This is a genomic window from Lysinibacillus sp. CD3-6, assembly GCF_006351725.2.
GTDB lineage: Bacteria > Bacillota > Bacilli > Bacillales_A > Planococcaceae > Lysinibacillus.
Genome location: NZ_CP085880.1, coordinates 1,557,126 through 1,672,468, shown reverse-complemented (window position 1 = coordinate 1,672,468; position 115,343 = coordinate 1,557,126). Strand labels below are relative to the sequence as shown.

At 37.5% G+C, this 115,343-nt stretch carries 117 protein-coding genes and 1 riboswitch; of the genes, 31 read left to right on the top strand and 86 right to left on the bottom strand.

The genetic code is table 11. From position 1 onward, the window contains the following. Positions 1–159 precede the first annotated feature (159 nt). The 35 genes from FH508_RS07960 to prsW all read right to left on the bottom strand — a co-directional run bounded on the left by FH508_RS07960 (position 160) and on the right by prsW (position 33,725). Entirely contained in the window at positions 160–933 is a 774-nt protein-coding gene (locus FH508_RS07960) for a menaquinol-cytochrome c reductase cytochrome b/c subunit (RefSeq protein ID WP_173478471.1), read from the bottom strand. A gap of 42 nt (positions 934–975) precedes the next feature. Next, entirely contained in the window at positions 976–1,650 is a 675-nt protein-coding gene (qcrB, locus tag FH508_RS07955; RefSeq protein ID WP_024364262.1) for a menaquinol-cytochrome c reductase cytochrome b subunit, read from the bottom strand. A 22-nt stretch (positions 1,651–1,672) separates the two neighbouring features. After that, complete coding sequence (locus FH508_RS07950) at positions 1,673–2,176, bottom strand: QcrA and Rieske domain-containing protein (protein ID WP_173478470.1); 504 nt, start codon at positions 2,174–2,176, stop codon at positions 1,673–1,675. Between the two features lie 154 nt (positions 2,177–2,330). Next, on the bottom strand, positions 2,331–2,780 hold the full coding sequence (locus FH508_RS07945; protein WP_173478469.1) for a DUF2487 family protein: 450 nt from the start codon (positions 2,778–2,780) through the stop codon (positions 2,331–2,333). A gap of 150 nt (positions 2,781–2,930) precedes the next feature. After that, positions 2,931–3,488, bottom strand: coding sequence for a ReoY family proteolytic degradation factor (locus tag FH508_RS07940; RefSeq protein WP_024364265.1), 558 nt, complete (start codon positions 3,486–3,488; stop codon positions 2,931–2,933). 14 nt (positions 3,489–3,502) lie between these two features. Then, a complete protein-coding gene (locus FH508_RS07935; protein WP_173478468.1) occupies positions 3,503–4,771 on the bottom strand; it encodes a tetratricopeptide repeat protein in 1,269 nt (422 codons plus the stop codon). Between the two features lie 94 nt (positions 4,772–4,865). Next, positions 4,866–6,155, bottom strand: coding sequence for a 3-phosphoshikimate 1-carboxyvinyltransferase (gene aroA, locus FH508_RS07930; RefSeq protein ID WP_173478467.1), 1,290 nt, complete (start codon positions 6,153–6,155; stop codon positions 4,866–4,868). A gap of 102 nt (positions 6,156–6,257) precedes the next feature. Continuing rightward, positions 6,258–7,355 carry a prephenate dehydrogenase gene (locus tag FH508_RS07925; protein ID WP_173478466.1) on the bottom strand — a complete coding sequence of 366 codons (1,098 nt, stop codon included), beginning with the start codon at positions 7,353–7,355 and terminating at the stop codon, positions 6,258–6,260. After that, positions 7,352–8,452 carry a histidinol-phosphate transaminase gene (gene hisC / locus FH508_RS07920; RefSeq protein WP_173478465.1) on the bottom strand — a complete coding sequence of 367 codons (1,101 nt, stop codon included), beginning with the start codon at positions 8,450–8,452 and terminating at the stop codon, positions 7,352–7,354. Before hisC ends, FH508_RS07925 begins: the two co-directional genes overlap by 4 nt. An 18-nt stretch (positions 8,453–8,470) precedes the next feature. After that, on the bottom strand, positions 8,471–8,839 hold the full coding sequence (aroH, locus tag FH508_RS07915) for a chorismate mutase (RefSeq protein WP_173478464.1): 369 nt from the start codon (positions 8,837–8,839) through the stop codon (positions 8,471–8,473). Continuing rightward, a complete protein-coding gene (gene aroB, locus FH508_RS07910) occupies positions 8,836–9,927 on the bottom strand; it encodes a 3-dehydroquinate synthase (protein WP_173478463.1) in 1,092 nt (363 codons plus the stop codon). Before aroB ends, aroH begins: the two co-directional genes overlap by 4 nt. Before the next feature lie 3 nt (positions 9,928–9,930). Continuing rightward, on the bottom strand, positions 9,931–11,112 hold the full coding sequence (gene aroC, locus FH508_RS07905) for a chorismate synthase (protein WP_173478462.1): 1,182 nt from the start codon (positions 11,110–11,112) through the stop codon (positions 9,931–9,933). A 362-nt stretch (positions 11,113–11,474) separates the two neighbouring features. Then, the gene (locus tag FH508_RS07900) at positions 11,475–12,245 is read right to left on the bottom strand and encodes a CheR family methyltransferase (RefSeq protein WP_173478461.1); all 771 of its coding nucleotides are present in this window, start codon (positions 12,243–12,245) and stop codon (positions 11,475–11,477) included. An 83-nt stretch (positions 12,246–12,328) separates the two neighbouring features. Continuing rightward, complete coding sequence (locus FH508_RS07895; RefSeq protein ID WP_173478460.1) at positions 12,329–12,559, bottom strand: hypothetical protein; 231 nt, start codon at positions 12,557–12,559, stop codon at positions 12,329–12,331. A gap of 214 nt (positions 12,560–12,773) precedes the next feature. After that, positions 12,774–14,399 (bottom strand): long-chain fatty acid--CoA ligase, encoded by a 1,626-nt coding sequence (locus tag FH508_RS07890; protein ID WP_173478459.1) that lies wholly within the window; start codon positions 14,397–14,399, stop codon positions 12,774–12,776. A gap of 125 nt (positions 14,400–14,524) precedes the next feature. Beyond that, positions 14,525–15,292: a 3-hydroxyacyl-CoA dehydrogenase gene (locus FH508_RS07885; protein WP_173478458.1), complete on the bottom strand. Its 768-nt coding sequence runs from the start codon at positions 15,290–15,292 to the stop codon at positions 14,525–14,527. A gap of 14 nt (positions 15,293–15,306) precedes the next feature. Beyond that, positions 15,307–16,455, bottom strand: coding sequence for a thiolase family protein (locus FH508_RS07880; protein ID WP_173478457.1), 1,149 nt, complete (start codon positions 16,453–16,455; stop codon positions 15,307–15,309). 308 nt (positions 16,456–16,763) lie between these two features. Next, positions 16,764–17,180, bottom strand: coding sequence for a nucleoside-diphosphate kinase (ndk, locus tag FH508_RS07875; protein WP_173478456.1), 417 nt, complete (start codon positions 17,178–17,180; stop codon positions 16,764–16,766). An 86-nt stretch (positions 17,181–17,266) separates the two neighbouring features. Further along, positions 17,267–18,241 carry a heptaprenyl diphosphate synthase component II gene (gene hepT / locus FH508_RS07870; protein ID WP_173478455.1) on the bottom strand — a complete coding sequence of 325 codons (975 nt, stop codon included), beginning with the start codon at positions 18,239–18,241 and terminating at the stop codon, positions 17,267–17,269. Between the two features lie 19 nt (positions 18,242–18,260). Then, positions 18,261–18,965, bottom strand: a complete 705-nt coding sequence (locus tag FH508_RS07865; protein ID WP_173478454.1) for a demethylmenaquinone methyltransferase — start codon at positions 18,963–18,965, stop codon at positions 18,261–18,263. A 16-nt stretch (positions 18,966–18,981) separates the two neighbouring features. Beyond that, positions 18,982–19,749, bottom strand: a complete 768-nt coding sequence (locus FH508_RS07860) for a heptaprenyl diphosphate synthase component 1 (protein WP_173478453.1) — start codon at positions 19,747–19,749, stop codon at positions 18,982–18,984. Between the two features lie 315 nt (positions 19,750–20,064). After that, positions 20,065–20,283, bottom strand: coding sequence for a trp RNA-binding attenuation protein MtrB (gene mtrB / locus FH508_RS07855; RefSeq protein WP_010858802.1), 219 nt, complete (start codon positions 20,281–20,283; stop codon positions 20,065–20,067). A gap of 63 nt (positions 20,284–20,346) precedes the next feature. Then, complete coding sequence (gene folE, locus FH508_RS07850; protein WP_173478452.1) at positions 20,347–20,916, bottom strand: GTP cyclohydrolase I FolE; 570 nt, start codon at positions 20,914–20,916, stop codon at positions 20,347–20,349. Between the two features lie 275 nt (positions 20,917–21,191). Further along, positions 21,192–21,464, bottom strand: a complete 273-nt coding sequence (locus FH508_RS07845; protein WP_004232618.1) for an HU family DNA-binding protein — start codon at positions 21,462–21,464, stop codon at positions 21,192–21,194. A gap of 199 nt (positions 21,465–21,663) precedes the next feature. After that, positions 21,664–23,142, bottom strand: a complete 1,479-nt coding sequence (gene spoIVA, locus FH508_RS07840; protein WP_173478451.1) for a stage IV sporulation protein A — start codon at positions 23,140–23,142, stop codon at positions 21,664–21,666. A 716-nt stretch (positions 23,143–23,858) separates the two neighbouring features. Further along, entirely contained in the window at positions 23,859–24,647 is a 789-nt protein-coding gene (locus tag FH508_RS07835; RefSeq protein WP_173478450.1) for a hypothetical protein, read from the bottom strand. 19 nt (positions 24,648–24,666) lie between these two features. Further along, positions 24,667–24,876: a DUF2768 domain-containing protein gene (locus tag FH508_RS07830; protein ID WP_173478449.1), complete on the bottom strand. Its 210-nt coding sequence runs from the start codon at positions 24,874–24,876 to the stop codon at positions 24,667–24,669. Between the two features lie 412 nt (positions 24,877–25,288). Then, positions 25,289–26,305 (bottom strand): NAD(P)H-dependent glycerol-3-phosphate dehydrogenase, encoded by a 1,017-nt coding sequence (locus FH508_RS07825; protein ID WP_173478448.1) that lies wholly within the window; start codon positions 26,303–26,305, stop codon positions 25,289–25,291. Between the two features lie 143 nt (positions 26,306–26,448). Then, positions 26,449–27,759 carry a ribosome biogenesis GTPase Der gene (gene der, locus FH508_RS07820; protein WP_173478447.1) on the bottom strand — a complete coding sequence of 437 codons (1,311 nt, stop codon included), beginning with the start codon at positions 27,757–27,759 and terminating at the stop codon, positions 26,449–26,451. 308 nt (positions 27,760–28,067) lie between these two features. Further along, entirely contained in the window at positions 28,068–29,204 is a 1,137-nt protein-coding gene (gene rpsA / locus FH508_RS07815; protein ID WP_173478446.1) for a 30S ribosomal protein S1, read from the bottom strand. Positions 29,205–29,306: 102 nt separating this feature from the next. Then, a complete protein-coding gene (cmk, locus tag FH508_RS07810) occupies positions 29,307–29,981 on the bottom strand; it encodes a (d)CMP kinase (RefSeq protein WP_173478445.1) in 675 nt (224 codons plus the stop codon). 83 nt (positions 29,982–30,064) lie between these two features. Further along, positions 30,065–30,724 carry a flagellar brake protein gene (locus FH508_RS07805; RefSeq protein WP_173478444.1) on the bottom strand — a complete coding sequence of 220 codons (660 nt, stop codon included), beginning with the start codon at positions 30,722–30,724 and terminating at the stop codon, positions 30,065–30,067. Between the two features lie 85 nt (positions 30,725–30,809). Beyond that, a complete protein-coding gene (locus FH508_RS07800; protein ID WP_173478443.1) occupies positions 30,810–32,093 on the bottom strand; it encodes a PepSY1/2 domain-containing protein in 1,284 nt (427 codons plus the stop codon). Positions 32,094–32,109: 16 nt separating this feature from the next. Further along, positions 32,110–32,952: a spore cortex-lytic enzyme gene (sleB, locus tag FH508_RS07795; RefSeq protein WP_173478442.1), complete on the bottom strand. Its 843-nt coding sequence runs from the start codon at positions 32,950–32,952 to the stop codon at positions 32,110–32,112. Positions 32,953–33,050: 98 nt separating this feature from the next. Then, positions 33,051–33,725, bottom strand: coding sequence for a glutamic-type intramembrane protease PrsW (prsW, locus tag FH508_RS07790; RefSeq protein WP_173478441.1), 675 nt, complete (start codon positions 33,723–33,725; stop codon positions 33,051–33,053). 82 nt (positions 33,726–33,807) lie between these two features. On the opposite strand from prsW, the gene FH508_RS07785 reads away from it, so the two are divergent. Then, the gene (locus FH508_RS07785) at positions 33,808–34,776 is read left to right on the top strand and encodes an asparaginase (protein WP_173478440.1); all 969 of its coding nucleotides are present in this window, start codon (positions 33,808–33,810) and stop codon (positions 34,774–34,776) included. A gap of 145 nt (positions 34,777–34,921) precedes the next feature. On the opposite strand, the gene FH508_RS07780 is transcribed toward FH508_RS07785, so the two are convergent. The 7 genes from FH508_RS07780 to FH508_RS07750 all read right to left on the bottom strand — a co-directional run bounded on the left by FH508_RS07780 (position 34,922) and on the right by FH508_RS07750 (position 42,420). Further along, positions 34,922–36,463, bottom strand: a complete 1,542-nt coding sequence (locus tag FH508_RS07780; RefSeq protein ID WP_173478439.1) for an aminotransferase class V-fold PLP-dependent enzyme — start codon at positions 36,461–36,463, stop codon at positions 34,922–34,924. Positions 36,464–36,467: 4 nt separating this feature from the next. Then, positions 36,468–37,028 carry a glycerol-3-phosphate acyltransferase gene (locus FH508_RS07775; RefSeq protein WP_173478438.1) on the bottom strand — a complete coding sequence of 187 codons (561 nt, stop codon included), beginning with the start codon at positions 37,026–37,028 and terminating at the stop codon, positions 36,468–36,470. Positions 37,029–37,102: 74 nt separating this feature from the next. Next, positions 37,103–38,065 (bottom strand): YpdA family putative bacillithiol disulfide reductase, encoded by a 963-nt coding sequence (locus FH508_RS07770; protein ID WP_173478437.1) that lies wholly within the window; start codon positions 38,063–38,065, stop codon positions 37,103–37,105. 144 nt (positions 38,066–38,209) lie between these two features. After that, positions 38,210–38,965: a metallophosphoesterase gene (locus FH508_RS07765; protein WP_173478436.1), complete on the bottom strand. Its 756-nt coding sequence runs from the start codon at positions 38,963–38,965 to the stop codon at positions 38,210–38,212. Between the two features lie 160 nt (positions 38,966–39,125). Continuing rightward, on the bottom strand, positions 39,126–39,860 hold the full coding sequence (locus FH508_RS07760) for a LysM peptidoglycan-binding domain-containing protein (protein WP_173478435.1): 735 nt from the start codon (positions 39,858–39,860) through the stop codon (positions 39,126–39,128). 88 nt (positions 39,861–39,948) lie between these two features. After that, positions 39,949–41,391, bottom strand: coding sequence for a RecQ family ATP-dependent DNA helicase (locus FH508_RS07755; protein ID WP_173478434.1), 1,443 nt, complete (start codon positions 41,389–41,391; stop codon positions 39,949–39,951). Further along, complete coding sequence (locus FH508_RS07750) at positions 41,392–42,420, bottom strand: YpbB family protein (protein ID WP_173478433.1); 1,029 nt, start codon at positions 42,418–42,420, stop codon at positions 41,392–41,394. A 105-nt stretch (positions 42,421–42,525) separates the two neighbouring features. Here FH508_RS07750 and FH508_RS07745 point away from each other — a divergent pair, with 105 nt between their 5' ends. Both FH508_RS07745 and FH508_RS07740 read left to right on the top strand, forming a co-directional pair. Further along, positions 42,526–42,774, top strand: coding sequence for a ferredoxin (locus FH508_RS07745; RefSeq protein WP_173478432.1), 249 nt, complete (start codon positions 42,526–42,528; stop codon positions 42,772–42,774). A gap of 208 nt (positions 42,775–42,982) precedes the next feature. After that, positions 42,983–43,765 (top strand): enoyl-ACP reductase FabI, encoded by a 783-nt coding sequence (locus FH508_RS07740; protein ID WP_173478431.1) that lies wholly within the window; start codon positions 42,983–42,985, stop codon positions 43,763–43,765. A 453-nt stretch (positions 43,766–44,218) separates the two neighbouring features. Here FH508_RS07740 and FH508_RS07735 read toward each other — a convergent pair whose 3' ends face one another. The 4 genes from FH508_RS07735 to FH508_RS07720 all read right to left on the bottom strand — a co-directional run bounded on the left by FH508_RS07735 (position 44,219) and on the right by FH508_RS07720 (position 49,464). Continuing rightward, positions 44,219–44,977 carry an ABC transporter ATP-binding protein gene (locus FH508_RS07735; protein WP_173478430.1) on the bottom strand — a complete coding sequence of 253 codons (759 nt, stop codon included), beginning with the start codon at positions 44,975–44,977 and terminating at the stop codon, positions 44,219–44,221. Positions 44,978–44,980: 3 nt separating this feature from the next. Continuing rightward, a complete protein-coding gene (locus FH508_RS07730) occupies positions 44,981–47,299 on the bottom strand; it encodes an ABC transporter permease (RefSeq protein WP_173478429.1) in 2,319 nt (772 codons plus the stop codon). 97 nt (positions 47,300–47,396) lie between these two features. Beyond that, complete coding sequence (locus FH508_RS07725; RefSeq protein WP_173478428.1) at positions 47,397–48,053, bottom strand: TetR/AcrR family transcriptional regulator; 657 nt, start codon at positions 48,051–48,053, stop codon at positions 47,397–47,399. A 205-nt stretch (positions 48,054–48,258) separates the two neighbouring features. Then, positions 48,259–49,464 (bottom strand): MFS transporter, encoded by a 1,206-nt coding sequence (locus FH508_RS07720; protein ID WP_173478427.1) that lies wholly within the window; start codon positions 49,462–49,464, stop codon positions 48,259–48,261. Positions 49,465–49,766: 302 nt separating this feature from the next. Here FH508_RS07720 and FH508_RS24045 point away from each other — a divergent pair, with 302 nt between their 5' ends. Together FH508_RS24045 and FH508_RS07710 are read left to right on the top strand one after the other, a co-directional pair. Beyond that, positions 49,767–50,591 carry a methyl-accepting chemotaxis protein gene (locus FH508_RS24045; protein ID WP_173478426.1) on the top strand — a complete coding sequence of 275 codons (825 nt, stop codon included), beginning with the start codon at positions 49,767–49,769 and terminating at the stop codon, positions 50,589–50,591. A gap of 25 nt (positions 50,592–50,616) precedes the next feature. Next, a complete protein-coding gene (locus FH508_RS07710; protein WP_173478425.1) occupies positions 50,617–51,153 on the top strand; it encodes a GNAT family N-acetyltransferase in 537 nt (178 codons plus the stop codon). 139 nt (positions 51,154–51,292) lie between these two features. Here the strand turns inward: FH508_RS07710 and FH508_RS07705 are convergent, their stop codons facing one another. Both FH508_RS07705 and FH508_RS07700 read right to left on the bottom strand, forming a co-directional pair. Continuing rightward, positions 51,293–52,849 (bottom strand): flotillin lipid rafts scaffold protein FloT, encoded by a 1,557-nt coding sequence (locus tag FH508_RS07705; protein ID WP_173478424.1) that lies wholly within the window; start codon positions 52,847–52,849, stop codon positions 51,293–51,295. A 15-nt stretch (positions 52,850–52,864) separates the two neighbouring features. Further along, positions 52,865–53,395: an NfeD family protein gene (locus FH508_RS07700; RefSeq protein WP_173478423.1), complete on the bottom strand. Its 531-nt coding sequence runs from the start codon at positions 53,393–53,395 to the stop codon at positions 52,865–52,867. 195 nt (positions 53,396–53,590) lie between these two features. On the opposite strand from FH508_RS07700, the gene FH508_RS07695 reads away from it, so the two are divergent. Continuing rightward, the gene (locus tag FH508_RS07695; RefSeq protein ID WP_173478422.1) at positions 53,591–53,971 is read left to right on the top strand and encodes a hypothetical protein; all 381 of its coding nucleotides are present in this window, start codon (positions 53,591–53,593) and stop codon (positions 53,969–53,971) included. A 97-nt stretch (positions 53,972–54,068) separates the two neighbouring features. On the opposite strand, the gene FH508_RS07690 is transcribed toward FH508_RS07695, so the two are convergent. The 3 genes from FH508_RS07690 to FH508_RS07680 all read right to left on the bottom strand — a co-directional run bounded on the left by FH508_RS07690 (position 54,069) and on the right by FH508_RS07680 (position 57,417). Continuing rightward, positions 54,069–54,803, bottom strand: a complete 735-nt coding sequence (locus FH508_RS07690; protein WP_173478421.1) for a hypothetical protein — start codon at positions 54,801–54,803, stop codon at positions 54,069–54,071. A 569-nt stretch (positions 54,804–55,372) separates the two neighbouring features. Continuing rightward, entirely contained in the window at positions 55,373–57,172 is a 1,800-nt protein-coding gene (gene abc-f, locus FH508_RS07685) for a ribosomal protection-like ABC-F family protein (RefSeq protein ID WP_173478420.1), read from the bottom strand. Positions 57,173–57,276: 104 nt separating this feature from the next. Then, positions 57,277–57,417 carry an RAxF-45 family protein gene (locus tag FH508_RS07680; RefSeq protein ID WP_173478419.1) on the bottom strand — a complete coding sequence of 47 codons (141 nt, stop codon included), beginning with the start codon at positions 57,415–57,417 and terminating at the stop codon, positions 57,277–57,279. Positions 57,418–57,752: 335 nt separating this feature from the next. Between FH508_RS07680 and FH508_RS07675 the strand changes: the two genes are divergently transcribed. Beyond that, positions 57,753–59,447 carry a methyl-accepting chemotaxis protein gene (locus FH508_RS07675; RefSeq protein ID WP_173478418.1) on the top strand — a complete coding sequence of 565 codons (1,695 nt, stop codon included), beginning with the start codon at positions 57,753–57,755 and terminating at the stop codon, positions 59,445–59,447. Positions 59,448–59,493: 46 nt separating this feature from the next. Here the strand turns inward: FH508_RS07675 and FH508_RS07670 are convergent, their stop codons facing one another. Beyond that, entirely contained in the window at positions 59,494–60,522 is a 1,029-nt protein-coding gene (locus tag FH508_RS07670) for an AbrB family transcriptional regulator (protein ID WP_173478417.1), read from the bottom strand. Positions 60,523–60,817: 295 nt separating this feature from the next. Here FH508_RS07670 and FH508_RS07665 point away from each other — a divergent pair, with 295 nt between their 5' ends. The 6 genes from FH508_RS07665 (at position 60,818) to FH508_RS07640 (ending at position 64,720) form a co-directional block, all read left to right on the top strand. Beyond that, a complete protein-coding gene (locus FH508_RS07665) occupies positions 60,818–61,267 on the top strand; it encodes a LytTR family DNA-binding domain-containing protein (RefSeq protein ID WP_173478416.1) in 450 nt (149 codons plus the stop codon). Position 61,268: 1 nt separating this feature from the next. Continuing rightward, complete coding sequence (locus tag FH508_RS07660) at positions 61,269–61,673, top strand: DUF3021 domain-containing protein (RefSeq protein WP_173478415.1); 405 nt, start codon at positions 61,269–61,271, stop codon at positions 61,671–61,673. A 6-nt stretch (positions 61,674–61,679) separates the two neighbouring features. Then, positions 61,680–62,600, top strand: a complete 921-nt coding sequence (locus FH508_RS07655) for an ABC transporter ATP-binding protein (RefSeq protein ID WP_173478414.1) — start codon at positions 61,680–61,682, stop codon at positions 62,598–62,600. Next, positions 62,600–63,478, top strand: a complete 879-nt coding sequence (locus FH508_RS07650) for an ABC transporter permease (protein ID WP_173478413.1) — start codon at positions 62,600–62,602, stop codon at positions 63,476–63,478. The genes FH508_RS07655 and FH508_RS07650 overlap by 1 nt, the downstream gene beginning before the upstream one ends. A 125-nt stretch (positions 63,479–63,603) precedes the next feature. Beyond that, a complete protein-coding gene (locus FH508_RS07645; protein WP_173478412.1) occupies positions 63,604–64,359 on the top strand; it encodes a DUF2087 domain-containing protein in 756 nt (251 codons plus the stop codon). Between the two features lie 16 nt (positions 64,360–64,375). Further along, entirely contained in the window at positions 64,376–64,720 is a 345-nt protein-coding gene (locus FH508_RS07640) for a GIY-YIG nuclease family protein (protein ID WP_173478411.1), read from the top strand. A 213-nt stretch (positions 64,721–64,933) separates the two neighbouring features. On the opposite strand, the gene FH508_RS07635 is transcribed toward FH508_RS07640, so the two are convergent. After that, on the bottom strand, positions 64,934–65,749 hold the full coding sequence (locus FH508_RS07635; protein WP_173478579.1) for a YitT family protein: 816 nt from the start codon (positions 65,747–65,749) through the stop codon (positions 64,934–64,936). A 114-nt stretch (positions 65,750–65,863) separates the two neighbouring features. Next, positions 65,864–67,165, bottom strand: a complete 1,302-nt coding sequence (locus tag FH508_RS07630; RefSeq protein ID WP_305068716.1) for a M48 family metallopeptidase — start codon at positions 67,163–67,165, stop codon at positions 65,864–65,866. Between the two features lie 248 nt (positions 67,166–67,413). Here FH508_RS07630 and FH508_RS07625 point away from each other — a divergent pair, with 248 nt between their 5' ends. Then, positions 67,414–67,827 (top strand): hypothetical protein, encoded by a 414-nt coding sequence (locus tag FH508_RS07625; protein ID WP_173478409.1) that lies wholly within the window; start codon positions 67,414–67,416, stop codon positions 67,825–67,827. A 102-nt stretch (positions 67,828–67,929) separates the two neighbouring features. Here FH508_RS07625 and FH508_RS07620 read toward each other — a convergent pair whose 3' ends face one another. Continuing rightward, entirely contained in the window at positions 67,930–68,280 is a 351-nt protein-coding gene (locus FH508_RS07620; RefSeq protein WP_173478408.1) for a helix-turn-helix domain-containing protein, read from the bottom strand. A 159-nt stretch (positions 68,281–68,439) separates the two neighbouring features. Here FH508_RS07620 and FH508_RS07615 point away from each other — a divergent pair, with 159 nt between their 5' ends. From FH508_RS07615 to FH508_RS07600, 4 genes are all read left to right on the top strand, one after another. Then, positions 68,440–68,616: a hypothetical protein gene (locus FH508_RS07615; RefSeq protein ID WP_217270260.1), complete on the top strand. Its 177-nt coding sequence runs from the start codon at positions 68,440–68,442 to the stop codon at positions 68,614–68,616. 148 nt (positions 68,617–68,764) lie between these two features. Next, complete coding sequence (locus FH508_RS07610; protein WP_228134436.1) at positions 68,765–69,226, top strand: PTS sugar transporter subunit IIA; 462 nt, start codon at positions 68,765–68,767, stop codon at positions 69,224–69,226. Positions 69,227–69,228: 2 nt separating this feature from the next. Next, positions 69,229–69,492 carry a PTS sugar transporter subunit IIB gene (locus FH508_RS07605; protein ID WP_173478406.1) on the top strand — a complete coding sequence of 88 codons (264 nt, stop codon included), beginning with the start codon at positions 69,229–69,231 and terminating at the stop codon, positions 69,490–69,492. Positions 69,493–69,551: 59 nt separating this feature from the next. After that, positions 69,552–70,820: a PTS ascorbate transporter subunit IIC gene (locus FH508_RS07600; RefSeq protein WP_173478405.1), complete on the top strand. Its 1,269-nt coding sequence runs from the start codon at positions 69,552–69,554 to the stop codon at positions 70,818–70,820. 104 nt (positions 70,821–70,924) lie between these two features. On the opposite strand, the gene FH508_RS07595 is transcribed toward FH508_RS07600, so the two are convergent. The 5 genes from FH508_RS07595 to FH508_RS07575 form a co-directional block, all read right to left on the bottom strand. Continuing rightward, a complete protein-coding gene (locus tag FH508_RS07595) occupies positions 70,925–71,734 on the bottom strand; it encodes a hypothetical protein (protein WP_173478404.1) in 810 nt (269 codons plus the stop codon). Beyond that, positions 71,731–72,822: an MBL fold metallo-hydrolase gene (locus tag FH508_RS07590; RefSeq protein WP_173478403.1), complete on the bottom strand. Its 1,092-nt coding sequence runs from the start codon at positions 72,820–72,822 to the stop codon at positions 71,731–71,733. Before FH508_RS07590 ends, FH508_RS07595 begins: the two co-directional genes overlap by 4 nt. Continuing rightward, entirely contained in the window at positions 72,815–74,476 is a 1,662-nt protein-coding gene (locus FH508_RS07585; protein ID WP_173478577.1) for an ABC transporter permease, read from the bottom strand. Before FH508_RS07585 ends, FH508_RS07590 begins: the two co-directional genes overlap by 8 nt. Positions 74,477–74,661: 185 nt before the next feature. Further along, entirely contained in the window at positions 74,662–75,699 is a 1,038-nt protein-coding gene (locus tag FH508_RS07580) for an extracellular solute-binding protein (protein WP_173478576.1), read from the bottom strand. Continuing rightward, positions 75,693–76,658: an ABC transporter ATP-binding protein gene (locus FH508_RS07575; RefSeq protein WP_173478402.1), complete on the bottom strand. Its 966-nt coding sequence runs from the start codon at positions 76,656–76,658 to the stop codon at positions 75,693–75,695. Before FH508_RS07575 ends, FH508_RS07580 begins: the two co-directional genes overlap by 7 nt. 137 nt (positions 76,659–76,795) lie before the next feature. On the opposite strand from FH508_RS07575, the gene FH508_RS07570 reads away from it, so the two are divergent. From FH508_RS07570 to FH508_RS07555, 4 genes are all read left to right on the top strand, one after another. Next, positions 76,796–77,692, top strand: coding sequence for a LysR family transcriptional regulator (locus FH508_RS07570; RefSeq protein ID WP_173478401.1), 897 nt, complete (start codon positions 76,796–76,798; stop codon positions 77,690–77,692). Between the two features lie 202 nt (positions 77,693–77,894). Continuing rightward, positions 77,895–78,347 (top strand): PTS sugar transporter subunit IIA, encoded by a 453-nt coding sequence (locus FH508_RS07565; RefSeq protein WP_173478400.1) that lies wholly within the window; start codon positions 77,895–77,897, stop codon positions 78,345–78,347. A gap of 2 nt (positions 78,348–78,349) precedes the next feature. Beyond that, positions 78,350–78,613 (top strand): PTS sugar transporter subunit IIB, encoded by a 264-nt coding sequence (locus FH508_RS07560; protein WP_173478399.1) that lies wholly within the window; start codon positions 78,350–78,352, stop codon positions 78,611–78,613. An 82-nt stretch (positions 78,614–78,695) separates the two neighbouring features. Then, the gene (locus FH508_RS07555; protein ID WP_173478398.1) at positions 78,696–79,964 is read left to right on the top strand and encodes a PTS ascorbate transporter subunit IIC; all 1,269 of its coding nucleotides are present in this window, start codon (positions 78,696–78,698) and stop codon (positions 79,962–79,964) included. Positions 79,965–80,183: 219 nt separating this feature from the next. Here the strand turns inward: FH508_RS07555 and FH508_RS07550 are convergent, their stop codons facing one another. After that, positions 80,184–81,104 carry a substrate-binding domain-containing protein gene (locus FH508_RS07550; RefSeq protein WP_173478397.1) on the bottom strand — a complete coding sequence of 307 codons (921 nt, stop codon included), beginning with the start codon at positions 81,102–81,104 and terminating at the stop codon, positions 80,184–80,186. Positions 81,105–81,264: 160 nt separating this feature from the next. On the opposite strand from FH508_RS07550, the gene modA reads away from it, so the two are divergent. Further along, positions 81,265–82,050: a molybdate ABC transporter substrate-binding protein gene (gene modA, locus FH508_RS07545; protein WP_173478396.1), complete on the top strand. Its 786-nt coding sequence runs from the start codon at positions 81,265–81,267 to the stop codon at positions 82,048–82,050. A 2-nt stretch (positions 82,051–82,052) separates the two neighbouring features. Further along, positions 82,053–82,709: a molybdate ABC transporter permease subunit gene (gene modB / locus FH508_RS07540; protein WP_173478395.1), complete on the top strand. Its 657-nt coding sequence runs from the start codon at positions 82,053–82,055 to the stop codon at positions 82,707–82,709. Between the two features lie 230 nt (positions 82,710–82,939). On the opposite strand, the gene moaD is transcribed toward modB, so the two are convergent. Genes moaD through FH508_RS07515 form a run of 5 tightly spaced genes read right to left on the bottom strand, consistent with a single transcriptional unit; the run spans position 82,940 to position 86,452 of the window. Beyond that, the gene (gene moaD, locus FH508_RS07535; protein ID WP_173478394.1) at positions 82,940–83,173 is read right to left on the bottom strand and encodes a molybdopterin converting factor subunit 1; all 234 of its coding nucleotides are present in this window, start codon (positions 83,171–83,173) and stop codon (positions 82,940–82,942) included. After that, positions 83,166–83,648 (bottom strand): molybdenum cofactor biosynthesis protein MoaE, encoded by a 483-nt coding sequence (locus tag FH508_RS07530; RefSeq protein WP_173478393.1) that lies wholly within the window; start codon positions 83,646–83,648, stop codon positions 83,166–83,168. The genes moaD and FH508_RS07530 overlap by 8 nt, the downstream gene beginning before the upstream one ends. Then, positions 83,648–84,163, bottom strand: a complete 516-nt coding sequence (gene mobB, locus FH508_RS07525; RefSeq protein WP_217270258.1) for a molybdopterin-guanine dinucleotide biosynthesis protein B — start codon at positions 84,161–84,163, stop codon at positions 83,648–83,650. The genes FH508_RS07530 and mobB overlap by 1 nt, the downstream gene beginning before the upstream one ends. Continuing rightward, positions 84,133–85,422 carry a molybdopterin molybdotransferase MoeA gene (gene glp / locus FH508_RS07520; protein ID WP_139860664.1) on the bottom strand — a complete coding sequence of 430 codons (1,290 nt, stop codon included), beginning with the start codon at positions 85,420–85,422 and terminating at the stop codon, positions 84,133–84,135. The genes mobB and glp overlap by 31 nt, the downstream gene beginning before the upstream one ends. 13 nt (positions 85,423–85,435) lie before the next feature. Further along, the gene (locus FH508_RS07515) at positions 85,436–86,452 is read right to left on the bottom strand and encodes a thiazole biosynthesis adenylyltransferase ThiF (RefSeq protein WP_139860661.1); all 1,017 of its coding nucleotides are present in this window, start codon (positions 86,450–86,452) and stop codon (positions 85,436–85,438) included. 107 nt (positions 86,453–86,559) lie between these two features. Between FH508_RS07515 and FH508_RS07510 the strand changes: the two genes are divergently transcribed. From FH508_RS07510 to moaC, 3 genes are read left to right on the top strand one after another with little or no spacing between them, the layout of a single operon-like run. Beyond that, positions 86,560–87,054 (top strand): MogA/MoaB family molybdenum cofactor biosynthesis protein, encoded by a 495-nt coding sequence (locus FH508_RS07510; RefSeq protein ID WP_173478391.1) that lies wholly within the window; start codon positions 86,560–86,562, stop codon positions 87,052–87,054. Continuing rightward, entirely contained in the window at positions 87,051–87,647 is a 597-nt protein-coding gene (locus tag FH508_RS07505; RefSeq protein WP_228134433.1) for a molybdenum cofactor guanylyltransferase, read from the top strand. Before FH508_RS07510 ends, FH508_RS07505 begins: the two co-directional genes overlap by 4 nt. After that, the gene (moaC, locus tag FH508_RS07500) at positions 87,640–88,122 is read left to right on the top strand and encodes a cyclic pyranopterin monophosphate synthase MoaC (protein ID WP_173478390.1); all 483 of its coding nucleotides are present in this window, start codon (positions 87,640–87,642) and stop codon (positions 88,120–88,122) included. Before FH508_RS07505 ends, moaC begins: the two co-directional genes overlap by 8 nt. Positions 88,123–88,171: 49 nt before the next feature. Here the strand turns inward: moaC and moaA are convergent, their stop codons facing one another. Genes moaA through FH508_RS07485 form a run of 3 tightly spaced genes read right to left on the bottom strand, consistent with a single transcriptional unit; the run spans position 88,172 to position 90,367 of the window. Beyond that, complete coding sequence (gene moaA / locus FH508_RS07495; RefSeq protein ID WP_173478389.1) at positions 88,172–89,188, bottom strand: GTP 3',8-cyclase MoaA; 1,017 nt, start codon at positions 89,186–89,188, stop codon at positions 88,172–88,174. Beyond that, the gene (gene fdhD / locus FH508_RS07490; RefSeq protein ID WP_173478388.1) at positions 89,189–90,007 is read right to left on the bottom strand and encodes a formate dehydrogenase accessory sulfurtransferase FdhD; all 819 of its coding nucleotides are present in this window, start codon (positions 90,005–90,007) and stop codon (positions 89,189–89,191) included. It lies immediately after the preceding gene. Between the two features lie 12 nt (positions 90,008–90,019). Then, positions 90,020–90,367 carry a Na-translocating system protein MpsC family protein gene (locus FH508_RS07485; RefSeq protein ID WP_173478387.1) on the bottom strand — a complete coding sequence of 116 codons (348 nt, stop codon included), beginning with the start codon at positions 90,365–90,367 and terminating at the stop codon, positions 90,020–90,022. 572 nt (positions 90,368–90,939) lie between these two features. Here FH508_RS07485 and fdhF point away from each other — a divergent pair. Genes fdhF through FH508_RS07470 form a run of 3 tightly spaced genes read left to right on the top strand, consistent with a single transcriptional unit; the run spans position 90,940 to position 95,419 of the window. Continuing rightward, positions 90,940–93,876, top strand: coding sequence for a formate dehydrogenase subunit alpha (gene fdhF, locus FH508_RS07480; protein ID WP_173478386.1), 2,937 nt, complete (start codon positions 90,940–90,942; stop codon positions 93,874–93,876). 4 nt (positions 93,877–93,880) lie between these two features. Further along, positions 93,881–94,360: a helical membrane plugin domain-containing protein gene (locus FH508_RS07475; RefSeq protein ID WP_173478385.1), complete on the top strand. Its 480-nt coding sequence runs from the start codon at positions 93,881–93,883 to the stop codon at positions 94,358–94,360. A 12-nt stretch (positions 94,361–94,372) separates the two neighbouring features. Further along, positions 94,373–95,419, top strand: a complete 1,047-nt coding sequence (locus FH508_RS07470; RefSeq protein WP_173478384.1) for an Mrp/NBP35 family ATP-binding protein — start codon at positions 94,373–94,375, stop codon at positions 95,417–95,419. A 49-nt stretch (positions 95,420–95,468) separates the two neighbouring features. On the opposite strand, the gene FH508_RS07465 is transcribed toward FH508_RS07470, so the two are convergent. The 12 genes from FH508_RS07465 to FH508_RS07410 all read right to left on the bottom strand — a co-directional run bounded on the left by FH508_RS07465 (position 95,469) and on the right by FH508_RS07410 (position 106,831). Beyond that, positions 95,469–95,759 carry a hypothetical protein gene (locus FH508_RS07465; protein ID WP_173478383.1) on the bottom strand — a complete coding sequence of 97 codons (291 nt, stop codon included), beginning with the start codon at positions 95,757–95,759 and terminating at the stop codon, positions 95,469–95,471. Positions 95,760–95,876: 117 nt separating this feature from the next. Continuing rightward, positions 95,877–97,010: a CamS family sex pheromone protein gene (locus FH508_RS07460; RefSeq protein WP_173478382.1), complete on the bottom strand. Its 1,134-nt coding sequence runs from the start codon at positions 97,008–97,010 to the stop codon at positions 95,877–95,879. 279 nt (positions 97,011–97,289) lie between these two features. After that, the gene (locus tag FH508_RS07455) at positions 97,290–97,832 is read right to left on the bottom strand and encodes a GNAT family N-acetyltransferase (RefSeq protein ID WP_173478381.1); all 543 of its coding nucleotides are present in this window, start codon (positions 97,830–97,832) and stop codon (positions 97,290–97,292) included. Positions 97,833–98,111: 279 nt separating this feature from the next. Beyond that, positions 98,112–98,549 (bottom strand): dUTP diphosphatase, encoded by a 438-nt coding sequence (gene dut / locus FH508_RS07450; protein ID WP_173478380.1) that lies wholly within the window; start codon positions 98,547–98,549, stop codon positions 98,112–98,114. An 11-nt stretch (positions 98,550–98,560) separates the two neighbouring features. Then, complete coding sequence (nrdF, locus tag FH508_RS07445; protein ID WP_173478379.1) at positions 98,561–99,529, bottom strand: class 1b ribonucleoside-diphosphate reductase subunit beta; 969 nt, start codon at positions 99,527–99,529, stop codon at positions 98,561–98,563. After that, entirely contained in the window at positions 99,517–101,610 is a 2,094-nt protein-coding gene (gene nrdE, locus FH508_RS07440) for a class 1b ribonucleoside-diphosphate reductase subunit alpha (RefSeq protein WP_173478378.1), read from the bottom strand. The genes nrdF and nrdE overlap by 13 nt, the downstream gene beginning before the upstream one ends. Next, complete coding sequence (gene nrdI, locus FH508_RS07435) at positions 101,607–101,966, bottom strand: class Ib ribonucleoside-diphosphate reductase assembly flavoprotein NrdI (protein WP_173478377.1); 360 nt, start codon at positions 101,964–101,966, stop codon at positions 101,607–101,609. Before nrdI ends, nrdE begins: the two co-directional genes overlap by 4 nt. After that, entirely contained in the window at positions 101,963–102,187 is a 225-nt protein-coding gene (locus FH508_RS07430; RefSeq protein ID WP_173478376.1) for a glutaredoxin family protein, read from the bottom strand. Before FH508_RS07430 ends, nrdI begins: the two co-directional genes overlap by 4 nt. A 119-nt stretch (positions 102,188–102,306) precedes the next feature. Continuing rightward, a riboswitch (cobalamin riboswitch) is annotated at positions 102,307–102,483 on the bottom strand. Between the two features lie 560 nt (positions 102,484–103,043). Then, positions 103,044–103,949 carry a ferrochelatase gene (locus FH508_RS07425; protein WP_173478375.1) on the bottom strand — a complete coding sequence of 302 codons (906 nt, stop codon included), beginning with the start codon at positions 103,947–103,949 and terminating at the stop codon, positions 103,044–103,046. 77 nt (positions 103,950–104,026) lie between these two features. Then, entirely contained in the window at positions 104,027–104,821 is a 795-nt protein-coding gene (locus FH508_RS07420; RefSeq protein WP_173478374.1) for an ABC transporter ATP-binding protein, read from the bottom strand. Further along, positions 104,808–105,836 (bottom strand): FecCD family ABC transporter permease, encoded by a 1,029-nt coding sequence (locus FH508_RS07415; RefSeq protein ID WP_173478373.1) that lies wholly within the window; start codon positions 105,834–105,836, stop codon positions 104,808–104,810. Before FH508_RS07415 ends, FH508_RS07420 begins: the two co-directional genes overlap by 14 nt. Before the next feature lie 23 nt (positions 105,837–105,859). Further along, a complete protein-coding gene (locus FH508_RS07410) occupies positions 105,860–106,831 on the bottom strand; it encodes an ABC transporter substrate-binding protein (RefSeq protein ID WP_173478372.1) in 972 nt (323 codons plus the stop codon). Between the two features lie 217 nt (positions 106,832–107,048). On the opposite strand from FH508_RS07410, the gene FH508_RS07405 reads away from it, so the two are divergent. Beyond that, on the top strand, positions 107,049–107,375 hold the full coding sequence (locus FH508_RS07405; protein WP_173478371.1) for an antibiotic biosynthesis monooxygenase: 327 nt from the start codon (positions 107,049–107,051) through the stop codon (positions 107,373–107,375). A 540-nt stretch (positions 107,376–107,915) separates the two neighbouring features. Here FH508_RS07405 and FH508_RS07400 read toward each other — a convergent pair. The 5 genes from FH508_RS07400 to isdC all read right to left on the bottom strand — a co-directional run bounded on the left by FH508_RS07400 (position 107,916) and on the right by isdC (position 114,839). Further along, positions 107,916–111,080, bottom strand: coding sequence for an NEAT domain-containing protein (locus FH508_RS07400; protein WP_173478370.1), 3,165 nt, complete (start codon positions 111,078–111,080; stop codon positions 107,916–107,918). Between the two features lie 360 nt (positions 111,081–111,440). Further along, on the bottom strand, positions 111,441–112,211 hold the full coding sequence (locus FH508_RS07395; protein WP_173478369.1) for an ABC transporter ATP-binding protein: 771 nt from the start codon (positions 112,209–112,211) through the stop codon (positions 111,441–111,443). Between the two features lie 15 nt (positions 112,212–112,226). Next, entirely contained in the window at positions 112,227–113,195 is a 969-nt protein-coding gene (locus tag FH508_RS07390; RefSeq protein WP_173478368.1) for a FecCD family ABC transporter permease, read from the bottom strand. Between the two features lie 21 nt (positions 113,196–113,216). After that, positions 113,217–114,140: a heme ABC transporter substrate-binding protein IsdE gene (isdE, locus tag FH508_RS07385; RefSeq protein ID WP_173478367.1), complete on the bottom strand. Its 924-nt coding sequence runs from the start codon at positions 114,138–114,140 to the stop codon at positions 113,217–113,219. Positions 114,141–114,212: 72 nt separating this feature from the next. Further along, the gene (gene isdC, locus FH508_RS07380; RefSeq protein WP_173478366.1) at positions 114,213–114,839 is read right to left on the bottom strand and encodes a heme uptake protein IsdC; all 627 of its coding nucleotides are present in this window, start codon (positions 114,837–114,839) and stop codon (positions 114,213–114,215) included. Positions 114,840–115,343 lie beyond the last annotated feature (504 nt).

Genomic DNA, 115,343 nt, shown 5'->3' with positions numbered 1-115,343 from the left:
TGGCGGCTACGCCTCTATGGCACTTATATGTTACAACAAGTGGCTAATTGCAATATGAAGTATTATTCATAGACTTTTCTCATTAATTATATCAAAAGCAAGTTCAAATGTTGAATAGAAGCTAGAAAAAAAGAGTCAGTTTCCCGACTCTTTTTGAAATTATTCAGCTTTTAAGCCTTCGATAAACTCAGCTAACTTTTGAAGATCTTCATCAGAACCTGTCCATAGACCTGCTGGCATTTTACCACTTGGTGAACCATTGTGTGCAATGTCTATAATTTCATCAGCTGTTAAGCCTGTATTCATAAGTGTTGGCGCACCAGCACCACCTTCTAAGCCTTCACCATGACATGTAATACATGCAGAGCCAGCATAGATTTGGTAACCTTCTGAGCCTTTATCAAACTCTACAGTTTCTACGATAGCACCTTGAATTTTTTGAGCTTCCCAGTCATGATTAACAACTGACTCCCAAGTTAAATAGAACATAGCAGCCAATGTTAATAACATAAACGCTGTTGGTAACGGGCGTTTAGACGGACGGCGTTCTGGACTCTTATCTAAAAATGGCATTAATAATAGCGCTCCAAATGCTAGACCTGGAATGACAATTGCTCCGATAACATTATATGGACCAGAAGCAAATGAGTATTTTAAGAGTTGGTACATGAATAAGAAGTACCAGTCCGGTAATGGCGTGTATGCTCTTGTTGGATCAGCTGGCCCTTCAAGTGGAGATGGGTGAGCGACTGTTAACAATAAATAACCGATTAAGAAAACAGCACCTACCATCCATTCTTTTAGTAAGAAGTTCGGCCAGAAAGCTTCAGTTTTACCTGGATATTCGGAATAATCCTTTGGAACGTTCGGCATTCTGTGATTCGCTTTAATACGAGAATCGCCGACAAATTTCATTCCTTTTCCGCGATGCATAGTGTCCCCTCCTTTAAAAAATCATCGAACCGTCAAGAATTATTACAACGGCCCTGAAATTCCTTGACGACGAATCATGATAAAGTGTGCTGCAAGTAACCCAAACAATACTGCAGGCAAGAAGAATACATGAATCGCAAAGAATCGTGTTAACGTTTGAGCACCAAGAATAGTACTGTCACCCGCTAATAATACTTTAATCATCGAACCAATAAATGGTACAGATGCCGCAATTTCGATACCTACTTTAGTAGCGAACAATGCTTTCATATCCCATGGTAATAAGTATCCTGTAAAGCCAAGACCCATCATTACACCAAAAATACCTACACCAACCATCCAGTTTAACTCACGAGGTTTCTTATAAGAACCAGTGAAGAATACACGAAGCGTATGTAAGAACATCATTACAATTACTAATGAAGCTCCCCAGTGGTGCATACCGCGTACGATTTCACCAAATGCTACTTCGTTTTGTAAATAATAAACTGATTTCCAAGCATTCACGACGTCTGGTACATAGTACATTGTTAAGAACATACCAGATAGAATTTGAATTACTGTGATGAAAAATGTTAATCCACCGAAGCAGTAAACGAATGCTGAAAAATGGTGTGCAGGGTTCACGTGCTCTGGCACTTCGTGGTCGGCAATATCACGCCAGATTGGTGTAATATCTAATCGTTCATCGACCCAATCATAAATTTTGTTTAGCACTGAATTCGTACCCCCTTACAAATTAAACTAGAGTATTTGCTCTTGCTGGACCAATCTCTAAATAACCATCTTTTTCTTGTACTTCAAATTCATCCAACGGACCTAGAGGCGGTGTACCTGCAATGTTTTTCCCGTTTTTCTCGTAACGCCCTGCATGACAAGGACAGAAGAATTGATTTGGGTGTGCTGAATCGCCATTCCAGTCCACCATACATCCTAAATGCTTACAAACAGGTGATAGCGCAATTATTTGGTCGCCTTCTTTGTAAACCCAAGCTACGTCTGTAACATTAGATTTGTACCAAGCGTCAACTTGCTCATAAGTGAAGTCAACTTTAACTGGCTCTGAAGTAAGGTCAGCGACTTTATGTTCGGTTTTGATAAAATCCCCACCTTCATGCTTTTGTAAAACTGGGTCAATTGCAAAACGAACCATTGGCATCAACATACCTGCCGCCATAAATCCGCCAACACCAGTGAGTGTGTAGCTTAGAAATTGACGACGTGAAACTCGATTGTTACTCATCCTTTTCCCCCCTCTAACTTAAAGGTCAGTCCAACGGACATACTTTTACAAATAGTAATACTAGGACATATCTATGATATATCAAGTCCATAGCTTGGTCAATATAGCATTCTGTGGAAACCTGGAGAATGTGAACATTTATTGAAACAAATTGCTAATTTTGTGACCATTTGGTCGAAAATACAGGTATTACTTGGCGCAACTGATCTTCGAGAATGGTTTGTTTCACGTTCATATTCATGGATTCTAGTGGAATAGCTGGTAACCAAATAATATTTACAACATCTCCAATATTTGTCCAAAAATGGTCACAAGTAATGAAGAACACATGCTTAAAGCCAGCAGTATGTAATTGTGTTTCTAATTGCACTGGCATTTCTTCATTTTTCAAAGCAGTACTATACGAAAATGGTGGCATGACTAGTAAGCGACCTCTAAACTGTTGTTCAATAAAAGCTGTAAGCGATAACAAAAAATCTGATTCTGCGCCACTTTGCTTTAATTTTTCAGCAGTAAGATCGATTCCTACAAGTGGAATAATTGCCGTATCGATAAAATCCTTCTGCGCTAAAAACGATGTCACATCGTTTGCATTAAAATACATCCAATAACCCCCCAACTGTAACAAATATAAAAATGCCCTTTTCCACTCTTTTATAGGATAACCAATAAAAAGTGAAAACAATCATTCACTAGTCATGTTACCATATAGAGGTGGATAAAGGGCATTCAAATTTTACCTATTGACTTAACACTATTGTAAATTAGCAGTTTCTTTTAAAACTTGTAACAAATTTGACAATTCATAAAATCGTTCTTCATCGCCTTTATCTAGGGCTTCATCAATTTGTGCAAGTAATTTTTCTTCTTGGAATACGAGTAAACTATTGGAAAGTAACTCTTCTGCCAGTAAACGATCCTTTTCACTAACAATTAATGTTTCTGGCATATAAGGGTTTTCTTCAAGAACTGCTAAGTATTGTGCACTTGGCGGTATATTTGGGAAGTTTAATTGTATATACATATCTTCTTGTTCATGTAAACGTAAGTCATGGAACGATTTCTCAGCATCGGCTGTCATCACATTGCCTTTATAAAAACGAAATGGTACACCTGTTGAGTCTACTGTAGACATCACCATTGCTCTAGGACAATAGTGAGCTTCTTCTACAAACCGTATTCGTTTTAACAACTCATCATTACTTAATAAGTAATTTAAAATCCATACACACTCACGACGTTTTAATTGGTAATTTTTTAAAAACCAGCGAACAAATGCTTTTTTATCGACAACTGATACAGAAGCAGTCATACCCACTCCCTCCTTTACTCTAATTCTAAGCCTTCTAACATCTCTTGCCATTGTGGTTCACTTGGTTGAAGCTTGATTAAATGACCGAGAACTTCTTTAACTTCTGAACGCTTGCCTTCTTCTAATAAGAAATAAACATATTTTTCTAAAAATGCTGCGTCTTCCTTAAAATCAGTATATGCCAAACGGTAAAATTCGTATGCACGGTCGTACAATTCTAAATTTGCATATGCATCTGCAGCGTAAGGGTATAAAGTTATCCATTCAAAATCATTTTTTTGTAATGTCTCAAATAATTCAACGACATCCTCATAGCGTTCTTGTTGATTAAATATGGAAATTAGTGTTAGCACCGCTTCCATATATTCAGGATCTAAAGCAATGGCTTCTCGTAAATAATTTTCTGCTTCTTCTGGCAGAGCATTTTTTAATGCCATTTTACCCGCAAATAAGAATAATGATTTATCGTACTCATCGCGCTTCAAGCCTTCTTTAATGGCTGCGTAAGCTTTGTTATTGTCCTCAGTCATGGCATAGCTTTCCGCTAGCAATAAATAAGCTGAGAAATAGTCAGGGTCTAATTCTTTTAAGTCCTCTAATTGCTTAATAGCCAACTCATATTTTTGCGATTGGAACGCAGCATATGCAGCACCAAATAAAGTATCTGGCTTCACTTCGTCATCTAGCGCTGTTAAATAATAGTCTAAGGCTGTTTCATAGGCAGCGCCCGCACGATATACTTCGGCTAGTCGTTCGACAAGACTGACGCCTGCAAATTCCTCTTGTTGTTCATGTAATTCTTCATAAAGGCGTGCTGCCTCTAGAAAACGTCCTGTCTCAAATAATAACTCTGCTTTAGCAAAATGTAGTAGTGGCTCATCAGGTAAGATGGCTAACGCCTCATTAATACGTTTTTCTGCCACTTCAAATAAACCTTGCATTTGATAATAATCGGCTAGCACTAGTAATGCTTGCGGGTATTCGGGGGCTGTATCTTCGACTGCTAATAACATGTCTAATGCCTCGTCCTCATCGCCAAGTTCCATTAAGACGTTGGCACGGTCAATTTTTATTTGTGCCTCCTCTGGGAATAAAAATTGCAGATGCTCCAGTACACGGTCCGCTTCTTTCATGTAACCATATTGCATAAAAACTTCCGCTAGTGCGTATATTTCCTCAGGTAATTCCTTCATTAAAAAGGCTTCGAGAAGCTGGTCTATTAAAGCTAAATCCCCTTGCTCAAGTGCTTGCATCATTTCCGTCATTGCATTATTCACAGTCATTCACCTATTCTTTCATGTATATCTTTATGCTACAAAATATTTTCTTTTGAAACAAGAAAAAACTCCCCAAAAGGATTGGGGAGTCTAGTGTTGACTATTTCTTCACAGATTCAACATGCTCGAAAAACGATGGGTAGGAAACCGCGATGCACTCTGCATCATCTAATGTCACTGCTCCATCCGTTATTAACGCTGCCACAGCGCCCATCATACCGATACGGTGATCCCCGTATGTTTTCAAGCTTGCCCCATGTAATGGCGTAGGCCCTTCGATGATCATACCATCCTCAGTTGCTTCAATATGCGCCCCTAATTTTTTTAGTTCATCCACTACTGCAGTAATGCGATCCGTTTCTTTAACTTTGAGCTCCTCAGCATCTCTAATAATTGTTTTACCGTGTGCCTGTGTTGCTAAAAGTGCAAGAATTGGAATTTCGTCAATTAATCTCGGAATCATATTTCCTTCAATAATAGTTTCTTTTAAAGTAGACGTTTCAACTGTAATTGTTGCAGTTGGCTCAGATTGACCGTCCTCATTTGCTACTATTGTAATAGAAGCCCCCATGTTCTGAAGAACTTCTATGATACCGTCACGTGTTGGATTAATCCCCACATTTTCTAAAACAATTTTACTATCAGGGCAAATGGCACCCGCCACTAAGAAAAATGCAGCAGATGAAATATCACCAGGCACAGACACATGTGTGCCCGAAAGTGTTTGTCCGCCTTCAAAAGTAATTACACCATCCGCCACAGTTATTTGCGCCCCAAATTGGCGTAGCATACGCTCAGTATGGTCTCGTGATACTTCTGTTTCACGCACAACGGTTGTCCCTTGCGCACGTAAACCAGCTAATAAAATAGCTGATTTCACTTGGGCACTCGCAACAGGCATTTGATAGTCAATAGCTTGTAGCTGTGTTCCTTGGATGGCAAGAGGTGTATACTGACCATCAGCACGGCCTGTAATATGAGCACCCATTTGACGTAATGGGTCAATAACACGTCGCATTGGGCGTTTACCGATAGAGGCATCTCCCGTCATCACGCTATGCACTTTTGAACCAGCTAAAATTCCGAGCATTAAACGTGTTGTTGTACCAGAGTTCCCAGTGTAAAGCACCTCACTAGGTTCCTGCCAAGCTTCCATACCTGCGCTTTCGATCGTGACATTTGTACCATCTACATCAATCTTCACACCAAGTTTGCGGAAACAATCAATAGTACTTAAACAATCTTCTCCAAGTAAAAAGCCTTCAACCGTTGTTTTCCCTGTTGCAATCGCCCCAAACATAACCGAACGATGTGAAACAGATTTATCACCAGGAATTGTTAATGTCCCTTGTAAAGACGGTTTGTTATACTGCAATACTTTTTCACTCATAATTATCTCTCGCCTCCGTATGAAGATAGAAAGCGCCGATATATCGACGCTTTCTTCATTATTTTTAGCCGTTTAACGCCTCTTAGACGTAGACGAACTAATCTATGAAATATATGTTTCAAAATTTGCTCGCTTTTGAATACATGCTGCTGCACGTTCACGATCACTTTCACTTTGCAGACTTATCACAAGAATACCAAAGACATCTTCACGTGATTCTACAATTCGTAAATTTGTAATGCTGATTGCTTCTTCAGCGAGTAGGCCTGTTACCTCAGAAATGACCCCTGGATAGTCAGGCACATCCACATACAAGTCAAACGAAGTAAACATTGCTCCAGCACTAATTGGTAATTCATCACGTAGCTCTTTTGCAATAGCAAAATAACTTTCAATATCTGCTGAGCTACCATTTAATAGCAGTTCTTTCACACGATCCATTTCAGCTTGCCAGCCTTCTAGCTGTGCTACTAATTCATCACGATTTTGCAGTGTAATATCGCGCCACAAAATAGGATTAGAGGATGCAATACGTGTCACATCTCTGAACCCCCCTGCTGCAAGTGAGCGTGTCATAGGGTATTCACCATTTTCCCCACCTAATTGATGCACTAGGGATGCTGCAATAACATGTGGAAAGTGACTAACTACAGCTGTCATATGATCGTGCTCACGCGCGGATACACTAACTACTTTTGCATGTGTAAATTTTAATAGGCTTTCTAGCTGAGCCATATTGATAATTTCTTCGCCTGCAAGTGGTGTCAGCATATAATACGCATTTTCGAAAAGATGCGCTTTCGCAGCTAATACACCACTTTTATGAGAGCCTGCCATCGGGTGTCCACCGATAAACGTAATTCCGAGCTCACGTAACTCACCAGCTTTTTGCATAATCATTTTTTTCGTACTACCTGTATCTGTTACGATAACTTTATTTTTTAATGGCCATGTTTTTAATTGCTCCATCCATTCAAGCGTAGCGTTGACAGGCGTTCCAAAAATAATGATATCTACCTCTGCTGCAACGTCTTTTGGGTCTGTCACAATGTCATGAACAATATTTAATGTTTTGGCATGCTGGCGAGTTTTTTCATCCATATCATAGCCAATAATTTTAGTTTCAGGTGCTTTTTGTAAAGCAAGAGCAATCGAGCCCCCAATCAAGCCTAAACCAATAACGAGCACTTTGCGTGTCATGCAAAAACCCCTTGTTCTTTTAACACTTCTTCAAGATGCGCTAATAATGCTGCATTTTGAGCTTCTGTACCAATAGTGACACGGATAAAACCTGGCGCACCAAGAGCATTACCACTTCGAATAATAAATCCACGCTTCATAAGCTCTTGGAAAACAACATCACTATCAGCATTCGTGTTAAAGAAAATAAAGTTTGTATCAGATGGGTAGTATTTCAAATTATGTTTTTCACAAAAATCAACGTATTGTTTTTTACCTATTTCATTTGCTGCACAGCAAGATTTTAAAAAGTCTTGATCACTTAATGCAATAGCAGCAACTGCTTGACTTAAAATCGTATTGTTAAATGGAGCACGTACTGGATCTAGTTTTGCAATTACTTCAGGTTGACCAATTGCATAGCCTACTCGGAACGCGGCAAGACCGTATGCTTTAGAAAATGTGCGCATTAATAGTACATTGAGATACTCATCAATTAAAGGTAGAGTTTCTTTATGTCCTGGGTGTGACACGTATTCGATGTATGCTTCATCTAAAACGACAAGTACATCGCTTGGGACTTGCGCTAAAAATGCACGTAAATCTGTATCTGCAATAACGACACCAGTTGGATTATTCGGACTACATACCCACACAATCGAAGTGTGTTCATCAATTGCTGCTGCCATTGCGTTTAGGTCGTGCGCGCCTTCAATACAAGGAATTTTACGAACTTCTGCACCTTCAATTTCAGCATTATGAACGTATTGGGAGAATGATGGATCTGCCATGACTGTATTCACACCTGGATACAACAGAGCACGAGTAAGAATTGCAATAATATCATCTGAACCATTTCCAAAAAGAAGCTGTGTTTCTTTGACACCTACATGTTTGGCCACAGCTGAACGTAAATTTTGTGCGTAGCCGTCTGGATAAATTGCATAGTTTACTGCATTCTTTTGTAAATATGCTGTTACCTTAGGTGAGCATCCAAATGGGTTTTCATTTGATGCTAACTTTACGACTTCTTGTAGGCCAAATTCACGTTGTACTTCTTCAATTGGTTTACCTGGCTTATATGCTTGCATACCGTCCAATTGTTGTTTCCATTTCATCTTAAACATCTCCTCTTATTATTTAGCTTGGGCTAAATCTGGTCTTAATTTCACTGCATCATTTAAATAAATGTGCTGCACATCTTTCTGCGCCATTTCCACATTCGCATGGATTAACACACGAATACATAATGGCAGGGCACCTGGTACGTCCATTTCATGCATACACATAACAGGGACATACTGCCAGCCGTCCATTAACCTCACAGCACGCGCTGGAAACGCCGATGTAATATCTGGTGTCGTTGAAATTACGATTGAAGCAATGTCGTCAATCTCTACATGGTTTGCTGCCACCACTTCACGTACTAATCTCGCTGTCTCATCCCATACAAGCTCTGGCTTGTCCAATTCAATTGTAATTGCACCTCTAAGTCCACGAATCATACAAGCACCTCCGCTAATAACTGTCGGAATTCAGCATCTATTTCTTTGCATTCTGCTAACTCAATTGGTCGCACAAAAGGTTTTCCAATTTTTTCAAGTAATACAAATTGTAGAACTCCGTATTCCGCTTTTTTATCTTTCAATAAATACTCTATTAATTGTTCAAATGAATAATCATTTACCGCTTCAAAAGGATAGCCATTTTTCAGCGCAAATTGTAAAAATGCTGTTGTGAATTCACGATTTAACTTACCATATCGTTCACTTAATAATAGACAATACACAAGCCCAATCATCACTGCTTCACCATGTGCAACTTTTCCATAACCCGCCGCTGCTTCAATGGCATGACCATATGTATGTCCTAAATTTAAATATTTGCGCACTGATTGCTCTGTTTCATCCTCAGATACGATTTTCGCCTTTACTTCAATTCCAGCTTTTAAGTGATTGGCCAATTCCGTAGTGCTAAAACGGATAACAGACTCTGCATCCATTAGCTCTTGGAGCCAAGCGGCATTCGATATCATCGCATGCTTAATGACCTCTGCAGTTCCAGAACGTACCTCGCGCTCAGATAAGCTTTCAATAAAGACAGTATCGTAAATTACGCCTTCTGGCTGATAGAAAGCCCCAATCATATTTTTGCCTAATGGATGGTTAATAGCGGTCTTTCCGCCAACTGCTGAGTCATGAGCTAAAATTGTCGTTGGTATTTGTATAAAAGGCACTCCACGCATATATGTAGCTGCAACAAAGCCTGTTAAATCACCAACTGCTCCTCCACCAAATGCAAAAACAAATGATTTTCGTGAACATTTTTGTTCGAGTAAAAAAGTTTGTGCGGCATTGTATTGTTCAAATGTTTTACAAGCCTCACCACCTGGTAGCACAAATACCTCAAATGCATACGGAAAATTCCCCTTGAAATATTCCCCTTGAGCAGCCCAAACATTGGCATCTGTAAAAACAATAATCTTATCTGCTTTTTGCAGTTTCTCATCAAACGTTTCAACTGCTTCGGCTAAAAAATTATGTCCAAGCACTACCTCATATTGATGTGATTTTGTTGCTACTGGTACACGCATATATTAAAACTCCTTTGCGTAACGGCGTTGTTCTTCAATTTGTGCTTTTAATTGTGGCAGTTGATCTCCATGGAATTGATCCATAATCGCGCTTGCAATTTCCCAGGCAATAACATGTTCAGCTACTACTGAAGCTGCTGGTACTGCACAGCTATCTGAACGTTCTACACTTGCTTTAAACGGTTCTTTTGTCTCAATATCAATACTTTGCAATGGTTTATACAATGTTGGAATTGGCTTCATCACACCTCGTACAACGATTGGCATACCTGTAGACATTCCGCCTTCTAGGCCGCCAAGTCGATTCGTAGCACGAGTATAGCCTTCTTCTTCCGACCAAATGATTTCGTCATGCACTTCTGAACCTTTACGACGAGCCATTTCAAAGCCAATACCAAATTCAACACCTTTAAAAGCATTAATAGACAACATGGCTGCTGCTAATTTTGCATCTAATTTCCGATCGTAATGAACATACGAACCAACACCAGCTGGCATGCCTTCAACGATTACTTCAACAACACCGCCAATAGAATCGCCTGCTTTTTTTGCTTCATCGATTGCCTCTACCATTTTTGCCGAAGCAACAGGATCTACACAGTAGCAAGGATCAGCTTCGACAATTGTACGAATTTCATCTACAGTTTTTCCTTCAATGACAGACGTGTCTGCTTTAATACCAACGATTTCTGTTACATGTGACACAATTGATATACCGAGCTCATTTAATAAAGCTTTTGCAACAGCTCCTACTGCAACACGGACAGTTGTTTCACGCGCAGAAGAACGTTCTAAAACATTTCGTAAATCTCGATGTCCATATTTCATGCCACCTACTAAATCAGCATGGCCTGGACGTGGGCGTGAAATTTGACGTTTGATATCATCAGGATTAACATCCTCCGCTAAAGGTTCCGCCCCCATAATTTTCGTCCAATGCTTCCAGTCATCATTCGTGACAACGAGCGACACAGGAGAGCCGAGTGTTTGTCCGTGGCGAACACCACCTACTATTTCTACCGTATCCGTTTCAATTTGCATACGACGACCACGGCCATGACCTCCTTGGCGACGCTTTAAATCATGGTTAATTTTTTCTGCTGTAATTGGTAAAAGTGACGGTAAACCCTCAATTATTGTAGTTAATTGCGGTCCGTGTGATTCTCCTGCTGTTAAGTAACGCATAAACGCTTTCTCCCTTCAACTCGCTAAAGTATGTATTTTTCACTATAACATATATTCTCTAAAAAAACAGTCCTTTTGCAAATGTCATAGTACGTATTCATAAATCAATTAAGAATAGGATGCATAGCATTATATGCGAATATTCTGAACGATTTATTTAAAAAAAGAGGTTTTTTAGCTCACCATAAACGCCATATAATAAGTCCAAGATTTTTGAACGTGAAACCGTTTTACATTAATAAAAAATACGCTTTTGCTTATGCAAGCGAAAAGCGTACGGTCATCTATGTCTAGTGTCTTGGCAATTTATGTACGTGACAGTCATCTGTTGACTGTACGAAAGCTTTTCATCATTTAATTAATTATTTTTTTCTATAGAAGAATGTATCTTCTACTTCAAATTCATAACGTGAAGGATTAAAAATTTGCTCCGTTGACCCTACAAATAAAATGCCATCTTGTCGCAATGCTTTACTAAAGTTCGCATATATTTGATCCTTGGCTTCTTCGGTAAAGTATATCATAACATTTCTGCACACAATTAGATCATAATTCGAATCGTAATGATCGTTAAGCAGATTATGCTTTTTAAATGTGACACAGCGCTTAATTTCATCTTTAACTCGGTAGAAGTTTCCTTCTTGCTCAAAATACTTTGCTTGAATATCTTTTGGTACCTCTGCTAATGAACGCTCTGGATAAACACCTAGCTTTGCCTTTTGAATGACATTTTCATCTAAATCAGTGGCGATTATTTGAATTTGCGATAACGGTACTAATTGCGATAATACCATTGCTAATGAATATGGCTCTTCTCCAGTTGAACATGCGGCACTCCAAATTTTCAAACGCTTATTGGATTGTAGTAACTTAGGGAAAATTTTCTTCTGCAACACTTCCCAGCGTTTTCCATTTCGATAAAACTCAGATACATTAATCGTCATTCGATCTAAAAACTCATTCATCAAATCACGATCTTGCTCGAGTGCTTTTAGAAAATCAACAAAATTACGATATCCTTTTTTCTCGTACAGTGAGGTTAATCGTCTTTTCATTTGCGCTTCTTTATATAACGCTAAATCTATCCCAGTTTTGCGCTTAATACCTTCAACAAATTGTACATAATCAGACATACGGTCATCTTCCCCTCTAGCGTCGTATTTCCATTATAGCGGAAAAATGCCTTTACTGAAATAGTCTTTCCATGTATTCCATGTTAGTTTGTTGTATTTTTCTTTTCTTCCAATAGTAGCACTTTGGAATGTTCCAATTCTAGTCGCAATTTTTCTGTTTCTTTTGTATAGGATTCTAATCTTAACTTTTCTAATTCTACTTCTTGTTCAATTGTTTTTAATTTTAATTTTTGACCTTTTGTACGTGCATCAGTAAATATACCAGCTAAAGAGATCATAATGCCTCCAATAATAGCAACAATAGCAATTTCCATTTTTTCTCTTCCCCCTATCTATATAGATTATACGATAAAACAAAGGAATAGTTTCCATTTTCGAAAGTTCTTTAAGCAATTTTCTTATAGCGCTGCAGTACAGTAATCGCCGCAAATCCATTCTAAAAAACTAAAAGAAGGCATCGAGGTCTTCCTGATGCCTTCTATCGCCATTCTAAACTGCAGACGAACTAAAACACGCTTTCTTTGACAGTTAAATTTCTACACGATAATCTTTTAAATTATCCCTTAGCTTTGCTTTCATGAATTTTCCTACAGATGTTTTTGGTACTTCATCTAAAAAGACTACATCATCAGGAATCCATGTTTTATGGAACTGTGACCGTAAACTGTCCAGCAGCTCCTCTTTTGTAATCGAGTCTTTATGCTCTGGTTTAGGGACAACACATGCCAAAGGTCGTTCTAGCCACTTTTCATGTGGAATTGCTACCACTGCCGCTTCAAATACTTTCGGATGTGACATCAAAGCATTTTCAAGCTCCACTGACGAAATCCATTCGCCACCACTCTTAATTAAATCTTTTGTGCGATCTGTAATTTTAATATAGCCATCAGGCGTCATTACCGCAATATCTCCTGTGTATAACCAACCATCTTTAAAGGCCTCTGTTGTGCGCTCATCCTTATAATACTCATTCGCAATCCAAGGTCCTCTTAAAGTAATTTCGCCCATTGTTTTGCCATCCCAAGGTACCTCACCGTGTTCATTCACTATGCGCATATCAAGAAGTGGCACTGTTATCCCTTGTGTAGTGCGAATGTGCATTTTTTCGTCTGTCGTATAGTTTTCCATATGTGTTAAGTATGTCGATAAACTAACGAGCGGTGATGTCTCAGTCATACCGTAGCCTGTAAAATACGGTATGTTTTGCTCTTCCTCGAAGCCGCGCACAAGTCCAATTGGAGATGCAGACCCACCACAAATAATCGAACGTAGGGAAGATAAATCTCGGGGCTGTTGACGTTGCTCTTGTAAAACGCCGAGCCAAATAGTCGGAACCCCAGCTGTTAACGTTACTTTGTACTGCTCAAACAAATCGAGTAATAGCTGTGGTGTAAACATCGGCCCAGGTAACACTTGTGTTGCGCCAAATAACACACTAGCAAACGGTAACCCCCAGGCATTGGCATGAAACATTGGTACAACGGGTAACACTACATCTTGCTCACATATCGCGATGCTATCAGCAAGTCCCGCTGTAATACTATGAAGAACAATACTGCGATGTGTATAAACAACACCCTTTGGCATACCTGTTGTGGCACTTGTATAGCACATACCTGCTGGTGCATTTTCATCTATATCATCAGGGAAGACAAAATTATCATTTGCCACTGCAAGAAGATCTTCATAGGACAGAGCATTCGGTAATGGCGAATTTTCTAACTCAACAGCATCTCCCATAATAATAAAATGTTTTACCGTTTTGAGCTGTGACACAATCGGCGCAATAACTGGTACTAAATTTTCATCAATGAGTAAAATTTCATCTTCTGCATGATTAATGACATACACAATATGCTCGGGTGCCAGCCGAATATTAATCATATGTAGCACAGCACCTGCACACGGCACAGCAAAATATGCCTCTAAATGACGATGATGATTCCAAGCAAACGTCCCAACTTTTACACCACGATCCATTCCAAGTGTCGTAAGAGCATCTGCTAATTTACGCGTACGCTTAGCAAACTCTTTATAGGTAAACTCATGAATGGTTGTAGCGCTTGTACGCGAATATATTTTCTTCGCATGGAAAAAGCGCTCAGCTCGATTTAAAAAACTTGTTAGTAGTAAAGGTGTATCCATCATATGCATAATATCGCTCCCTTTCGTTTTCACATTTAACTTGCATTAATGCCAAAGCTGATTGCTGCTACAAAAAGATATTTACATTTAAGAATGAATCCATTTACTTCAAACACGAAAAACTTTTTAGCCCATTATTTTGGCTGCATTCGTATCGCACCGTCAAGGCGAATAACTTCACCATTCAGCATGACATTATGAATAATACTTTCCACAAGCATCGCATACTCGGACGGTTTGCCAAGTCGTTTGGGGAATGGTGTCATGCTAGCTAATGCTGTACGAGCAGGCTCTGCTAATGACGCAAACATCGGCGTTTCGATTAGCCCAGGCGCAATGGTCATTACGCGTATGCCCAAATCTGCAAGCTCGCGTGCAATTGGTAATGTCATTGCTGCTACCCCACCCTTTGAGGCGCTATATGCAGCTTGTCCTATTTGACCATCAAAAGCGGCCACCGATGCGGTATTAATAATAACGCCTCGCTGTCCATCTTCGTCTGGCTCATTAAGCTGCATTTTTTCAGCGGCAAGTCGAATGACATTAAACGTGCCTATTAAATTAACAGAAATTACTTTAGAAAATAGCTCAAGTGCATGTACTCCGCGTTTTGAAATGACCTTACTAGCATCCGCAATCCCTGCACAGTTTACCGCCACATTAATAAAACCAAATGTAGCAATCGCATACTCAAGCCCAGCAGCTACTGCTGCCTCCTGTGTAACATCTACACGGACATAGCGAACACTTTCTCCTAATTGCTGTGTGATTGTTTGCCCTCTTTCATCATTAACATCGAAAATGACAGCTTTACCGCCTTCTTCTACAATTTTCCTTACAGTTGCTTCCCCTAAGCCTGATGCACCACCTGTTACAATCGCTACAACGTCATGACATTTCATACAACCCAACCCCTTTACATTTTTTCAATAATAGTGGCATTTGCCATTCCCATACCTTCGCAAATAGCGAGTAGGCCATAGCGTAAGTTTTCACGTTGCATCCGATATAGCATCGTTGTTAATAGCTTTGTACCAGTTGCTCCTAGAGGGTGTCCTAAAGCAATTGCACCACCAGTAGGATTAAGCTTTGCAGGGTCTGCACCAATATCATGTAACCATGCAAGTGGAACTGGGGCAAATGCTTCATTCACCTCATACGTATCAATATCCTCTATAGACAGGTCTGAACGTTTTAAGGCTTGTCTTGTAGCTTCAATTGGACCCGTAAGCATAAGGGTTGGATCTGACCCTATAACTACGCGTGTCACTATTTTTGCCAGTGGTTGAATACCTAGCTCTTGCGCTTTTGCTAACGACATCAGCATGACAGCTGATGCACCATCACTCATTTGACTTGCATTACCAGCCGTAATAACGCCGTGCTCTTGAAAAACTGTTTTCAAGTCATTTAAACGATCGATGGTCGTATCTGCCCGAGGTCCTTCATCGACTTCAAATGTAGTAGCGGTTCCATCCTCTTGTATTATTTGGACAGGCATAATTTCCTTTTGAAAATGCCCTGCCTCTATTGCTGCTAATGCACGTCTATGGCTTTCATAAGCATAGTTATTCAATATGTCTTTTGAAAACTGCCATTTTGCAGCCATTTTTTCAGCTGATAGTCCTTGATGAATAATATGATAATTTTCTTGTAAGCGTTTACCTTTATGGGCAGTTTGCATATTTGAAAACATCGGCACCCTTGTCATACTTTCAACACCACCAGCAATCACAACATCCATATCCCCTGCTAAAATAGCCTGTGCTCCAAAATGGACTGCTTGCTGACTAGAACCGCATTGTCGATCAATCGTTACTCCAGGAACCTTCTCTGGGAAGCCCGCCATTAATAAAGCGGTTCTGGCAATATTTGCACCTTGTTCTCCTGTTTGAGTAACACAGCCAAGAATAACGTCCTCTACTTGTCCTTTATCAATCTGTGCACGTTTTATCACTTCCTGTAGGACATCTGCTGCTAAATCATCTGCACGTACATCTTTTAATGCGCCTTTACTACGTCCTACCGCTGTACGAACAGCTGCTACAATTACTACTTCTCTCATGTAAATACCCCTTTTCTAAAACAATACTGTCATACCCCATAATGCATTTACGTTTAAGTTTATTTGCTTGGTAGAAAATATATACCGCTTTATGAAACTAATTACTAGTTATTAATTATCAGAATATTACATTATTTATTTTACATGACGAATGGGTGATTAACAATTCTTTATGTATTTAAATAGAGTGAAAAGATAGCTAGTTTGACATTGCGTATTCGGCCTTCTATACAAAACATTTAAGATGGTTTTAAGCAAAAAAAAAGAGCGATTCCAAGTGAATGGATATCGCTCTATATTTTATAAAATTAAACTAAATCTTCACCGAAGAATAAGCCAATTTCACGCTCTGCAGAAGCAAGAGAGTCAGAACCGTGGATGATGTTGTGAGAAACAGTTGTTGCGTAGTCACCACGGATTGTACCTGGGTTAGATTCTTCTGGTTTAGTAGCACCCATCATTGTACGTGCAAGTTTAATTACGTTTTCGCCTTCCCATACCATTGCGAATACTGGACCAGAAGTGATGAAATCAACTAATTCACCGAAGAATGGACGCTCAGCATGCTCAGCATAGTGTTTTTCTGCTAATTCTTGAGGGATTACCATTAATTTAGCGCCTTTTAATACAAAACCGCGACGTTCAAAACGATCAACGATATCTCCTACTACTTGTCGTTCTACGCCATCAGGCTTAACCATTAAAAAAGTTTGTTCGATTGCCATGTTTAAAACACTCCTTAAATTCGTCTAACAGGTTTTACACCTACCGATAAATATTAACAAAAAATGAGCTTTAGCACAACAAAAAGCTAGAATTTACGCTTGCCCATAAACAAAGCGATGTCACGAAGCTTTTTCTTAATAGGATGTTTTGGTAAAGCATCTATTTCTTGTAAAGCCTTTTTTAAATACTTGTCGCTCATTTTATTAGCTTGTGTAATAGCATCAGATTTACGCACATATTGCAACATTTTTTGGCGCTCGGGCTCAGTTAATGTTCCAGCAAACACTTTTGCTAAATAAGGCTGCATCTGTTCATCATCTTTTAATAATAAAATCGGTAACGTAATATTACCTTGTAATAAGTCACTACCTGCTGGCTTCCCTAATTCTTTATCTGTCGCCATAATATCTAATACATCATCAATTATTTGAAAGCTCATGCCTACAAAGTAACCAAAGCGTTTTAAATGGCTTACCGTTTTTGCATCTACACCTGCTGCTACTGCACCAATCTCACAGCTAGAAGAAATTAGTAATGCTGTTTTTCGTTTAATACGTCTGAAATAATCCTTTAAGCCCTGATCCAATCTAAACTTGTCTTCGATTTGAATAACTTCACCGTTACAAATTTCCACCATTGTACGTGCTAAAATTTGATGAACTAGAGGATCCTCGAGTTTCGTGATGTATTCAAGTGCACGTGCAAAAATAAAATCACCCGTGTACATTGCTACTCTGTTATTCCATTGAGATTTGACAGTTGGACGTCCTCGTCGCATATCGGAATCATCAATCACATCATCATGTACTAGCGACGCCATGTGAATGAGCTCTAAAGGCACAGCCACATTTTTCATCTTTTCGATATCATAATCGCCAAATTTTGCGCCAAGCAACACAAAAATTGGTCGGATTCGTTTGCCACCAGCTTGTAATAAATGGAGAGAAGCATCGTTAATTAAATGCGAAGACGAATTCACCGCTTTTTCTAATTCTTGTTCGATGATATCAATATCTGACTTCAAATCGGAATAGAGTAGTTTTAACTTCATCTTTTCCACGCTTGAAAACCTTCCCCCATTAACGTATCTTTTTAAAGCCCATATGCATTGCCGCAGCACCGCCACTGTATGCTTTGTACGTTACTTTTTCTAAACCTGCCTGTTCAAACATTGCCGCTAGCTTCTTCATACCTGGAAAATTATTTGCGGACTCCTGTAACCAAGAGTATTCTTTATAGCTTTTCGCAAAAATTTTACCAAATATCGGCATGATAAATTTAAAATAAAATCGGAATAGTTGTCGATAGCCAGGAATTTCTGATTGTGACGTTTCTAAACACACAACCATCCCACCAGGTTTTACGACGCGATGCATTTCTTTTAACACTTGCAAATAATCAGGAACATTACGTAGACCAAATCCAATCGTCACATAATCAAATGTATTGTCTGGGAAAGGTAATTCCATTGCATTCCCTTGTATAAGCTCGATTTGTGGATAAGACGTTATTTTTTGCTCGCCTACTTTCAGCATGTTTTTACTGAAATCTAATCCCTTTACTTCGCCACTTTTTCCAACTGCCTCAGCTAAAGCAATTGTCCAGTCAGCTGTTCCACAACAAACATCTAGCGCTTTCGAACCAGGCTTAACAGCCATGCGCTTCATCGTATCGTTACGCCAACCAACATGCATTTGGAAGCTAATAACGCCATTCAATTTATCATAGTTTTCCGAAATACTTTCAAATACTTCGTGAACGTGCTCTTCTTTCGATTTAGCCATTTTAGTAAAACCTCTCTTATCCGTTTGTAGAAGCAATAGATGCCTCTACACGTGCTTGTAGAGCTTGTTTCACATCACTTTGTAAAAATGATGCTTGGTCTATCACCTGCAACAGCTCTGTTTTTAAGCGGGCAATTTTATCTTGTAAGACGCTATTAAATGCCGCGCCTGCTTGTATGGCACTTTGTTCAAGTGCTTTACTCATTAAAGACTTTTGTCCACGCTGATACATAGCCCATTCTCTTTCTAATCGTAACAATAATAAACTCTTTTCCATTAACGGAATATAATGATGCCATGCATAAAGATCAAAAAACTTCGCAATTAAACCTGATTCTATATTGCTTATTGAAGAACACCATTGTTCAACAGTACGCTGTTCTGCTTCGTATACTTTGATTTGATGTTCGCAACGTGCCACAATTCCTTGTGACAAATTCCGAATCAATGCGACATTTCCCGACATTGCCAAGATTTCATAATATCGCCCACTATAAAAATCTCCAGCTAAAACGGTTAGCTGCTGTTCTTTTGAAGTGGCGTCTAGTTCTTTAATATGATCATGTGCCGCTAGAGCTGCATATACAATTCCAACAGTTATTGCAGCTTCCCTTTGCTCTTGTTGCCACTCTTCGCCATTCAAAAAGGGAACTAACAAGTAAAACAGTTGATTTTCATCGAGCACAGGCACTCCTGTGTATTTTTGCAAAGTTCTATGACGAACATCCATGAAAATCTCTGTTTTTAACTGTGCAATTGAATTTTGAATGTATGTTGCATTCATAGACCTTACTCCATTTCACTTTCAAATACGTTAATCATCTACATGACTTAACGCTTGCTCACTGAGTCATTATAGCATAAGCATCGATTCGGAATAAAAAGTTTTTACTTTTACCAACATGAACGGGCAGTAGATATCCCCCATCGTAATACCCAGAAAAAATTGGTAGGAAATCTACTTGCCCGTAAAAATTAGTTTCAAACACACACACTTATTTGTTCCCGTATGTGTTATGCATTCCTGCACAATATAACTAACAAGTCATCGGCACTCTATATGGACCTTACCGATAAAAGCTACAATACAATACCTACGTTACTTTTTTCCTTCACTTTGGATAACACCATGTGCTGTATGAATTTGCGCTTTGCCACGAATTTTCATTGCAGATGTGTGCTCAGTAAATTGAGCAATCATGACTTCCCCTGCATCTAATTTTTCAGAATGATGGAATTTCGTATCCGTACCACGTGTTAAGCCTATTACATGTACGCCATCCTCTTCTGCCTGAATTACTATATAATCTTGCGCCATTGTCTGTACACTCCTTAAATCCGACAAATTCTTAGTCCATCATAACATAATTAGACATGCAGTTTAAGACATTTGAATAAATGACAAGACTTCTCTCCGTTTTACCTCATCTTGTTCATAAATGCCACGAGCCACAGATGTAACCGTTTTAGAACCTGGTTTTTTGAGACCACGCATTGTCATACACATATGCTCTGCCTCGATTACTACGTAAACACCTTTTGGAGACAGCATTTCCATAATCGTATCGGCTACTGATGATGTAATACGTTCTTGTAATTGCGGACGACGGGCAATTGTTTCAACCGCGCGACCTAATTTGCTTAGTCCCGCTACGATGCCATCGTTTGGTATGTAAGCTACATGTGCTTTGCCATAAAACGGCACTAAATGATGCTCACACATTGAATAAAATGGGATATCCTTTACAAGCACTAATTCTTCATGATCCTCATGGAAAACAGTTTTAAAATAATCTTTTGCATCTTCATGTAAGCCACTAAACATTTCAGCATACATTTTTGCAACACGTTTCGGCGTATCGAGCAATCCTTCACGATTAACGTCCTCGCCTACAGCTTCTAAAATCATTTTGACTGCTTCTTCTATTTTCAATAAATCAACATTCGACATTCGTAAAAACCCTCCTGCGTATCAAAACATTACACATTTCCCTATGCATCGTAGCATATCCAAAAGTTAAGCGCAAAACGACTTACTTGATTTAAAAGAAATTCAACATATCTTCTTAAAGTTTACGTGCAACATGCTATGTAAAAGCCATCTTGTGACTTATTTTTTGTATTTTGTAAGTTGTTGCAAATCGCTTATTTTTAAAAATAAGTTAAAAAGAGCAGCCTTCATGCTCGTTTACATGAAGACTGCTCTATGTAACTACTAGACGTGTATTATTTTACAGCATCTTTAAGCGCTTTACCTGGTTTGAAAGCAGGTACCTTGCTAGCAGCGATTTCGATTTCTTTACCAGTTTGTGGGTTACGACCTTTACGAGCCGCACGTTCACGTACTTCAAAGTTACCAAAACCAATTAATTGTACTTTGTCACCCTTTGCAAGAGCATCTTGAATTGTATCAAATACAGCTTCAACTGCTTTAGAAGCGTCTTTTTTAGAAAGACCTGCAGCTTCAGCAACAGAGTTTACTAATTCTGTTTTATTCACACCATTCACCTCCTCTCAAAGGGTCATGAACCAATTCTGTAAAAAGAGTAACACATAGAAAACCGCTACGCAACTGTATTCATTCATGATTATAACCAAAATATGCGTTTTTCACCCAAAAAACAAAAATAACAGGACTTTTCGCATAAAAACGAATAGCCCTGCCCTATTTTTTTGCTCTGTAATTTCCATTTTATCTCTATAAAATAAAAGTAACCAATCCTCTATCGCCTTCATTCACCATACGCTCAATAGTTTGGCGCATACGTTTTTTAGCTGTAGTTGGCACTGCATTCATTTTGTAGCGGATTCCTTCTTTTAAGACCTCATGCAACGGAGTGCCAAAAAGTTGTGTTTGCCAAAGTGCATCACGATCATGTAAATACGCATGATTTAAATCTTTCAGCAGTTGCTGACTGTGGAATTCAGAGCCAATAAGTGGTGCAAATTCTGATTCCATATCAACTCGAATAATATGATAGGAAGGTGCTGTTGCCTTCATACGAACACCATAGAAATTATTTTGCTTAATAAGTTCTGGAGCAGTTGGTTCAAACTCTTGCATCATCGGCAATGTCACACCATAACCACTTGAATCCGCTTCAGTTATTGCATCTTTAAAGCGTTTTTGTGCTTCTTTTGCTTCAGCAGCCTCTTTAATAAATAGCAACCAATCACGCTTTGTTTCAATCGGCTCATCTAACCATTCATTACAAACTGCCTTATACAATTCTCCTTGTAAAGACACACGAATGACCGCCGTACCGATTCCTGAATCTACATGAATCACTTCACTTTGATCAATAAAATCAATCTCTTTAAAGGCATCAGATGCTTGTTGTACATCTCTAATTTTCATGACAGATGAAAGTACTTCTTCCATCGAATCAATTAATGCTACGTTTAATGGGTGTGTCGCATCAAGGACATCAAGCCAATCTGGTTTCTCAACTTCAATCGTCCGAATTGGAAACTCAAATAACGCCTCTTGCAAAATATATTGAATATCTGACGCACGCATTTGATCGATGGAAATCGCAATTACAGGAACGTTATAACGTTCAAATAGCTCATTACGAAGCTGTACAGTTTCTTCTCGCGCTGGCATTTGACAATTTAACACGATAACAAACGGTTTTCCAATTTCCTTTAACTGTGCAACAATTTCTTCTTCTGCTTTTTCAGCTGCCCTACGACTAATACCATTAACTGTTCCATCAGTTGTCACAACAATACCAATATTCGCATGATCTCGAATGACTTTATCCGTACCTATTTTCGCCGCTTCTTGGAAAGGAATTGGCTCCGTATGCCAAGGTGTATGCACATATTTCGGCCCATTCTCATCCTCATAGCCCTTTGTACCTTCAATGACGTAACCGACGCAATCAGCTAAACGAATTTGGAATGTCATTTCATCTTCGCCGACCGCAATACGTGTGGCTTGAGCAGGCACAAACTTCGGCTCAGCAGTCATGATTACTGAGCCTGGCGAGCTTTGTGGCAGCTCGTCCTGTGCTCGCATTCTTTCTGTTTCATCCACAATATTCGGTAACACTACAGCTTCCATTACTTTTTTTACAAATGTTGATTTCCCTACACGAACTGGACCTACAACACCAATATAAACATCGCCATTTGTGCGCTCTGCAATTTCTTTAAATACTGCTTCACTCAAGGTTTCTGCCTCCTTTATCTACGCTTTTTCACTATATGCATAAGCAAAGATAAATATGAAAAGCTCCTTGATAGCAAAGTGCACACAATTTTTATTTCCGCGGGGTGCGCATTCCGCGGAATGGACTGTGAATTCCATGGGGTGAGGCTTTGATTCCGCAGTGCGAAGCATTGATTCCGCGATTCGGAGCTTGAATTCCGCGGTACGGAGCAATAATTCCGCGGGGTAAGGCTTGAATTCCGCGGTACGATACCTTAATTCCGCGGTGCGAAGCAATAATTCCGCGGACAAACCTTTATCCCGCGATACGGAGCCTTAATCCCGCGGGGTGAAGCTTGAATTCCGCGGAATGGGCTGTGAATTCCATGGGGTGAGGTGTAATTCCGCGGAGTGAGGCATTGATTCCGCGGTACGATACCTTAATTCCGCGGACAAACCTTTATCCCGCGATACGGAGCCTTAATCCCGCTATGCGTAGCAATAATTCCGCGGACAAACCTTTATCCCGCGATGCCGCGCCTCAATCCCGCGATACGAGGCCTTAATCCCGCTATGCGTTGGTTCTTCGTGCGCAGCCGCACACCTCACTGTCGCATCAACAGTGAATCCCTTCAAGTATTGCTGGCATGAGAATTGTTTGTGTGCCAGGCACTAAAAGGGAGCTAAAAAAAACCTCAATCATTAGATGTTCACCTAATGATTGAGGTAGAAAAAATTTAATTTGATTCGGTAGCTTTATTTTCGTTTTCTTGAGCCGCTTCAGCTTCTTCCTTCGCCTTTTTTGCATCTGCTTTATAGGCGTCCATCATATAAGTGGGCTCTCCATTTTCATCTACAGTGTATGGCACTGAATAGGCTGGAACTACGGGATATTTATCGACAAGTAATTGACGAATATCCTCGCCTGGCTTTACATCTGGCTTGTCCTCTTTTAACAGCTGACCTAAATCGATTGAATAATCCACATGCATTTCGCCATCGCCTGTCATAAATATCGGTAATTCTGCACCTGAATATGGACTTTTGACAGTCACTTCTGATTTATAGCCTAATTTTTCAAAGTTAATTTGGTAGACATTATCAGCAATTGCACCCTTTGTCGGAATATACTGTGTACCCAATTTGCGAATATTAATTTCTCGCATACGCTCTGCAGAGTTTAAATCTACTAATTTTACTTCTGCACTGTTTTCCGGATCCCAAATAATATATTGATAAATACCGCCTTTTTCATATGCATTTCCGGGAATTTGCGCAATATATTTTGGCATAAGTTTTTCAAAATCAATTAAATATTTTATATAGATATCCGTATCCAATTCGCTGTTTTTAATTGGTACTAGTCCACCTGTTGCTTCACGATATTCATTAACAGCCCGTTGTACAGATGCTAGTTGATCGACATCTGGCACTTGGTTTGCGGCCTTTTCCTCTTCAGGATATGCGCAACCACCTAGCAAAACGGCTATTGCCACTGTTAAAAGAAAAGCATTTAGTTTTTTCATTTCACGTTTTCCCTCCTTTTTATGGCCATGTGGCAACGATCAGTACCATTAAAAATGTTCCAAGTCCAAACAGTATGTATGCTAATAAATTTACGATTGTACGTAGAAAACCATTTGAAATTTTATTGCGACCTAGATAAATTAAACCAACTGAAATAATCATAAAGCCGATACAATAAAAAGACACCCACATGACATCCAGTGCGGGCATATGTGCTAACGGACCCATTTACGTCTACCACCTTTCTTCAATGACACGAGACAATCAACGTTAATTATACTATGGGCTTCCTTAAAAAAGAAGGCGCTTTCCCAAAAGGAAAAATGGAGTGCTTCAAGGTGCTTCCAATAATATTTTTTTGATATACGAAAAAAATAAACATTGCAAGATTATACAAATTAAGGTGACTGCTACTATATATAACGCTCCGTGGAAATCATATCATATTTTTACTATAGATAGGGAAATCCATTAGTATAAAAATAACTTTTTATGCATAAAAAGCGTTGTCATCACCTATTACTTTCCAATTTGTTCAAAAAAGAGACACTTCAGATCGTTCTGAAGTGTCTCTTTTGTGTCCATTTCATGACAAGTTATATAAAATTTCTATTGCTAGCTACTATACTAACATAAGTAATTAGTTCATCAGCTCATCGATTTCACGTTTTTTCACACGCATCATTAATGCGTCTACTGCTACTTTTGGCTCGACATCATTAAACAATACGCCATAAAGTTCCGTTGAAATTGGCATAGCAACATCATATTTTTCAGCCAGTTGATAAGCTGCCTTTGTTGTCCGTACACCTTCTACAACCATACCCATTTGATCGAGTACTTCTTGTAGCTTCATGCCTTTCCCTAACATATTTCCTGCACGCCAATTTCGTGAATGCACACTTGTACACGTTACGATTAAATCACCCATACCTGTCAGCCCTGAGAACGTAAATGGATTTCCACCCATTTTGACACCGAGACGGGTAATTTCAGCAAGCCCACGAGTAATCAGTGCTGCCTTCGCATTATCACCATAATTTAAGCCATCTGTTATGCCAGCAGCTAACGCTATAACGTTTTTCAATGCACCACCCATTTCCACGCCGATAACATCCTCATTCGTATATACGCGGAAAAACTGATTCATAAACAAGTCCTGTACCTTCTCAGCTGCCTCAATATTGGCACAGGCTGCTGTAATCGTCGTTGGGGAATGCAATACTACTTCCTCTGCATGACTTGGCCCTGAGAGCACTACAATGTCTTCTACAAATTCAGCCGGCAAGCTTTCAGCTAAAATTTCAGATATACGTTTTAATGAATCTGGCTCAATTCCCTTTGAAACATGGACAAATAATACTTTTTTGTCTAAAGTAGCAGTCATCTTTTCACACGTTTCTCGTATAGCCTTCGTCGGCACTGCTACAACAATCGTATTGGAATGTGCTACAGCCTTTGCAATATCATCAGTGGCATGTAAATTCGTTGGTAGCACCGTTTCTGGTAAATACTTTTTATTTGTATGATGTGTATTAATTTCTTCTGCCTGATCAGCTCTATGCGTCCACACAAGCGTATCATGTCCATTTTCAGCAAGTACCATCGCAAGTGCTGATCCCCAAGAGCCTGCTCCTAGTACACAAACTCGTTCCATATCATATTCCCCCTTTTATTCCCTTTAGGTAAAACTTCATCGGCAAATGCTTGTCTAAAATGCGATTTAGCCTAGCCCTTTGAAAAAAGACGCCACCCAACAATAATAGTCGGGTTGGCGTACTAGATGAGTTATATTTTAGATTATGCACGCGCACGTGTAATTAAACGAATTGGCGTACCTTCAAAATCAAATGTTTCACGAATTCTATTTTCTAAAAATCGCTCATAAGAGAAGTGCATTAATTCCGTTTCATTTACAAATACCACAAACGTCGGTGGTTGAATCGCCACTTGTGTTGCATAGTAAATACGTAAGCGACGACCTTTATCAGTTGGCGCTGGATTACGTGCAACCGAATCTTCAATCACTTCATTTAGAATTGATGATTGTATACGCATCGCGTGATTTTCACTTACGCGTTGTACAATCGGTAAAATTTGATGAACTCGTTGTTTTGTATTTGCTGATACAAAAATAATCGGTGCATAGTCTAAGAATAAAAAGTGCTCACGGATTTGCTGTGTAAACACATTCATTGTTTTGTCATCTTTTTCAATTGCATCCCATTTATTTACTACAATAATAATTGCTTTTCCAGCCTCATGTGCATAGCCCGCAATTTTTTTATCTTGTTCTTGAATGCCTTCTTCCGCATTTAGAACAACTAAAACAACGTCGGAACGTTCAATAGCACGTAGCGCACGTAAAACGGAGTATTTCTCTGTCGTTTCGTACACTTTCCCTTTTTTACGCATTCCGGCAGTATCGATGATTACATATTCGTTCCCATCGTATTCGTAAGGCGTATCAATAGCATCTCGCGTTGTACCCGCAATGTTACTTACTATGACACGATCTTGACCTAGGAACGCATTCACTAATGATGATTTCCCGACATTTGGGCGACCAATTAAAGAGAATTTAATAACGTCATCTCCATATTGATTTTCATCTTCTTGTGGGAAGTGCTTAGCACACTCATCTAATAAATCCCCTAAGCCCAATCCGTGGGAACCGGAAATTGGCCAAGGTTCACCAAATCCAAGTGCATAGAAATCATAAATCATTTCACGCATATCTGGATTATCAATTTTATTAACTGCTAAAACGACTGGCTTTTTTGTTTTGTATAAAATTTTTGCAACTTGCTCATCTGCGGCTGTTACACCTTCACGACCATTCGTCATAAAAATAATAACGTCTGCTTCTTCAATAGCAATCTCCGCTTGTTGACGAATTTGTTCTAAAAACGGCTCGTCTCCAATTTCGATACCACCTGTATCAATAATATTAAAATCATGTGTTAACCACTCTGCCGAACTATAAATACGGTCACGTGTTACTCCCGGAATATCTTCTACAATCGAGACACGTTCTCCAACGATGCGATTAAAAATCGTCGACTTACCTACGTTCGGACGACCTACGATGGCTACTACTGGTTTCGTCATCTGTACTTCATCCTTCCAACTTCTTGTCTTTCGCTATTATACACGAAAAATGCCATTATATCATAACATATCCATCATGGAGAGTACTTTTTAGCTTACTCTTTAACATTACCGTTATTTTTCGTTCCAGACACACTCTTTTTAGCAGGTCACAAGACAAACGAAACGTTGAGGGTGTCAGGCACTCAAACAATTCAAAAAACTCGAACATTAGTAAGCCTACCTGCAATAGACATCAACAGCAACAATTCAAAAATGACTGTAAACAAACTAAAACGAGGATACGATCGTATCCTCGTTGTTGATGATTATTTAAAGTTTTTCAGTTGGTCGCCAATTACATCACCGAGAGAGAAACCAGTGTTTTCTTCTGGTAATTCATAATCGATTACTTCTTCAGCCTCTGGATTTTCTAATAAATCTTTAATACTTAATGCTAGGCGGCCTTCGTCAACGTTGACATCTAGCACCTTCACTTGTACCTCTTGCGCTTCTTTCAACGCTTCATGTGGCGTATTAATATGCTTATGCGCAATTTGTGAAATATGCACTAAGCCTTCCACTCCAGGGAACACTTCTACAAAAGCACCAAATGATGTAAGGCGTTTTACTTTCCCTACAAGCACTGTGCCTTTCGCAGCACGCTCTTCAATATTCGACCACGGTCCAGGGACAGTATCCTTAATCGATAGCGAAATACGCTCATTCTCTGGGTCTACAGAAAGAACCTTCACTTTTACTTCTTGTCCTTCTGATAATACCTCACTGACATCACTCACATGCTCATGTGATACTTGTGAAATATGGACAAGTCCATCGATACCACCAAGATCGATAAATGCACCAAATGATGCTATACGCTGTACTTTACCATCTAATACGTCGCCAGCTTTGATTTGGTTAATTACATTTTTCTTCTGAGAAGCTTTCTCAGATTCTACTACAGCTCGATGTGATAAAATTAAGCGATTTTTTTCTTTATCAAGCTCGACAATTTTAAAGCTTAGTACTTTCCCTTTATAATCTTCAAAATCATCGACAAAATAATCTTCTACTAGGGATGCTGGAACGAACCCACGTACTCCTAAATCTACAACAAGACCACCTTTAACAATATCCTTTACTTCCGCTTCGAAAACTTCCCCAGCAGCATATTGTTGTTCTAGTGTATCCCATGCTTTTAAGGCATCGACTTTACGTTTTGATAATACATAGTTTTCCTCTTCAACCTTTGTAATCATCAATTCTAACTCATCCCCAACGGAGATAGCGTCAGACGCTTTTTCAATGTGTAAGCTCGATAATTCACTTATTGGTACGATACCGTCAAACGGTGCACCCGGAATTGAAACAGTTACTGCTTTTTCATCAACCTGCTCCGCAATACCTTTGACGATATCACCTTCGTTAAACGTTTGTTCTGCATAGTTCATTTCTTCAGACATATGTAACCCTCCTTCGCATCTTCCCTTACTATTTTATTCGATATTGAAGACAAAGACAAAAATAAATCCTTTAAATTCTAAAAATGTCTGAAATTTTAGGATTTATACCATTTTTTCTTGTGCTAATTTTAAAATGGCTTGCGCTGCTGCATCAATTGATAGCTCCGTTGTGTCTAGATAAATAGCATCCGCTGCTTGAATCAGTGGTGAAGCTTCACGCTCACTATCCATTTTATCGCGTAAAGCAATATCTTCTTGGAGCTTTTCTAAAGAAGACGCAATCCCTCGTTTTTCATTGTCAATATAGCGGCGTCTTGCACGTTCCTCTACAGTAGCAGACATAAAGATTTTCAGCTCTGCATTTTTTAACACATGTGTCGCAATATCACGTCCATCCATGACAACACCACCATTAGCGGCAAGTTTTTGCTGCTGCGCTACTAACAATTCACGCACTTTAGCATGTGCCGCTACTTGCGAAACAGATGATGTTACTTCATTGGAGCGAATTGCATCAGATACATTTTCGCCATCTAAAAAAACAAGTTGACCTTGAGGAGAAGGCTTTAATTCAATTGAGCTAGCTGCTAACATTTCTGCTAATTTTGCTTCATCATCTAAATGTATGTTTTGTTGCATTGCTTTATACGTAACTGCTCGATACATTGCTCCCGTATCGATATACGTGAATCCTAGTGATTCTGCAACGATTTTGGCGATTGTGCTTTTTCCAGCACCTGCAGGACCGTCAATCGCAATTTGAATGTTTTTTTTCATTATGCTTCCCTACTTTCTTTCACACCATATTGTAACATACTAATAAAAAAAAGCCCTCTACGAGCAAGAGGGCTACTGTCCATTTAATCATCGAATGGGTTTATTTCTTTACGGCGATTTAATAGCTGTCGTTCAAAGCAAAAACGTACAATATGTTGTTGATCAATATCATCCGTATCCGTTAATTGAATGGTAGCAATTGTCTTGTCATCTTTTTCAAATATTCGAACAACTGTTGCTTCTGTAACGACGTAATTCACATCGCCATTGGCAAATGGCAAGACAATCGTTAGCTTAATGTCATCGCCATCTTGAAAGGCTATGTTGCCTTTTAAAATAAGTGCCAGTCCACCTGCACTAATATCTGTTGTTACAAGCTGGTATTTATTATCTTTAAATTGCACTGCCACATCGACAGGTGTTTCCACACGAACGTATTCGCGGCGTTGAATTTTGATAAACTCATCCTCTTGAGGACAGTGCAACATAATCATCGGTATATTACCAGCTTTGCGACCGATTACTTCTGTATTGAAGGCGTAAGATTGTTTATCTTCTGTTCGAAAGGTTGCCCTAAATTCAGAACCATCTATTAAAAAGGCTGTTTTTTTAGTTATTACATTTGTTGGATAATCAATATAAATTATATTGTCTCTTTGTTCAACTACTTTACAGCGGAATTTTTCAATACGTTCTGTATAAGTAGGTTCAAGTTGTAGTAGTGTACCAATTTTAATTTCCATGAGCATCTCCCCGAACAATATATATACCCCTATTATTGCATGGGATGTAAATTTTGGCTATATGAACTGGGAGCTTTTTCTAGACTTAAGTTAAATATTCTACTTTTAACACATTGTGATTTTCAGCATCTACTACAATTCGGAACGTTTCTTGGACTTGTTCGTCTCGAACGGCAATGACTTCATAGCAAAGACGTTGTTCGAATTGTCCGTTATCCGTATATATATTTCTTACTTCTTCAACACGTACATTGTCGTCAAAGAAAGTTTTCCAATCAATTGGATTAGCTTTTTGTGGTTTTATCGATTCTTCTTGTATATATTCCATTGCATTTGCACCAAGTAATTCTCCAGTATCTTTTGCAATTTTTAATTGTACACCATCTGCATAAATTAATGCATTATCACCAGGATGAACGCGTGCAAATGTAACATGCCAAGCTAAATGGTTTTCACGTGACTCAACAAAAGCAACATCTTTCATCTCAAGTCTCTTTAAATGTTCTTCCGCTTTTTTAATAACTTCCTCTTGTGAAAGCTTAGCCTCATCTACAGGACGTTCAACTAAATAGGATAGTAAGTGTCCTCCCTTTTCAGTTACGTCGACATAGCCTAAACGAATACCTTGATGGAACTGTATGTGATAAAACGGATATGGCGCTGTATCGCTACTTTTTGTAACAGTAAACGTAGCATCTTTAATAATTGGGAATAGTTTTTTCACTTTTTCTAGCGCTTCTTTTTCTGTAATGACTGAATCTTGTAATGCTTTTAATTCTAATTTTTTCTGCCAATCTGATTCACTTAATGTAAGTGGGAAATCACTTTCACCATAATCTTTTAGTGTCTTCTTAATATTATCAAATGATGTATTAGGATTTTTATTGTCTACTTGGCGCGTCCAAACATCCATATTTCCATCTTGTTTATAATAATCAACAGTTGCAGTTGTCCATTCGTCAGATAAAGCTTGCAAATTAGTGGAGATTTGCGGCATTTTTTTACGCCACTCTTCATAATCTCCCGACTTCGCGGTTTTTTTCGCTTCATCACCAAGTCTTCCTAAATAACCTAGCCACTGACTAGAAAGCTCTTGCCCAATAGGAATATTTGAAATTGATGAACGTACTTCTGAGCTTAGTCGCCAAATAGAATCTAGCTCACTGTGGATAGCCTGTTCATCCTTAAATAATAAGGATTGCGAAACTGCTCTTTGTAAGTACGATAATTTTTCAGAGGCATCCGTTAGTTTTTCTGTATACTGCGCATGTACTGTACGTTGTAAACTTTCTTTATCTCCATGTAAATCAATACTATATGCTCCTAAACCGATAACGGCTATCGTTAAAATAACGAGCATTGTTCTCATCTATTTTCCTCCTTTCTTATGAACAGAAAATATGCTCACCTATTTGTTTTATTTGCGGACGAGACCAAATCCACTTACTTGTTGCTGTTTTAGGGTTAAAATAATACAGTGCATTTTCTGATGGATCCCAGCCATTCATTGCATCGATAACCGCTTCTTTTGCACGCTGGTTTGGTTCTAGCCAAATTTGACCATCTGCTACTGCTGTAAATGCTAAAGGTTGGAAAATGATACCTGATATTGTGTTCGGAAAATCTGGACTTTCTAATCTATTTAAAATAACAGCGGCTACGGCTACTTGGCCTTCATATGGTTCTCCCCTAGCCTCTCCATAAACTGCATTGGCAATAAGCTGTAAATCACGTTCCGTATACTTTGGTGGAATTTGTGTATCTGTCCCATTATTATTACTGCTACCAGTGCTTTCATTATTTGCTGTTCCGCCACCGCCAGCGTTCCCACCAGCATTACCAGTACTTTTCACCTGCTGATCAAGTGGAACACCACCATAATAGGTAAACTGATTGCCTGCTTTTAATTGCGCTTTCACCCATTTTTCATCGTAATCTGAATATCCTGCTAATGCTTTTTTCGTCTTTGTGCCTGCTATACCATCTACTGGTATGCCATATTTCTCTTGGAAATTTCGTAATGCCCAGTAAGTGTTGTAGCCGAATTTTCCGTCAATTTTACTTTTATAAAATCCTAAGTATTGTAATCTAGCCTGTAATTCAATGACATCATCTCCATACGCACCGCGGGTAATTTGTTGATCGCTAAACGCTGTTGCGTTATTTTGTGGAATCGAGACTATACTAATCGCAAGAATGAAAGCAAAAAGTATACTTAATAAACGCACAATCATCACTCCTTTTTTTATAGCTTGAAACAAACAGCACTTTTTATACATTCATAAAATAGAAAAAACGTAGAAATCATTTTAAGATTTCTACGCTTTTATATTTTTTTATGCATATGCAAATGTTGGATAAGATGATAATGCGCAAGCTTTACTTTACGTAAACCAAACCACCATAAAAATAGCATAAACGGTATCATTAAATATACCCAATGTCCTTTAAATGATAATATTGTATTGTATAAAATGTGTAATACGACTGGTGCACAAATGGCCATCGCAATCATTTCTTTTGTCTTTGCATGCTTTGAAAACTTTGCACGACCATAATAATAGCCCATTACTACACCAAACAGAGCGTGACTTGATACGGGTAGTAATGCTCGCATAAATGCTGTATTCAAACCAAAAGAAAATAAATACAATACATTTTCAATCGTCGCAAATCCAAGAGATATACTTGCACCATACAATATACCATCATAAGGATCATCAAATTCTACATGATTGTAGATAGCTATTAACAGTACAAACCATTTAAAAAACTCTTCAATGACACTGGAAAAAAGGACATCTTGTAAATAAAGATATTGAAAAACCCCTTCTTCTGTTAATACATACTGTAAAAACAAGATAGGGAATGTTAAAAAAGCACCATACAAAAACGTTTGAAGTAGTGTTTTTCGTGGCTCCGTTGCCATTTGATTGCGCAAATAGAAGTAACTAAAAAGCGCTAGACCTGGAGCAATGGCAGCTGATAAAAGGATGATCATGTTGCCGGCTCCTTTCAACAATAGACTGATATCATTATACCATGTAATGACAAAAAAATTTTTAAAAGGAGATTTATTTTTTATGAGAAAAACAATTTTATTAATTCATACTGGCGGAACAATTTCCATGGCAATGAGTGAAGAAGGGGCGGTTATGCCAAATAAGGAAAATCCACTAATAAAAGAAAGTAAAAAACTTGATACACTTGCATCTATTAAAGAAGTGGAGGCATTTAATTTACCTTCACCGCATATTACACCAAAAGAAATGCTTAGTTTACGTAATTTAATTATGGAAAAAACTTCAACTGAGCAATTCGATGGTGTTGTCATTACACATGGCACGGATACTTTAGAAGAAACAGCTTATTTCTTAGAGTTAACAACCAATTTATCCATTCCTATTGTCTTGACGGGTGCAATGCGTTCCTCTAATGAGTTAGGCGCAGACGGCATCTACAATCTAGTTGAAGCAGTTCGCGTAGCGGTAGATGACGAAGCACGTGACAAAGGAGTGCTTGTTGTAATGAACGACGAGGTTCATCTTGCCGTTAACACTACAAAAACGAGCACTAGTTCAGTCAATACGTTTCAATCGCCACAATACGGCCCAATCGGACTTATTACAAAATCGCGTATTTTGTTTCATCATGCCCCAATTCGCCGCCAATATGTAGACATACAAGGCTTAGCGAAGCGAGTAGCCATGCTGAAGGTCTATGCAGGGATGGAAGTAGATTTACTTGACGTAGTGCTTGCCTGTCAGTACGACGGTGTTGTACTTGAAGGCCTTGGACAAGGGAATGTTCCACCAACCGTTGTCAAAGGCATTGAAAGTCTGTTGGAACGTGGTATCCCTGTTGTTCTTGTCTCTCGATGCTTCAATGGCATTGCTGAAGGCGTATACGGTTATGTTGGTGGTGGTAAAATGCTAGAAGACTTAGGCGCAATTTTTGCGACAGGTATTAACGGGCAAAAAGCACGATTAAAATTACTTATCGGTTTAAACAAAGAAGGAAACCCATTGGACTTAAAGGAATTTTTCCAGTAAGTCCTATGAATTTCTCGTTAACGCCACTAAAACGGTGAATCGCCACTACATCATGTCATAGCGCCAATAAAGCAAGTTAATTCGCCATTAAAAAGAGAAACCGCTCATAAACACGGCAGCTCGCCGATAAAGCATAATTTATCGCTTATACATCTACAGTTTGCTCATAATAAGTTAACAGCTCACGTAGGCGACCTAGCGCAAACTCAAAATCAGGTTGGATTATTGAAAGCTGAATAAAATTTCGCTTACGTAAATATTCACTATCTCCATGGACATATAAGCCGTTCAATTTTAAATCGGTTGATAAATTAATAAGTTTCCTTGGACATTGAATGGTTAAAATCATTGGATACGCTGTAGTTGGTAAGCGATAGTCCATAAATGGTAGCTGCAGCAGCGCTTCAAAGTGCTGTCGCAGTTGACTATAGCGCGCTGGATAAGCTTGTAAAGCATCTACTACATTGCCAATAAGTACTGCTGGTAGCGTAGAAGGAATAGCACCTTGCTGATAATTAGCTAAATCCAAGTAAGCAGGAATAGTTGTAGATGGCTCCACAAGTTCTTGAGAAAAGACAAATGACAAGCCACTAAGTGCTCCTAACGCTTTACCACTCACCGCAGTTGCTAAGTAGCACTCAGCTAATGAAAACGGCATAGCACCAAATGAGCTAATACAATCAACACAAAGCTTTACATTATAGTGCTTAACCAGTTGTAAAATTCCCTCTAAATCATTACATGTACCTGTTGAAGTTTCCCCATGCACCATGAGTAGCCATTGATAGGAACCTGTTTGCAATAAAGCCTCCAATGACCGCAAATTAAATGCGCTTCCCCACTCGTGCGTCACGACATCGAAATCTAAGGACCAGCGCTCAGCCTGCTTATGAAGACGTTCTCCAAATTCTCCATTCGTTAAAATAAGTCCATGCCCCATTTTTTGTGCCTTGAGCTGTCCGAGCATCACTTCATTCGCTAATGTTCCCGTTCCTACTAATGTTGCGATATACTTTGCATTTGATAATTCCAATAGCTTGCTACGCATGTATCCATATAATGATTGAAAGGCTTGAGATCGGTGCGATATGCCCGAATACAAAATAGCCCCTTGCTGTTTAACTGGCCCTGGGTAAAATGTATAACTTTCCTGTGCCAGTTTTTGTTGTAAGGACTGTTCAAATTGTTGCCTTGTTAATACCATTGGTAAAAACATAGCTTCTGCTGTACCTACTGCTGGTGCAAATTGGGTAAAGCCCATTTGCTTATACAATTTTTCTTCACGCGTAGTTCCTGAAATTACAGCTGCTGAATAGCCTTTTTCATATGCAAAAGCATTTAATGCCTGTGTCAATCTTAATAATACACGGCCTGTACGATATTGCTTTTTTACTGCAAGCAAACGAATTTCACAAAGTTTTGTACAAATTTCCTTAGGTAAATACTGCTCCACTTCACCAATTTTTTCATCAATTGAAAACGGTCGTTGATCTCGAAAAGCTAACATGCCAATTAGCTCAGTTCCTTTATAAACAACTAAATACGTATTTTCTTGATGGAAACGATCTACTTTTCTTTTCATCGTATTTGGTTCATGCTGTGGAATTTCTTCAACAAAGGTTTCATAATTCAACTGCGCGATCGCATCAAATTCCTTTTCTGTCTGTGCGACTTTACACCAGTACATACAATCACTTCCCTCTTCTTAAAGACTCCTTAATATTCGATGTATGCTTAATCAACATACAAATAATCGCAACAAGCAACGGTATGTATAGCGATAAATGACCTGTTAGTCCAATCGCTCCAATGTAAAACACGAAGCCACCTAACATGCCAAGCGTAAGGCTCCTCGTTATACTAAAAACTAGTGCAGTGCCAATAATCATCATGGTAAATAAAGTCGGTGATAAGGCAAGCCCAACACCGATAAATGTTGCCACACCTTTACCACCATGAAATTTCAGCCACATAGGATACATATGTCCGATTATAACGAGACATCCACCTACAACAATTGCCCACTGTTCTAAATGCCAAAAATTACCTAACAGCACAATAAGAACACCTTTTAGTGAATCACCCAAAAACGTCCACATAAATGCAGCCTTTCCTAGTACACTCCCTGCATTTCGCGCACCTAGGTTTTTACTACGCTCCTGTTGCAAATTGACACCATATACTTTTCCAACGAAAAAAGCCGTCAAAAAGTTTCCAATAAAATAGCTAATTATCCAATATAACCAAGTCATTTTCCCCCACCTTTTATAGACACACTATTCTAAAAGAAGCTGTATAAGCAGTCACGCCTATACAGCTTCTTTATTTATCTTCTTTCTGCAATTGTTTGTGCGATACAATCACCATGGAAACGTCCATTTTCAATAAAAATTTCATTGGCGTTATTGCCTGCTGCGATGACTCCAGCAATAAATAGGCCTGCTACATTTGTTTCCATTGTGTCAGGTTGACAAAATGGTCGGCCTGTTTCCTCGTCTATCGTCACACCCATCGCTCGGATAAATGAATGATCTGGATGATAACCAGTCATAGCAAAAACAAAGTCATTTTTTAATACTTCTTCACGACCGTCAATATTTATTACAACTTCATGCTCCCGTATTTCGACTACACTCGTATTAAAATGCATTGTAACTTCTCCGTTACGTACAACACCGTCAAATTCAGGTAAAACCCACGGCTTAACGCTTGGTGAATATTCACTGCCACGATATACAACTGTGACACGTGCTCCAGCCTTGTTTAATTCTAATGCTGCATCTACAGCTGAATTTTTCCCACCGATTACAAGGACATCCGTATCAAAAAATTCATGCCCTTCTTTAAAGTAATGGTGAACTTTTGGTAATCCTTCACCAGGAATATCCATATAGTTAGGATGATCATAGTAACCTGTCGCTACTACAACATATGGAGTTTCATATACATCCTTATCCGTCGTTACCGTAAAAATCTCTCCATTTTTCACAACACTTCCGACTTTTTCAAAACGGTTAACTTGAATTTTTTTCAAGCGTACTACCTCGCGATAATAAACAAGTGCTTGATTTCGCTTTGGCTTGCGCCCCTCAATAATGAATGGTACGTCACCAATAGCTAAACGTTCACTCGTACTAAAAAAAGTTTGATGTGTTGGATAGTTGTAAATGGCATTAACGATATTTCCTTTTTCGATGACAATCGGTCGTAAACCAATTTTTTGTAAAGATATTGCTGCAGCTAAACCACAAGGGCCTCCTCCAACAATAATTGCATCAACTTGTTGCATTGTTTGACACTCCTATCAAATAGACATCCATGTATAAACCACAGATGCTTCGCTTTCATGCAGATTATATTCCTATTCAGGAACTCTACATTTTAAAAAATAACGCTCGTTTCCATTATACGCCTTCTGCGCATTATTGGTTGTTTATTTACCCGAAATGTCAATATCAATTATATGGCATTCAGGTTTCGCGCCTAAACGGAATGGCAATAGTGTTGTACCATAGCCGTTACTCACAAGTGTCATCACACCCTCGCGTTCCCGATAAGAACCAAGTGGATGAACACCATAAGGTCCAACTCTTATTTGACCACCATGTAAATGTCCACCAATCATTAAATCCGCTCTAAACTTCGCACGTACTCTAGCAAAGACACCAGGATTATGTGAAATAAAAACGACTAAATCATCCTCGCCAACTTTTTCAAAAGCAGCATCAAAACTATATTGCATCGTAGAAGTATCTTCAATAGCACTTATCCATAAGCGATTCTTATTAGGTAATAGAATTGCATCATTGGCGATAATTTTAACATTGTGTTGTTGTAAAATATCTCGAAACTGCTCCTCACCTACTTCTCTATCATTATTCCCCCAAACAAAATAAGTAGGTCCTAGCGGTGTCAATAAATCAAGATTGTCATGAATACGTTGAATAGGTGTGCGGCTATCTGCAAAATCCCCACCGATTATTACCGCATCGAATGTGCCTGATAATCGTTCTATCATGGGACGATTAATTTTCCGTAAATGCGTATCTGAAATAAAAAATAAACGAATCGTTTCTTGTTCACCTTTGAGTGATAATTGATGATGCAACACATTATTTTCGTGCGCGACCTTCCACATATAGAGTAGGAAGGCGATAACTATTAAAAGAAATAGTCCAATATATATCATTCCCTCACTTCTCCTTATGACAACAAAAAGACGATTCATCAATGCTGTAGAATCGCCTTTTTGCTAATCAGACGTTTGCCTCAACCATTCATTGGTGTTGACGTTTGTCCTTTATTTTATACTAGAAAAACATCATTGCCAAAGAATGACACCATTTTTCTTACGGTAGTTTAATGACTTGCCCAACAAATACAGTGTCATTAGGCATGCCGTTCGCCGCTCGGATTTTCGCTAACGTTGCTTCACTACCATCACCGTAGTAATTTAATGCAATACGATATAGATTTTCATTTGCTTTAACTGTATGTGTTTTTGCTTTTGCAGCATTTTGCTTTTCTTGTTCTGCTTTACGTGCTTGCTCAGCTTTTTTCGCTTCTTCAGCTTTTTTCGCTTCTTCAGCTTTCTTAGCTGCCTCAGCCTGTTGCTGTGCTACCTTAGCTTCTTCAGCTTTTTTTGCCTCTTCGGCTTTTTTCGCTTCTTCTGCAGCCTTTTGTTGTGCAGCTAACTTTTCAGCGTCTTTTTGAGCCTGTGCTTTAGCTTCGTCGTTTGCTTTATCATCTTTGTCTTTATCAGCTGATGAGGATGCTTCCGCTTTACTACCAGTCTTATCAATTTCTACAACAGAATCCATCGTATCTTTTTCGGCTTCTTCAATCGTTTTACCAGGATCATAGAATTGCACGAAATAAATTAATATAGTTAATGGAATTAAAATAAATGTAACAAAAAGTATCGTCATTAACGGTGATTTACGTTTTGTATTTTTCGGCTTTTTGTTATTACTTCCATTTTTATTCATTCTTGAAACTCTCGATAGATTTTGCTGTTCTTGTTGTTCTTCTTCAAATGACTGACGATGTTCTTCGATTTTATCACGATAGTCTTCTTTACTCATTCGACTTTCCTCCAACCTTGCTACGCATTCTTCTATCATTCTATTATGACGAATTTTGCGAAAAAAGTAAATGACCGTCAATTACAGTCTAATCGCTTAATAAAAGCTGTTTTAATCGACTTTCCCATGCAACCATTTCTACTTTTTTCGGTTCCATAACGCGTGCTATATTGATTTCATCATAATGGATTCCACAATTTTCACAACAGATTTCAGGTTTTTTCTGCAATTTTTGCCCAAAATACCCGACAAGCTGCTCACGAATACAGCCTTTTGTCTGAGTAATTTTTAACATTTCATCAACTGCCTGATATTTTTCAAGTGCAAAATAATTAAGTCGCGCTTTCACTTCCTGAACAGATTCCTGATGGTACCAATAATCAAGCACACGAAAAGCCGTTTCACTCAACTCACCATTTTTCAACATTTGTGCTGGCTCGATATGTTGCATCACAAGTTCTTGATAACGATCCACATGACTTGCTGACGGTAAATCGCCTGTTACAACAAATTTCGCAAGTTCCTCGTCACCTTCACTATAAAGTAAAATTGCTAAAGCTGGATTTCCATCACGTCCTGCGCGTCCAATTTCTTGCATATAATTAGCGACATTCGCTGGCATGGATTCATGTATTACTTGTCGAATATCCGCCTTATTAATACCCATACCAAATGCATTGGTCGCTACAATCCAATCTAGCTCCCCATCAATAAATTGCTGTTGAATAAATTGACGATCCTCCGCACTATACCCCGCATGATAAGCAGCAGCCCGAATACCTGCTTGTATAAATGTTTCACAATATTGCTCTGCTCGCTTACGTGATGACATATATAAAATCCCTGGTCCAGCTGTTTTTTTGACATGCTCTAAAATCCATCTTGCTTTATCTGCCCTATCCTCAAATCCAACACGTCCAAGATGAATATTAGGACGATCCACATTGTACATAAATTCAAATGGGGCGTTTAGCGCAAGTGTAGTACGAATATCCTTAATTACTTTTTGCGTTGCAGTCGCTGACAAAGCTAACACTGGCGGGCGATTACTTTGCGAAAACCATTCTCCAATACGCAAATAATCTGGACGAAAATCGAAACCCCATTGCGAAATACAATGCGCTTCATCCACTACAATAAGACTTAATGACATGTTTGTTAACTTTTCCTGCACCTGTTGTTGTAAAAGCATTTCTGGAGACGTAAAAATAAAGCGATATTGTTCTAAAAAATGCAGGGCATATCGTTTTTCATCTGCTGCTAAAAATGAATTTAATGCGACTACTCTTTTTTCACCAAATCGTTTAAGCTGCTCTACCTGGTCTTGCATTAAAGACAATAAAGGAGACACAATTAATACAGGCTTTTGCAATAGATATGCTGGCAATTGATAGCACAGCGATTTACCCATGCCAGTTGGCAATAACGCAATAACATCTTTTCCATCTAAAATTGCTTCGATTACTTCCTTTTGACCTGGTCTGAATGTCGTATAGCCAAAATGCTTTGCTAATGTTTGCTCTAGTTCCATTTATACTTCCCCTTTCGCGAGGACAAGTCTCAGCTGGAAATAACTCATATCATTTACTACATCATGCAATGCCTTTAATTTTTTTGTTTGGTATTTCTTAGAAGCATGCCAAACTTTTTCCGCCTCTTCATATGAGACGAATGGGCCAATCGAAAAGTTCGGTTCATTCATCGCTAATTCAACTAAATGGTCTTCAATCGTACTTTGTTTCAATTTTCTTATTTGCACTATTTGTTCAATTGAATAACCTTGTTCATATAAATAGGCGGTTTGTTGTGCAGAATCAGTCAGTAATGCCTTCACCCGAAGGTCCGAAGCCATTTGACCAAGTAACGGGTAGTTATTTGTTGCATGCACTTCATTCATTAATGTATGTAGTAATTCAATAAATGCTAATTGACTATCTAGCACAGTTTCCTTACGTTCACTAGAAAGCTGCTGCCATGTCCAACCAGGTAGACTATGGCCACTCAATCGATAAAGAACAAGTTGTTTATTGCTATCTGATACTGGTAAAACAGCTAAAATACGAAGACATTCTTCATGTAAGCGTTGCTGTAATTGTCCTAATTGATACTGATTGTCCTGTAGAAAAGTACGTACCCATGATTGAACTTGTACATCCTTACTAATAGGAGAAAATGAGCGAATCCCCTCTTTTTGATAAGATAGACTTTGGACGATTAAAGATAGACGAGCAAAAAACACATGCTCATTTCCTCGATAATGCCAGCCGTCAAATAAAAAAGTAGATGTTTGCTCCGCTCGTTGTAAACCTAGCTTTTTCATGGAATAATGACCAGATTCCTGCATACTTAACCAACTATATTGCAAAAAGGTTGCTACAGCCTCGTCAAATGTCGCACGGGGTAGTTTTGGGAGTAAGCCAAAATAGTTATGGAGCTGAAACAGTCCAACATCTTGAATTGTCTGGCCTGAGCGCTTTCCTCTTAGGATATGATAGGCTGCAGAAACGGTTCGCTCATTATTAAGTTTTTGAAAGATTTGCAATAAAATTTGATAAAACATTGAAGCAAATTCCTCCAATTTAATAGTATTAGGTTGAAATGTAAGTTAAACATCTTTAAAATGAGTATGAAGCTTTGTAGGACCATCGTAAAAGGAGAGAAAGAAATGGCTAAATACACAATTGTTGATAAAGATACATGCATCGCTTGTGGCGCATGCGGAGCCGCAGCACCCGATATTTATGATTATGATGATGAAGGAATTGCCTTCGTTATTTTAGATGATAACATGGGAACTGCCGAAGTTCCAGAAGATCTACTAGAAGACATGCAAGACGCTTTTGAAGGTTGCCCAACAGATTCTATTAAAGTGGCTGAAGAACCTTTTGATGGCGACTCTTTAAAATTCGAATAGTAAAATCCTTACTAAAAAAGGCATCCTACTTAGGGTGCCTTTTTGTATCGTTTTGTTATCTATACGGTTCAACATTATTTATCAAAGGCAAATACAAATGAAGTTTTATGCTCTTTTCATCTTGTTATTGCAACCATAATTTATGTATGCTAAGATTTTAGTAGTTGGTACTAATAACAGATATTATTTCGTAAAGGGGTTCTTATAAATGATGGACAATTTATTACAATTAAAAGATAAAAACATTGTCGTGATGGGTGTTGCAAACGACCGCAGTATTGCTTGGGGGATTGCAAAACGTTTATTCGACGTAGGCGCTAATGTTATTTTTACATATCGCCAAGAGCGTTCATTAAAAAAATTACAAAAGCAACTTGAAAACTATGGGCAAGCAGATGCATTTGTCGTACAATGTGATGTTAACAGCGATGACAGTACAAAAGCTGCCTTCGATACAATCGGTGCAAAAGTTGGCGTTATCCATGGGATTGTTCACTCTGTCGCATTTGCCAATGCTGAAGACTTACACAATCGCTTTTTAGAAACAACACGTGATGGCTATGCATTCGCGCAAGATACAAGTGCGTATTCACTTATTTCAACTGCAAAAGCAGCACACCCATACATGACAGAAGGTGGCTCTATTGTAACGATGAGTTACTTAGGTGCTGAGCGTGTACTTGATGGCTATAACGTAATGGGTGTTGCCAAAGCTGCATTAGAAGCGTCAATGCGCTATTTAGCTGCTGATATTGGTCAAGACAATATCCGTGTAAATGCTATTTCTGCAGGTGCTATACGTACACTAGCTGCAAAAGGTGTTCCTTCTTTCAATACGATTTTACACAAAATCGAAGAAACTGCGCCGTTAAAACGCAATGTTCAACAAGATGAAGTAGCTGATATGACAATTGTAATGCTATCTCACCTATCACGTGGGGTAACAGGCGAAACAATTTACATTGATGCTGGCTACAATATTATGGGTTAATAAAAGACAAAAAGTGTTGGATTGACGACAATCAATCTAACACTTTTTTGTGTACCATGGATGTCCGCTACGACGAGCGCTTTCCGCGGGCACAACATAAGCCACAACCGTCGCTAACGCGCCGCCTGTTGTGGCTTACGTTTTGTGCTGTTCCCGCAGGAGTCACTCGTCTGCGCTACCATCAACTAGTATACTCTTGTAATTTACTTCTAAAGAGAACAGCCAACGCTTCATTCATTTTATATAATAGAAAAACACCATCATTCTTACAATTTTTTTGCTACATCATAAATGTCTGCTACGACGAGCGCTTTCCGCGGGCACAACATAAGCCACAACCGTCGCTAACGCGCCGCCTGTTGTGGCTTACGTTTTGTGCTGTTCCCGCAGGAGTCACTCGTCTTAGCTACCATCAACTAGTATTTTCTTGTAATTTACTTCTAAAAATAGAAATTATATGCCGATTTTTCGCATTTCCTCTAGAATCTTTTCCATTTTATCTTCAATATTTGTGTCAGTAAGTCGGTTAAAGTGTACCTCATCGATTATTTTTCCGTCACACATAAACAGTATTCGATCTGTCCTTGCTGCAATCTTTGGATCATGTGTTACAAGCAGCACTGCTGTCCCTTCTGCATTAATTTCAGTAATAATGTCCATTATTTCCTGTGCTGATTTTGAATTAAGCGCACCTGTCGGCTCATCACCGAAAATAATTTTAGGATTGCTTATCAGTGCACGGCAAATACCTGCACGTTGAAGCTGTCCTCCCGAAACTTGTGTGATATCACGTTTTTCGAGCTCATCAATTCCAACCTTTTTCATAAGTGCTCTAGCTTTCTTTGTTATCTTGTCTATGCTTTTTCTATTATCTCGCAATGAAGGAAGTAGAATGTTATCTAAAATATTTAAGTTTTTAAGCAAAGTCGGCTGCTGAAAAACAAACCCCATTTTTGTTCTTCGTAAATCGGCAAGTTTCTGTTCACTCAGTAGTGACAAATCCATTCCATCAAACGACACCTTTCCAGTGTCAATGCTATCCATACCACTTAATGCAAACATAAGGGTAGATTTTCCTGAGCCTGATGGACCCATAATAGCAACAAATTCTCCCTCATTTATCGCAACGGATACGCCATTCAGAACATGGTGCTTTTTCGCCCCTTCACCGAATGATTTTACAATATTGTCTCCGAGAATTATTTTCTTCATAAACTACTCCTTTATATTTTCGGATATTTTAATTTTCCCAGCACTCAAAGTACTAATAATCGTTGCAATCAGTACCGAGCATGTCATCAGTAGCGGACAAAATAGGTATGCCGCTAAAGGATTGACCGAAAATGTAAACGACGAAGCACCAAAAGAAGAGATCATTGCACCTGCTAGTAAACTTCCGACCGTATTAGCAAGCAGTGTACCAACAACCATTCCAATCAATAAAATGAATAATGAGCGGGCAATATACTGTGTCGTAATATCTGAATTTGTAAACCCTACCGCTTTCATTACAGCGATAGCGTATCGATCTTTTACTACAAGCATTTTCATAAACAATAACGTAATTAGTACAGTGATAAAGAGTGCAACGGCAATGGCAGCGCGTGAAGCCTTTCCTACTGCATCAATTGTTGAGCCGAAAGTTTGTAAGACGTAATTATTGATATCTGAAACTTTTGCATAGGTAAAGTGATTCGTATACTCTATCATTTTATTTTCGAGCATAGCTTTATCGGAAAATTCTACACTAATAACACTCCACATCATATTGGTAGAATGGTCATTAAAAGTGGCCTTCGCAGTTTTTCCACCGTTTGTAATATCAGAATAGACGCCACTAACCGTAAATTTCCGTTCTTTTCCTGCAATGACGAGTGTCATAATATCACCTACTTTTTTACCTAGCTCAGCGGCATTTAACACAGAAAGTGCAATTTCATGTTGTAAAGCAGGAGCCCTGCCAGTTGAATATTTTATTGGGAAAATTGAGTGGTTACCAAGTTCAATTTTTATATTTCGCTCTGCTCCATTTTCCATTTTTACTTTAAATGTTTTGGTCGACAGAACTGTATGTTTTGTTATAGTTCTATCATTGTTTATGGCATATAAAATTTGTTCTGTTTTTTGAGATATATTATCAGTTTGCTGAATGTCAATACGCATATCGTAGTTTCCAATACCCATATATTTGATGAAGTTATTTGAGGAAATCGTGTTGTAAAGGTTAAGTGGAACAATCATAATAAAAGATGAAATAACAAGCACTGTTAGCATTGTGGCATATAGTCTTTTTCTTGACAGCACATCTTTAATACCAAGAAATATATTTATGTTAATTAGGCGGTTGCTATTCAAGCTAAATCTCTTTGTTCCCATATTTTGTTCTTGCGAAGTACCATAGTGTAGTGCCTCAACAGCAGAAATTTTTCGAAAGCGTTTCAACACTCCGTTTACATAAGCAATAATGGCACAAAAGACAAGCACTACTCCAATTATTCCAAAAAGTGAAGCAAGAGAAGAATTGTTGCTTTCCCCCATATAAAGCCTAATATTTTCAAGAAGTATGTTTTTGAACAAAAATGAACATACAAAACCGATTACACTACCTGCCAATGCAATGGCTGCGTATTTTGCTAAATATATCTTCTTTATATTAGAAACTGGTAATCCAATTGCCTTCATTACACCTATTTCGCGGTAGTCTAATTCGATTTTCGCGAGGAGTGTAAAACGAATGCACATAAAGGCAATGGCAACGACTAGTACACTGACAAGGAGTATAATGCCGATCATCAATCCATCAGTAAGCGCATTAATCATTTTAAATAGTGGATAAGTAATTGTCGGGCCATTTGCTTCAAGTCCAGCGGTTGCATAGGCAGTTTCAAATGCCCCGAGCGTCGATAAATCTTTTAATCTGAACTCGATTAAATATTCCATACGGCCAAAGCCTTTTATGTCCTCGTAATCATTTTTACTAATAAGAAACCGCTTTGAAGAGGAGAGCATCGAATTCATCTGTGAATCTCTTAAAAATCCCGCAACAGTAAATTGTTTCCCACTTATCGCTGCCTTATCACCGATCTTTACGTTGTTTTCTTTCATATAACGGATCGGTACATAAAGTTCACCATCTAACGCATCGATTATATTGCCATCAAGATCCAGAAGATAATCGAATTTCTTACTTTGAATTGTAAAACCATTATCCTGCACATTATTTGCAAACGAACGATCACCTAAAATAATTTGCGAGCCGTCAATATTGAGAAACTCAAGCACTTGATAATCTTGAACGTTATGATTCTGTTTTGCAAAGTCTTCAAGTCGAACTGTATCAATATTACCTACATGCATTTGCATAAAATGAGGGGTTTTCGCCTGCTTCATAAGTGTATCTAACGCCCCCGAAAGATTAACAACAAGTATTGCTGATAATGCAACAAGCATAGCCGCGACCGCAACAAATATCATTGTTGTTAGCGAAATCAGTTTGCTATTTGAAATGTCATTACGGATTATTCTGTAATACATATGTCACCTCTGTTCAAGCTTTTTAACAGATTGAAAAACATAATTCACCAGCTAGCCTTCCTGTCTATGAAAAGGGAATTCCCTAATGAATAGCGAATTAATCTAAAGTCTTCTCACCACCGCTATCTCCTTTTACATTATCGAACATCCTCATCATGTGCATTAGACTTCCACTTTCAACACCTAACAGTCGTTCGACATTAAATAGTAAAGCTTGTATACGCCTGGCAACCTCTGCATTCGTTAAATTGACCATTGCATCATCAAAAACAGTATTGGTATACGCCACAATCATTTCCATACATTCATAAGGATATGGCGTATTAAAAAGTCCTTGCTCAATACCTTCCCGAATAATTCCCGTTAATACTGGCGGAACCTCATTAACTATCACTTTTTGTATTTTTTGATGCATAAGCGCATTTTGCGGTTTATGCATATGCTCTATTACTTCTTTACCATTACCATCACTTATGTTTAATGCCATGACAACGCCGATAATACGCTCATAGACGGAGATATTCTTGTTTGCAGCAATTTCCTTTGCACAATATAAAATTTGCACCGTATAGCGTTCAATCAACGCATCCATAATATCCTCTTTCGATTTAAAGTGATAATATAGCGTCCCCCGTGCAATACCTACTTTTTCTAGAATTTCATTAGTACTTGTGCCATCAAAACCTTTTTGACCGAAAAGCTCATCAGCTACATCCAGTATTTCGTTTCGACGCTCTTCCGCTTCTTTTCTCATTGCCTCCCCCTTACTGACCGACTGTCTGTCTATACCATTTTATGGTACTATATGCTATATTGTCAATGTTATTCTCCAAATCTGTTAAATTTTATGTCATCTAACAAAATAACCGCAACTCTATGAATAGCTTGAGATGCGGTCATTGTTTCTATTATCGTTCATGTGAAAAATAACAAAATTTCTATTAACATAGTTTTTTACTCTACAAGTTGGTAATTAATCGTTGTTTGGCAATGATGCTCTTTAACACAAATGTGAGCACACATGCAATAACTAAAAATACCGTAATCATCGCAATTACGCCTACCCAACCAAAGTGCATCCAAAACACGCCCCCTGCGGTGCCACCCACACTCGAACCAAAATAATAAAAAAATAAATACAGCGATGATGCTTGCGCCTTATCATGAGTGGCACGCCTGCTTACCCATCCACTTGCTATTGAATGGGCTGCAAAAAAACCAAAGGTAAAAACTGTAATACCTACTATTTTTAATAACAGTAGACCTTGTAATGTAATAATTGCACCTGCCAGCATAATAGCAATCGCTAACAATAACATTTTTTGACGTCCAAAACGATCGGCTAAACTGCCAAACCATGCCGAGCTAAATGTCCCTACCAAATAAATAACAAATATCCATCCGACAATGGTAGCACTTAAATTATAAGGTGGTGCCATTAATTTAAATCCAATATAATTGTAAAGTGTCACAAAGCTACCCATTAACACAAAGCTAATGCCAAATAAGCAAAGCATCGACGGATCTTTTAAGTGCTGAATAAGAGACTTTGTTAACGCCTTTATTTGTAATGGACGTGCCGTAAAATGCTTAGAATTCGGTAGCATCCATATAAATAACACACTAATTATTAAACTAATTATCCCAAGTACAATCATACCTACTTGCCAGTTATACAAGTCTGTTAATGTACCGATAATGACACGGCCACTGAGCCCCCCTACAGAATTGCCACTTATGTAAAGCCCCATCGCAATTCCTAAACTTGACGGGGCAATTTCCTCTCCTAAATAAGCCATCGCAATAGCTGGTAACCCTGCAAACACAACACCTTGAATAACGCGCAATACTAATATAGTTTCAAAGTTTGGCGAAAAAGCAAGCGCTATCGTCAAAACTGATGCTGCAAATATAGATATTGTCATTAACGACTTTCTTCCCCACGCTTCAGATAATGAGCCGACAATTATCATACTAATCGACAAAGCCAATGTCGTTACAGATAATGACAAACTTGCTATTGCAGGTGAGACATTAAACTCCTCGGCAAACGTCGGTAGTAGTGGTTGCGATACATATAAGTTCGCGAACGTAATAAACCCAGCTAAAAATAATGCCCAATTTGCTTTGTTAAATGCTTTTGTTCCCTTCTCTATATAGTCCATCTCTATCTCCTTTCGACGACTTGTCCCTTCTATCTATTATTCTAATACAACATTCTCTAAAAAACACTGGAAGGTTGTCAAAATTTAGACAAACTATATGACCTTTTCTTTTAGTTTCCATTATTTTTATTTGACAATATTATTAAAAGCATAAACTAGCATTACTATTGCTTAACAGGAAATCAAAAAATATCTCTTTTCTGTTAAATGAATGTTTTTACTATTTTGAATTAGCCCTTATTGTGCTACAGTGAAGGAATAATCTAGAAATCACTGTTTTTATAAAGACTTGGAGGTATTTCATGAAAATGATTGAAGCTTTAGCTCTATCCGCACACTACATTCACCTTGCATTAAAAGAGGAAGCGATAGTAGCTGTCATAGAGAAGGAAAGTGAAACAGTTGTAAAATATTTAGCAGGCAAACGTGCCGACACTGGTTATGTAGATGGTCAAAAAGTAAATGCAAATGATCAAAATGTATACATCGCCTTTGCTGGAAAAAATGCAGATGTGATCATTCCCGAGGACGTATACGGTGTTGCCATCAATGCTTTTGCCTTTCCGATTCGAGAAAACGGTAAAGTAGTTGGGGCACTAGCCTTTGGATTACCGATAGATAATGAGCTCAAACTGGAACATTATATGAATACAATGGATAATATTGTAAATAGTCTTCAAGATAAAGTACATACAATTGCTTCTCATTCAGAGGAGCTAGCAGCAACGAGTGAGGAAATTAACAAACAGGCACAACACGCCCTGGAGGATTCAGAAAAAACAAATGATGTGACAGATTTAATAAAAAGTATTTCTCGCCAAACGAATTTACTTGGCTTAAATGCATCAATAGAAGCGGCTCGCGCAGGTCAGCATGGAGCTGGTTTTAATATCGTCGCACAGGAAGTTAGAAAACTTTCATTTGAAACGTCTTCTGCAACAGAAAATATCGAAGCTTCTCTTCGCAATATTAATAGAAATCTTGATAATCTAAAGCAAAATATGGGACAAATCAATGATGCAACAAATGAACAGGCCCAACTTGTACAAGATTTTAGTGAAATTATTGAAGAACTAACAACGCTAAGTCAAGAAATGAAGAGCTTTATGCATAATGCTTTAAAATAAATGGTAGAATTGAGGCGGCAATATTATGGAAATAAATATCAATCATGAATTAACGTTACGAACAATCGCTATTGAAGATGCAGAGGCTGTTTTTGCACTAACAAATAATTCAAGGGAAAATTTACGTGAATGGTTGCCATGGTTAGATTTCACCAAAGAGCTTTCCGATACAAAAGGTTATATAGAAGGCTGTATTACTGGCTACGAAGCTAAAACCAGCCTATCTCTTGTTATTATTTTCCGCAATAAAATTGTAGGCATTGCAGGATTTAATACTATTAATAATACAAATAAAATTGCAGTAATTGGCTATTGGCTCGATAAAGATGCGCAAGGCCACGGCATTATGACAACAACGGTTCAAGCTTTAGTACAATACGCATTTGACGAATTACAACTGAACAAAGTGGAAATCCGTGTAGCTGTAGGTAACACAAAAAGCCGCGCAATCCCTGAACGACTTCATTTCACTACTGAAGGAACAATACGCGCTGCAGAGTGGCTATATGATCACTACGTCGACCACGTCCTTTATGGCATGCTTGCGAGCGAGTGGAAATAAACAGCTGAGAGGAACTCGCTTTGCGCTGATAAAACTTGAATAATTGCCACTAGAAGCTCATATTGCGTCACAAATAGCGCCACTTAGCAACAAAAAGCTAGCTAATACATAATAGTATTAGCTAGCTTTTTTCTAATTTTTATTGTTCAACTGCTTCTTTTTGTTTTTCTGCCGTCGCAACAGGCTCTGGCTGTTTCACTAGCTCTGTCGCAATACGCTCAAGCTCTGGTCGCAATGTGTGCTTACCAGCGTAGCTTTCGATTAATTCCTTCACATCAATACCTGATGTTTCTTTTAATGTTTCTTGTAGTGTCGACATTAAGTTCGTTGCATAAGAAGTCACCTTATTGGCACCACTTCCACCTTCACCGCCACCAGTGTCCACAACTGTAATTTTATCAATATTACCAAGTGGGCTAGCAAGCTCTTTCGCATACTCTGGCATCATGCGTACAACCATATCAAGAACAGCTGCTTGACCGTAGTATTCAAAGGCTTCGGCAATTTTACGTTTCGCTTCGGCTTCTGCAAGACCTCGTAGGCGAATAATATCCGCTTCTGTTTCACCTTGTGCACGCTCAGCATCCGCTTTCGCGATACCATCTAAACGAATCTTCTCCGCTTCTGCCTTTGCTAACGACTCAATACGATATTTCTCAGCATCTGCTTGTGCAAGCTCACGCATTTTTTCAGCTTCTGCATTTTGTTCTATAGCATAACGATCAGCGTCTGCCTTTTTCTTCACTTCTGAATCGTATTGCTTTTCACGACGTAAAATTTCTTTTTCTTCTAATTCAATTTGTTTTTGACGTTCGATAATGCGAATTTGCATTTCTTGTTCTGTTACTTCCTGTTTCGCACGTGCCGTTTCTAATTCATACGCTTGGTCTGCACGAGCTTTTGCAACATCTTGCTCACGACGGAATTCCGCCACTTTTAATTGATTTTCTTTCTCGGCTTCAGCAATTTCTGTTGCACGTTCAAGCTCAGCCTTTTGCGCTTCTTTCGATGCTTCTGCACGCTTAATACGCGTTTCTTTATCTGCTTCGGCAGTCGCAATATCTGCATCTCGTTTCACTTGTGCAATCCTTGGCTTACCAAGTGAATCAAGATAACCATTTTTATCGCGTACATCTTTAATTGTAAAGGAAACAATGACAAGACCCATCTTCGCTAAATCTTGTGAAGCTACACGTTGTACTTCTTGCGAGAATTTATCTCGGTTTTTATAAATCTCTTCAACTGTCATAGATCCTAAAATCGAACGTAAATGGCCTTCCAATACTTCCCGTGCTTCCCCTTCACGTTCTGACTTTTGCTTCCCTAAAAACTGCTCAGCAGCTGTAGCGATTTCTGAAATCGAACCACCAATTTTAATAATCGCTGTACCATCTGCCATTACTGGCACGCCCTGCTCTGTATACACTTCAGGTGTTGTAACTTCTAATTTACTTGATAATAAGCTTAATGGTTGCGCTTGCTGGAAGATTGGGAAGACGAATGTACCGCCCCCACGAATAATTTTAATGCGATTTCCTGACTCATCTTTATGTACATTTTTTGAGCCAAGATAGCTACCTGTTACAATCAGTGCTTCATCAGGACCCGCTGTTCGATACTTTGTTACATACAGTGCCACAAGAGCGATTAATATAAATGCTACAATTCCTAGAACTATCAAAATTTCCATTGACATATTAGTATCTCTCCTTTAAATAAATTTTTTTTCATAGGCTCTCACATAAAGAGTGCCTGCCCTCACTTCAACAACAAGGACTGTCGTATCATAATCAATTACCTCATTGTCAAAGCCCACAGCTCGCTTTGCAATCATACCGCTCGTAGTCTCAATAACTACTTCACCAAAGCCATCAGACGGTATTGGTACAATCACCTTCCCTAACTGACCTTCAAGTGATTCTTCTGTATAGGCCAATGAGACATCTGCTGATTTGAGTGGAACGAGAATAAATAAATAAAAAAGGGCACTTAAAATAACTCCTATTACAGCAGCTACACCGATATTCCAAACGCTAGGGAAAAAGGCTAACTTCTCTAAAATAAAACCAGCTGCTGACATCAACGTAATGAAAGATAGAATGACACTTGGATTTAAAATCGGTAGACTTTCTCCTACACCCTCGACGGCATCACCGAAAAACATAAACAAAACGGTTGCCAGTCCCGCGAAAATTAATACCACTAAATAAATTTGCTCCAATGTATAGCCAAATAGCGTCAAGTAGATCACCTCTTTTCAACGTATTACCTACTATACGATTACACTTTGAAAAAAGTTTCAAAATTTTTTAGATTATCTAAATTTTTAAACTAAGCAATTAGTTGTGCAAAATAAGTCATTCATCTGCGTATATTTATTCTTCACTTCAAACCATGTTACAATAGAAAAGATTAAAGGCATCGAAGGAGATATTGCATGAAGCTATCCACCGTTTTAAATGTTTGTATTTTCTTATTTTTCACTTTACTGTTTGTCAATGATTTTTTCCCTGCTACGACGCTAGCTGAGCTGTTGTCGAAGAAAATTATCCTTGTCATATTAATCGTGCTTGTATGTATACAAATGATGACTTCAAAAGGTACATATAAAAAGATATCCAAAAAGGCGTATGCTGGATTAACGCTCTATACAATTGGCCTTTGGATTGTGCTCACATTATTAGGTGGGGAATCAGAAATTGGTCTATCCTATAATAGCCCTATTTTCTACCTTATTGTGATAGTACTTGGCTTTGATTTGCTACGTGTATATCGTCAATGGAAACGTGAAGAAGCAGAAAAAAATAACGTAAAATAAAAGCATGTCAGCCGATTGGATTTTAAACACAATTGGCGACATGCTTTTATCTTTATGCTTATAGATATTTGTCATATCACATTAAACAAATATTCGATTAAGATTCTAATACATTTAATATAGCATCTAGTTCCAGAACAGCGTTATCTAAGCGTTCCTTTGCTTGGATATTTTGTTCCTTCAACTGACTATATTCCAATAAATTTTTTTCATGCTTTAACTTAATAGAAGATAAGCGTTCAATGCGTGCCTCTACCTTGTCAATTGCTTGCTCACAAACTGTAGTCCATAACTTTTCCGATTGCTGCATTTCTGTCGTGGACGGATTGTGTTGGCGCAAAATGCGTGCGTACACCACTTCGATTTGTTCAATTATCTCTGAGTAAAAATGACGTTCTACACGTGTAGTTTGGAATGTTGAATTCTCTACATCTTTAGCATAGGGCGTAATTTGACGAAGTATTTTCCCCGCATTTTCTCCAAAACTATGCGATAAGTTCAATACGTTCATTAATTGCAATAGTAAGCGAATTTCCTCAAGATTAATTAGCTGTGAATCGATATTTTCCTTAACTTTTAGTGATTCCATATATCGTCGACCGAAATGCTCAATTTCACCATTATGTTGTTCAACTAAATGTAAATTTGCATTTTCTTTTAAGCTTTTAATATATCGAATCGCATGACTTCTTAGCTCTTCCATCGAAAGCATGTTGTCATTCCCTTGTTGTGGCTTCCCTCGTTGAACATATGCAAATGCATCCACTTTTCGTGGCCATGTTGCTTCTTGGTTTTTTTCTGAGACATTGTAGCGTATATAAATTCCGTGCATTTCATATCCTCCAAGTCCATTAAACAAGTATCTCTAAAGACAATAAATCGAATACCACATTTTTTCAAGTAATATACTTTTAAGATTCAAAACTTTTTTTACAAATGTTTATTTTTCTTGAATAAATATAGATAATGATTCATATCCCTATAAAAAAATTACCCCTTACCCCTATGCTCTCATCGCTCGTGCCCAAACAGAAGCTGACCGATATGAGGGACTTGCTGTACAATGACATGACGTAAAATCTTTCTATGTGTACATTCTAAGAATCGATGTCTAACAGGTCCATCTTATCACTAATCCGTTCTATAAGGATATCGGTTTTGGGAAGTTTTTGAGTGATCATTCATTTGTCTAATATATTACAAATGGCTTTATTCTTTCATCTTATTAAGTTGAAAGGTTTTCACTTTTTTAGCTCGCATACTCCTCGAAGAATGATGCCTCAAGCACTCGTTTCCCCCACAACGAAAAAAATATGCAAAATAGTGCGGAAACCCTATAATATTCAACCAGTTTTAACATTACAATTGCCTTCTTCGCTTTTTTTTAAACAACAGTAGCATTCATGCATGGTCCGATTCCCCTTGCAGCCACTTCTCGTATAGTGTTTCTAGTTGTTGCTCTAGTTTTTGACGTTGTTCCTTAACGAGAGTCGATTCTGTTAATTTACACTCTAGTTTTTCAATTTGTTCTTCGATTGAGAGATCTTTATGACTTTGTACAATCGACTTTGTGGTTTTCTCTACAGTTGGAACTTGTTCTACAAGTATATGTTTTGTCTTCGCCCATTCATAATCGCCTTCATATACATGAATCGTATTACGGTCAATCCATGCAATTTTTGTAAAGATTTTTTGTAAGAAATAACGGTCATGGGATACACCAATTATTGTCCCTTCAAAAGATTCGAGTGTTTCTTCTAATACTTCTCTTGCCTCAATATCTAAATGGTTTGTCGGTTCATCTAATATGAGTAAATTAATCTCTTCGTGCATTAGTTGCGCTAGACGTAGACGCATCTTTTCTCCACCACTTAAGTCCTTCACTTTCTTAAAAACGTCATATCCATAAAATAAAAATTGTGCAAGCAAATGACGTGCTTCTGCCTCAGATACTGCTACAGACTCTCGAAAGGCATCAATTAAACGAGTTGTTGGGTTTTGATGTTCGAATTGTTGCGACAAATAACCAATTGTTACACTATTACCTACTTTACAAGTCCCTTCATTGGGTACAATTTCTCCTAATATTATTTTTAACAATGTTGATTTACCACTTCCGTTATTGCCCACAATCGCCAAACGTTCGCCAAAATAGACCGATAATTGACTGTCTTGTAATAATGGCTTGTCAAAAGCATGACTTAACGCTTGCATTTGTACGACTTCCTTGCCACTACGTTCAGCCATCGTTAAAGCTAAATTCATTTTCTTTTTCGTGATTGGCTTTTTAACACGTGCTATGCGGTTTAATGCCTTTTCCATACTTTTAGCACGACGAAACAATGCAGCATTCGGTGGATTCGCTTCATTTGCCCACTGTCTTAAACGTTTAATCGCCTCTTGCATTTTTTTTATTTTCTTTTGCTGTTCTTCATATTCAGCAAATTGCTGTTCAACTTTTGCTTCTTTTTGCGCAATAAAATCATCATAATTTCCCTTGTACGTAAATGCTTCTCCATCCTCAATTTCGATAATTTTTTGCGCCATTTGATTCATAAACTGACGATCGTGCGATACAGTTATGACTATGCCATCAAAATATCGAATATAATCTTCAAGCCACTCTATTGCCTGCATATCTAAATGATTAGTCGGTTCATCTAATAATAAAATAGACGGGTTACTTAGTAGAATTTGACCTAGCATGACCTTTGTTTTTTCCCCTCCGCTTATACTTGCAAAGGGTAATGGAAGTAATGGCGTAATGCCAAGTCCATTTGCAATGGTCGCTAGTTGAGCATCCATTTCATAGCCTCCCAGCAGCAAAAATTGTTCTTGAACATGCCCATATTGTTGTAAAACTTTGTCCGAAACGTTTATTTGCATTTCCAGTTCCAATGTGTCCATTTTTGCTTTTAACGCAAATAGTTCAGCAAATGCTTGTTCCAGCACTTCTTTTACTGTAAGTAAAGGGTAATTCGGAATTTGATGTAAGTAGCCAATTTTTGTTCCCTTACTTTTAATAATACGACCACTATCTGGCACATCTATACCCGCTAATAAGTGCAGTAAGGTTGTTTTACCACTACCATTTACACCGACAATCGCTACATGTTCCCCTTTATTAACTTCCAGTTGAAGCCCTTCGAATAATATATTTCCACCAATTACCTTTTGAATTTGTTCAGCCTTTATTTGCATTGTTTTTTCCTCCATAAAACGTGCGAAAAAACATCTTTAGACAACAAAAAAGACCGCTCGATTAACAAGCAGTCTTTTCCTTCATTATTTGTGAAAAAGAATGGCTAATCCGCTACGTATAATATTTGATTTTGCTTAAAAATAGACAGACCTATCCCGTTGTTGGCAAAATCGAAAGTTTGAACACGTGCAAAATACATAGCAGTATCCACCTTTACACCTGTTCTCGTAGCGTTTAAATTCATTCCTTTTCACCTCCGTTCTTATAATTAGAGACATCATACCATATTTCATAGAATTTGGGAATGTATAATTTACTCCAATTGTTGGAGTAGGAAGAGATTTTTCAAATAGGTCATTCGAATACAAAAAAGAACTTGAACATCAACTCTTTTAGTAAAAATTCCTTAAAAAGTGCTACTTAAAATTCACTAATTATATTTAATTTAGAAATATACAAAAAGCGTCAGTAATTATATACTAATAAAAATAGAAATGTTTTCCTTAAACATATACAAAACAGCAAGTATTTTACAATCACTTGCTGTCTATTTATGTGGATTAAAATGTGGAGGGATCTATGAAAAACTTACGTATGCAAACGAAAATGAGCTTGCTAATTGTGACGATTATTTTATTTGTTTTAATTGCTGTTGGAATTGTAAATATTAGTGAAATGAAAACAACCCTTGAATCAGAAAATAATACACGTCTTACTCAAATTTACGATTTAAGCGTCTACAATTTGGAACAAACCTTACCAGGTGAATGGCATTTGGAAAATGGAGAACTTTACAAAGGAGACGCAAAAATAGCCGACGAAACTGCATTAATCGATAAATTAGGAGAGTTATCCGAAGCAGCTATTACCATTTTTGCGAATGATACACGGGTTAATACAAATATTATGGTAGATGGGCAGCGAGCAATCGGCACAACTGCTGATCCGAAAGTAACAGATGCTGTTATTACCGAAGGAAACATATATAGTGGAACAGCTGACGTAGTCGGAAAACCTTATTTCACACAATATGGACCGATAAAAAATGCTAATGGAGAAACTATTGGTATGATTTTCGCTGGAGTTCCCTCCTCCGAAATTAATGCGGTAGCACAAAAAATGATTATCAAAATGGGGATAGTTGCCTTTCTAGCTGCCATTATTGCTGTAATTGCAGGAACATTACTTGTGCGCAATATTGTAAAACCTTTAAAACGCTTGAATACCCAGCTTGAAACTATCTCTGCTGGTGAAGGAGATTTAACACAACAACTCGTTGTAAACACAAAAGACGAAATTGGCGATCTTGCAAAATCTTTCAATGCCATGCTTGAAACGCTACGAAAAATGATGAAACAAGTAGATGAAACAGCCAATCAAGTTTCTGCTTCATCCGCTGAGCTTTCTGCTACAGCAGGCTCTACAACAAGAACGACTGAACAACTAACAGCTAATATGCAAGAATTGGCAAGTGGCGCAAGTACGCAAAAACAAAGTGCCAATGAAAATGCTGAAGCGATGCATGATATTGCTGGAGGTATTCAACATGTAACAGAAACCAATATGGAAGTTTCATCGCATGCGACAGAAGCTTTTGATACGGCGAAACATGGTGAGAAAACGGCACAAGCTATGCAAGCACAAATGCAGGCTATGACAGAAGCGGTGTTAGAAAGTGCTAAGTCAATCGTTGCCCTTGATGCACATGCAAATACTATTGGTAATATTGTCGAGGTCATCCATGCAATAGCTGACCAAACAAACTTACTTGCTTTAAATGCATCCATTGAAGCTGCACGTGCAGGCGAACATGGTAAGGGCTTTGCCGTTGTAGCGGAGGAAGTTCGTAAATTAGCTGAGCAATCTAAAACATCTGCTGCGCAAATTACCGAGACCATCCATACGATGCAGCAGCTAGCTCAAGAAGCGAGTGCGCATATGGAACAAAGCGAAAAGGAAGCCGCATCAAGCGTAGATATTGTTCGTACAACAAATCTTGCCTTTGAAAGCATTACAACTAAAGTGGCTGTTGTCACTAATAAAATTCAAGAAGTTTCAGGCATTGCGGAAGAGTTATATGCTCGTATTGAACAGGCCAATGCATCTACTCAAATTATGGCAGAAATAGCTGTCGATGCACGGGAGCAGTCAAAAGTCGTTTCACAGATTGCTGAAACAAACCTCTACTCGATGGAGGATATTAATAACGCGGCAACAACCCTTACTAAAAATGCAGAAACGCTGCAAAATTTAATTCATCAGTTCAAATATTAAGGAACGCAAGATTGTTCATCGGTAAATCCGTATGAGCAATCTTTTTTTACGTCTTCGCTTTTTTCACAAATATTTTCACTAATGGTACGAGGAAAATGGACACAATCAAAACACGGAATAGCTGAAATGCTGTCACAATGGTCACATTTGCATGAACAGAAGCAGCTATAATTCCCATCTGATCTAGCCCTCCTGGTACGATACTTAAAAAGCCTGTGCGAAAATCAAGCTCGTACAAATTTTTCATAATGAAGGATAATGCATATGCAGCGCCAATAAAAAGCCCCGCTGAAATAAAAGCGTAAAATACATGTTTCTTTGATAAATGCAAATCTTCTTTTTTTAGTAGCAGGCCGATATAAATACCAATTACGAGCTGTGCGAGATGAAGAAATGATATGGGCATTTTAGGCACTTCAAGCCCTGTAATATTTAAGCCCATTAATAAAAAAACGGGACCTAGCATGTAACCAGTTGGAATTCTCACCTTTTGGGCAAGCCACCCTGCCACTGCACAAATAAGTAGTAAAATGAATAATGGCAATGAGAGCGTTCCATCCACAGTAACGATATTTTCTCCAGTGCCTGTCACCATTAATGGAACGAAGCCAACAATTAGCAATACTCGTAATACCTGATAAAACGTAATGACAGCCATATTCATATTTCCCTGCTCCTCGGCAAAGGCAACAATTTGTGTCATTCCTCCTGGGACACAACACGTTAGTGCCGTAGGAAAATCTAATTCCGTACGTTTTGCTACTAAAAAACTGATAGCAAAAAATAACAAAATAAAGATTAAGTTAAGAACAATGATACTGCCTAAAAACTGTTGAATATCCTGTACTGCCTCTATAGTGAAAGCAAACCCAATGGAGTATCCCGCCACAATTAGCCCAACATTTCGGAAATATTTATGCCATTGCAATTGTATCTTTGTAAATAGCTGTACGCATAGAACAGCTGTGATTGCGCCCAGCAACCATGGCATCGGAATATGTAAAAATTGAAATAACAGCGCTCCTAATAACCCAATACATAGTGTTAAGAACATCTGCTTATAAAATGTCAACATTGCTAGCAACCCCTCAAGAATGATAGTTCTATTATGACCTCAACCGAGCCAATTTGCTACCCTCCCCCCTTCCATACCGAGTGCCTGACACCAAAACGATTATGAATTTTCAGGCATTTTAAAAACAGCAGTTATTATACAAAACTAACCTGTTAATCATTAATTTTAACCTCTTATCAAACAATTTAACGTAACTAAAAATTTCTATGCTACATTAATATTAACCTGATTCAGTAAATAAATGCCTTTTCCTTTTAGGGAGTTGAGGTAATACGATTACCAAAGGAGGCCTCCAATGAAAATTCATTTAATGATTAATAGCGCGCTAGAAGAAACAGAAATCCATATACATGCAAAGGAGTACAACGAAAACATTGAAAAATTAATGAAGCAGTTGCAAGCAGCCCAAACAACAATGCTAGACGGCTATTTACAGCAAGAAATTCATTTACTAAAAATTACAGATATTTATTCCATCTATGCTGAAGGCGCTAAAGTCTTTTTACAAACAGAGGAGCAAGAATTTGAATCAAAACGCAAATTATATGAGCTCGAAGCGCAACTAGCAAAAGATTTTGCACGTGTGAGTAAATCGACCCTTGTCAACATTAATAAAATTGCTTCTATTCAGATGGGCAAAATCGGCTCAACGGAATTACTGTTAGACAATGATGTGTCGATTCATGTTAGTCGGAAGTATTTAAAAGACTTAAAACGGCAATTAGGTATTGGGAGGGAATTTTAATATGAAAATATTACGCATGATGATTATTGGTCTACTGTTTTCACTTAGCTCATCCTATATTTTAGTGACGTTAAGTATCGTTTCTAATCATGCAATGGTGACAGGACCTGAATTACTCGAGCAAGTAATCATTGCAACCATACTTGGGATTGTAATTGGTACGCTCTCCCTTATCTTTGAAATAGAGCGTTTATTATTTTCTGTCCAGCTAGTCGTGCATTTTATTGCCGTTACGCTGTGCGTGATGATAGCAGGCTATTTTGGTCGTTGGTTCGAACATGGCGGTATTATGTACGTGCTCGTTTCAGAGCTTATTATTTACTTCATTGTCTGGTGCGTTTTATATATATTACAAAAAAGCGAAATTGAAGAAATCAATCATGTAATCCAAAAAAGAAAGGAATAGACAAATATGACGTTTGCGATTCAAGTCGAACATTTACAAAAGCATTATGGCGAACATTTAGCGGTCAAAGGCATTTCCTTTAAGGTAGAACAAGGCTCGCTCTTTGCTTTTTTAGGTGCCAATGGTGCTGGTAAATCGACCACAATTGAAATTTTATGTACATTATTACAAAAATCAAGTGGAACTGTAACGATTAACGGTTATACGCTCGATGAAAAATCTATGAATGGGGAAATTCGTAAATCAATCGGCGTCGTCTTTCAGCAAAGTCTACTAGATGAACGGTTAACGGTACGTGAAAATATTATCCACCGCGGCAAAACATATGGTTTATCGAGAGCACAGCTTGCAGAAAACTATCGATTTGTCTCGACCTATTTACATTTAGAAGATATTGAACAGCAAAAATATGGCACATTGTCTGGAGGCCAAAAAAGACGTGCAGATATCGCTCGAGCACTTATTCATCGACCGAAAATCTTATTTTTAGATGAACCTACAACTGGGCTTGATCCACAAACACGCCAATTCGTTTGGCAAACGATCAAACAACTACAGGAAGAAACAAATATGACGGTGTTTCTAACAACACACTATATGGAAGAAGCTGCCGTTGCGCATCAGGTCATCGTATTAAAACAAGGTCGCATTGTCGCTGAAGGAACACCCGATTTCTTAAAAACACAATATGCCTATGACCAGATGGCACTTGTATTTCATGATCGTTCGATGGGGTTAAAGTGGCTGAAGGACAACACATTACATTTCACCGAAAATCAAGGTATTTTCTCAGTTCGACTGGACTCTACTATGCATGCACTTTCCCTTTTAAAAAGTGCCGAACCCTTTTTAGCCTCGTTTGAAGTTATTAAAGGATCGATGGACGATGTTTTTCTTCATATTATGGCACAAGGAGATGCGATTTAATGGAAGCAATGATTAGCTTAATTCAACGTAATAACAAGGTATTTAGGAGAGATAAAACACAAGTCTTTTTCTCCCTCCTTTCCGTAATCATCGTCATCGTTCTTTATGCGGTGTTTCTTCAAAAAATGCAAGTGGACGCTATTGAGCAAATGACAGTGGCAACACCAGAATTAATCGCAATGGTCAATGAATGGCTTGTGGCAGGTTTATTATCCATGATGGCTGTCACTACCACACTAGCCGCATTTGCTATTGCCGTTCGTGATAGTGAATCCAAGGCGACAGCAGATTTTTTAACTGCCCCTATTTCCCGCGCAACAATTCAGATGAGCTATGTTATGAATGCATTTATTATTGGCTGTATCTTCTCACTCATTGCCCTTGTAGGCTGTGAAATTTTCTTGGTGGCCACTGGCGGTCATCTACTTAGCTTTGGCTCCCTAATTACAGTGATAGGTATACTATTATTGTCTGTGTTATTGGCGAGCGTATTTAATGTTTTTCTCGTACTATTTGTAAGTACTCAAAACGCTTTTTCAACACTGAGTACAATCGTCGGTACGGTATTAGGCTTTTTATGTGGTGTATATGTACCTGTCGGTGTTCTACCAAACTTTGCCCAACAGCTTATTATGTATTTCCCTATTAGTCATACGACACTTTTATTACGTAATGCGTTTATGGATAGCTCAATAACAAAAGTTTTTGACGGTGTTCCTGCTGCACAGGTGGAAAGCTATAAGCTGAACTATGGTATTGTTTATGAGCTCAATGGGCATTCTCTTAACCTATCAACAAGTTATATAGTGATTCTAATAACAATTTTCGTACTTGCTATTTTATCAATTATGATTTTCAAAAAGAAAAATCATGAATAGTCATTTTATACACATCGCCAGCAAACGCGATGTGTTTTTTATTGCTTTTTACCAAACACTTTGTTATTTTAAATATAAATAAACAAACAAAATAAATAATAGTTTGTTTTTCAGGAGGTTTCACAATGGATGTAAATCAATTATTTTGGCAGGCTTCGATCGAGGACATAACACATGGCTATACAAATGAAGCTACACACTACACTTGCCTTCTTTGTGGGGAAAAAATCGAAAAGGGCATTATTTATCCACATGAAGATGTCCTATATGAAGCAGAAAAATTTATGCAGCATCATATTACTGCTACACACCAATCAGTTTTTCATTACTTAAATGGCTTAAATAAAAAAATGACAGGTTTAACAGAACATCAGAGTCATATTTTGCGCCTTTTTTATGAGGGTAAAACGGATCAGGAAATTAAAGAGGAGCTAGAAATTGGCAGCGCAACGACTATTCGACATCATCGTTTTGCCTTAAAAGAAAAAGAGCGTCAAGCTAAAACATTCCTTGCCATGATGGAGCTTTTAAAACAACAAGATCAAAAGGAAGATTCTTTTGTACCGATTCACAAAACGGCTACGATGGTCGACGATCGCTATAACATCACCCTTACGGAAGAACAACAGCTGCTTGCAAAATACTTCCCGAATGGCATCGGTCAAGAGCTCGTCCGCTTCCCAAAACGAGAAAAGCATAAAATCGTTGTACTACGTGCGATTACAACGCTTCTTGATGAGTCAAAACAGTATACAGAAAAAGAGCTTAATGCAATTATTCAACCAATATATGAGGACTATGTACAAATTCGTCGCTATTTAATTCAATACGGTTTTATGGATCGTGTAGACGATGGCAGTGCTTACTGGGTAAAAAAATAAGAAAGTAGGGTTAACAATGGACCACAAAAAAGAATTAAAAGAAATGTATAAAGAAATGAAAATTGAAGCAGGAGTTTTTACAATGACAAACAAACAAAATGGTAAAGTGTTTGTCGGGAGCTTCAATAACTTAAAACGATTAAACGGATTTCAATTTATGTTAAAAACAAATACTTATACGAATAAAGCGCTACAGGCTGACTACAATACATTTGGCAAAGATGCTTTTCAGCTCGAGGTCGTGGAGTATTTGAAGGAAAAAGAAGAAGGCTATTTTGACGCAAAAAAAGAACTTGAAAAGCTAGAAGAAAAGTGGCTTGAAGAGCTTCAGCCTTATGGGGAGCATGGCTATAATTCTTAACTAAATTGTTTGAGTGACTGGCACGATGTAAGCCGCAACCCTCGCTATCGCGTGACCTGTTGTGGCTTACATTGCGTGCTTTCTCACACCATACTAAAAAATTCAGAATTGTTTGGGTGACTGGCACGCTAAGATTAGTATAATCAAAACGTGTGCTAGTAAAATACATTTTCTTAAAGTAACGATAGTGTAGATAAGCACCAAAACATATCATTATTTCGATCCACGATCAAAAACCCCTATTACTTCAGTCGTTTGCAAAATGTTTACAAATGCCTTGGCATCTACTTCTTTTATTAAACTTTTCACTTCCGCAAGCTGGTAACGTGTAATAACGGTAATGAGTACTTTTCGTCCTTCACCTGAATACCCACCTTTGGCATCCATCATCGTTATGCCCCGTTGTAATCTCGTTAATAGTTGTTGTTTTACATCCTCACCATTGCTCGTAATAATCATAAGCGTTAGTTTAATATTACTTGTATGGATTGTATCGACAACCTTCCCTGTTGCGTAGATTGAAACGAGCGTCAGCAAGGCTGCATCCCAACTAAATACAAATCCTGATATTGCCACTACAATACCATTCATTGCTGAAATCAGTGCACCTAGTGGAAAATCTCTTTTACGGCTTAAAAGCATCGCTATAATATCAAAGCCACCTGAGGAACCCGATGCGCGAAAAACGAGACCGACACATAGGCCGACAATAACCCCACCAAATAAAGATGCTAATATCGGTTCCTCTGTTGCCTTATAAATTGGAATGATTAACAAAGAGATAGACATTACCGCAACAGATAGGATTGTATAAGCAATAAAGCGTTTCCCCAGCTTCATCACACCTAAAATTAGCAACGGTAAATTTAATAAAAGGTTTAATATACCTGTATTCAAAGGCGTCACAATACCAAGCATAATGGCAATCCCACTTAATCCGCCACTTAAAATCTCATGCGGTATTAATAAAAAATTATATGCAAATGCCATTAATATCGAAGCAAGCGTGATAATCACAATATTGCGCATGAATTCCCCTACCATTCTACAACGAACAATTTTGATAATCTTCTCTTTAGAATACCCAACTTATTCGCCCTAAAAACCTAAACCTTTATGAATTGTAGTAACTTACTACACATTCTATTTACCTTTTTTCTGTTCTTCCTTTAGTGGCTTTTCATTTTTCGGTTCTTCTGTTTCCGCCACTTTCATAATTCGATCAAGCATCGTCGGATGTGTATAGCGGAACCATTTAACAAGAAGCGGCGGATTAACTTCACTCAACCCTGAGATTGTAAGTTTTTGGAATGCAGTTACCGCTGCCGTACGATCATTCATTAAAGATATAGCATACTGATCCGCTCTCGTTTCCTGATATCTAGATATATAATTAGATAAAGGGCTTGATGCAAATAATAAAAAGGATGTGATTAGTAAAAATAGTGGCAAGGAATGAATGTCGCTCATTTTCGTAATTTTTATTGCATGTCCGTACCGAGCAATCGCCCACCTCATAGTCTTTGCTGTTATCCAAAGCCCCACTAAGGTCAACAATAAATAACCTGCAATGCCAAAGTAAATATGTTTCTCAACATAATGTCCCATTTCATGCGCCATGATAAATAAAATTTCATTATCTGTTAAGCGATTTAATGTCGTATCCCATAGTACAATTCTTGAATTACTACCGATACCTGTTACATAGGCATTTAGAGCATTGGTCTTTTGCGCCATATTAACTTCATAAACATGTTCTGCTGGAATATCGGCTTGATCAGCGATTGCTAAAATTTTTGTTTCAAGCTCTTTATTTTTTAACGGATAAAAATCATTGTATAGAGGATCAATGACAACTGGCTGAAGAAACATGATAAAAATCGTAAATGGTATTGTTAATAGCCATGCGTATAGCCACCATCTCTTAGCGCTCTTTTTAATCAACCAATAAATAACTGATACGACAATAAAGGTCATGCCAAAATTGACCCAAAAATCAACAACTCCATCTCGCATCCATGAAGTAAATGCTTGTGTACTTATCCCATAGCTTTTACTTAAATTGTAGCGATAGTATTCAATTGGGAAAAGAACGACATAAAGCAAAAATGATAACAAAAATAAATAAGCAGCATTTTGCAGCAGTTTCCATTTTGTTTGTGAGGTAGCCACTTTTTCAAAATAACGAGAAACTCCCATTAACAAAATGACGATATAAACGAGCCATTCAAACGGTGTTACTACGAAAAATAGGAAATTTCGTATTTTAGAGTATTCACCACTTAAGTTTAGCTCTTTTTCAGACATAAACATGACTGGGTCCGCTGCTGTTCCTTGAAACGCCCGCGGAATCGTGCCGCCACCACTATGGAAAATATACCAGTACATGCAAAGAACATACACACCAAATAAGAATAGCGCAATAATTCCCATTTTTTTCGCTATGTTATTTCCCCCTTACTCCACACAAAGTTCGTCCTATAGTAAGTGTAAGCTAATTTGAAAAAGTTAGAACAAACTTTATATGTTTTTATTTTACCTAATAAGAAATTGTCCATTATTCTCAATAGTCATTCCAAATAATGCATGTTCCAATTTGTTACTGCACCATAATAGTTGATACTTTCTATATAGTGACTAATCTAAAAATATTTAATAAAGCGGGTATCTATTGGTTTCACGGGTAATTCTCCTTGCTTCGCGGAATTCTCTCCCTGCTCCGCGGAATTCTCTCTTTGCTTCGAGGAATTCTCTCTTTGCTTTGCGGAATTCTCTCCCTGCTCCGCGGAATTCTCTCTTTGCTTCGCGGAATTCTCTCTTTGCTCCGCGGAATTCTCTTTTTGCTCCGCGGAATTCTCTCCCTGCTTCGCGGAATTCTCTCTTTGCTTCGCGGAATTCTCTCTTTGCTCCGCGGAATCCTCTCTTTGCTTCGCGGAATTCTCTCCCTGCTTCGCGGAATTCTCTCCCTGCTTCGCGGAATCCTCTCTTTGCTCCGCGGAATTCTCTCCCTGCTCCGCGGAATCCTCTCTTTGCTCCGCGGAATTCTCTCCCTGCTCCGCGGAATCCTCTCCCTGCTCCGCGGAATTCTCTCTTTGCTTCGCGGGTAAACCTTCTTATTCCACAGATATTTCCCTCTGTCCAGCGGATAAACCCAAAAAAAGGGCTCCTAAGGAAAGCCCATGATCCATTTCATATAATGATTTGTTTGCTTACTTGTTCCTCTGCTCTGTGTGTTTTTTGTATGTTTTAACCACTTCAAGGATATATAATTGTTCTTCCTCAGATAATTCTTTTGCAATACTATAAATGTCCGAAAGTACTTTAGCACTTTGAACAGCCTCATCTGTATCGCTCATTTCACCTTCACCTGTCAAAAGCCAATTTTTATTAATTTTTAAACATTGACTGATAGCATTAATCACAATCATCTGTGGTTCAGTTTTATTTTTTTCAAGATTAAAAATTACACCCCTTGAAACGCCTATTGTTTCAGCAAGTGCATCTTGCGTATATCCTTTGTTTTTACGAGCGTATATTAATCTTTCACCTAAAGAGTTCATTAAAATATCACCTCTGTATTGTATTATAACCGAAATAAAATTCATTATCAAAGCATTTAATCATTGACAACGCATATAATACAACACTTAATTCATTGACAGCGCAAAATACGCGTGATAAAATTCATTCATAAAGCATGCTACAAGGAGATGATTGTCTTGTCAAAACAAAGCAAAGCCGTTTCATCTGAAAAAACTTTGAACGAAATTATTGATACAGCCAATGAACTTCCATTGGAGTACCAAGAAAAGGTTCTCGATATTTTGCGAGGGATGGTTTTTACGAAAAATTGCTTGATTAAAAAAGGGCAGTTACAGCAATCTGAAAAACTATAACGATTACTAGTTTTATAATTTTTCATAAGTTATGCTGCTATACCATCACATTACAAAGAGAACCAAAATATTCAGCAATCTTACATCATTGTGTATCATGCATTAATAATATGTATTGAAAACATGTTGATTAATAGCGAAGGGAGGGATGACCAACTTGCTTACCGAGTTACTTAATCTGAATGCGATCCAAATTGCTAACGAAGTAGCTAACTGGCAGGACGCTATTCACGTCGCTTCATTGCCCCTATTACAGCAAAATAAAATAGAAAAACGCTATATCCAAGCAATGATAGAATCCATCGAACAACATGGTCCATATGTCGTGCTTACACCTAAAGTAGCCATTCCACATGCGCGACCATCTGATGGAGTAAATGAATTATCAATGAGCTTATTAAAATTGCAAAAACCTGTACAATTTGGACCCGATAAACCCGTGTACTTAATTATTGTGTTAGCAGCTACAGACAATACAACTCATTTACAGGCATTAGTTGATTTAACACAAGTGTTACAAGAACCAAGTCAAATCGACAATATTATCGAATGCAAGTGTCCAGAATGTATTATTGAAAAAATAAAACAATATGCTGCAAAGGAGCGATGATGATGAAGATTTTAGTTGTTTGCGGAAATGGCTTAGGCAGTAGCTTTATTATGGAGCTAAATGTTAAAAAGGCACTGCTTGAACTCGGAAAAGATGTTGAGGTGGCGCATACAGATTTAGCATCTGCAATGGCAGAGAAAGCCGATATTTATATCGGTGCAGGAGATATTATCGATCAATTGGATAACGGTGCTCGTAATATTGTACGTATCGTTAATATGATGAATGTTTCAGAAATTAAATCTAAGCTTGATCCACTACTTTAAAGCTTTACTCAATGGCATCTGTAATGCTTTTTAAAATTGGATTGGATTGAGGTGTTTGTATGTTAGATATTATAATGAATGACATTTTAGGTACACCAGCAATATTAGTTGGCCTATTTGCGCTTATCGGCTTACTAATTCAAAAAAAATCGGCTTCTACTGTCCTTTCAGGCACATTAAAAACCATAATGGGCTTTGTCATCCTGGGCGCTGGTGCAACCGTTTTAATTGGATCTTTAAATCATTTTAGCAAAATGTTTGATCATGCCTTTCAAGTTCAAGGAGTTATCCCCAATAATGAAGCGATTGTAGCGGCAGCGCAAACGACTTTTGGAACGTCCACCGCCATGATTATGGTATTTGGAATGGTAATGAATATATTGCTAGCGCGATTTACCCCTTTTAAATATATTTTTTTAACTGGCCATCATACATTATTTATGGCGTGTTTAATCGCAACTTCCCTCTCGATAGGCGGTATGAGTGGTGTACCTCTAATTATTGTCGGATCCATATTATTAGGTATTTGTATGGTTGGCTTCCCTGCCATTTTACAGCCTACAGTGCGACAAATTACAGGTAATAATGATTTCGCAGTCGGTCATTTTGGAAGCATTGGCTACTATGTATCTGCTAAAATAGGTCAACTATTTGGCAACAAAACTAAATCAACTGAAGCAATTCCAGTACCAAAATCATTAGGATTTTTACGAGATACATCCGTTGCCATTTCCTTAACAATGTGCCTATTTTTCATTATTGTTGCCTTATTTGCAGGTCGTTCTTATATAGAAGGACAATTATCCGATGGCTCAAATTTCATCGTTTTCGCAATTATTCAAGCGATTACCTTTGCTGCTGGGGTTTATATCATCCTAGCAGGGGTACGCATGCTGATAGCCGAAATTGTCCCTGCATTTAAAGGGATTGCCGATAAGCTCGTACCAAATGCTAAGCCTGCATTAGATTGCCCGACAATATTTCCATTTGCACCGAATGCCGTTATCATCGGCTTCCTCTTTAGTTTCCTAGCTGGTATTTTGTCTATGTTCGTACTCCCCCTAATCGGGCTAAAAGTCATTATACCTGGCCTTGTGCCCCACTTCTTCACTGGTGCAGCCGCAGGTGTTTTCGGAAATGCAACAGGTGGTCGAATCGGCTCAATGGCAGGAGCCTTTGCCAATGGCTTAATCATTAGCTTCATTCCTGCGATACTACTCATCTTTATGGGAGACATCGGCTTTGAAGGCACCACTTTTGGTGATTCTGACTTTGGCATTGTCGGGATTATTATTATAAATATTTTAAAATTAGTAGGTGCGGTATAAATATATACCTCATTTTCACAAAAGCCCTTCAATTATTAGATAGCTTCTAACAATTGAAGGGCTTTACTTTCTTGCAAGCCATTCACCTTATAGTTAGTCCAATATTACTTCTCCATAACAAACGCCGTTTTCCCACGCTGATCCGCACTTAGATAGCCAGCTCCTTCTAGTTGTTCACGCCATACTTTTTCAATCGTGGCCGCTTTTGCAGCATTATTTTCTTTTGTCGATAGCTCTGTCATGATTTCACCTTGATAATGCCAAACTTCAATATCTGCCTCATATCCTGCAAAGCTTCCTTTATATGTTGTTGCCTTGGCAGGTCCATAGACGACTGTCTGTGATAACGTATTGTTATACCAAGTTGCAGAGTCCCAATTTAAAATTTTCTTTGGCACATTTTCTAAAATTAATTTTTTGGCTGCACTCGTATCCACCGAATTATAGTTAACTTTAGTAGTTTCCTTCAATGACTCTTTTCGACTAATGGTAAATGTATGATTACCACCCTTAATATCCATTTCAAATTTATAGTTGGATTCGTCACCAGTAAAACCATGGCTTTCAGTTATTGCAAGTGCTTCTTCAAGTGGTGTATTGAGAAATCTCTTTTTATACGTAATGTCGATTTTATTGCTATCTTTATAAACGCGTAAACGATTGTTATAGTCTGCGCTTAAAAAATCTTTCCTCTGTGTATCGAAGTAGTAAATTTTTACTTCATCTTTTTTAGTAGCGGCAAAAAAGTTTAAAATATCTGACTCATTGAATAGCTCTGATTTCAAATTATATTTAATCTCATGCCCAGGCTCGATGGCGGCTTTTGCTTGTACGGCACCCATTATTCCAAACGTGCTTAATACTAATCCTATTACGGCTACTTTCAATGCAAGCCTCTTCAAATAATATTTCATATATTTTCATCCTCACTTCCGATTATTTTTAATAGTGACGTTTCTTTATTTGTTAATTGACTGTGAAAATAGATGGTTTGATGAGCATTAATATACTTTGATAGCAAGATAGTATCCTCATAATCAGGATGTGTTTTGTAGAAAAAATGTTTTAGTTGATTTGGTGCTAATTGTTGAATGTAACTGCCTTTATTAAAGTACCCCGTAAAGATGACATTGGCTGATGGTAAATCCGTAAGTAGCTTCGATATTATTACGTCATCGCGCTCTGGAACAAAATAAATGGCGTTCTCTGCCATTGTCCGCTCTTGTAAGCATTCTTTTTTGAACGATGACAAGAGCGGAGAGAATACAACATTATCTGGTGCATCGTAATACTCTTCAAAAAAAGGTAAAAAATCTTTCGCGATAGACACCTTTCTAGTCGTATGCTCAAAAAGGTAAAATGCAATATCAGCCGTTTTGCCAGAAAAGGAAGAAGGGAAAAGTATTGCATTACGATCGTTCGCTTCGATATAATCCGCTAATTGCTGTAATACTTTTTTGTTGTGAATACGTTTCTCAAAATGACCACTATCTATGAATGCTACGTCATACTTTTCACTATGCTCTTTCGGAAGATTTGCCTTTAATAGATAGGAATCCATCACATAATCTCCTGAAAAAAATATCACCTCCTCTAAAAAGCGAATACTGTACCAAACACTTCCTATTAAATGCCCACTATAGCCCCATAGAAAAGAAAGATGATCGTTAACATTGACCCATTTGCCTAGCGATGCTGGCTCAAACGTTCTAATATTTTGAAAAGATTGTTGTAATTGTTTTGCGGTTATTTCACTCATAATCAATTGCCCATCGTAGCCCCATTGTGCAAGTAAAGGAAGCGCTCCTACATGGTCAATATGGGAATGAGAAATAAACACGGCATCTAGTTTTGCCACATGAGCAGGTGTTAAATTTGGCTTTGTCTTTTCACGATTGTTCATAACACCACAATCTAGTAAAATGGCATGGCCATTCTTTTCAAGATAAAAGCAGTTACGGCCATACTCCCCAACGCCTCCTAAAATCTCTATCTTAAGCACCTACATGCCCTCCCCGCTTTTGAAGCCAATCTAATAGGAACATAAAAACAACTGTCATAGCGACTGTAATAACAGCAACAGCCATTCCTAGCCCTACATTGCCTTGTTCAAATTGGCTGTAAATAAACGTTGCTCCTGTTTCCACTGAAGGTGGCAAAATAAGCAGACCTGCGACTAACTCACGCATTGAAATGATAAATGTCATCATCATACCAGCAAGTATTCCCTGCATTAACAGTGGGATGAAAATATATCGATACATGTCCCAACTATTCCGTCCAAAAATAGCAGCTGATTGGAAAATAGATTGATCTAACTGTGAAAATGTCGATTTTGTATATTGCACAGAGTATGGTAGGAAAAGCACACAATACGTCACCACTACCATTGTTTTTGTATTGTAAATCGTTGCTGGTAGCCAAGGTGCATTCCAAAACATAATTAAACCGACGACAAAAACAATTCCTGGAATAATATTTGGCATTAGGCTAAAGAAATCTAACATTTGTTGCTTTTTTGTTTCGCCCTTTTTAACGTATAGTGCAATAAAAAATCCAATAATCGCTGTAATAACGGCAGTGACAATTGAAAACACAATACTATTCAAAAATGCGGCTAACCCCGCGCTTCCGCTAGTAAACAAAGCCTGATACGACGCAAAACTGAAATTGCCAGCACTTAAACCGTCTCCTCGCACCTTTTGTAAAGAAGTTACGATAATTGAAAAATACGGAATTCCAATAGCAAGCAATAACACAATCCCGACATAAAACCATGACCCAAACTTGATATACCATTTATCTTTAATTTCACGAACAGCAGGTGTTTTTCCTGAAAGCACGCTATATGTAAACTTTCGTCCAATAAGATTTTGAAAGTACCAAACAACGAGGCACACGGAAAGTAAAAATAATGATAGCGATGTTGCCATCCGAATATCAACTGGCCATCTAGAAAGATAAGAGTGAATTTCTGTCGTAAAAACTTGAAATCCGATGCGACTTCCAAACGTTGCAGGCGTCCCAAATTCCGCCAGCGTTTTAATGAAAATCAGCAATACTCCTAGAACATAGCTTGAAACGAGTAAAGGCAATATAACCTGTAGCCAATTTCTTAATGAGCTGCGGCCAAAAATAAGTGCAGCATCTAAAAATGAACCATTAATTCTAAGTAGCGTATTTTTCAGCATTAAATATAAAAAAGGAAACAGGTGCAGACTCATAACCATCACCATGCCAAATAAAGAAAAAAAGGCATCCGATAACCAAGCAGTCCCAGGTACTAACTGCTGTAAAAAACCATTATTTTGCATAAATAAAATCCAACCCATAGAACCGATATAAGGAGGTGTCATAAAAGGAATCGTTAAAATAATATCTAGCCAACCATATTTATGTAAGCTTGTTTTTGTGCGAATAAATGCCATAGGTAATGCCAGTATTGTAGTCCCTAAAATCACGAAAACGCCTAATAATAAAGAGTTACCCAATGTACGCCACAAACGATCATTGTCAAACATTCTACTAATTTGTGAAACATCAAAATGACCATCCTGGACAAATGTATAATAAACAATGGCTATTAATGGTGCGATAGCAAACGTTGCGACAATCGCCAATAACAAGCTAAAAGTGCGTCTGCCTTCCATTATCATCATTGCATCATCCTTTCATAGAAACCTAGTGTAGATATTCCTAATAAAATGATGCTTTTTGTATTTAGAAAAAATCCGCAATCGTCAGTGCTGTTTCTTCAAAGTCTTATGACTGAAAGCGAATTTTTTCTTTACCTATTTATCGCATCATCTAGTAGGAATGAGGCTTATAGACTCATTGCCTCTTATCGGAAAATATCGTTAAACTTCGTTAAAATATCAAGCTGCTTTGACTCTGAACCTTTCCAGTTCACCTTTAACTGCGGAATCTCATCTAATGCCGCACGATCTTTTACAGCAATTTCGTTATTACCTGGCAGTAAATATGCATCTGTCACTAGCTTTTGTCCTTCATCTGAAAGTAGGAAATTGACGTATGCTTTTGCACCTTCCACATTTTTAGCATCTTTCATAATAGCGACTGCTCGAGGACTTACAACAGTTCCGCTCTTCGGATAAACAATTTCTACTGGCTCCCCACTCGCTTTTGCTTTATAAGCCATATAGTCTACACCTGAGATTGTTGCATTTTTATCACCTGTAATAACTGCATCTAGCGCTTCCTTATTTGCGCCATTCACTTGGAGTCCGTTGTTTTTCCATAATTGGATTGTATCCCAAGCAGTCTTTTCCGCTTCTGTATAGCCGTAAATAAAATCGACCGCAGAGCCTGACAAACTCGGGTCAGGGATATTCATTTTCCCTTGCCACTCTGGTTTAGCTAAATCTGTCCATTCAGTAGGAATATCTTTTGTATTTTTCGTGTTGTAAGCAATGCCTAATGCCGATGCACTATAGCCATAGTAATAGCCCTCTGCATCTGACCAATCGCGATTCATTTTACTAGCATTTTCTGCTTCTTGATAGCTAAGTAACTGATTGGATTCCTTTAATCCATCCATTGATGCGACGGAAGCTAATACAACGATATCTGCCACAGGATTATTTTTCTCCGCTTCTAGACGAGATAAAATTTTGCCTGTTGTTCCTTGGAACATTTCTACTTTTATGCCCGTTTTTTCTTCAAATGCTTGCTGTATATTGGCAGCTAAGCCATCTGGACCAGCTGAATAAACCGTTAATGTTTGCACTTCTTCTTTCGCCTTTGCACTTGCTGCCTCATTATTGACACTGTCGGTTGATTTGTTATTGCCACACCCCGCTAATGTTAGTGCTAAAAGAATCCCAGCAGTTGCTAGTAATTTGAATCGTTTTTTCACGATAAGCCCTCCAATTGATATATTTGTTTTGTATCTACAAAAATCTCAAGTTGTTTGCCATGTTCTAAAGGCATGCTTTCATAAAAGCTCCATTGCTTTCCTTCTACTTGTGCCTGAACCAAATAGCGATCTCCAACGAAAGTACTTTTTACAATCATCGCTTGTTTCGCAATAGTTCCAGGATATTGTTTTCTCGATACCCCCTCGGGACGTACAATCCGATTCCCTTTATCGAGCCAATTGACCTTACCTATAAAATCCGCTACATAAGGAGTTGCTGGTGCATGATAAATTTCCTGTGGTGACCCAACCTGCGCAATTTTTCCTGACTCCATCACAATAATTTGATCTGACATCGTCATTGCTTCCGTTTGATCATGTGTAACAAATATAGCTTGGCAATCGAATTCATGGATAATATGCATAATTTCATCTTGCATTTTTTCTCTTAGCACCGCGTCTAACGCTGATAATGGCTCATCAAATAAGATTAACTTTGGATTCGTTGCCAGTGCTCTCGCAAGTGCTACTCGCTGTTGTTGACCACCTGATAACTGTCCTGGGTTGCGATTTTCATATCCCTCCATGTTCACCAAACGCATAACATACGCTACCCGTGCTGGTATTTCCGCCTTTGGTACAATCTTTTTTAAACCAAATGCGATGTTCTGGAAAATGGTCATATGTGGCCATAGCGCGAAATCTTGAAAGACCATAGCGATATTGCGTTGATTTGGTTTAACATTTTTACGAAGTTTAGAAGAATAAATAATTGTGTCATCGAATGCAATTTCACCATTCGTTGGTTTTTCAAGACCAGCTAGTAATTTCAATAATGTCGTTTTACCACAGCCTGACTGTCCTAAAATTGTAATGAACTTACTGTTTAATTCCACATTAATAGGCCATAGCGCTTGTGCGTGTCCATATTTTTTCTCTAAATTTGTAATTGAGATTTTCATCGTATCCTCCTCGTCTATCTCTACTATAGTTTCCAGATATTTAGAAAATATTAACCTACTATTAATATGTCGTTAAAAAAAATCTAATAAACTAAAGTAAATGCAATAGTTTATCGAATTTCCTTTAGGAGGCTAAAATGAATTATCTAAAATTACAGGCATTTTGCTTACTCGTCGATTTAAAAAAATTAGCTCCTGTCGCTAAAGAGCTAGGTATTACACCACCTACTGTCTCCTTTCATATTCGCTCCATTGAAGAAGAATACGGTGTACGCTTATTTCGGACAAATGCTGGTGGTTATCGTTTAACCGAAGCGGGGGAAGGGCTGTTTCACTATGCACGCCAAATCGTACAATTACAAAACGATATGGATCGCTTCATTGAAAATCTACTAGCAGGAAATGTTGGCTCCATACGTTTAGGAGCAAGTGCACTCCCTGCCCATATTTTTATGCCTGAAATCATTAACCAAGTTTCCACAGCTTATCCTGACATTCGCATTTCCTTAGAAGTAAAAACTGCACCTGAAATCGAAAAAATGGTAGCCTTGCAGGAGCTTGATTTTGGCTTAATAATGGAAACGAAGAAACAAAATTCAACACTTTGCTATGAAACGATTGGCGAAGATTCACTCGTTTTAGCATTAAGCCCTAGTCACGAACTGGCAGCAAAAAAGGACATCTCGCAATCAGATGTCCTTAAAAACAAAGTATTATTACATACGTCCTCGAGTTCAACCAACCATTTTATTGAAAAATGGCTAAACCCTTTTCAACCATCTTTCAATACAATTGAACTCGATTCTGTCAGTACGATTAAAAAAATGCTTACCTTTGGTAAAACAATTGCCTTTCTGTCTGTATCCCTTATTGAAGAAGAACTGCAATCAGGTTTATTAGTACAGAAAGACTTACATGATATAGCACTGAAACGAAAAATTCAGCTTATATACCCTCAGTCCAGACTAGATAATAAGATTGATGCATTCGTCAAAAAAGCCATTTACAATTTAGCACAAAAAATCCAGTCTTAATGCCGTTCATCATAATCAAACAACTAGACTCACAGATACAACCATCTGTGAGCTCCCCTCTCTCTTTTAGCGGATGATTACGCATTCCCCCCTTTTCAACAATTTCGTTAAAAACATTCGACAATTTGACATAATTTCTTAGCATGCATTAATACCTTGGATAGAAGACATGTTGATTCCTAATGAAAGGAGGGATAACAACTTGCTTACCGAGTTACTCAATATAGAGACGATTCAAATTGTTAACGAAGTCGCTAACTGGCAAGATGCTATACACATCGCTGCAGCACCCCTTTTACAGCAAAACAAAATAGAAAAGCGCTATATCCAAGCGATGATACAATCCATCGAACAACACGGCCCATATGTCGTGCTGACACCTAAAGTGGCAATACCACATGCTCGACCATCTGAAGGAGTAAATGAATTATCGATGAGCTTATTAAATTTACAAAACCCTGTTCAATTTGGACCAGATAAACCTGTATTCTTAATTATCATTTTGGCAGCTACTGATCATACAACACATTTACAAGCATTAGTTGACTTAACACAAGTGTTACAAGAACCTAGTCAAATTGACGAGATTATTGGATGCCAACATCCAGATTGCATTGTTGAAAAAATAAAACAATATGCGACAAAGGAGCGATGATGATGAAAATTTTAGTCGTTTGCGGAAATGGTTTAGGCAGTAGTTTCATTATGGAACTGAACGTAAAAAAAGCACTACTTGAACTCGGAAAAGAAGCAGAGGTAACTCATACAGATTTAACATCTGCAACGGCAGAGAAGGCAGATATTTATATCGGTGCAGGAGATATTGTCGATCGATTAGATAATGGTGTGAGAAAAATCGTTCGTATCGTCAATATGATGAGTATTCAAGAAATCAAATTAAAGCTTGAGCCACTGCTTTAAGGAAATTTAATTGTACGGCTAATAGTCTGTGGTATTAACTATTTATAAAGTTTGTAAAAACTGAATAGGATGAGGTGTTGGTATGTTAGATGTTATGATGAATGACATTTTAGGTACACCAGCAATTTTAGTCGGCCTATTTGCTCTTGTCGGCTTACTAATCCAAAAAAAATCTGCTTCAACTGTTCTTTCAGGTACATTAAAAACGATAATGGGCTTCGTCATTTTAGGTGCTGGTGCTGCCGTTTTAATTGGTTCTTTAACGCATTTTAGTAAAATGTTCGACCATGCCTTTCAAGTTCAAGGGGTAATCCCTAACAATGAGGCTATTGTAGCTGCAGCGCAAACGACTTTTGGAACATCTACTGCCATGATTATGGTATTCGGTATGATCATGAACTTATTGTTAGCGCGATTTACGCCTTTAAAATATATTTTTTTAACTGGGCATCATACATTATTTATGGCGTGTTTAATCGCGGCTTCACTCTCAGTTGGTGGAATGAGTGGCATTCCACTTATAATTACCGGATCCATCTTATTAGGTATTTGTATGGTTATTTTCCCAGCCATTTTACAACCTACAGTGCGCCAAATTACAGGCAGTGATGATTTCGCAGTTGGTCATTTTGGAAGTATAGGCTACTATATTTCTGCTAAAATTGGTCAGCTTTTTGGCAACAAAGCTAAAACAACAGAAGCAATTCAAGTTCCTAAATCACTAGGATTTTTAAGAGACACATCCGTTGCAATTTCCTTAACAATGACCATATTTTTTATTGTAGTGGCATTATTTGCAGGTCGCTCTTATATTGAAGCACAACTATCGGGTGGATCTAATTTCATCGTTTTCGCAATTATTCAAGCGATTACTTTTGCTGCTGGTGTTTATATTATCCTTGCTGGTGTTCGCATGCTAATTGCTGAAATTATTCCAGCTTTTAAAGGAATAGCCGATAAGCTCGTACCAAATGCCAAGCCTGCATTAGATTGCCCGACAATTTTCCCATTTGCTCCTAACGCTGTTATCATCGGCTTCCTCTTTAGCTTTTTAGCTGGTTTATTATCTATGTTTGCACTCCCTCTTATTGGGCTAAAAGTTATTATCCCAGGTCTCGTGCCTCATTTCTTCACAGGTGCAGCCGCAGGCGTTTTTGGAAATGCAACAGGTGGTCGAATCGGCTCAATGGCAGGTGCTTTTGCCAACGGTTTAATCATCAGCTTCATTCCTGCTATACTACTTATTTTCATGGGTGACATCGGCTATGAAGGAACAACATTTGGTGATTCTGACTTTGGTATTGTCGGTATTGTCATTATCAATATTTTAAAATTATTTGGTGCAGTGTAATAGCATCTCTCTATACTAAAAGCCTCGTTCTAAATATAAGAACGAGGCTTTTTTAACTATTTAATTGTCAGAATTATTTGCGTGCCTGGCACACATGATCCAACCCTCTTTTTTATATACAAAAAACCCGCCCATAAAATCCTAGCAGTAATACCTACTAATTTATCCATCTCACCATATATCGCAAAATGCTTTTTATCATAAACTCAATATTAAATTTTATGATAGCGTTTCATACATAACTTGCCCCATTTGAGAGACGTCATAATCTCCTAACGCAGCCACTTCAGATTGGAAAGCAGGTGCATTTAAAATCTCTTTCACCACATCAATTAGTGGTCGGTTTTCAGGCGTTTTTAATAACACAATATCATAACGCTCTTTAACAACTGGAATAAAATCGACATCAATGAGCTTGGCGATTTTTTCAATTCCTATCCCAACATCAGCGTGTCCATTGGCGACAGCAGAAGCAACATCAAGATGGCTCATTCCTTCACTGGAATAGCCTTCAATAGTAGTCGGTACAATATTATGAATACGCAATTGCTCATCTAACAAAGTGCGAGCACCTGAGCCTTTCTCACGGTTGATGAAGTTAAATGACTTTGTTTGAAAATCTTCAAATGTGTGGATTTGCAATGGATTTCCTTTTTGAACATAGAAACCTGCTCTACGTGATACTACATTCATGAGGATAAACGGATGGCTCACAAAGATTTTCTTTACATAAGGCGTATTATAATCTTCTGTATCCCCATCAAACATATGTAAACTCGCAATATCACAGTCTCCATTATACAATGCCATCACACCATTAAAACTACCTTCATGTGAACGCAATACTTTCGTAGACTGCCTTTTCTCAATATATTTGGCTAAAATATCTAATACTAAATCTTGTCCACTTATAATTATTTTTGAATAATTTTTAGTCGGAGTAGCTACGGATGTCAATGACGCACTACCTGTTTTTCGTTTTTGTATATAGGCTTGCAAGTCAGCACGATCTACCCGCATTTGCCTTCCTACACGGAAGACTGGCAATTCTTCCTTTTTCACTAAATCATAAATCGTCAATTTCGAAACTTTTAATAATTGTGCAACCTCTTCAATCGTATAGGATTGTTCTTGTGACATAAAAATTCTCCTCCTATATGCCTCTATTTACATGGTAACGTATTTATAGCTTTATGAACATCTTGAAATTTTCTACCAATTCTATCTTTCTTTTTCACTTATAACTGTTTATAATTTGTTATGTCTTGTTATAACGAGTTATAAAAGGAGTATTATCATAGTGAAAAAATTTTATAGTTTATTTGCGACACTAGCATTCCTAGTTGGGCTACTTGCAGCCTGTGGTAACCAAGAAAAAGAGTTGACAGCAAACGAACCTGTTGAATTAACGATTTCTGCGGCAGCTAGTTTACAGGATGCCTTAGAAGAACTTAAAACAACTTATGAAAAACAACACGATACAATCAAAATCCTCTATAACTTTGGTGGTTCTGGTGCATTACAGCAACAAATTTTACAGGGTGCTCCTGCAGATCTTTTCTTTTCAGCCGCGGAAGATAAATTCGATGCGCTTGTAGAAAAAGAAATGATTGATCAAAAGCAAGGAACGGATCTTTTAGCCAACGAATTAGTATTAATTGTTCCTAAAAATAATGAAAAACAAATCAAATCCTTTGAAGATTTACAGCAAGCAGGAAAAATCGCGCTTGGTACACCCGAAACGGTTCCTGCTGGGCAGTATGGCGTCGACACATTAAAAAATATGCAACTTTGGGATTCACTTGAATCGAAAGTGGTGTATACAAAAGATGTGCGTCAAGTACTTACTTACACAGAAACAGAAAACGTAGATGCAGGAATGGTTTATAAGACAGATGCTCTTGTCTCCGATAAAGTTGATATCGTTGCGACTGCTGATGAAGCTATGCATGCACCGATTATTTATCCTGTAGGTGTCTTAAAAGCGAGTAAGCATGCTCAAGAAGCGGAAGATTTTTATCAATTTTTACAGAGTGACGAAGCAATGAATATTTTTAAAAAGTATGGGTTTAAAGGAGCTCACTAAAAATGAGTACCGATTTTTGGTCTCCACTTAAACTTTCAATTGAAATTGCCTTTGTTGCGGGGATTCTCGCTATTATAGCAGGAATTTTACTTGGTAAATGGATGGCAAGCCGTCATTTTAAAGGGAAGCTCTTGCTAGAAACCGTGTTGCTCTTACCTTTAGTATTACCTCCTACTGTAGTAGGTTTCCTGCTCATCGTTATTTTTGGGAAAAATAGTTTTTTTGGAAATCTAATTGTGTGGCTTTTCGATCAGCCAGTCATGTTCACATGGTGGGCGGCTGTTATCGCTTCTACGATTGTTGCCTTTCCTTTAATGTATCAATCAGCTAAAACGGGCTTTGCCTCTGTTGATCGTGATATTGAAAATGCAGCACGTGTAGATGGGGCTAACGAATGGCAAGTCTTTCTTTATGTGTCCATACCCCTTGCTTTAAAAGCACTTGTATCTGGCGGGATTTTAAGCTTCACACGAGCTTTAGGCGAGTTTGGAGCGACATTAATGTTCGCGGGGAATATTCCAGGGAAAACACAAACAACACCGCTAGCTATTTATATGGCGATTGATTCGGGAAACATGACCCTTGCCTGGACATGGGTTTTGTGTATGATTGCTATTTCCTTTCTTTTGCTTCTTAGTATCCATATCCTCAAAGTATAAGAGAAAAAGTGTTAGATTGACCGCGATCAATCTAACACTTTTTTGCTGTGCCGTTGTTGTTTGTTACGGCGGGTGCTTTCCTCACTTAGCACACCGTAAGACGCAACCCTCACTTGCTCGCGGAGTGCACACGTCTTATGTGCTGTGCGTAACTGCATAGCTTCTTTCATGTTACAGAGCAAAATTTATAACACCTTTTATACTTAACGTTGTATGCCGCTCTTTTGTCTTCATCCCCCACTGATTGGTGGGATAAAGGCGATAGTGTCGCCCGATTTGACGATTGTAGTATCCGTTGCAAATTCCTCATTTACTGCCGTCATTATTTGTTGTAATGATAGCTGTGGATAGTGCTCTTCCATCCACTCTTTCAAGTGAGCAACCGTCACATCTGACAGCTCTACAGTTAGCTTTGTTTCACCAACCATTTCCTGTAGGTGTGCAAATAATAAGATGTTAATCACACTTTTCCTCCCCCTCCTGAATAACTGGCTCCCCTTGCGGATAAGGGATATTTTCTAATTGATCACCAATCCATTCTGTCCCGTCTTCCCAATGTTCTTTTTTCCATATAGGTACAATTTGCTTAATACGGTCAATCGCATATTCATTTGCCAAATATGCGATTTTACGATGTGGTGATGACACCGCAATGACGACCGCAATATCAGAAATAGCTAAATGCCCTACACGGTGGGAAATGGCTATTTTTACTTCAGGCCATTGCTCTTGTATTTCCTTCGCAATCTGTTCAAACATTTTTATCGCCATCGCTGGATAGGCTTGATATTCCAAATGCAATGTTTTTTTACCATTTGTCATTTCACGCACTGTCCCAATAAATAGTGTAATAGCTCCTGCATTTCGATTAAGTACTTTTTGTCTTACTTGCTCTACATCAATCGGTTTATCAATTATTTCAAACAACGTTCCAGTCATTATTTTCCCCTCATTTCTTTCAATAAAAATTCCATATATTGTGTTTCATCATGTATCGAAAAAGCTGGAATCGTTAGGGACGAATCGAGTGGATAGCTTGGCCAATAAATTACACAAATAATATTGGTTACTCGCTGTAGTAGCACATGATCCTGTGCTGTTCGTAGAAGCACAGCCTTTGGATAATGTTCGCATTTATACCCTTCAATCAAAATGATATCCATTGGAAAGGAAGCATAAATCGCTAGTATCTCAGCCAGTTGCCAGCTTTTTTGGTGAATACTCATCCGTAAAGTACCCTCCCCCTCCACTGCTGTAATCATCGCACCCGCCTGCTCATGCCGACTACTATCTTTCGAAGTTTCAACCATTGGCACACCACCATGTCCGTGATGCTTAATCGTTCCTACTCGTAACCCTTCCTTTGTAGCTTGTTTAATCAATTGCTCCATCAGCGTCGTTTTTCCACTATCTTGATAACCAACTATCTGTAAGATTTTTCGATGTTGTCCCAAGGCCACTCACTTCCTTGCAAATCTTCTAACAATAAAACTGCTACTGACATGTCCTTTTCATAGCCTCGTGAACCACCAGGTAAGACGATGAATGCATTGGCTGACGCCAACGAAGAAACTGCGCTCGATTTGTCAAAGCCAGATGGTACTGCAACTAGCTTACCTTCTTCATAATAGGCTTGTGCGCGTACAAAACGTGTAAAAGGATTTGGCTTTGTAAAATCCGCCCCTAAAATCGCTTGCGCTCTACGTAAATGGGGTTGAGCATTACTATATGCAGTGCGAATAATCGGGCGTACAAAAAGTTCAAAGCCAACGTAGCAAGCTGAAGGATTACCAGAAAGCCCAAACAATAATTTGCCGTCGCGAGCAGCCACCGTTGTCACACTACCTGGACGCATCGCCACTTTATTAAACAGTACGTTTGCATGAATCGCTTCGTAAATGGCTGGTAAATAATCATAATCACCTACAGAAACGCCTCCTGTTGTAATTAGAATATCTACTTCCTGTAAGGCGTTTTCAACATTTTTAATACATAACTCAAGGTCATCGCTAAACTTGCCGTAATATTTTACTTGTGCTCCAGCCCGCTCAATTTGCGCCATCATCATATAGGCATTACTATTTCGAATTTTACCAGGTTGTAAAGATTCGCCTGGCTCTAGTAATTCGCTACCAGTTGCAATGACACCAATAACCGTTTTTCGATAAACAGGTACTTGCTCATAGCCAAAAGTAGCGAGTAATGCCATTACACCTGGGTTAATATATTGACCTTTTTCAATGAGAACAGTGCCTTGCTGTACATCTTCCCCTTTATAGGAAATGTTTGTCCCTGCTTCAAAAGATCGTTTAATTGACATATACTTTTGATGATTTTCTTCAAAAGTATGGGTTAATTCTAGCATGACCACTGCATCACAGCCTTGTGGTATAGGAGCCCCTGTCATAATGCGGACAGCTTGTCGTTCGCCTACTACTTCGTTATATATATAGCCTGCGCCAATTTCCCCAACAACCTGAAATGGGACTGGATGCTGCGAAGAAGCTTCTTTGCTATCGACGGAGCGAATAGCATAGCCATCATATGGTGAACGGTCAAAAGCTGGTACATCATGATCGGCCCTAATTGCTTCTGCAATAAAGCGACCATGGGCTTGCGTTAATGACACAAGCTCTTTTTTTGCTTGAAAAGCATGGTCCATAACACGATGAACAGCTTCTGCTACTGGAATTGGTTGTCTTTTTTCTAGCATTTTACACACTCCTTTAACCTAATAAACGATAGTAAATGGTTTTTGCTTTTTGTATATCTTGTACACCATGAATTACAACTCGCCCATCTTGGAAAATGACGATTCGATAATCGTCAACCTGGCAAGAAAGCAAATAAGGATTCATCTGAATTTCACCATAGGCGCGAAGTTGGTTTGCCAGCTGCTCTAATTGATAGTGAATCGGCTTTGGCGGTCGAATTTGGATTGCATCCCGTCCACAAAGTATCTGTAATTTAGTTTGATTTTCATAGGATAAATAAGGATATGTTGGGTGATTACCACAAGATGGACAATCAGACTGCCTTATTTTATCTACATTGATTTCATAGTGTTGATTTTGCCAAACATCAAACGTTAAGTAGCTTTTTCTTAATGCTTTCTCATCACCAACAAGCAATTTTAAAACTTCTGCCACTTGATAGGCAGCAACAATTTGGACCGTTGGGCTAATAATTCCTACCGTATCGCAAGTCATCCCTGTATGGGGCATTACTTTTAATAAGCAATGCAAACAAGGTGTTTTGCCAGGTACAATCGTATAAGTTGCACCATAACTTCCAACACAAGAGCCGTAAACCCAAGGAATACCATATTTTTGAGCAAGGTCATTCATAAAAAAACGAACATCAAAATTATCAGTCGCATCGACCAACACATCTACATCTTTTAACAATGGTAGCAGCGATTGTGTACAAGCATCCATAATGACCGCATTGATTTCTACTTCTGCATTAATTTGTTGGAGACGATTTTTAGCTGCAATGACTTTCGGCATTTTCTCTTGTGCATCTAGCTCTGTATACAATTGTTGTCGTTGTAAATTACTCCACTCTACATAATCACGATCAATGAGTGTCAGTTTGCCAATACCCGCACGCACAAGCGCTTCAGCACTAGCACTCCCTAATGCACCCGCACCTATTATTAAGACATGTTTTTGTTGGATGGAGGCTTGCCCTGTTTGTCCGATAGGATTAAATAATTGTTGTCTAGAATATCTATTTTGCATAAGTATATGGCCTTTCTTTCTATGAATTTTCGTTTGACCTTTTCATTTATAGCATTATAATAAAGGCAATGTTTTTAAGTAAAACATGTTCGAAGGAGGTCTTTACTGTGCATCCCACACATCATCAGCAACCAATACACGTTGCTATTTTAACGGTCAGTGACACACGCACAAAGGCAGATGATCATGCTGGACAGCGTATTCAATCATTACTTCAAGAAGCTACATTTGACGTTGTCGACTATCAACTAACAAAGGATGAGCCACTGGATATCGCTAGTCATGTAAAAAAATGGTGCAGTGATTCAACAATTAATACCATTATCGTTACGGGTGGAACAGGTTTTACACCAAGAGATCAAACTTACGACACCATTTTGCCTCTTTTTGAAAAAGAAATGATGGGGTTTGGTGAATTATTTCGAACACTCAGCTATGAAGAAATTGGCCCAAAAGCAATGTTTAGTCGTGCTACTGCTGGGAGTCTTCAACAAACAGCCATTTACGTTTTACCAGGCTCCACAAATGCGGTGACACTGGCTATGACGAAGCTCATATTACCTACTGTCAAACATTTTGTTGGTGAGTTGCATCGCTTATGAAAATGAAAATTGCTGGTATTGTATTAGCTGGCGGTCAATCCTCTCGGTATGGTAAACCTAAAATGTTCGAGATGTTTGCTGGGCAACCTTTATATAAGCATAGTCTCATAGCGTTGCAAAAAAATCAGCTATCCCCTCTCATCATTGCTACAAATGCGCACTTACACTATCAGTTTGAAGAGGAAAACGTCCACTGGGTCATCGAAAAGCAGCTACATCAAGGGCCCCTTTTTGCCTTGCATTATATTATGACAACCTATCCTGATGTGGAATGGTTTTTTGTCGTAGCAAGCGATATGCCTTATATGAATGCTGATTTTATCCAAAAAATGGTCACCTTCATTCATGACGATTATGATGCGATTGTTCCTTTACAAACGCTACGCGATCAACCATTAGCTGCATTATATCGCCGTACAGCTATATCCAAGGCACAACAATTAATGAAACAAAACAAACGAAGTATGAAAGTGCTGTTAGCGCAACTACGGGTTTGTTATGTCCCTTTTGATGATGATAACTCAACATTTATCAATATTAATGCACAGCAAGATTGGTCAAAAACAAATAAAAAGGAGTCTAACAATGAATAATTTTACACACTGGAACGACGAAGGTCGTCCTAAAATGGTTGATATTTCAGAAAAGGAAATTACGACACGTACTGCAATTGCTCGTAGTATCATAACTTTATCTGATGTTGTCTATGAAGCCATCCAACAAGGTGACATTAAAAAAGGTGATCCAACGCAAGTTGCTCAAATTGCAGGGATTATGGGTGCAAAAAAAACCGCAGATATCATTCCCATGTGCCATCCGATCATGCTACAAGGCACAGATTTTCAATTTAATTACGAAAAGGCAGAGAATGGCTATGAGCTCCATATCCAAGCTACGGTCAAATGTAGTGGGAAAACTGGTGTTGAAATGGAAGCCCTTACTGCTGTGTCTATTGCTGCATTAACTTTTTATGATATGTGTAAAGCAGTTGATAAAACAATGGTCATTAAAGAAACCTATCTTGTTGAAAAAACTGGTGGGAAAAGTGGCACTTTTGTGCATAAATAAACAGAAAAATTCGGCATTATCTTGCCGATTTTTTCTGTTTTTTTATACACTACCCTCCAATATGAGACATTTCAATTTTTGAATTTTTCCTTTTTGCCATTGTTTGCTCATTACGTTCATCTGAATAACGATCATCTCTTGTTTCCCATACCTTTGTAATACATTTGATGATGGTAGCATCATCTTGCCCTGACCGTAACAGCTCTCTTAAATCCGTTCCTTCTGTTGCAAATAAACAAGTGTATAATGTTCCTTCTGCCGAGAGACGAGCACGTGAGCAACTGGAACAGAAAGAATCCGTAACAGACGAAATTACTCCAATCTCACCTTGTGCGTCTTGATATTGATAACGTGTTGCCACTTCCCCTTTGTAATTTGGCGCTGCTGGCTGTAACGGTGAAAATTGATGAATTTGCTCAATAATGTCCTTTTTGGACACAACATCATCTAAGCGCCAACCATTTGAATTTCCTACATCCATATATTCAATAAAGCGTAAAATATGCTGTTTTTCTTTAAAAAATTGTGCCATTGTAACGATATCTTGATCATTCTTTCCTTTTTGCACAACCATATTAATTTTCACTTTTAAACCCGCTTCTGCAGCCTTTTCAATTCCTTCTAACACTGTTAAGACTTTGCCACGACGACCATTCATCTCAGAAAAACGCTCATCATCCAGTGAATCGAGACTAATGGAAACGCGAGATAAGCCAGCTTGTGCCAATGGTTGTGCAAATTTTTTTAATAAAGAACCATTTGTAGTTAATGCAATATCTTCTACACCTTCTATGCGGTGAATGCGCGCAATTAATTCAGGCAAATTCCGACGAAGTAAGGGCTCTCCGCCTGTAATCCGCACCTTTTTTACATTTAAAGAAACAAAGATTTTTACTAATCGTTCAATCTCATCAAAAGTTAATATTTTATTAGACGGTAAAAATGCGTAATCTGGACCAAATACTTCAGCTGGCATACAATAGCGGCAACGAAAATTACAACGATCTGTTACGGATATTCTTAAATCTCTTAAAGGTCTATTTAATTGGTCTTGTAGATCATGCATTTAATCTCCTTCTTTCAGTGAATTCTGAGCAGGTAATAGGATGCGTTTTGGATGTGTATAAATATTCAGTGTATGTTGTCGGATAAATCCTACCGTCGTAATGCCAAGTTGTTCTGCTAATTGCAATGCTAATTCAGTTGGTGCTGATTTAGATAGCACAATTTCACAGCCTATTTTGGAGACTTTTAGTAAAATTTCAGACGAGATCCGTCCGCTAAAGACGATGATTTTATCTTGCATACTAATATTGTTACGGAGGCAATAGCCGTAAATTTTATCTAACGCATTATGACGTCCTATATCCATGCGGCTTAAGACAATGCCATTGACATTACATAATGCGGCATTATGCACACCACCCGTTTTCTTAAAAATGTTTGCACCGTCCTGCATCTCATGCATTAAACGAAAACAATCCTCGGTCGTCATTTGCACATGAACATCTTCCATTTTTTTCGCTACTAATGCATCATTCGTAAAAACAAATCCTTGCCGACTCATGCCACAACAAGAGGTAATATAACGTTTATTTTGCGTCTGTTGGTAATAGGGATTGACATGTTTTGTTTTAATATGCACAAAGCCCTCTTTCTCTTGGTGCCAAATTTCCTCAATATCCTCAAAGCTACGTATCACTCGTTCAGAAGCTAAGTAGCCGATAACCATATCTTCCACATACTCTGGTGTACAAACCATCGTAACAAACTCTTGCTGATTAATTTTTACAGTCACAGCGTATTCTGAGACGATTAAATCATCTATTTCTTTTACTTGCTGGCCTTCTACACGCGTAATTTTCCTTGTTATTGCTCGATCCATAAGGCATCCCCTTTACACACTAATATTTTTTTCAAAAACAAAGACGGAAATCGCAAAATCCTCTTCAATTTTTATATCTGAAAATAAGTGCAGTAATTTGCTGCCTATCAATTCCTCCATCCCCTCGGGTGGTGATTGTGTATATAAATCCTGAATCATACTCGTCCTTGCAGCATGTACCATCTTTAGCCCTTCGGGTGTACTGGCAATAAATTTTTCCGTCGGTGTGATATTTCCGTATAAAGTTGATACAGCCATATTCTCGACAAAAACAGTATGAATACGCTCTGGCCCTTTTCCAAATACTTCTTTTCTTAACTTTCGAATCATATCATTAAATTCATGGATTTTTTTTGACATAGCAACGATTCTCCCATCGTAAATAAACTTTTTTAGGCAAATTGATATGAGGTCACCCTTACAGTTTGTTAATGATATAGCAACTTGAAAAAAATTAAAAGAGATAATATTTTTTGATAATCATTCTCATTTAATAAATTTTATGATTAATATTGTTCATTTTGAAGGATAAGTCTATAATAATACATATCACAAATGGAATTGATTTATTTTAATCCCTATCTCACGATGTTGCATAGTGTTTTTAATATTTGAATTCTATTGTTATTAAAAATAAAAGTAGATTGAGTTTTTAGCAAGACCTGCTAAGAATTTTATCCACCATGAATGATTAGCATGTTTTGGACATGTAATTTCATGGTGGATTTTTTTATTTTAAAAAAACGAGACATGGATAATTTGTTATAATCTAGAATTTACACCTATTTCGAGGTAGATTAAAGAACAAGAGGGAATTACAATAATAACAAGACAATCGCTTCAAAAATAACTAACTCGATTTGTTATTCCCTTTTGTCTTTAGCCGTAACAAGTTGTCCTATAAGTCTCAAAGTGAATAGGAGGAAGTTACCTTGACTCAAATTAAAATTAATGGCGCTCCATATAATGTAAAAGAAGGAGCAACAATCCTTGATACCATTAATCAACATGGCATTCCTCATCCTCAGATTTGTCATGTGCCAGCTGTAGACCCAATTGAAACATGTGATACTTGTATTGTGGAGGTGAATGGCCAATTAGTTCGTTCCTGCTCCACAAAGGCAGTAGACGGCATGAATATTTTATTAACTTCTGACAAAGCAAAAGCTGCACAAACAGAAGCAATGGACCGTCTACTCGAAAACCATTTATTGTACTGTACAGTATGTGATAATAACAATGGAAATTGTACATTACACAATACAGCCGAATTAATGGAAATCGAGCATCAAAAATATCCGTACACGCCCAAAGTTGAACCACATGAAGTGGACATGTCGCATCCATTTTACCGATATGATCCTAACCAATGCATTGCATGTGGGCAATGTGTAGAAGTTTGCCAAAATTTACAGGTTAACGAAACATTATCACTCGATTGGGAAGCAGAACGACCACGTGTAATTTGGGATAAAGGTGCTGCCATTAACGATTCTTCCTGTGTAAGTTGTGGTCAATGTGTAACCGTTTGCCCATGTAACGCCTTAATGGAAAAATCCATGCTTGGGGAGGCTGGATTTATGACTGGTTTAAAACAGGATATGTTAGATCCAATGATCAGTTTGATTAAGGAAGTGGAACCAGGATATAGCGGTATTTTTGCCGTTTCTGAAGTGGAAGCAGCCATGCGTAGTAAACGCACTAAAAAAACGAAAACAGTTTGTACTTTCTGTGGTGTAGGCTGTTCATTCGAAGTATGGACAAAAGACCGAAAAATTTTAAAAGTACAGCCTTCCGATGGTCCAGTAAATGCGATTTCGACTTGTGTCAAAGGGAAATTCGGCTGGGATTTCGTCAATTCAGAAGAACGAATTACAAAACCACTTATACGTAAAAATGATGAGTTTGTTGAATCATCATGGGATGAAGCACTGGATCTAATTGCAACAAAACTTGGTGGTATTCAACAACAATATGGTCCTGGTTCTGTCGGCTTTATTTCTTCTTCTAAAATTACAAATGAAGAAAATTACTTAATTCAAAAAATGGCTCGTCAGTTATTTGAAACAAATGACGTCGATAATTGTTCTCGTTATTGTCAATCTCCTGCTACTGATGGTTTATTACGAACAGTAGGTTTAGGCGGTGACGCTGGGACAATAAAAGATATTGCCAAAGCTGGTCTTGTCATTATTGTTGGTGCTAACCCAGCTGAAGGTCATCCCGTTTTAGCAACACGTGTGAAACGTGCTCATAAATTACATGGTCAGAAATTAATCGTTGCCGATATACGTAAACATGAAATGGCTGAGCGTTCCGATATCTTTATGCGTCCGAAACAAGGTACTGACCAAGTTTGGTTAATGGCAGTTACTAAATATATCATTGATCAAGGATGGCATGATGAAGCCTTTATTCAAGAAAATGTCCTTCATTTTGATGATTTCAAACAAGTGCTTGAAACATATACACTTGATTATGCACAAAAAATGACTGGTATTGCGAAAGAAACATTGATTGAAGTTGCTGAGATGATTCGTGATGCAGACGGTACATGCGTTCTTTGGGGCATGGGTGTAACACAAAATACTGGCGGTTCATACACATCAGCAGCTATTTCAAATTTACTATTATCAACTGGTAACTATCGCCGTCCTGGTGCTGGGGCCTACCCTCTCCGCGGTCATAACAATGTTCAAGGTGCTTGTGATATGGGAACATTACCAAATCTATTACCAGGCTATCAAAAAGTAACTGATGATGCGGCACGTGCAAAATTCGAAAAAGCTTATGGTGTTCCTATTCAGTCCCAACCAGGTCGTACTAATATGCAGATGTTAGATGCCATTATGGAAGGTAAAATGAAAGCGATGTATTTAGTGGGCGAAGATATGGCACTTGTTGACTGTAATGCCAACCATGTAGATGAGGTCCTTTCACAAATAGAATTTTTTGTAGTACAGGATTGTTTCCTATCACGTACTGCACAATATGCAGATGTTATTTTACCAGCTGCCCCTTCCCTTGAAAAAGAAGGTACATTTACAAATACTGAACGTCGCGTTCAGCGCCTGTATCAAGTTTTACCAACACTTGGTGAATCAAAAGCAGATTGGGAAATCCTTCAAGCTGTAGCACGTCGATTAGGAGCAGATTGGCATTATGAACATCCAAGTGATATTTTTGATGAAATGGCGAGCCTGTCTCCTCTATTTTCACAAGCCAACTATGATGTCTTAGAAGGCTGGGGTAGTTTCTGTTGGGGTAGCCACGATGGTAAAGATACACCGTTATTGTATGAAGACGGCTTTAACTTCCCTGACAAAAAAGCCCGTTTTGCTTTAAATGATTGGGTACAACCAGTTGAATTTGAGGCACAATACGATTGTCATATTAACAATGGTCGTATGCTTGAACACTTCCACGAAGGAAATTTAACAAATAAATCGAAAGGTATTCAATCAAAGGTACCTGAGATTTTCGTTGAAGTCTCACCAGAATTGGCAAAAGAACGAGGCATTGAAGATGGGGCCCTACTCCGTTTAGTATCTCCATATGGCGCATTAAAGCTAAATGCCCTTGTTACAGATCGTGTACAAGGAAATGAATTATTTTTACCAATGAACTCTGTTAGCAAAGATTCAGCTATCAACTTCTTAACTGGTCCTGCAGCAGATGTTAATACATCAACACCAGCTTATAAACAAACAAAAGTACGAGTAGAAGTGCTAAAAGCTAAAGGCAAAACACCACTTCCTCGCACTAACCCTCGCTATAAAAAGCGTCATCCTCAAAATGGTGTTGAGGTACAACGAAAATGGAATCGTCCTGGCTACGTTCACTTAACAACCATAAACGAAAGAGAGTGAGAGCATGGCTGCACCCATTACAAATATAAAAAAACAACAAGTAACAGAAGAACAGCTAAAGGAACAAAAATTAGATAATCTCAAACAACTGCTTTCTGATCAAGAAGATGCAGTCAATCAAGTGTTGCTTATTATGGCTGAATTAAATGATATCGGTGCATTAGAAGCAGCAATGAAGCTACTAGAAGCTAAAGAAGAAGTCGCCCATGTTGCACTTGGACAATTAACACGTAAACCTGTAACTAATATCATTAATAATTTAATGGGTGTTGCGGGAGCATTGACGGAGCTAAGTCCTGAAACAACGACTAAGCTGATTGATGGCTTAAATTCAGGTGTAGAGGAAGCCAACAAAGCACTTGAATCCGATGAAAAAGTAAGTGCCTTTAAGCTTGTAAAAATGTTAAATGATCCAGATGTCAATCGTGCGCTCAATTTTGGGGTCCATTTCTTAAAGGGACTTGGCAAAGGTTTAAAAGAATAAGGTGGTTCTGTTATGTTAGTACAAGAAGATGTAATCAACGCATTACAACAAGTTCAAGATCCTGAGCTTCATCAGAGTATCGTCACATTGAATATGGTCCGCAATATTCATATTAATGACACCCATCTATCACTGGATATTATTTTAACGATTCCAGGATGTCCGTTAAAAGCGAAAATCAAGCAAGATGTGGAGGAAGCATTACAAGCGATTGGTGCCTCAAGTGTTGCCATTACCTTTGGCGCTATGACAGATCAGGAACGTCGTGCATTAACGACCTCTTTACAAGAGAAAAATGTTGATGCACAAGGCATGCCTCACATGTTGCAGCTTAATTCTGGCGTACAATTCATTGCTATCACAAGTGGCAAAGGCGGTGTTGGGAAATCGACTGTTACGATTAATTTGGCGGTCGCTCTTGCCCGTCTTGGTAAACGTGTAGGCATACTTGATGCTGATATTTATGGTTTTAGTATTCCTGCCATGATGAACATTGAGCAAAAACCTACCATGATTGACCAAACAGCGATTCCAGTTGAAAGTCATGGGGTTAAATTGATGTCGATGGGCTTTTTCACAAATGGAAACCAGCCTGTTATGTGGCGTGGGCCTATGCTTAACAAATGGATTCGCAATTTCCTTGTCAATACGTTATGGGGCGATTTGGACTATCTCCTGATTGATTTACCTCCAGGTACTGGGGATGTAGCCATTGATATGGCAGCGATGATTCCACAAGCACAAGAAATCATCGTGACAACACCGCATCTTGCCGCGTCTCATGTCGCATCCCGTGCAGGCTTGATGGCACAACATACGAAGCATACTATACTTGGTGTAGTAGAAAACATGGCTTATTTTGCTGGGGCAGATGGTCAAAAAAACTATCTGTTTGGACAAGGTGGAGCCGAACATTTGGCAGATTTACTGCAAACGCAAGTAATAGCTCATATTCCTTTCGCCCAGCCTGAAGAAAATACAGGCTCCTCGGTATATGATGAAGAAACAATTATCGGCGAAATATTTACTCAGCTAGCAGAAGATTTACTACATCAATAAAACAGAAATCCCTTGATTTGCTTTTACACAAATCAAGGGATTTTTTCTGTTACAAATAACCCGCCTTTTTTAGTACTTGCATGAAATAAAAACGATACGTATTTTGGACGAATGAATCTAAAGGTAGCCCTACATTCACCTGATATTTTGTAAAAATAAAATAAAACCGTTTATCCCATTTTAAACGTAATAACTCTCCTGCATCTTCACCATACTTCGCTGTAAATTCCACAATTAAAGGCTCAATCATCTCATAACAATAGTCTTTTAAATTCGCTAGTGCTTCAATATCTTTATCCCTTTGAAAGCGAATAATCCAATCCACTAATTGCTCATTCATGTCCGAACGTCATCCTTTTATATAGAGTTTCTTCCTATTTAATAATACTCTTTTTTTATGGAGCCGAAAAGTGAACAAAACATGCCTATTGAATTATCAGAATTGTTTCGGTGCCTGTCACTCTATTGGAGTGGCGAAAATTTGTTTTTCTGCTGGGTCCCATAAAATAATTCCAACATCTTGTTTTTGATCGATAATACGAATTGTTACAGGAACATAGTCAAATAAAATGGCATTTAATTTTGTACTAATAAACTGCAAAAGAGCAATCAATTCCGTATCATTTATTAGAGGTGCATGTACTTCTATCTTAATATCTGCTAATTTTCCATCTTCATATCGTAGCTTTCCAAATGCTTTTGGATTTAAATGTTTGAAATTCTTTTGTATTTCTTCCTTAAAACTTAATAATTTATTATATGTATCTTGATCTAAACTATATAATGCATCAGAAGGAAATGTATAATCTTTTTTATCAATCTCCGTCCATTTATCTATTCTATCCTTACTCTCCCCAATAAAGGTTTCAGCTAAAAAAATACCTGGAAGTATATCATTTTTATTGGATTCCTGATACAACGTTAAATAGATTGGAACATTCGGCATTGCTTCATGATTTCTTATATTTTTTACTATTGTTTCTGCTATTTTTTTACCGTAATTCTTTACATCATTGACATCATCATCGGTATTATCAACTTTCACTTGGTCTGTATAAATTAATCCTTTATCATCAGATACTCGTATGTCATAATATTCATTCAACGATATAGCTAATGACATCCCTTCTATTTTTCCACTTTTTTTGTTAATGTAATTTTGTTCTAATATATGAGATAAAAAAAGTGGATTCTGTTTTTCATCCTCTAACACATTTCCAGTACTATTTTTTATCGGTGGATTTAAACCTAACCCTTCTTCCGTTTTTCTTGCCAACCATTGATTAATCATATTTTTATCTAAATATTGGCCTTCTTGCATATAAAAACTATTAGGTGAAAAATAATTAACTGATAAATTCATTAACCCTTTTTCTATTTCATTGATATTTATCGTATTATTCATATTACTAACAATTAATCCTCTTGCTACATTCATTTTAGCGGGTTGTTGAATTTCGAAAGTTTCCTTTTTTTGAATTGAAGATATATACATTTTCTCATTATTATTTTTACTTTCTTCCTCATCACTACAAGCTGCTAAAAAGAATAAAGGTGATATTAATAAAAGCGCACTTTTTCTTATAACCATGACTATAATGCTCCTTTCTTATTGTGATATTATGAAAATCTTACCCTACTATCGTCATACCTTATATTACCATAAGTTCTATTAATATTTATATTAAAGACTTTATATATTACAACCGCTATTTGTTATTTAAGAAGGTGCAAAACGTCTAGTTGCTAGCAAATAAAACAATCGTTTTACTGTTATTTAAAGTGCAATTTTCATCCAAAATGGAGTTTAATCTACATACAAAAAACCCTATAAAAATACAGGGTCTTTGTAAATGATTTATATCAATAATTAACTCTCACTCATAAATGCTTTTGAATAATTTACTGTTCCTTGAACATTAGTCAAAGAATCTTTCGTCAATTCAATTGCCATAAATACTTCATCCGGCACATCAAAAGGAGCTTTTATATTCCATAAACTTGCCTTTTTAAATCCGAATTTCGGGTAATAATCTTTGTGTCCTAAAACGATTACTGACTGAAAACCAAGCTCTTTTGCACGTTTTAAAGCTGCATTAATGAGTTGACTACCTACACCTTTCTTGTGGTGTTCAGGTGCGACTGCAACAGGAGCAAGTGCTAAAGAATCTACAGTTAAATTAGAAGCGACAATTGTTATTTTAGATAAAAGAATATGACCAACAATTTCATTCGTTTCCTGATCTATCGCTACTAGTGACAAGTCAGAAATAAAAGCATCTGATTGTCTAATTTTATTCACAAGAAAATGCTCTTGTTTGTCACTTTGTTCTACATTTAAAAATGCCATTTTGATAACATCTTCAATTTTTTTGCAATCTGAAGGGTGCTCTTGCCTAATTTTAATATTCATATACTCTCCTATTTTAAAAAAATTTCGAAATTACCCAACATACCTTCTTAATAATAATTATTAAGAAAGTTTCCATCCCAGTAAGAAACATAAGTTAATCAAACAAAAACCTCCAATTTAATATGAGCCTATTTTATTTCAAATTTATATGGCAAGTCAAACATGTTATTTTTTCGAACTAAATAAATAATCGTGAAATTGTGTGTAAATTGTATGGGTGACTGGCACTCCTACAAAAAAATTAAGTTCGGTACAGTACCGAACTTAATTCTTACGAACTTATTTTGTGCCGCTTGCTCCAAATCCAGAAGCTCCACGAACCGTTTCTGATAATTCATTTACTTCTTGCAATTGAATAGAAGGAACCATCTGGATTACCATTTGGGCGATGCGCATTGATTTCTCCACGATAAATGTTTCTTTACCATGATTAATTAAAATAACACCAATTTCCCCTCTGTAGCCTTCATCAATTGTTCCAGGACTATTGAGAACAGTTACACTATGTTTTAATGCTAGTCCACTTCTTGGACGAACTTGCGCTTCTGTCCCTTTTGGTAATTCAATTTGTAAGCCTGTTTTTATTAATTTTGCTTCTCCCGAAGGAATTTCTACTGCTTCAATTGAATAAAGATCCATTCCCGCATCACCTGGATTTGCTTGCAAAGGTAGCAATGCATCAGCATGAATTCTTTTGATTTTTACGTCTAAGTTCATTTTTTTCATCCTTAACGATTAAATTTAAATGTGTCATCTGTAATTGGCGCTACTTTTGCTTTTGCGTAAGTAGAACCCTTTTGTGAAAAGAAGTCATATGTTGAACCTTCATTGCGAATACCATTCATTACGATTGGATTCACTTCTTCTTCAGGGAACATTGGATCAAAACCAACATTCATTAACGCTTTATTGGCATTATAGCGAACATATGCTTTTACTTCAGGTGATAACCCTGTTTCTGCATAAATATCTTCTGTATAATTCATTTCATTTTGATATAAATCCAGCAATAATTCATATCCCCATAAAGTCAACTCTTCTTGCTTTTCCTTCGAAAATTGCTTATATAAATTTTGTGCGAAAAAGCCTACAGCCACACCGTGGATGGATTCGTCACGTAAAATAAGGGAAATAATTTCTGCACTATTGCGAAGAAAGCCCTGTCCGCCTAAGTACAATGGATAGAAGAAACCAGAGTAGAATAGGAACGATTCTAGCATTACGGACGAGAACATCGCTTTCCATAAACTTTCTGAATCCCCTTCTTCAATGCCATTATAAATATCCGCAATTTTATTTGCCTTATATTGTAGGTATTCGTTTTTCTTAACCCATTCAAATAGCGCGTCAATTTCTTCATTTGTACAAAGCGTTGTGAAAATATAAGAATAAGATTTTGCATGAATTGCTTCAAAAGCATCAAATACAGTAAGAACAGCCTTTTCTTGAAGGTCCGATGTATATGCAGCAACACGGTTCATCCCAATATTCGTTTGAACTGTATCAAGTAATGTTAAGCCTGCAAATACTTTCTTATACGTATCTTGGTGTTCGAAGTTTTTCCACTGCTGAATATCCTTACTTACCGCAATTTCCTCTGGAAACCAAATTTGTTTCCATTGTTGGTCCCAAAATACTTGTGCGAGTTCACTCGTTGACTTATTCCAATTGACCGCTTCGTAAATTATATTTGACATGCGACACACTCCTCTAAGCTTTGCAAACGTTGACGGACATAATAAACTGATTTAATTCCCTTTACCCAAGCGTAAATGTAAATTTTTGCTAACTGTTCCGTTGTCCAGTTATCCGTGACATACAGCGTCATCGAAATCCCTTGGTCTACGTGTTTTTGAGATGCTGCGTATAAATCGATTAAATCATATGGATTCACATCATATGCTTCCACATATAAATGACTGTTGTCATTTGTTAAATGTGGCATTGGATAAATTGTTCGACTATCCGCATAATCACGCACCTCTACACGCTCCGTACTTGGTGCAATTGAAGCTGTACAGCTACGAATATATGAAATACTACCAGTTGGTGCAATAGCTAGACGATAAGAATGGAATAAACCATATTCCATAACATCCTGCTTTAATGTTTCCCACATTTTCGATGTCACGATTGGAATATTTCCTAATGCTTTTAATACAACTGGTGAAAGCTCTTCTTCAATTTTATTAACATATTGATCAAAATAAACGCCTGACGCATAATCACTATCCTCAAAACGGTAGAACGTTTCGCCTCGTTCCTTAGCAATCTCCATCGATGATTTAAGTGAATAATAGTTCATCGCTTCCATAAAGCTATCCATAAAAGCAATTGAATCTTTAGAGCCATACATAATCCCTTCTGTAACAAGATGACCATGCAGATTCATGCATCCAAGCCCTACAGAATGCATTAACTTATTGGCTTTAGCTACAGGCGGTACATTCGTGATGTTCGTCATTTGCGACACATTCGTTAAAAGATGCATTGCTGTATCTACTAATGTACCAAAATCACTTACTTTACTTGCGGCATGTATATCAATTGAGCCTAAGTTACACGATACATCTAGTCCGTATTCATTTGATTCATTTTGGTCAGTAATGATACTTGTTTCTTGTACTTGTAAAATTTCTGTACATAGGTTCGACATTTTTACACGACCTATATTTTTGAGTGGATGTACATCGTTGACATTATCATCAAAGATTTCGAAAGGATAGCCTGATTCAAATTGCGCTTTTTTCACTTCTGTATATAATCTGCGCGCATTCAAGCGTTTAATCTTACGGATATTAGGATTATCTAGTAGCTCATAATACATCTCTGTAATGGAAATTTCAGACATTCGTTTCCCATATTCTTTATAAATATCATATGGACTGAACAACACAATATCTTTATCACGTTTCATCAGTTCAAAGAAAATACTTGGAATAATAATACCTGTTGATAGCGTTGCAAGTCGGATTTTATCATCAGCATTTGGCTTTTTCGATGAAATAAAATTCTCAATATCAGCATGGAAAATATTTAGGTAGACAACGCCAGAGCCGTTACGTTGTCCAAGCTGATTGGAATAGCTGAAGGAATTTTCTAAAAGTTTAGCAACTGGAATCACACCACTTGCACGATTTAAAATTTCTTTAATTGGATCTCCTAATGGACGTAAATCTGTTAAGTTTACCCCTACTCCACCGCCAAGGCGTGATAGCTCTAAACAATAACCAATATTTTCAGCAATACTATTCATAGAATCATCCATTGAAAGTTTAAAGCAGCTTACTAATTCGCCACGCGCTTTTTTTCCACTATTTAATGCGGTTGGAGTTGCTGGTTGATACGCCTCCATCATTGCTTCAACGGAACGTTCTGCTAAAACCGTGTTCCCTTGTGCTAAATATAAAGCGATGATAACAATACGATCCTCATATTTTTCTAAAATTTCTTCCCCGTCACGACTTTTCATTGCGTAACTATCGTAAAATTTACTTGCACTCATAAAAGATGGGAAGCGGAAATTGTAATCGTATGCTTTTTTGTATAAGTGTTTAATAAAATCTATCTCATACATGTCGATAAACTCTTTCTCGTAATAACCTTCATCGACTAAATAGCGTATTTTCTCCTCAATATCAATAAAATAACGTAGACGCACATTTACATATTCTAAAAAATAACGGCGTGTTGCTTCACGGTCCTTTTCAAGCTCTAATTGACCCGTCGTGCTATAGCGATTAAGCACCTCATTATTAAGCTTTAAGTATGTTTTCATCCCTTCACCCTCGTTTCATAAAACGTTTGTATTACTTCATAATCAGCCTGATATCCACGTAAATCTAATTTACGCACTAGCGGGACCTGGTAGGTTTCTGCAATTTTTTCGCCAGCTCCACCAAACACATGGTGCCCAAAATTACTATTACCACTTACAGCTACTCCCTTGCAATATTCCTTGTTTTGCTCTAAAAAGCGAGCTACTTTTGCAGGAATATCACCTAAGCCGTCCGTGTATGTAATTAATAGAAAGGGCTCAGTCAGCAACAATCCATCATAAATTTCAATAGATTCCCCATCTAATTTCGTCACAATACTTCGCACATTACCTGTACGACTAGCATAAACGATCATATTGCAATCATCTCAATTTGAGAAACAATTTCTTTAACATCTCCTATAAATGTGTCATTTACTTCAAGAACAGGCACACTTAAAAAACCTGCGTCCATAATTTTTTGTTTTGCTTGCTCATCGTGATCAATATTCACAATTTCTGCTTCAAGTCCTGCACGTTGTAATTCCGATTTGACCCAAAGACATTTTGGGCATATAGTTTTCGTATAAAGTTTCATTTTAAATTCCCTCTTTTCATAATATAAAAAGGCTATCTCTTGGGAGAGACAGCCTAAGTTAGAAACGTAAAAAAACAAAAAAATCGTCACGTCCCCATTTCTTATTCCCCGAAGAAAGGTTGAATTGTTTTATTATAGGCAGGTCTCCTGGCTTTGCTTCATTCTCTGATATCCTTCCCATACGAATGCACAGTGGATTAAATCATCGTCAGCTTAACAGTTGCGGGGACAGCGTCGGATATACCGAACTTCCCTATTAAACTACATATAGTAGTACCTATATAAAACTAACACAATATATTGTTGTTGAACACAATTAAGTGTACCATCCTTCAAGTAAAAAGTAAATCAAGAAAAGCGAATTCTTTATAGTGTAACTTTTCACTATTTTCTTTAGGAACAACAAACGGTTAATAAATGAAAAATGACTAGCTAGGTTAGTATAATTAATAATATCGTCAATAGTTCTAAAGAATGATAGACGGTTTTCCATGAAAAGCTTTATCAAATGTTAAGCAATTATTATTCTACCTACTGAAGCCTAAATTAAACTGCGTATTATATTTAATATGTACTTATATAATTTTATAGCTGTTATCATATTTTAGCCACTATCGTAAGCCCTATAACTTCTATTCAATTTTTCATTATACACACAAAAAAATATTAAAATAGATTTGCCGTTTGTTAGATATCATTTATGCTAGTTCAGATTAGAATGAAGTGTTTTTATTCGTGGCTATTCTGTTCGCTATATTGATATAAAACAAATAACCATCTGACATCAATGGAATATCGACATCAGATGGCAATATAGACTTTACAATAGTTAATCGTAATTTATTAACCTGTTCAGTTATTGTGCGGGAATAAATGATTCGACAATGGCAGCTAAAGCTTGAATGGTATCATAGCTATCACCTGGAAACTCCGATTGTGCAAATTCAACTTGCAGTTCCTCACACAATCGATGACATTCATTTCCAACTTCAAAATACGACTCAATATCCGCTGAAAGTGAAAGAAGCTCACATGTGACGATACCTTGAGCACCCTCGCCTTGCAATGAATTAATTTTATCTTTTACATTTGGACCTAGCCAGTCACCTTTCCCATGACCACTTCGATATGTAACATGCCAGTTCGCAATTTGTGCTTCTTTAGAAATGGCTTCGGCTAATTCGGAAAACTGGCGCACATAGTGCTCGTTTTTTTCAGGGTCAATAGGCTGACTATGGACTGTATATAAAACATGCGTCTGTGCTCGTTTTTCAGCAGGAATCCATTCAAATGCACGTTGAACACGGTCTTTATAAACAGCAAGTAAATCATGATTTAAATGCCAATTTTTCGCATGGATAACTTTAACGTCATGAGAAGCTAATAACGTACTAACTTCATCATGAAACGCTGCTGCCCCTGTAGACATAATCGGATTTACAGGTAGTGTTATAAAAGTTGTAATACCATCTCTAAGCATTGTGTTAACAACATCTGGAATATAAGGTTCTGTATGTTTGTATGCGTTATATACTTTTACAGGTTCTGTTACACGTTGCTGTAAAGCATGTTCCAGCCCTTTAGCAATACGCCCCGTATTTGCTGCTAGTGGATCAACACCACCTAATTTTTTAAATTGTGCCATCACATTTTCAATTACATGAGGTGGTGGTGTTTTACCTTTCATTATATGTGTAAAATAAGGTGTTACATCGTCTAAAGATTTCGGTGCGCCATATGCGTAATAAATTATACCAATCATTTTTTAGTCTCCTTTTCTTCAATAGATTAATGTATATAGTGTTGTAGTTTTAGTTCTAATTTCTTTTTAAAAATAGCCTACGATTTTTCACAAGAACTTGAGCACAATTTTATCGGCGTAAAGATTGGATTTCCGTCTTGCATATAAATTTCCGCATCTATTTCAAAAATTGATTGAAACATTTCTTTACATAATACACAATGTGGTGAATCATCGTAATAGATTTTGCCTTTCTTTAATACAATCAGACGTTCGCTATTTTGTGCGGCTTGGTTAATATCATGTAACACCATTATAACGGTCATATTGTATTTTTGATTTAACTCTTTTACAAGCTCCATCACTTCTAATTGGTGTGCAATATCTAGATATGTTGTTGGTTCATCTAGAAGCAACACTTTGGGATGCTGTGCTACAGTCATTGCGATCCAAGCACGTTGACGCTCACCCCCAGACATCGAAGGTAGTACCCGATTTTGTAAGTCTTTCAGTCTAGTTACGTCAATCGCCCAATCAACAATTTCTTTATCCTCTTTTGACAGGACCGTCTTTCCTCCGCTATGTGGATGACGCCCAAACTCTACTAACTCACGCACAGTTAAATCTAATTGATGATTATTCATTTGCGGAAGCATTGTTAGTGTTTTAGCTACCTCTTTAGACTTCATTTCATGAATATTACGCTCATTTAAAAAAACTGTCCCACTATTCGGTTTTAAAAGACGTGATATTACTCGTAATAATGTTGATTTCCCCGAGCCATTCGGACCTATTAAACTTACAACTTCCCCTTCATTAATTTTCAGGTTAATATCATTTAATCGAAATTGAGTGAACTCATGTTGATACTGTATGTGCTCAGTTCGTAGCAATGGAATTCCCCTTTCTATGAATTAAATAAAGGAAATACGGTCCACCAACGAATGCTAGCAAAATGCCTACAGGAAACTCAATAGGATCAAATACGGTTCTCGCTATTGTATCAGCAAACACAACAAGTAAGCCACCAGCCAACGCGGAAGTAGGTAGTAAATATTTATGATCTCCACCAATAATTAGTCGCAAAATATGTGGTACAACTAAACCTACAAACCCAATTAAACCAGCAACACTTACTGCAATTCCCGCCAATAACGTACTTAAGGCAATTAAAAAGAATCGACTGCGTTCTACATTGTGCCCTAAAAGGCTTGCCATTTCATCTCCTAAACGCATGATACGAATATGTTTAATTGCATAAATTGAAAATATAAGTGCTACAAGAACATAGTAAATAATCATTTTAAATTGCACCCAACCAACACCTGTCAAGCCACCCGACAACCATGGTAGGACAGATTGTACACGATCGCTATACAAAATCATAAGTGCATTTGTTCCTGCACCACAAAGTGCATTAATGGCTACACCCACTAAAATTATTCGCATTGGGGATGTACCACCCTTTTTCACCGATAAAGAATACACAATCATTGCGGCGACAAAAGCGCCTAAAAAGGCTGCAATAGGTAAATATATGATATAGCCAGGAAAAACAACCATTACAGCCACCGCCATAATGCCCGCGCCGGATGTAATTCCTATAACCCCGGGATCAGCTAATGGATTTTGCATAACACCTTGTAAAATCGAACCTGCAATAGCCAAACAAACGCCTACTATCATACCTGTTAGTATACGGGGCATACGGATTTCCCACACAATTCGCCGTGCCATTGTATCTTCTGAGCTAATAATTCCATTAAACACTTCACTTACTGAAAACGAAACTTGGCCAATCATAAGGCTACCGACACTCACTATGACCAAAAGTATTGGTAACAAAATTAACGCCATTCTTCGTTTTTTAGCAAGCGGGTGTGCATATTTTTCCTCTTCTATTATCATCGTTATACCCCGCTATAAAAGAATTATTTCACAGCTTCTTCAGCTGTCTTTAAAACTTCTCGCATATAATCAATGGCTTCAACAACCTGTGTACCAGGATTGTCAAACAGCTCTGCTGGTAAAATGATAATCTGATTATTTTTTACTGCATCTAAATTTTTCCACGCTGCATTTTCTTTCAATTGTTTTTCAAACCCTTCTTTTACTGTCGCTGGATTTGAATGCGTAATCAGCATAATTACTTTTGGGTTACGTTCCACAATTTTTTCAACACTTAAAGTCGCGTAGCTGGGAAACTTTTCTGTAGCTGGTAAATCGGCTGCGATATTTTTACCTCCAGCTTTCTTTAAGATATCCCCGTATAACGAATTATCTAGTGCTGCTAAATATGTACCTGGTGCTCCATAAACAATGAGGGCATCTAACGTTGATTCTGTAGCGCCTTGTGCAATTTTCTCATCAATTTGTGCAACTAACTCATTGGCTTTTGCCGTGTTATTAAATAATTCACCATACTGAGTAATTGTTTTTTTAATATCATCTACTGAATTCATGTTCAAGTAGACAATTTTCGTACCAGTAGCCTCTACCGTTGTAGCGAACTGCTGGAAGCTTGGTGGGACAATAAGTATTTCCGCATTTAATGCAGCAATCTGCTCAAATGACGGTTCATGTGGGTTACCTATTTCTTGAATAGCTTTTACGTCCTCCTTCATTTCTGTTGTAATCGTAGGTCGTCCAGTAACATTTGCTCCTAGCGCAAGCAAAATGTCCATCATTCCTGGATTTAACGTTGCGACTGATCTCGGTGTTGCTTCAAACTCAAGCTTATTTCCAAGGTCATCTATGAATGTTACTGCCTCTCCTGATTCAACTTGTTGTTCCATTTCTACTTTATCTTTGGAAGAATCCGTCTCCGCTTGTTTACTTTCTTCTCCACATGCAGCTAATGATAATGCCAACGCACCTACTAATAGAAATTTAAACTTCTTCATGTTAACTACCAACCTTTTCTTTTTATTTAAAAATTGAAATGAAATTGATAATCATTCTCATACCATTGTTTATGATTCTATTTTAAATAAAAAAAATTGTCAACAAACGTTTTTAATGTTGTTTTTTTAAATTTTTTATTGCATAGCCAATTAATGTATGTTTTAATTGATAATGAAAATCAATATCAATTAAAACTGTTATAAAGGGGTCATGAATATGATTACAGTTACTAACCGCTTTTTAGTAAAAAAAGGCTTTGCAAATAAAATGGCACCATTGTTTATATCTGATAAAAACTTATTGAACTGGGAAGGCTTTAATAAAGTTGAAGTGAACATTTGCTCAGAACCAGAAGATCATGATGAAATGAACGTTATGATGTTCTGGGATACGGTTGAGCAATTCAAGGCTTGGCGTGATTCTGATGACTTTAAAAATTTACACCGACGTGAAGCTATCGGGAACAAAGAAAACAGTGAGGCATCCCCAATAATAGGTAATCGGGTTGTGATTTCTGAAATTGCTGCTACATTAATAAAGTAATTTCATATAGGAATCTTAAAAGGCTCTACTAATCTTAGTAATTAACAGTACGCTATTCGTAAAAATACAAGAATATAAACTTTACGTTCTCAGACGCTTTTTCATTGAGTTACAGGTTAAACTTCTAACTCAATCCGTTTAAGAACGCTTTTAAATTTCTCTTTTCTAACGACCCACAATAAACTATTGTGGGTTCTTCTTCAAAGTCATTAGTTTTAAAAGCCATGTAAAGTAGGCATTTTTTACTTTTGATAGCATCCTTTTGGCCAAATTTTATATTTAGAACGCTGCCCCTTCTCAGTTAAACATATACAATTAATAACTCATAAATTACTAAAAAACGACGAGCTTGCATTAATAATAGTTGGCTGTTTAATAGTTTAAAAAATGCAATTCAAGTTAAATTTGAATTGCATTTTTTTATTAGAGAAGGATTCTATAGCGATAGCGGAACTACTTAACTGCTAAGAAGCGTAGTCACCACATCCAACTTTAGAAAAAGCTTAAGGGATAGTAATAGTACCTTACTTACTTAAATTATTAATCAATTAAATTGACGTATTCTAATGAGCGTTTTAAAATTTTTGCCATTTGAGCACGTGTTAAATTACTTTGTGGGTTTAAATAACCATTAGATCCCGTCATAATATCTAGTGCTTGCAGTTCTGAAACTGCTTGTTTAGCGTAGTCAAATACTTTATTAGCATCTTTATACGTTAAAGCACTTTCATCAACTGTTACTTTATATCCTTTATATTCCAGCATACGTAATATCATTGCAGCTGCTTGCTGACGTGTAATATTTGCTGTTGGGTTAAATGTCGTTGCATTGACACCTGTTACAATACCGACCTCTGCCAGTGCTTGTACCTCATGTTCATACCACTGACCTTTAACGTCCTTAAAAGCAGTAGCTTTAGCTGATTGAATATTTAAAGCTCTAGCAATCATCACTGCAAATTGTGCACGCGAGATATTTTTATTTGGGCTAAATGTTGTGGCTGTTGTACCTGTTGTAATGCCAGCTGCATATAAAGCTAAAATTTCATCCTTACTGAATACATTATCGATATCTACAAAAGGATTTTTGATAGTAGTATTAGGGTTATTAGGGTTATTTGTTTCTTCATCTAAAGCTGGCACATCAAAAGTAAAGAATAATGTGTACGCCCCATAACCTAAACTGCCTGAATCAATAAATATTTTCGTAATTCCATTGCTATCTTGAACTAATGGTAAACGAACAACTCGTACTTGATCCATTTTCTCACCAGTAGAACTAACCACTTCGATATTTTGTTGTTTACCATTTTCATCAATATATGCAAGTGTTTCAAAACCATACGCTTTACCAACTAGCGTCATTTCAATATAACGTTTACCGTCTATCGTCACTAGTTCAGCTTTCGTAAAGTATGGTGCTAAATAGTTTGTAATAAAATCAGCCATATTTCCGTTTGGATCAGCCACCATTTTATACGTAATTGACTGTCGATTATTCTTTTCAATTGTATTTGTATTTGTCGTCGTTGCTGTGATATTTGAAGAAATTGTCTTATCCTTCGTTACGGCCTCAAAAACAAGATTATCCAGTGTATCCGCTTCAAATGAAAGTGTTGTTGTTTTTGCAATTGCAACTGGTACTAATGAAGCTACTTGATTTGACCATTTCGCAAGTTCTTTACCATTCTGTTTAACAATAAAATTTTGTAAGTTATTTTCAATATTTAATGAAAGCGTAACCTTATATTTGTTATTTTCAAATACTGTTTTTGCTTTTTGTAGGAATACAGCTATCTCTTTTGCATTGTTAGCAAATTCAAATTTAGCTATCCCCTCTTGACTAAAGTTCCCAGTAGTACCTGTGTTTGTTCCGTTATTAGTCGAACTACCATTTGTAGAATTACCATTTGTTGAACCACTATTAGATGAACCACCTGTACTTGGGAATGATGTACTATCATTAATCTTTGAAAGTGACGCTTCATCAAATTTCAAAAGAACATTATAGTCATGATGATAGTTAAGATCGGCAATATCTACTTTTACCCACGCATTTTGAAGCGCAGTTAGACTTGATACTGTAAATTGCACTACGCGTATATCATTTGAATCGCTAATCGTACTAGGTGTTGCACCATTCACTGAAAATCCAGTAATCCATGAACTATTTTTTAATGTTAATTGAACCTGGTAAGAGGAACCATTTTTCACGACATATGCTTGATTATCTACATATGTGTTCATAATAGAACTACCAGTACCTGATTCATTTAAAAACGTAAAGTTTACTGTATACAGCCCATTAGTTGATTGTTCATTGTTTTCAGTGTTAGAATTGTTATTGCCACCGGTATTTGAATTATTATTGTTCTCCCCAGAACCTGATTCACTGCCGTTGGTATTTTCTTCTGAACTATTATCCTCTTGTTTAGCAATTTCACCTGTTAATAGTACTTTTTCAACTGTCGTACCCATTGTCGAAGCAGACCCATTTCGCTCAGTTGTTAACGTGAATGCTAAATTCTCTAACGAATCAACTGTAAATTTAATTACACTTTTCGTGCTTCCTGCTGCCCATTCTGCAACTGTTTTATTTCCTTGTTTTACAGAAAAGCCCTTCGTCGTATCATTTACAACTAAATTCATTGTTACAGCAATTTTATTGTCTGTTGTTTTTGTTGCATATGCTTGACCTAAAAGTGATGCGATTATTGTATGAGCTGGTGCACCAGCGCTGACAGGCGTTAGTCCAAAATCAATCACTTGATTGTTCGAGTTAAAATGCTCTGGTAAATAAACAATAGTTTCTTTTACGGGTTTAAAATCAAATGTAAAAGGCGTTGCTGGATATTTGTCACCTGACATAATGACTGTTGCTTTTAAATCAGCATCTAACTTTACTTTGATAACACGTACTAATGAGTTACCTTCTCCTTCAGAGCTTGCGATTTCTACGTCTTCCCCATTTTCACTGCCTACTTTTAGTGTCGTAAATGCATATGTGTGACCTGTTAGTTTAATATATGCATATTTTTCTAACCCAGCAGTAGCTAAATCAGCATAGTTAATATAGCTTTTAAAATAAGTATCGTATGTCTTATTATTTGTTAAAAATGTGAAAGGAACGTTCTTTGTGATAACTTCTTCTGTGTTATCCCCTGGCTGTTCTGGTTGTCCTGGTTGTTCTGGTTGTCCTGGTTGTCCTGGTTGTTCTGGTGCTTCTTCACACACACGATTAACTTCCGTAACATCGGCAACTTTTAAATATACAATATAGTCATGATCATAATTTATCATCGGAATGTAAACATCGACCCATGCTTTTATTGTTTGCTCAAATTGGTCAACTACGAATGTGTAAATATCGTTACCATTACTATCTGTTGTTTTATTAATCGCTGCTTTTAATTCGCCACTTGATTCAACTTTAAAGTCCTGATACCAAGTTGTATTTGCTTGTGGCACCGTAATGTCTATTGTATATAGACCATTTTCTTGTTTAACAGTAGCTTCTTTTTGAACATAGCTATTCATCATTGAATCTGCTGTTTGTTGTTCATTAAGAATTTTGATATTTGCTGAATAGTTAACTGCACAACTTGGTACGGTATTTTCTTCCGCCCTTACTTCCATTCCAAAGCTCGGTAATATTGCACCTAACATCAGCACTACCATAGCTACATATTGCAAAAATTTCTTCAATACACTGACCTCCTGATTTTTCCAAATATTTTGACCTACCTTTGTTGTTTCTACCTCCTTTGTATTAAAAGATTTTTCTAATACTATCCCTTAACTCGAATAATTTTCATATCAATTAAAATTCATAAAAAAACATCTATTTATTACATGGATGTTTGATAGTATACTACTCTTTTAATTGATTATGATTCTCATTCTCATTTATTATAACCCACATACTATTATTGTCAAGAAAGTGCATATATGTTATGAGATAACTTTTTTGTTAATATTCTAAAAAAGTAAGGTCAAAGGAAAATATTAAGAGATGCACAATGTAGCTTATTAAGTAATTCATAATATGATATGTCTAAAAAACCCCTAAATTCTTACTGGCATCATATACGTACCAACACTTTCATGCTTTTGAATAATGACTTCTACACCATATACTTCTTTCATACGTTCCGCTGTTACTGTTTCTATAGGTGTGCCTTCATATAAAATTTTTCCGTCTTTCATCAAAATTATATGGTCACTATATTTTATTGCTTGATTAATATCATGCAACACCATGACAATTGTTAACGAATTTTCTTTGTTTAATTTCTTCACTAGCTCCATTAATTCGATTTGATAAAAAATATCTAAATATGTTGTTGGCTCATCTAAACATAGAATGGATGATTTTTGAGCAAGTGCCATTGCAATCCAAACACGCTGACGTTCACCACCTGACAAGGCATCCAATTTACTCGTACGTTTTTGTGTTAAATTGGTTGCTGCCAATGCCCAATTTACTGCCGCCTCATCCTCTTCCACATTTTTTTTCATCATTTGTTGATGAGGTACACGTCCATAAGCAACTAGTTTTTCAATTGTAATATCTTGCGGCACGATGTTTTGTTGATAAACAATCGCTAGTTTTTTCGCAAATTCCTTTGCCTTGTACGTCATAATATCTTTCTGTTCTAACGTTACTGATCCTTTTTGTGGCATATTATTACGGGAGATAACACTTAGTAATGTGGATTTCCCACAACCATTCGGGCCAATAATCGTGGTAATTTTTCCTTTTTCAATTGTTGTTGTAACTCCATCTAAATGATTTTTCTTCTGATCATAAGATAGTTCGATTTGAGATACTTTCAATGCACTCACCTCCCTTTACTTATCTTTTCGGATTAAGAATATTAAGAACGGCCCACCGATTATGGCCATTATTGTTGATGCTGGTACTTCTAACGGTGCAACCACTATTCTGCCTAACGTATCAGCAGTCAAAATCAGTAATGCACCAGCTATTGCTGAAAATGGAATTAACCATTTATGGTCGGAACCTACTAATCTTCTTGAAATATGCGGAATTAATAACCCAACAAATGCAATAACACCTGCTGTAGCAGTTGAAATTGCCGCTAGTAATACCGCTATTGCTGCAATAATTAATCGTGCACGTGTCACATTAAAGCCTAAGCTCTTTGCTGTTTTGTCTTGTAAAGCCAATAAATTACACCACGAAGCTATTAGTAGGGAGGCGAGTAAGCCGATAACACCATAAAATGAAATTAAACGTACATCACTCCAAGTTCGCATTGACAAATTAGAGCTCCCTGCTCCACCAACCATTATATTCATGTAGCTACATAGCGTAACAAACGCTTCTGTTAGACCAGTAAACATCGCATTAATCGCAATACCTACTAAAATAATTTTCAAAGGATTTAAGCCTGATTTCCACGACAACATAAATACTAAAAAGCAAGCAAATGCTCCACCAAAAAAAGCCAATATTGGTGTGAAGAAAAACGTCATTGGGAATAATGTAATGACTAATAATTGTACAAATGACGCCCCTGCCGAAATACCGATTACACCTGCATCAGCTAATGGATTACGCATCACTGCCTGCAATAATACCCCAGCAACTGATAAGCCTGCTCCTGCAAAAATTGCGACGATAATCCGTGGAAACCGTAAATCTTTAATAACTGCGTAATTTGAATTTTCTTCACCAAATATGGCTCTAATAAATTCCGCAATCTCCATTTTAATAGAGCCTGTGATTGCAGAATATATAATTACAACTAAAAGCAATATGCTTACAACTATAAAACTACTAATTTTTTTATTCATCTGAGTCCTCTACATTTCTCATTATGGATACATAATGTTAATCAGTTCTTCAAGTGCTTGAGGTACTGCAAGCGTTGCTGTTGTTCCAAATAAAGGTTCCTCTAAATCATATACACGTCCGTTTTTCACTGCATCAAAATGCTTCCATATATCATTTGTAGCAAATTCCTCATTAAACATTTCCACAACTTGATCGGGCAATCCATGTGCCAGACGAATAATAATATCTGGATTACTTTGTTGTAAAAACTCCGTATTAGACGGTAAATACTCAGGTTCTTGCCCGCTCATGACATTTTGACCTCCAGCCATTCTCACTAGGTCCCCAATATACGAATTTTCTGTTGCCACCAAATAGCTACCTGGAATACCAAGTAAAATTAAAACTTTAGGGGATTCTTTTGATTCTATTTGCATTCGAAGGGCCGCAATCTTTCCTTCCAGCTCTGATACTAACTTTGTTGCCACATCACTCCGATTATACTTTTTCCCTATTTCTAAAATGGCAGCTTTCATATTATCAATGCTCTGTAAATTTACATAGGAGGCATTAATACCAACCTCATCAAATATCTTTTTTAAATCTGTCTCCAACGTGGTTACTGAAAAGACCTCTGTTGGATTCAAAGATTTTACAATTTCCATATCCGGTGACATCGGACTACCAACCTCGGGTAAACCTTCATATCGTTTAGGTAAATCATAAACAGTCGTAGGAACAGCAACGACGTCTAAATTTAGTGCATCTAAAATGTGAGCAACTGCAACTGTCGTTGGAATAATTCGATTTTCATCTTGAGTCGTTGTATTATTTTCTTCTTTATCTTTTTCTACCGTATTTTCTTTTTCCTTATTTGAACTAGTACATGCTGAAAGAACGACAAAAATAATACATAGCGCCACAATATGTAACTTATTAAAATTAACTTTTGTAGCTTTTATCATGGTCATTCACTCCTTTTAAAAAGCACCCTACTCCTACCTTAGCGAAGTAGATGAGGGTGCTTCCGAAATATTTCAATTGATTTCTTCCTTCATTCGTTTTTTAAAATTAAATAAGATAAATCCACTAACACAGAACAATAAAAGTATACCTATTGGAAAAGCATCACTTGTTTGAGGATTTGCTTCTTTTTCTTTTACTGTCGAAGTATTTGTTACTCCAGTATTAGCTTCTTTTTTAGTCGTGTTAGTGTTATTTTGCACTGTTGTAGCTGTTACTGCACTACCATCTTCATTTTTTAAAGACGCTGCATCCCACACAAAATCTACTGTATATTCATGGTGATAATTTAAGTCATCAATATCCACCTTCATCGTAACAGCCGTTTTTGATGTATAAGAAGGTAATGCAAATTGGACAATACGAGTATCCTCTGCCTTATTCTCGCTTACGACTTTATTACCGCCTGTACTCGATGCAAATTTCGTTATCCACGCACTTTTTTTCATCTTCAGTTGTACGACCGAAGTGCCATTTTGAACTATAATTGTCGCAGGCTTTAAAAAATAATCATTTGCAATGGAAGCAGATGAAGAATCTGGTTTATTCACTTGATAATTAATTGTGTATTTCCCATCTGCAAGTGCGGCAGACGCATCTAAATAAGGTGTTACAAAAATTGCTAATAATGCGATTAACATTACTGAAACTAACCTTTTGATAGTAAAACCTCCTTTCAATTGATAATCATTATCAACACTATGTAAATAAAAAGGGATATTAAATAATACCCCTTTTTATTCTGCGTGTTCGACATATTATTTAATGATAATGATAATCATTATCATTATCATTAAATAAATAATAATATGTATAAATTAAATTGTCAATACTAATACAAAATAGATTATTTTTCCTTAATAAATTTATAAGTAAAATCGGATTTCACAATATAACTTACAAGCAAGCAAAAAGTGTATTAATTCTCATAGCTATAAGAAAAAGCGCTGTTACATTTGAATATTGGTTATTAAAAAATTCTTTTTTTATGAAAATTCCTCTTTCTTATTTGCTCCGTAAACTAACGATTGCTGAAAGTGCTTTTCTCCATAACTTTATCATTTTATTAAATTAAAAAATATATAATTACATTCACACACAAAAAAGCGGAACGCTTTATTATCCTCCTCCCCACTACTCATTCT

Coding starts and splice junctions, on each gene's coding strand:
- FH508_RS07960 (WP_173478471.1), bottom strand. CDS start 933: ATGCATCGCGGAAAAGGAATGAAATTTGTCGGCGATTCTCGTATTAAA.
- FH508_RS07950 (WP_173478470.1), bottom strand. CDS start 2,176: ATGAGTAACAATCGAGTTTCACGTCGTCAATTTCTAAGCTACACACTC.
- FH508_RS07945 (WP_173478469.1), bottom strand. CDS start 2,780: ATGTATTTTAATGCAAACGATGTGACATCGTTTTTAGCGCAGAAGGAT.
- FH508_RS07940 (WP_024364265.1), bottom strand. CDS start 3,488: ATGACTGCTTCTGTATCAGTTGTCGATAAAAAAGCATTTGTTCGCTGG.
- FH508_RS07935 (WP_173478468.1), bottom strand. CDS start 4,771: ATGACTGTGAATAATGCAATGACGGAAATGATGCAAGCACTTGAGCAA.
- aroA (WP_173478467.1), bottom strand. CDS start 6,155: ATGAGTGAAAAAGTATTGCAGTATAACAAACCGTCTTTACAAGGGACA.
- FH508_RS07925 (WP_173478466.1), bottom strand. CDS start 7,355: ATGACACGCAAAGTGCTCGTTATTGGTTTAGGCTTGATTGGGGGCTCG.
- hisC (WP_173478465.1), bottom strand. CDS start 8,452: ATGAAATGGAAACAACAATTGGACGGTATGCAAGCATATAAGCCAGGT.
- aroH (WP_173478464.1), bottom strand. CDS start 8,839: ATGATTCGTGGACTTAGAGGTGCAATTACAATTGAATTGGACAAGCCA.
- aroB (WP_173478463.1), bottom strand. CDS start 9,927: ATGCGTGTACCAGTAGCAACAAAATCACATCAATATGAGGTAGTGCTT.
- aroC (WP_173478462.1), bottom strand. CDS start 11,112: ATGCGTTACTTAACAGCAGGAGAATCACACGGACCGCAATTAACTACA.
- FH508_RS07900 (WP_173478461.1), bottom strand. CDS start 12,245: ATGTCTGATTATGTACAATTTGTTGAAGGTATTAAGCGCAAAACTGGG.
- FH508_RS07895 (WP_173478460.1), bottom strand. CDS start 12,559: ATGGAAATTGCTATTGTTGCTATTATTGGAGGCATTATGATCTCTTTA.
- FH508_RS07890 (WP_173478459.1), bottom strand. CDS start 14,399: ATGCATATGATGGATACACCTTTACTACTAACAAGTTTTTTAAATCGA.
- FH508_RS07885 (WP_173478458.1), bottom strand. CDS start 15,292: ATGAAATGTCATGACGTTGTAGCGATTGTAACAGGTGGTGCATCAGGC.
- FH508_RS07880 (WP_173478457.1), bottom strand. CDS start 16,455: ATGAGAGAAGTAGTAATTGTAGCAGCTGTTCGTACAGCGGTAGGACGT.
- ndk (WP_173478456.1), bottom strand. CDS start 17,180: ATGGCAATCGAACAAACTTTTTTAATGGTTAAGCCTGATGGCGTAGAA.
- FH508_RS07865 (WP_173478454.1), bottom strand. CDS start 18,965: ATGGCTAAATCGAAAGAAGAGCACGTTCACGAAGTATTTGAAAGTATT.
- FH508_RS07860 (WP_173478453.1), bottom strand. CDS start 19,749: ATGAATGCAACATACATTCAAAATTCAATTGCACAGTTAAAAACAGAG.
- mtrB (WP_010858802.1), bottom strand. CDS start 20,283: ATGGCGCAAGATTATATAGTAATTCAGGCAGAAGAGGATGGCGTACAT.
- folE (WP_173478452.1), bottom strand. CDS start 20,916: ATGTCGAATGTTGATTTATTGAAAATAGAAGAAGCAGTCAAAATGATT.
- FH508_RS07835 (WP_173478450.1), bottom strand. CDS start 24,647: ATGAAAAAACTAAATGCTTTTCTTTTAACAGTGGCAATAGCCGTTTTG.
- FH508_RS07830 (WP_173478449.1), bottom strand. CDS start 24,876: ATGGGTCCGTTAGCACATATGCCCGCACTGGATGTCATGTGGGTGTCT.
- FH508_RS07825 (WP_173478448.1), bottom strand. CDS start 26,305: ATGGAACGAGTTTGTGTACTAGGAGCAGGCTCTTGGGGATCAGCACTT.
- der (WP_173478447.1), bottom strand. CDS start 27,759: ATGACGAAACCAGTAGTAGCCATCGTAGGTCGTCCGAACGTAGGTAAG.
- rpsA (WP_173478446.1), bottom strand. CDS start 29,204: ATGTCTGAAGAAATGAACTATGCAGAACAAACGTTTAACGAAGGTGAT.
- cmk (WP_173478445.1), bottom strand. CDS start 29,981: ATGAAAAAAAACATTCAAATTGCGATTGACGGTCCTGCAGGTGCTGGA.
- FH508_RS07805 (WP_173478444.1), bottom strand. CDS start 30,724: ATGGAAATTAAAATTGGTACACTACTACAACTTGAACCTACTTATACA.
- FH508_RS07800 (WP_173478443.1), bottom strand. CDS start 32,093: ATGAGAACAATGCTCGTTATTTTAACGATAGCCGTTATCGGTTTAGGA.
- prsW (WP_173478441.1), bottom strand. CDS start 33,725: ATGATCATCCTTTTATCAGCTGCCATTGCTCCAGGTCTAGCGCTTTTT.
- FH508_RS07785 (WP_173478440.1), top strand. CDS start 33,808: ATGAGAAAAACAATTTTATTAATTCATACTGGCGGAACAATTTCCATG.
- FH508_RS07780 (WP_173478439.1), bottom strand. CDS start 36,463: ATGTACTGGTGTAAAGTCGCACAGACAGAAAAGGAATTTGATGCGATC.
- FH508_RS07775 (WP_173478438.1), bottom strand. CDS start 37,028: ATGACTTGGTTATATTGGATAATTAGCTATTTTATTGGAAACTTTTTG.
- FH508_RS07770 (WP_173478437.1), bottom strand. CDS start 38,065: ATGCAACAAGTTGATGCAATTATTGTTGGAGGAGGCCCTTGTGGTTTA.
- FH508_RS07765 (WP_173478436.1), bottom strand. CDS start 38,965: ATGATATATATTGGACTATTTCTTTTAATAGTTATCGCCTTCCTACTC.
- FH508_RS07760 (WP_173478435.1), bottom strand. CDS start 39,860: ATGAGTAAAGAAGACTATCGTGATAAAATCGAAGAACATCGTCAGTCA.
- FH508_RS07755 (WP_173478434.1), bottom strand. CDS start 41,391: ATGGAACTAGAGCAAACATTAGCAAAGCATTTTGGCTATACGACATTC.
- FH508_RS07750 (WP_173478433.1), bottom strand. CDS start 42,420: ATGTTTTATCAAATTTTATTGCAAATCTTTCAAAAACTTAATAATGAG.
- FH508_RS07745 (WP_173478432.1), top strand. CDS start 42,526: ATGGCTAAATACACAATTGTTGATAAAGATACATGCATCGCTTGTGGC.
- FH508_RS07740 (WP_173478431.1), top strand. CDS start 42,983: ATGATGGACAATTTATTACAATTAAAAGATAAAAACATTGTCGTGATG.
- FH508_RS07735 (WP_173478430.1), bottom strand. CDS start 44,977: ATGAAGAAAATAATTCTCGGAGACAATATTGTAAAATCATTCGGTGAA.
- FH508_RS07730 (WP_173478429.1), bottom strand. CDS start 47,299: ATGTATTACAGAATAATCCGTAATGACATTTCAAATAGCAAACTGATT.
- FH508_RS07725 (WP_173478428.1), bottom strand. CDS start 48,053: ATGAGAAAAGAAGCGGAAGAGCGTCGAAACGAAATACTGGATGTAGCT.
- FH508_RS07720 (WP_173478427.1), bottom strand. CDS start 49,464: ATGGACTATATAGAGAAGGGAACAAAAGCATTTAACAAAGCAAATTGG.
- FH508_RS24045 (WP_173478426.1), top strand. CDS start 49,767: ATGAAAATGATTGAAGCTTTAGCTCTATCCGCACACTACATTCACCTT.
- FH508_RS07710 (WP_173478425.1), top strand. CDS start 50,617: ATGGAAATAAATATCAATCATGAATTAACGTTACGAACAATCGCTATT.
- FH508_RS07705 (WP_173478424.1), bottom strand. CDS start 52,849: ATGTCAATGGAAATTTTGATAGTTCTAGGAATTGTAGCATTTATATTA.
- FH508_RS07695 (WP_173478422.1), top strand. CDS start 53,591: ATGAAGCTATCCACCGTTTTAAATGTTTGTATTTTCTTATTTTTCACT.
- FH508_RS07690 (WP_173478421.1), bottom strand. CDS start 54,803: ATGCACGGAATTTATATACGCTACAATGTCTCAGAAAAAAACCAAGAA.
- abc-f (WP_173478420.1), bottom strand. CDS start 57,172: ATGCAAATAAAGGCTGAACAAATTCAAAAGGTAATTGGTGGAAATATA.
- FH508_RS07680 (WP_173478419.1), bottom strand. CDS start 57,417: ATGAATTTAAACGCTACGAGAACAGGTGTAAAGGTGGATACTGCTATG.
- FH508_RS07675 (WP_173478418.1), top strand. CDS start 57,753: ATGAAAAACTTACGTATGCAAACGAAAATGAGCTTGCTAATTGTGACG.
- FH508_RS07670 (WP_173478417.1), bottom strand. CDS start 60,522: ATGTTGACATTTTATAAGCAGATGTTCTTAACACTATGTATTGGGTTA.
- FH508_RS07665 (WP_173478416.1), top strand. CDS start 60,818: ATGAAAATTCATTTAATGATTAATAGCGCGCTAGAAGAAACAGAAATC.
- FH508_RS07660 (WP_173478415.1), top strand. CDS start 61,269: ATGAAAATATTACGCATGATGATTATTGGTCTACTGTTTTCACTTAGC.
- FH508_RS07655 (WP_173478414.1), top strand. CDS start 61,680: ATGACGTTTGCGATTCAAGTCGAACATTTACAAAAGCATTATGGCGAA.
- FH508_RS07650 (WP_173478413.1), top strand. CDS start 62,600: ATGGAAGCAATGATTAGCTTAATTCAACGTAATAACAAGGTATTTAGG.
- FH508_RS07645 (WP_173478412.1), top strand. CDS start 63,604: ATGGATGTAAATCAATTATTTTGGCAGGCTTCGATCGAGGACATAACA.
- FH508_RS07640 (WP_173478411.1), top strand. CDS start 64,376: ATGGACCACAAAAAAGAATTAAAAGAAATGTATAAAGAAATGAAAATT.
- FH508_RS07635 (WP_173478579.1), bottom strand. CDS start 65,749: ATGCGCAATATTGTGATTATCACGCTTGCTTCGATATTAATGGCATTT.
- FH508_RS07620 (WP_173478408.1), bottom strand. CDS start 68,280: ATGAACTCTTTAGGTGAAAGATTAATATACGCTCGTAAAAACAAAGGA.
- FH508_RS07610 (WP_228134436.1), top strand. CDS start 68,765: ATGACCAACTTGCTTACCGAGTTACTTAATCTGAATGCGATCCAAATT.
- FH508_RS07605 (WP_173478406.1), top strand. CDS start 69,229: ATGAAGATTTTAGTTGTTTGCGGAAATGGCTTAGGCAGTAGCTTTATT.
- FH508_RS07600 (WP_173478405.1), top strand. CDS start 69,552: ATGTTAGATATTATAATGAATGACATTTTAGGTACACCAGCAATATTA.
- FH508_RS07595 (WP_173478404.1), bottom strand. CDS start 71,734: ATGAAATATTATTTGAAGAGGCTTGCATTGAAAGTAGCCGTAATAGGA.
- FH508_RS07585 (WP_173478577.1), bottom strand. CDS start 74,476: ATGATAATGGAAGGCAGACGCACTTTTAGCTTGTTATTGGCGATTGTC.
- FH508_RS07575 (WP_173478402.1), bottom strand. CDS start 76,658: ATGAAAATCTCAATTACAAATTTAGAGAAAAAATATGGACACGCACAA.
- FH508_RS07570 (WP_173478401.1), top strand. CDS start 76,796: ATGAATTATCTAAAATTACAGGCATTTTGCTTACTCGTCGATTTAAAA.
- FH508_RS07560 (WP_173478399.1), top strand. CDS start 78,350: ATGAAAATTTTAGTCGTTTGCGGAAATGGTTTAGGCAGTAGTTTCATT.
- FH508_RS07555 (WP_173478398.1), top strand. CDS start 78,696: ATGTTAGATGTTATGATGAATGACATTTTAGGTACACCAGCAATTTTA.
- FH508_RS07550 (WP_173478397.1), bottom strand. CDS start 81,104: ATGTCACAAGAACAATCCTATACGATTGAAGAGGTTGCACAATTATTA.
- modB (WP_173478395.1), top strand. CDS start 82,053: ATGAGTACCGATTTTTGGTCTCCACTTAAACTTTCAATTGAAATTGCC.
- FH508_RS07530 (WP_173478393.1), bottom strand. CDS start 83,648: ATGACTGGAACGTTGTTTGAAATAATTGATAAACCGATTGATGTAGAG.
- glp (WP_139860664.1), bottom strand. CDS start 85,422: ATGCTAGAAAAAAGACAACCAATTCCAGTAGCAGAAGCTGTTCATCGT.
- FH508_RS07515 (WP_139860661.1), bottom strand. CDS start 86,452: ATGCAAAATAGATATTCTAGACAACAATTATTTAATCCTATCGGACAA.
- FH508_RS07505 (WP_228134433.1), top strand. CDS start 87,051: ATGAAAATGAAAATTGCTGGTATTGTATTAGCTGGCGGTCAATCCTCT.
- moaC (WP_173478390.1), top strand. CDS start 87,640: ATGAATAATTTTACACACTGGAACGACGAAGGTCGTCCTAAAATGGTT.
- moaA (WP_173478389.1), bottom strand. CDS start 89,188: ATGCATGATCTACAAGACCAATTAAATAGACCTTTAAGAGATTTAAGA.
- fdhD (WP_173478388.1), bottom strand. CDS start 90,007: ATGGATCGAGCAATAACAAGGAAAATTACGCGTGTAGAAGGCCAGCAA.
- FH508_RS07485 (WP_173478387.1), bottom strand. CDS start 90,367: ATGTCAAAAAAAATCCATGAATTTAATGATATGATTCGAAAGTTAAGA.
- FH508_RS07475 (WP_173478385.1), top strand. CDS start 93,881: ATGGCTGCACCCATTACAAATATAAAAAAACAACAAGTAACAGAAGAA.
- FH508_RS07470 (WP_173478384.1), top strand. CDS start 94,373: ATGTTAGTACAAGAAGATGTAATCAACGCATTACAACAAGTTCAAGAT.
- FH508_RS07465 (WP_173478383.1), bottom strand. CDS start 95,759: ATGAATGAGCAATTAGTGGATTGGATTATTCGCTTTCAAAGGGATAAA.
- FH508_RS07460 (WP_173478382.1), bottom strand. CDS start 97,010: ATGGTTATAAGAAAAAGTGCGCTTTTATTAATATCACCTTTATTCTTT.
- FH508_RS07455 (WP_173478381.1), bottom strand. CDS start 97,832: ATGAATATTAAAATTAGGCAAGAGCACCCTTCAGATTGCAAAAAAATT.
- dut (WP_173478380.1), bottom strand. CDS start 98,549: ATGAACTTAGACGTAAAAATCAAAAGAATTCATGCTGATGCATTGCTA.
- nrdF (WP_173478379.1), bottom strand. CDS start 99,529: ATGTCAAATATAATTTACGAAGCGGTCAATTGGAATAAGTCAACGAGT.
- nrdE (WP_173478378.1), bottom strand. CDS start 101,610: ATGAAAACATACTTAAAGCTTAATAATGAGGTGCTTAATCGCTATAGC.
- nrdI (WP_173478377.1), bottom strand. CDS start 101,966: ATGATCGTTTATGCTAGTCGTACAGGTAATGTGCGAAGTATTGTGACG.
- FH508_RS07430 (WP_173478376.1), bottom strand. CDS start 102,187: ATGAAACTTTATACGAAAACTATATGCCCAAAATGTCTTTGGGTCAAA.
- FH508_RS07425 (WP_173478375.1), bottom strand. CDS start 103,949: ATGATTGGTATAATTTATTACGCATATGGCGCACCGAAATCTTTAGAC.
- FH508_RS07415 (WP_173478373.1), bottom strand. CDS start 105,836: ATGATAATAGAAGAGGAAAAATATGCACACCCGCTTGCTAAAAAACGA.
- FH508_RS07410 (WP_173478372.1), bottom strand. CDS start 106,831: ATGAAGAAGTTTAAATTTCTATTAGTAGGTGCGTTGGCATTATCATTA.
- FH508_RS07405 (WP_173478371.1), top strand. CDS start 107,049: ATGATTACAGTTACTAACCGCTTTTTAGTAAAAAAAGGCTTTGCAAAT.
- FH508_RS07390 (WP_173478368.1), bottom strand. CDS start 113,195: ATGAATAAAAAAATTAGTAGTTTTATAGTTGTAAGCATATTGCTTTTA.
- isdE (WP_173478367.1), bottom strand. CDS start 114,140: ATGATAAAAGCTACAAAAGTTAATTTTAATAAGTTACATATTGTGGCG.
- isdC (WP_173478366.1), bottom strand. CDS start 114,839: ATGTTAATCGCATTATTAGCAATTTTTGTAACACCTTATTTAGATGCG.